General features: G+C 66.1%; 108 protein-coding genes, 2 tRNA genes and 1 pseudogene (2 of these 111 cut by a window edge). 54 read left to right on the top strand and 57 right to left on the bottom strand.

What is annotated here, in order from left to right:
* The 5 genes from purH to EYB42_RS02635 form a co-directional block, all read left to right on the top strand.
* Nucleotides 1-960, top strand: partial view of a bifunctional phosphoribosylaminoimidazolecarboxamide formyltransferase/IMP cyclohydrolase gene (purH, locus tag EYB42_RS02655; protein ID WP_135447902.1) — the 3' portion only. 627 nt of this gene lie to the left of the window's left edge; 960 of the gene's 1587 nt are visible here — the last part of the coding sequence; its start codon lies beyond the left edge, outside the window; the stop codon is at nt 958-960.
* A gap of 1 nt (nt 961) precedes the next feature.
* Entirely contained in the window at nt 962-1435 is a 474-nt protein-coding gene (gene lspA, locus EYB42_RS02650; protein ID WP_135447900.1) for a signal peptidase II, read from the top strand.
* Between the two features lie 86 nt (nt 1436-1521).
* Nucleotides 1522-2049, top strand: a complete 528-nt coding sequence (locus EYB42_RS02645) for a DUF3035 domain-containing protein (RefSeq protein WP_135447898.1) — start codon at nt 1522-1524, stop codon at nt 2047-2049.
* Between the two features lie 84 nt (nt 2050-2133).
* Complete coding sequence (locus EYB42_RS02640; RefSeq protein WP_135447896.1) at nt 2134-3531, top strand: M16 family metallopeptidase; 1398 nt, start codon at nt 2134-2136, stop codon at nt 3529-3531.
* Nucleotides 3528-4823, top strand: a complete 1296-nt coding sequence (locus tag EYB42_RS02635; RefSeq protein ID WP_135447894.1) for a M16 family metallopeptidase — start codon at nt 3528-3530, stop codon at nt 4821-4823. Before EYB42_RS02640 ends, EYB42_RS02635 begins: the two co-directional genes overlap by 4 nt.
* Nucleotides 4824-4839: 16 nt before the next feature.
* Here EYB42_RS02635 and EYB42_RS02630 read toward each other — a convergent pair whose 3' ends face one another.
* From EYB42_RS02630 to EYB42_RS02610, 5 genes are all read right to left on the bottom strand, one after another.
* On the bottom strand, nt 4840-5739 hold the full coding sequence (locus EYB42_RS02630; protein WP_135447892.1) for a DMT family transporter: 900 nt from the start codon (nt 5737-5739) through the stop codon (nt 4840-4842).
* A gap of 31 nt (nt 5740-5770) precedes the next feature.
* Nucleotides 5771-6133 carry a VOC family protein gene (locus EYB42_RS02625; protein ID WP_135447889.1) on the bottom strand — a complete coding sequence of 121 codons (363 nt, stop codon included), beginning with the start codon at nt 6131-6133 and terminating at the stop codon, nt 5771-5773.
* 67 nt (nt 6134-6200) lie between these two features.
* The gene (locus EYB42_RS02620) at nt 6201-6488 is read right to left on the bottom strand and encodes an HU family DNA-binding protein (RefSeq protein ID WP_135447887.1); all 288 of its coding nucleotides are present in this window, start codon (nt 6486-6488) and stop codon (nt 6201-6203) included.
* Between the two features lie 166 nt (nt 6489-6654).
* The gene (locus EYB42_RS02615) at nt 6655-8136 is read right to left on the bottom strand and encodes an AMP nucleosidase (RefSeq protein WP_135447885.1); all 1482 of its coding nucleotides are present in this window, start codon (nt 8134-8136) and stop codon (nt 6655-6657) included.
* 76 nt (nt 8137-8212) lie between these two features.
* On the bottom strand, nt 8213-8848 hold the full coding sequence (locus EYB42_RS02610; protein ID WP_135447883.1) for a class I SAM-dependent DNA methyltransferase: 636 nt from the start codon (nt 8846-8848) through the stop codon (nt 8213-8215).
* A gap of 87 nt (nt 8849-8935) precedes the next feature.
* Between EYB42_RS02610 and EYB42_RS02605 the strand changes: the two genes are divergently transcribed.
* The gene (locus EYB42_RS02605) at nt 8936-9775 is read left to right on the top strand and encodes an SDR family oxidoreductase (protein ID WP_135447882.1); all 840 of its coding nucleotides are present in this window, start codon (nt 8936-8938) and stop codon (nt 9773-9775) included.
* A gap of 45 nt (nt 9776-9820) precedes the next feature.
* Here the strand turns inward: EYB42_RS02605 and EYB42_RS02600 are convergent, their stop codons facing one another.
* Nucleotides 9821-11101 carry an ROK family transcriptional regulator gene (locus EYB42_RS02600; protein WP_135447880.1) on the bottom strand — a complete coding sequence of 427 codons (1281 nt, stop codon included), beginning with the start codon at nt 11099-11101 and terminating at the stop codon, nt 9821-9823.
* Between the two features lie 210 nt (nt 11102-11311).
* Here EYB42_RS02600 and EYB42_RS02595 point away from each other — a divergent pair, with 210 nt between their 5' ends.
* The 5 genes from EYB42_RS02595 (at nt 11312) to xylA (ending at nt 17389) form a co-directional block, all read left to right on the top strand.
* Entirely contained in the window at nt 11312-12337 is a 1026-nt protein-coding gene (locus EYB42_RS02595) for a substrate-binding domain-containing protein (RefSeq protein ID WP_135447878.1), read from the top strand.
* 149 nt (nt 12338-12486) lie between these two features.
* A complete protein-coding gene (locus tag EYB42_RS02590) occupies nt 12487-13878 on the top strand; it encodes a sugar ABC transporter permease (RefSeq protein WP_135447876.1) in 1392 nt (463 codons plus the stop codon).
* Between the two features lie 13 nt (nt 13879-13891).
* Nucleotides 13892-14653, top strand: a complete 762-nt coding sequence (locus tag EYB42_RS02585; protein WP_135447874.1) for an ATP-binding cassette domain-containing protein — start codon at nt 13892-13894, stop codon at nt 14651-14653.
* Between the two features lies 1 nt (nt 14654).
* Nucleotides 14655-16091: a xylulokinase gene (gene xylB / locus EYB42_RS02580; protein ID WP_135447871.1), complete on the top strand. Its 1437-nt coding sequence runs from the start codon at nt 14655-14657 to the stop codon at nt 16089-16091.
* Nucleotides 16088-17389 (top strand): xylose isomerase, encoded by a 1302-nt coding sequence (gene xylA, locus EYB42_RS02575; RefSeq protein ID WP_135447869.1) that lies wholly within the window; start codon nt 16088-16090, stop codon nt 17387-17389. The genes xylB and xylA overlap by 4 nt, the downstream gene beginning before the upstream one ends.
* Nucleotides 17390-17493: 104 nt before the next feature.
* Here the strand turns inward: xylA and EYB42_RS02570 are convergent, their stop codons facing one another.
* Nucleotides 17494-18333, bottom strand: coding sequence for a YihY/virulence factor BrkB family protein (locus EYB42_RS02570; protein WP_135447867.1), 840 nt, complete (start codon nt 18331-18333; stop codon nt 17494-17496).
* 86 nt (nt 18334-18419) lie between these two features.
* Here EYB42_RS02570 and mgrA point away from each other — a divergent pair, with 86 nt between their 5' ends.
* Nucleotides 18420-19445, top strand: a complete 1026-nt coding sequence (gene mgrA / locus EYB42_RS02565) for an L-glyceraldehyde 3-phosphate reductase (RefSeq protein WP_135447865.1) — start codon at nt 18420-18422, stop codon at nt 19443-19445.
* Between the two features lie 231 nt (nt 19446-19676).
* Here the strand turns inward: mgrA and EYB42_RS02560 are convergent, their stop codons facing one another.
* The 5 genes from EYB42_RS02560 to EYB42_RS02540 all read right to left on the bottom strand — a co-directional run bounded on the left by EYB42_RS02560 (nt 19677) and on the right by EYB42_RS02540 (nt 24087).
* A complete protein-coding gene (locus EYB42_RS02560; protein WP_240783936.1) occupies nt 19677-20477 on the bottom strand; it encodes an HpcH/HpaI aldolase family protein in 801 nt (266 codons plus the stop codon).
* A 91-nt stretch (nt 20478-20568) separates the two neighbouring features.
* Nucleotides 20569-20644: transfer RNA gene (locus tag EYB42_RS02555), tRNA-Thr, on the bottom strand.
* Nucleotides 20645-20694: 50 nt separating this feature from the next.
* Nucleotides 20695-22167 (bottom strand): heme biosynthesis protein HemY, encoded by a 1473-nt coding sequence (locus EYB42_RS02550; RefSeq protein WP_135447863.1) that lies wholly within the window; start codon nt 22165-22167, stop codon nt 20695-20697.
* Nucleotides 22168-23295 carry a COG4223 family protein gene (locus EYB42_RS02545; RefSeq protein WP_135447859.1) on the bottom strand — a complete coding sequence of 376 codons (1128 nt, stop codon included), beginning with the start codon at nt 23293-23295 and terminating at the stop codon, nt 22168-22170.
* A gap of 57 nt (nt 23296-23352) precedes the next feature.
* Nucleotides 23353-24087 (bottom strand): uroporphyrinogen-III synthase, encoded by a 735-nt coding sequence (locus EYB42_RS02540; RefSeq protein WP_135447857.1) that lies wholly within the window; start codon nt 24085-24087, stop codon nt 23353-23355.
* 44 nt (nt 24088-24131) lie between these two features.
* On the opposite strand from EYB42_RS02540, the gene tsaD reads away from it, so the two are divergent.
* The 4 genes from tsaD to EYB42_RS02520 are packed head-to-tail and all read left to right on the top strand — an operon-like array spanning nt 24132 to nt 26858.
* Complete coding sequence (tsaD, locus tag EYB42_RS02535; protein ID WP_135447855.1) at nt 24132-25214, top strand: tRNA (adenosine(37)-N6)-threonylcarbamoyltransferase complex transferase subunit TsaD; 1083 nt, start codon at nt 24132-24134, stop codon at nt 25212-25214.
* A complete protein-coding gene (locus EYB42_RS02530) occupies nt 25211-26167 on the top strand; it encodes an NAD(P)H-dependent glycerol-3-phosphate dehydrogenase (protein WP_135447852.1) in 957 nt (318 codons plus the stop codon). Before tsaD ends, EYB42_RS02530 begins: the two co-directional genes overlap by 4 nt.
* A gap of 2 nt (nt 26168-26169) precedes the next feature.
* Entirely contained in the window at nt 26170-26442 is a 273-nt protein-coding gene (locus tag EYB42_RS02525) for a YciI family protein (protein WP_135447995.1), read from the top strand.
* Nucleotides 26439-26858 (top strand): EVE domain-containing protein, encoded by a 420-nt coding sequence (locus EYB42_RS02520; protein ID WP_135447850.1) that lies wholly within the window; start codon nt 26439-26441, stop codon nt 26856-26858. Before EYB42_RS02525 ends, EYB42_RS02520 begins: the two co-directional genes overlap by 4 nt.
* Before the next feature lie 151 nt (nt 26859-27009).
* On the opposite strand, the gene ykgO is transcribed toward EYB42_RS02520, so the two are convergent.
* Both ykgO and EYB42_RS02510 read right to left on the bottom strand, forming a co-directional pair.
* Nucleotides 27010-27135 carry a type B 50S ribosomal protein L36 gene (gene ykgO / locus EYB42_RS02515; RefSeq protein WP_023666132.1) on the bottom strand — a complete coding sequence of 42 codons (126 nt, stop codon included), beginning with the start codon at nt 27133-27135 and terminating at the stop codon, nt 27010-27012.
* 71 nt (nt 27136-27206) lie between these two features.
* A tRNA-Val gene (locus tag EYB42_RS02510) sits at nt 27207-27281 on the bottom strand.
* 163 nt (nt 27282-27444) lie between these two features.
* Between EYB42_RS02510 and EYB42_RS02505 the strand changes: the two genes are divergently transcribed.
* The gene (locus tag EYB42_RS02505) at nt 27445-28308 is read left to right on the top strand and encodes an N-formylglutamate amidohydrolase (RefSeq protein WP_135447848.1); all 864 of its coding nucleotides are present in this window, start codon (nt 27445-27447) and stop codon (nt 28306-28308) included.
* Nucleotides 28309-28355: 47 nt separating this feature from the next.
* Here EYB42_RS02505 and EYB42_RS02500 read toward each other — a convergent pair whose 3' ends face one another.
* Nucleotides 28356-30662 carry a DEAD/DEAH box helicase gene (locus EYB42_RS02500; protein WP_135447846.1) on the bottom strand — a complete coding sequence of 769 codons (2307 nt, stop codon included), beginning with the start codon at nt 30660-30662 and terminating at the stop codon, nt 28356-28358.
* Nucleotides 30663-30867: 205 nt separating this feature from the next.
* Nucleotides 30868-31290 (bottom strand): DUF1489 family protein, encoded by a 423-nt coding sequence (locus EYB42_RS02495; RefSeq protein WP_394346479.1) that lies wholly within the window; start codon nt 31288-31290, stop codon nt 30868-30870.
* Nucleotides 31291-31401: 111 nt separating this feature from the next.
* On the opposite strand from EYB42_RS02495, the gene EYB42_RS02490 reads away from it, so the two are divergent.
* Entirely contained in the window at nt 31402-33687 is a 2286-nt protein-coding gene (locus tag EYB42_RS02490; RefSeq protein WP_135447844.1) for an adenosylcobalamin-dependent ribonucleoside-diphosphate reductase, read from the top strand.
* An 87-nt stretch (nt 33688-33774) separates the two neighbouring features.
* On the opposite strand, the gene EYB42_RS02485 is transcribed toward EYB42_RS02490, so the two are convergent.
* The 12 genes from EYB42_RS02485 to EYB42_RS02430 form a co-directional block, all read right to left on the bottom strand.
* Nucleotides 33775-34605 carry a BKACE family enzyme gene (locus EYB42_RS02485; protein WP_135447842.1) on the bottom strand — a complete coding sequence of 277 codons (831 nt, stop codon included), beginning with the start codon at nt 34603-34605 and terminating at the stop codon, nt 33775-33777.
* 7 nt (nt 34606-34612) lie between these two features.
* The gene (locus EYB42_RS02480) at nt 34613-35485 is read right to left on the bottom strand and encodes an intradiol ring-cleavage dioxygenase (protein WP_135447840.1); all 873 of its coding nucleotides are present in this window, start codon (nt 35483-35485) and stop codon (nt 34613-34615) included.
* A gap of 2 nt (nt 35486-35487) precedes the next feature.
* Nucleotides 35488-37242, bottom strand: a complete 1755-nt coding sequence (locus EYB42_RS02475) for an FAD-dependent oxidoreductase (RefSeq protein ID WP_135447838.1) — start codon at nt 37240-37242, stop codon at nt 35488-35490.
* The gene (locus tag EYB42_RS02470) at nt 37235-38281 is read right to left on the bottom strand and encodes a branched-chain amino acid ABC transporter permease (protein ID WP_135447836.1); all 1047 of its coding nucleotides are present in this window, start codon (nt 38279-38281) and stop codon (nt 37235-37237) included. The genes EYB42_RS02475 and EYB42_RS02470 overlap by 8 nt, the downstream gene beginning before the upstream one ends.
* 1 nt (nt 38282) lies before the next feature.
* The gene (locus EYB42_RS02465) at nt 38283-39146 is read right to left on the bottom strand and encodes a branched-chain amino acid ABC transporter permease (RefSeq protein WP_135447834.1); all 864 of its coding nucleotides are present in this window, start codon (nt 39144-39146) and stop codon (nt 38283-38285) included.
* Between the two features lie 154 nt (nt 39147-39300).
* Entirely contained in the window at nt 39301-40011 is a 711-nt protein-coding gene (locus EYB42_RS02460; RefSeq protein ID WP_167850898.1) for an ABC transporter ATP-binding protein, read from the bottom strand.
* 1 nt (nt 40012) lies between these two features.
* Entirely contained in the window at nt 40013-40735 is a 723-nt protein-coding gene (locus EYB42_RS02455) for an ABC transporter ATP-binding protein (protein WP_135447831.1), read from the bottom strand.
* 52 nt (nt 40736-40787) lie between these two features.
* A complete protein-coding gene (locus EYB42_RS02450) occupies nt 40788-42062 on the bottom strand; it encodes an ABC transporter substrate-binding protein (protein WP_135447829.1) in 1275 nt (424 codons plus the stop codon).
* Nucleotides 42063-42088: 26 nt separating this feature from the next.
* The gene (locus EYB42_RS02445) at nt 42089-43150 is read right to left on the bottom strand and encodes a maleylacetate reductase (protein ID WP_135447827.1); all 1062 of its coding nucleotides are present in this window, start codon (nt 43148-43150) and stop codon (nt 42089-42091) included.
* Nucleotides 43147-43806 (bottom strand): alpha/beta hydrolase, encoded by a 660-nt coding sequence (locus tag EYB42_RS02440; RefSeq protein WP_135447825.1) that lies wholly within the window; start codon nt 43804-43806, stop codon nt 43147-43149. The genes EYB42_RS02445 and EYB42_RS02440 overlap by 4 nt, the downstream gene beginning before the upstream one ends.
* Complete coding sequence (locus EYB42_RS02435; RefSeq protein WP_135447823.1) at nt 43806-44762, bottom strand: VOC family protein; 957 nt, start codon at nt 44760-44762, stop codon at nt 43806-43808. Before EYB42_RS02435 ends, EYB42_RS02440 begins: the two co-directional genes overlap by 1 nt.
* Before the next feature lie 5 nt (nt 44763-44767).
* Nucleotides 44768-45631: a dioxygenase family protein gene (locus tag EYB42_RS02430; protein WP_135447821.1), complete on the bottom strand. Its 864-nt coding sequence runs from the start codon at nt 45629-45631 to the stop codon at nt 44768-44770.
* A gap of 89 nt (nt 45632-45720) precedes the next feature.
* Between EYB42_RS02430 and EYB42_RS02425 the strand changes: the two genes are divergently transcribed.
* Complete coding sequence (locus EYB42_RS02425; RefSeq protein WP_135447819.1) at nt 45721-46671, top strand: LysR family transcriptional regulator; 951 nt, start codon at nt 45721-45723, stop codon at nt 46669-46671.
* On the opposite strand, the gene pheS is transcribed toward EYB42_RS02425, so the two are convergent.
* Nucleotides 46668-47741 (bottom strand): phenylalanine--tRNA ligase subunit alpha, encoded by a 1074-nt coding sequence (pheS, locus tag EYB42_RS02420; RefSeq protein ID WP_449342964.1) that lies wholly within the window; start codon nt 47739-47741, stop codon nt 46668-46670. The genes EYB42_RS02425 and pheS overlap by 4 nt on opposite strands.
* A 137-nt stretch (nt 47742-47878) precedes the next feature.
* Here pheS and EYB42_RS02415 point away from each other — a divergent pair, with 137 nt between their 5' ends.
* Complete coding sequence (locus EYB42_RS02415) at nt 47879-48379, top strand: DUF1643 domain-containing protein (RefSeq protein ID WP_135447815.1); 501 nt, start codon at nt 47879-47881, stop codon at nt 48377-48379.
* Between the two features lie 7 nt (nt 48380-48386).
* On the opposite strand, the gene EYB42_RS02410 is transcribed toward EYB42_RS02415, so the two are convergent.
* Nucleotides 48387-49412, bottom strand: coding sequence for a calcium-binding protein (locus EYB42_RS02410; protein ID WP_135447813.1), 1026 nt, complete (start codon nt 49410-49412; stop codon nt 48387-48389).
* A gap of 289 nt (nt 49413-49701) precedes the next feature.
* Here EYB42_RS02410 and rpsO point away from each other — a divergent pair, with 289 nt between their 5' ends.
* The 6 genes from rpsO (at nt 49702) to mutS (ending at nt 56690) form a co-directional block, all read left to right on the top strand.
* On the top strand, nt 49702-49971 hold the full coding sequence (rpsO, locus tag EYB42_RS02405; protein WP_135447811.1) for a 30S ribosomal protein S15: 270 nt from the start codon (nt 49702-49704) through the stop codon (nt 49969-49971).
* A 110-nt stretch (nt 49972-50081) separates the two neighbouring features.
* Nucleotides 50082-50639 carry an ATP-dependent protease subunit HslV gene (gene hslV, locus EYB42_RS02400; protein ID WP_135447808.1) on the top strand — a complete coding sequence of 186 codons (558 nt, stop codon included), beginning with the start codon at nt 50082-50084 and terminating at the stop codon, nt 50637-50639.
* Nucleotides 50636-51712, top strand: a complete 1077-nt coding sequence (locus tag EYB42_RS02395) for a hypothetical protein (RefSeq protein WP_135447806.1) — start codon at nt 50636-50638, stop codon at nt 51710-51712. The genes hslV and EYB42_RS02395 overlap by 4 nt, the downstream gene beginning before the upstream one ends.
* On the top strand, nt 51709-53004 hold the full coding sequence (gene hslU / locus EYB42_RS02390) for an ATP-dependent protease ATPase subunit HslU (RefSeq protein ID WP_135447804.1): 1296 nt from the start codon (nt 51709-51711) through the stop codon (nt 53002-53004). The genes EYB42_RS02395 and hslU overlap by 4 nt, the downstream gene beginning before the upstream one ends.
* Nucleotides 53005-53007: 3 nt before the next feature.
* Complete coding sequence (locus tag EYB42_RS02385) at nt 53008-54018, top strand: aldo/keto reductase (RefSeq protein ID WP_135447802.1); 1011 nt, start codon at nt 53008-53010, stop codon at nt 54016-54018.
* A 50-nt stretch (nt 54019-54068) separates the two neighbouring features.
* Entirely contained in the window at nt 54069-56690 is a 2622-nt protein-coding gene (gene mutS / locus EYB42_RS02380; RefSeq protein ID WP_135447799.1) for a DNA mismatch repair protein MutS, read from the top strand.
* 50 nt (nt 56691-56740) lie between these two features.
* On the opposite strand, the gene EYB42_RS02375 is transcribed toward mutS, so the two are convergent.
* Both EYB42_RS02375 and hrcA read right to left on the bottom strand, forming a co-directional pair.
* A complete protein-coding gene (locus EYB42_RS02375; protein ID WP_135447797.1) occupies nt 56741-57283 on the bottom strand; it encodes a nucleotide exchange factor GrpE in 543 nt (180 codons plus the stop codon).
* A gap of 19 nt (nt 57284-57302) precedes the next feature.
* Complete coding sequence (gene hrcA / locus EYB42_RS02370) at nt 57303-58373, bottom strand: heat-inducible transcriptional repressor HrcA (RefSeq protein ID WP_135447795.1); 1071 nt, start codon at nt 58371-58373, stop codon at nt 57303-57305.
* Nucleotides 58374-58448: 75 nt separating this feature from the next.
* On the opposite strand from hrcA, the gene rph reads away from it, so the two are divergent.
* Genes rph through hemW form a run of 3 tightly spaced genes read left to right on the top strand, consistent with a single transcriptional unit; the run spans nt 58449 to nt 60939 of the window.
* Nucleotides 58449-59162 (top strand): ribonuclease PH, encoded by a 714-nt coding sequence (gene rph, locus EYB42_RS02365; RefSeq protein WP_135447793.1) that lies wholly within the window; start codon nt 58449-58451, stop codon nt 59160-59162.
* Entirely contained in the window at nt 59162-59767 is a 606-nt protein-coding gene (rdgB, locus tag EYB42_RS02360) for an RdgB/HAM1 family non-canonical purine NTP pyrophosphatase (RefSeq protein ID WP_135447791.1), read from the top strand. The genes rph and rdgB overlap by 1 nt, the downstream gene beginning before the upstream one ends.
* The gene (gene hemW, locus EYB42_RS02355) at nt 59767-60939 is read left to right on the top strand and encodes a radical SAM family heme chaperone HemW (RefSeq protein WP_135447789.1); all 1173 of its coding nucleotides are present in this window, start codon (nt 59767-59769) and stop codon (nt 60937-60939) included. Before rdgB ends, hemW begins: the two co-directional genes overlap by 1 nt.
* A 6-nt stretch (nt 60940-60945) precedes the next feature.
* Here hemW and EYB42_RS02350 read toward each other — a convergent pair whose 3' ends face one another.
* The 7 genes from EYB42_RS02350 to hemJ all read right to left on the bottom strand — a co-directional run bounded on the left by EYB42_RS02350 (nt 60946) and on the right by hemJ (nt 68297).
* Entirely contained in the window at nt 60946-61836 is an 891-nt protein-coding gene (locus tag EYB42_RS02350; protein ID WP_135447787.1) for a ParB/RepB/Spo0J family partition protein, read from the bottom strand.
* A 3-nt stretch (nt 61837-61839) separates the two neighbouring features.
* A complete protein-coding gene (locus tag EYB42_RS02345) occupies nt 61840-62658 on the bottom strand; it encodes a ParA family protein (RefSeq protein ID WP_135447785.1) in 819 nt (272 codons plus the stop codon).
* Nucleotides 62642-63277: a 16S rRNA (guanine(527)-N(7))-methyltransferase RsmG gene (gene rsmG / locus EYB42_RS02340; RefSeq protein ID WP_240783935.1), complete on the bottom strand. Its 636-nt coding sequence runs from the start codon at nt 63275-63277 to the stop codon at nt 62642-62644. The genes EYB42_RS02345 and rsmG overlap by 17 nt, the downstream gene beginning before the upstream one ends.
* Nucleotides 63274-65139 carry a tRNA uridine-5-carboxymethylaminomethyl(34) synthesis enzyme MnmG gene (gene mnmG, locus EYB42_RS02335; RefSeq protein ID WP_167850897.1) on the bottom strand — a complete coding sequence of 622 codons (1866 nt, stop codon included), beginning with the start codon at nt 65137-65139 and terminating at the stop codon, nt 63274-63276. Before mnmG ends, rsmG begins: the two co-directional genes overlap by 4 nt.
* A gap of 12 nt (nt 65140-65151) precedes the next feature.
* The gene (gene mnmE / locus EYB42_RS02330) at nt 65152-66435 is read right to left on the bottom strand and encodes a tRNA uridine-5-carboxymethylaminomethyl(34) synthesis GTPase MnmE (protein WP_135447780.1); all 1284 of its coding nucleotides are present in this window, start codon (nt 66433-66435) and stop codon (nt 65152-65154) included.
* Between the two features lie 13 nt (nt 66436-66448).
* The gene (gene rho / locus EYB42_RS02325) at nt 66449-67720 is read right to left on the bottom strand and encodes a transcription termination factor Rho (protein WP_135447778.1); all 1272 of its coding nucleotides are present in this window, start codon (nt 67718-67720) and stop codon (nt 66449-66451) included.
* A gap of 127 nt (nt 67721-67847) precedes the next feature.
* Nucleotides 67848-68297, bottom strand: coding sequence for a protoporphyrinogen oxidase HemJ (gene hemJ / locus EYB42_RS02320; RefSeq protein WP_135447776.1), 450 nt, complete (start codon nt 68295-68297; stop codon nt 67848-67850).
* 423 nt (nt 68298-68720) lie between these two features.
* Here hemJ and EYB42_RS02315 point away from each other — a divergent pair, with 423 nt between their 5' ends.
* From EYB42_RS02315 to dnaQ, 4 genes are read left to right on the top strand one after another with little or no spacing between them, the layout of a single operon-like run.
* On the top strand, nt 68721-69314 hold the full coding sequence (locus tag EYB42_RS02315; protein WP_135447774.1) for a Maf family protein: 594 nt from the start codon (nt 68721-68723) through the stop codon (nt 69312-69314).
* Nucleotides 69311-70150 (top strand): shikimate dehydrogenase, encoded by an 840-nt coding sequence (locus EYB42_RS02310; protein ID WP_135447986.1) that lies wholly within the window; start codon nt 69311-69313, stop codon nt 70148-70150. The genes EYB42_RS02315 and EYB42_RS02310 overlap by 4 nt, the downstream gene beginning before the upstream one ends.
* Nucleotides 70147-70746: a dephospho-CoA kinase gene (coaE, locus tag EYB42_RS02305; protein WP_135447771.1), complete on the top strand. Its 600-nt coding sequence runs from the start codon at nt 70147-70149 to the stop codon at nt 70744-70746. Before EYB42_RS02310 ends, coaE begins: the two co-directional genes overlap by 4 nt.
* On the top strand, nt 70739-71473 hold the full coding sequence (dnaQ, locus tag EYB42_RS02300; RefSeq protein ID WP_135447769.1) for a DNA polymerase III subunit epsilon: 735 nt from the start codon (nt 70739-70741) through the stop codon (nt 71471-71473). Before coaE ends, dnaQ begins: the two co-directional genes overlap by 8 nt.
* Nucleotides 71474-71476: 3 nt before the next feature.
* Here dnaQ and secB read toward each other — a convergent pair whose 3' ends face one another.
* The gene (gene secB, locus EYB42_RS02295) at nt 71477-71998 is read right to left on the bottom strand and encodes a protein-export chaperone SecB (protein ID WP_135447767.1); all 522 of its coding nucleotides are present in this window, start codon (nt 71996-71998) and stop codon (nt 71477-71479) included.
* A 53-nt stretch (nt 71999-72051) separates the two neighbouring features.
* A complete protein-coding gene (locus EYB42_RS02290; RefSeq protein WP_135447765.1) occupies nt 72052-72510 on the bottom strand; it encodes an FxsA family protein in 459 nt (152 codons plus the stop codon).
* 115 nt (nt 72511-72625) lie between these two features.
* On the opposite strand from EYB42_RS02290, the gene EYB42_RS02285 reads away from it, so the two are divergent.
* Genes EYB42_RS02285 through EYB42_RS02275 form a run of 3 tightly spaced genes read left to right on the top strand, consistent with a single transcriptional unit; the run spans nt 72626 to nt 74910 of the window.
* Complete coding sequence (locus EYB42_RS02285) at nt 72626-73285, top strand: Tim44/TimA family putative adaptor protein (RefSeq protein ID WP_135447763.1); 660 nt, start codon at nt 72626-72628, stop codon at nt 73283-73285.
* Between the two features lie 10 nt (nt 73286-73295).
* Nucleotides 73296-74318: a murein transglycosylase A gene (gene mltA / locus EYB42_RS02280; RefSeq protein ID WP_135447761.1), complete on the top strand. Its 1023-nt coding sequence runs from the start codon at nt 73296-73298 to the stop codon at nt 74316-74318.
* A gap of 4 nt (nt 74319-74322) precedes the next feature.
* Nucleotides 74323-74910, top strand: coding sequence for a Smr/MutS family protein (locus tag EYB42_RS02275; protein WP_135447759.1), 588 nt, complete (start codon nt 74323-74325; stop codon nt 74908-74910).
* 5 nt (nt 74911-74915) lie between these two features.
* Here the strand turns inward: EYB42_RS02275 and EYB42_RS02270 are convergent, their stop codons facing one another.
* On the bottom strand, nt 74916-76016 hold the full coding sequence (locus tag EYB42_RS02270) for an alpha/beta hydrolase (RefSeq protein ID WP_135447757.1): 1101 nt from the start codon (nt 76014-76016) through the stop codon (nt 74916-74918).
* A gap of 51 nt (nt 76017-76067) precedes the next feature.
* Complete coding sequence (locus tag EYB42_RS02265) at nt 76068-76859, bottom strand: sugar phosphate isomerase/epimerase family protein (RefSeq protein WP_205909948.1); 792 nt, start codon at nt 76857-76859, stop codon at nt 76068-76070.
* A gap of 215 nt (nt 76860-77074) precedes the next feature.
* Between EYB42_RS02265 and EYB42_RS02260 the strand changes: the two genes are divergently transcribed.
* From EYB42_RS02260 to EYB42_RS02200, 13 genes are all read left to right on the top strand, one after another.
* Nucleotides 77075-78112, top strand: a complete 1038-nt coding sequence (locus tag EYB42_RS02260) for a rhamnose ABC transporter substrate-binding protein (RefSeq protein WP_135447753.1) — start codon at nt 77075-77077, stop codon at nt 78110-78112.
* Nucleotides 78113-78182: 70 nt separating this feature from the next.
* Nucleotides 78183-79676, top strand: a complete 1494-nt coding sequence (locus EYB42_RS02255) for a sugar ABC transporter ATP-binding protein (protein WP_135447750.1) — start codon at nt 78183-78185, stop codon at nt 79674-79676.
* Nucleotides 79676-80665 (top strand): ABC transporter permease, encoded by a 990-nt coding sequence (locus EYB42_RS02250; RefSeq protein ID WP_135447748.1) that lies wholly within the window; start codon nt 79676-79678, stop codon nt 80663-80665. Before EYB42_RS02255 ends, EYB42_RS02250 begins: the two co-directional genes overlap by 1 nt.
* A complete protein-coding gene (locus EYB42_RS02245; protein ID WP_135447746.1) occupies nt 80662-81615 on the top strand; it encodes an ABC transporter permease in 954 nt (317 codons plus the stop codon). Before EYB42_RS02250 ends, EYB42_RS02245 begins: the two co-directional genes overlap by 4 nt.
* On the top strand, nt 81612-82340 hold the full coding sequence (locus EYB42_RS02240; protein WP_135447744.1) for a FadR/GntR family transcriptional regulator: 729 nt from the start codon (nt 81612-81614) through the stop codon (nt 82338-82340). Before EYB42_RS02245 ends, EYB42_RS02240 begins: the two co-directional genes overlap by 4 nt.
* Nucleotides 82333-83376: a Gfo/Idh/MocA family protein gene (locus EYB42_RS02235; RefSeq protein ID WP_135447742.1), complete on the top strand. Its 1044-nt coding sequence runs from the start codon at nt 82333-82335 to the stop codon at nt 83374-83376. Before EYB42_RS02240 ends, EYB42_RS02235 begins: the two co-directional genes overlap by 8 nt.
* Nucleotides 83376-84140, top strand: a complete 765-nt coding sequence (locus tag EYB42_RS02230; protein WP_135447740.1) for an acetoacetate decarboxylase family protein — start codon at nt 83376-83378, stop codon at nt 84138-84140. The genes EYB42_RS02235 and EYB42_RS02230 overlap by 1 nt, the downstream gene beginning before the upstream one ends.
* Before the next feature lies 1 nt (nt 84141).
* The gene (locus EYB42_RS02225; protein ID WP_135447738.1) at nt 84142-84459 is read left to right on the top strand and encodes an L-rhamnose mutarotase; all 318 of its coding nucleotides are present in this window, start codon (nt 84142-84144) and stop codon (nt 84457-84459) included.
* Nucleotides 84456-85199 (top strand): SDR family NAD(P)-dependent oxidoreductase, encoded by a 744-nt coding sequence (locus tag EYB42_RS02220; RefSeq protein ID WP_135447736.1) that lies wholly within the window; start codon nt 84456-84458, stop codon nt 85197-85199. Before EYB42_RS02225 ends, EYB42_RS02220 begins: the two co-directional genes overlap by 4 nt.
* Nucleotides 85196-86155, top strand: a complete 960-nt coding sequence (locus EYB42_RS02215; RefSeq protein WP_135447734.1) for a C-terminal binding protein — start codon at nt 85196-85198, stop codon at nt 86153-86155. The genes EYB42_RS02220 and EYB42_RS02215 overlap by 4 nt, the downstream gene beginning before the upstream one ends.
* A gap of 10 nt (nt 86156-86165) precedes the next feature.
* On the top strand, nt 86166-87002 hold the full coding sequence (locus EYB42_RS02210; protein WP_135447732.1) for a fumarylacetoacetate hydrolase family protein: 837 nt from the start codon (nt 86166-86168) through the stop codon (nt 87000-87002).
* A gap of 1 nt (nt 87003) precedes the next feature.
* A complete protein-coding gene (locus EYB42_RS02205) occupies nt 87004-88128 on the top strand; it encodes a mandelate racemase/muconate lactonizing enzyme family protein (protein WP_167850896.1) in 1125 nt (374 codons plus the stop codon).
* Nucleotides 88125-88889 (top strand): SDR family NAD(P)-dependent oxidoreductase, encoded by a 765-nt coding sequence (locus tag EYB42_RS02200; protein WP_135447728.1) that lies wholly within the window; start codon nt 88125-88127, stop codon nt 88887-88889. The genes EYB42_RS02205 and EYB42_RS02200 overlap by 4 nt, the downstream gene beginning before the upstream one ends.
* A gap of 41 nt (nt 88890-88930) precedes the next feature.
* Here EYB42_RS02200 and EYB42_RS02195 read toward each other — a convergent pair whose 3' ends face one another.
* The 3 genes from EYB42_RS02195 to EYB42_RS02185 are packed head-to-tail and all read right to left on the bottom strand — an operon-like array spanning nt 88931 to nt 91705.
* Nucleotides 88931-90094 (bottom strand): BaiN/RdsA family NAD(P)/FAD-dependent oxidoreductase, encoded by a 1164-nt coding sequence (locus EYB42_RS02195; RefSeq protein ID WP_135447726.1) that lies wholly within the window; start codon nt 90092-90094, stop codon nt 88931-88933.
* 52 nt (nt 90095-90146) lie between these two features.
* A complete protein-coding gene (gene speB, locus EYB42_RS02190) occupies nt 90147-91091 on the bottom strand; it encodes an agmatinase (RefSeq protein WP_135447724.1) in 945 nt (314 codons plus the stop codon).
* Nucleotides 91088-91705 (bottom strand): enoyl-CoA hydratase/isomerase family protein, encoded by a 618-nt coding sequence (locus tag EYB42_RS02185; protein ID WP_135447983.1) that lies wholly within the window; start codon nt 91703-91705, stop codon nt 91088-91090. The genes speB and EYB42_RS02185 overlap by 4 nt, the downstream gene beginning before the upstream one ends.
* Nucleotides 91706-91786: 81 nt before the next feature.
* Between EYB42_RS02185 and EYB42_RS02180 the strand changes: the two genes are divergently transcribed.
* The 3 genes from EYB42_RS02180 to EYB42_RS02170 all read left to right on the top strand — a co-directional run bounded on the left by EYB42_RS02180 (nt 91787) and on the right by EYB42_RS02170 (nt 95525).
* A complete protein-coding gene (locus EYB42_RS02180; RefSeq protein ID WP_135447722.1) occupies nt 91787-93322 on the top strand; it encodes a DUF2125 domain-containing protein in 1536 nt (511 codons plus the stop codon).
* 78 nt (nt 93323-93400) lie between these two features.
* Nucleotides 93401-94744, top strand: coding sequence for a TldD/PmbA family protein (locus tag EYB42_RS02175; RefSeq protein ID WP_135447720.1), 1344 nt, complete (start codon nt 93401-93403; stop codon nt 94742-94744).
* Nucleotides 94731-95525, top strand: coding sequence for a 3'(2'),5'-bisphosphate nucleotidase CysQ (locus tag EYB42_RS02170; protein ID WP_135447718.1), 795 nt, complete (start codon nt 94731-94733; stop codon nt 95523-95525). The genes EYB42_RS02175 and EYB42_RS02170 overlap by 14 nt, the downstream gene beginning before the upstream one ends.
* Before the next feature lie 70 nt (nt 95526-95595).
* Here the strand turns inward: EYB42_RS02170 and EYB42_RS02165 are convergent, their stop codons facing one another.
* The 4 genes from EYB42_RS02165 to EYB42_RS02150 form a co-directional block, all read right to left on the bottom strand.
* A complete protein-coding gene (locus EYB42_RS02165; protein WP_135447716.1) occupies nt 95596-96852 on the bottom strand; it encodes a DNA polymerase IV in 1257 nt (418 codons plus the stop codon).
* A 124-nt stretch (nt 96853-96976) separates the two neighbouring features.
* Nucleotides 96977-97942 (bottom strand): NAD(P)H-binding protein, encoded by a 966-nt coding sequence (locus EYB42_RS02160; protein WP_135447714.1) that lies wholly within the window; start codon nt 97940-97942, stop codon nt 96977-96979.
* A 61-nt stretch (nt 97943-98003) separates the two neighbouring features.
* A complete protein-coding gene (pbpC, locus tag EYB42_RS02155) occupies nt 98004-100046 on the bottom strand; it encodes a penicillin-binding protein 1C (RefSeq protein WP_135447712.1) in 2043 nt (680 codons plus the stop codon).
* 157 nt (nt 100047-100203) lie between these two features.
* A complete protein-coding gene (locus tag EYB42_RS02150; RefSeq protein ID WP_135447710.1) occupies nt 100204-105651 on the bottom strand; it encodes an alpha-2-macroglobulin family protein in 5448 nt (1815 codons plus the stop codon).
* 180 nt (nt 105652-105831) lie between these two features.
* On the opposite strand from EYB42_RS02150, the gene EYB42_RS02145 reads away from it, so the two are divergent.
* A complete protein-coding gene (locus EYB42_RS02145) occupies nt 105832-108360 on the top strand; it encodes a hybrid sensor histidine kinase/response regulator (protein ID WP_135447708.1) in 2529 nt (842 codons plus the stop codon).
* Nucleotides 108361-108364: 4 nt separating this feature from the next.
* Here EYB42_RS02145 and EYB42_RS02140 read toward each other — a convergent pair whose 3' ends face one another.
* From EYB42_RS02140 to EYB42_RS02115, 7 genes and pseudogenes are all read right to left on the bottom strand, one after another.
* The gene (locus EYB42_RS02140) at nt 108365-108610 is read right to left on the bottom strand and encodes a hypothetical protein (RefSeq protein ID WP_135447706.1); all 246 of its coding nucleotides are present in this window, start codon (nt 108608-108610) and stop codon (nt 108365-108367) included.
* Nucleotides 108607-109755 (bottom strand): patatin-like phospholipase family protein, encoded by a 1149-nt coding sequence (locus EYB42_RS02135; RefSeq protein ID WP_135447704.1) that lies wholly within the window; start codon nt 109753-109755, stop codon nt 108607-108609. Before EYB42_RS02135 ends, EYB42_RS02140 begins: the two co-directional genes overlap by 4 nt.
* 18 nt (nt 109756-109773) lie before the next feature.
* Nucleotides 109774-110901: a HAMP domain-containing sensor histidine kinase gene (locus tag EYB42_RS02130; protein ID WP_167850894.1), complete on the bottom strand. Its 1128-nt coding sequence runs from the start codon at nt 110899-110901 to the stop codon at nt 109774-109776.
* Entirely contained in the window at nt 110792-111553 is a 762-nt protein-coding gene (locus tag EYB42_RS02125; protein WP_240783932.1) for a response regulator transcription factor, read from the bottom strand. Before EYB42_RS02125 ends, EYB42_RS02130 begins: the two co-directional genes overlap by 110 nt.
* Nucleotides 111554-111567: 14 nt before the next feature.
* A complete protein-coding gene (locus tag EYB42_RS17680) occupies nt 111568-111816 on the bottom strand; it encodes a PDZ domain-containing protein (RefSeq protein WP_276605842.1) in 249 nt (82 codons plus the stop codon).
* A 159-nt stretch (nt 111817-111975) separates the two neighbouring features.
* Nucleotides 111976-112104 (bottom strand): annotated as a pseudogene (locus EYB42_RS17675) (hypothetical protein); the annotation flags it as partial.
* A gap of 66 nt (nt 112105-112170) precedes the next feature.
* Nucleotides 112171-112584 (bottom strand): S1 family peptidase, encoded by a 414-nt coding sequence (locus tag EYB42_RS02115; protein WP_135447695.1) that lies wholly within the window; start codon nt 112582-112584, stop codon nt 112171-112173.
* A gap of 146 nt (nt 112585-112730) precedes the next feature.
* On the opposite strand from EYB42_RS02115, the gene EYB42_RS17670 reads away from it, so the two are divergent.
* Nucleotides 112731-112826, top strand: the 5' portion of a protein-coding gene (locus EYB42_RS17670) for a hypothetical protein (RefSeq protein WP_256371605.1). The gene runs 33 nt beyond the window's last position; 96 of the gene's 129 nt are visible here — the first part of the coding sequence; it begins with the start codon at nt 112731-112733; its stop codon lies off the right edge, out of view.

Genomic DNA, 112826 nt, shown 5'->3' with positions numbered 1-112826 from the left:
GCCGGGAAACTGGCGCAGCCCCTGCGCTATGGCGAGAATCCGCATCAGGCAGCGGCCTTCTATGTGGACGGCAGCCACCGGCCCGGCGTGGCGACGGCGCGCCAGTGGCAGGGGAAGGAGCTGTCCTACAACAACATCAACGACACCGACGCTGCCTTCGAACTGGTGGCGGAGTTCGGCGGGGGCGCCCCGGCCTGTGCGATCATCAAGCACGCCAACCCCTGCGGCGTCGCCACTGCAGCGACCCTGACCGAGGCCTACATCCGTGCCTACCAGTGCGATCAGACCTCGGCCTTCGGCGGGATCGTGGCGCTGAACCAGGTGCTGGACGGGGCGACGGCGGAAGAGATCGTGAAGATCTTCACCGAGGTCGTCATCGCCCCCGATGCGACCGACGAGGCAAAGGCGATCTTCGCGGCGAAGAAGAACCTGCGGCTTCTGACCACGGGCGCGCTGCCGGACCCGAAGGCGAAGGGCCTGGCCTTCCGGCAGGTGGCGGGCGGGTTCCTGGTGCAGGACCGGGATTCCGGGCATGTCGCGGCGTCCGACCTGAAGGTGGTGACGAAACGCGCGCCGACCGAGGCGGAACTGCGCGACCTGATGTTCGCCCGGACCGTGGCCAAGCATGTCAAGTCGAACGCGATCGTCTATGTGAAGGACGGCGCCACAGTGGGCATCGGCGCGGGCCAGATGAGCCGGGTCGATTCGACCCGCATCGCCGCGCGCAAGGCGCAGGACATGGCCGAGGCGCTGGGCCTGCCCGGGCCGCTGACGAAAGGCTCGGTCGTGGCGTCGGATGCCTTCTTCCCCTTCGCCGACGGGCTGATCACCGCGGCCGAGGCCGGGGCCACGGCGATCATCCAGCCCGGCGGGTCGATGCGCGACGACGAGGTGATCACGGCGGCGGACGAGCGGGGCCTGGCCATGGTGTTCACCGGCATGCGGCATTTCCGGCACTGAGATGCGGCGGTTCTGGATCAGCGCGGGCGCGACCTTCGGCCTTGACCAGATCACCAAGCTGGCCATCGTCCATGGCCTGAACTTGCGCGAGCGGGGCGAGATCGACGTATTTCCCCCCTACCTCGTCTTTCGCATGGCGTGGAATCAGGGCATCAACTTCGGCCTCATGGCGCACGGCTCTGACGTGGCGCGCTGGGGGCTGATTGCCTTGGCTCTGGCGATCTCGGGCTGGGTGGTCTGGTGGATGCGGACCGAGCGCGGCAACTGGAAGGCAGAACTTTCGGGCGGACTGCTGGTCGGCGGGGCCATGGGCAACGTGATCGACCGCATCGCCTATGGCGCCGTGGCCGATTTCCTGAACATGTCGTGCTGCGGGATCGAGAATCCTTATGCCTTCAACGTGGCCGACATTGCCATCTTCGTCGGCGCGCTGGGCCTGGTGGTGTTCGCCAAGGGGTCGGCGAAGGATGGATAACCCTTCCGCCGCAGACACCAAAGACCCCGTGACGACCGGATCGCTTTAGGCTAAGAGAAGCTCAAGACCGGTTCGGAGGCAGGCATATGCACGCGGCAGGAGGCAAGGCGATCATCGCGCTGTTGGCGGTGCTTGTCCTATCGGCCTGTGGCAACGGCGGCGATCCGCAGCTGATGAACCTGCGTAGCGGAAGCGGCCCGGACGAATTCGGCATCGTGCCGCCAAAGCCGCTGGCCATGCCGGAAAGCCTGACCGAACTGCCAGAGCCCACCCCGGGCGGCACGAACCGCACCGACCGCAACCCCGAGGAAGACGCAGCCATCGCCCTTGGCGGCAAACCTGGCGCGGCCGGGGGCATTCCGTCCGGCGACAGCGCGCTTTTTGCCCATGCCGCGCGGTTCGGAATGGATGCCTCGATCCGCTCGACCCTCGCCGCGGAAGACCTGCAATGGCGGCGCGACAACCAGGGACGTATCCTGGAACGGCTGTTCAACGTGAACGTCTACTACAAGGCCTACCGCGAACAGAGCCTTGACCAGCACGCCGAACTGGCCCGCTGGCGCCTGCTGGGCCTGCGCACGCCGTCGGCACCGCCGCCCAAGCAGGGCGAGTAACAAGCGCGTGCCCCGACGCCGGCACGGCTTGATTGCCCGTCCGAACCCTGCACCTTATCCGTGACTTCCACGAGGGGAATCCCGATGCTCGGACACCTGGGCCGAAGCGCACTGCTGGCGCTGGCCATTGCCCTTCCCGCTGCCGCCGAACCGGTGACGACCTTCACGCTGGACAACGGGCTGAATGTCGTCGTGATCGAGGATCACCGCGCGCCAGTCGTCGTGCAGATGATCTGGTATCGCGTCGGCGCGGCCGATGAACCGCCGGGCCATTCCGGTATCGCGCATTTCCTGGAACACCTGATGTTCAAGGGCACCGATACGGTCGGGCCGAACCAGTTTTCCGCGATCGTCGAGGCGCAGGGCGGTGACGACAACGCCTTCACCTCGTGGGACTACACCGCCTACTTCCAGCGCATCGCCGCCGATCGGCTTGACCTGGTGATGCAGATGGAAGCCGACCGGATGCGCAACCTGCGCCTGACCGAGGAGGACGTGGCCACCGAACGCCAGGTGATCCTGGAGGAACGCGCCCAGCGCACCGACTCGTCCCCGGGCGCGCTCCTGACGGAACAGATGCGCGCGGCGCAATACCTGAACCACCCCTACGGCATTCCGGTCATCGGCTGGCGGCACGAGGTAGAGGCGCTGGATCGCACGGCGGCGCTGACCTACTATGAACGCTTCTACGCACCGAACAACGCGACGCTTGTCATCGCGGGCGACGTGGACCCTTCCGCCGTCAAGGCGCTGGCCGAGGAACATTACGGCCCCATCGCCCCTTCGGACGGCATTGCCCCGCGCAACCGCCCGCAGGAACCCCCGCAACTGGCCGAACGGCGGCTGACCCTGGCCGACGAACGGGTGTCGGAACCCTATGTCTTCCGAACCTACCTTGCCCCCGAACGCAATCCCGGCGACCAGAAGGAGGCCGCCGCCCTGACCGTCCTGGCCGAGCTTCTGGGCGGGTCGGGCCAGACCTCGGTGCTGGCCCGCGCCCTGCAATTCGACAGCCAGACCGCCGTCTACTCCACCGCCTTCTACGACGGAACCTCGATCGACGATGCCACCTTCGGCCTGATCGTCGTGCCCGCCCCCGGTATCGGCCTGGCCGAGGCCGAGGCCGCACTGGACCGGGTGATCGCCGATTTCCTGGCAACCGGCCCCGACCCCGCCGCGCTGGAGCGCATCCGCACCAAGGTCCGCGCCGCCGACATCTATTCGCGCGACGATGTGATGCGCCTCGCCCGCCGCTATGGCGAGGGCCTGTCCATCGGCCTTTCGCTGGACGACATCGACAGTTGGGACGAGGCCCTGTCCGCAGTGACCGAGGCCGACATCATGGCCGCCGCAGAAAAGGTCTTTGACCGCAGGAACGCCGTAACCGGCTGGCTGACACGCCCGGACACCGACACCGCCGCCGGCACACCGGCACCCGAAACCGTGCCCGCCGTTCCTACCGGCCAGGAGGTCACCGAATGATCCGCGCCCTTTTCGCAGTCTTTCTGGCCCTGGCCACACCCGCGCGGGCTGAACTGGACATCAAGCAGGTCACCTCTCCGGGCGGGATCACCGCCTGGCTGGTCGAGGATCACAACATCCCCTTCACCGCGCTGGAAATCCAGTTCCGCGGCGGCACCTCGCTGGATGCGCCGGGCAAGCGCGGGGCGGTCAACCTGATGACCGCGCTCATCGAAGAAGGCGCGGGACAGATGGACAGCCGCGCATTTGCCGAGGCGCGGGATGCGCTGGCGGCGGAATTCACCTTTGACGCGGGCGCCGATTCGGTCGGCGTCTCGGCGCGCTTCCTGACGGAAAACCGGGATCAGGCCGTCACGCTGCTGCGCGAGGCGCTGGTCAACCCGCGCTTCGATCAGGATGCGATCGACCGGGTGCGCGAACAGGTGCTGTCGATCCTGCGGTCATACGAGAAGGATCCCTCGAAACTTGCCGCGCGCCGGTTCAACGAACTGGCCTTCGGCAACCATCCCTATGGCTCAATCGGCGACGGCACCCTGGAAACCGTGGCCGCGCTGACCCGCGACGATGTCGTTGCCGCCCACCGGGCGGCGCTTGCCCGCGACAGGGTCTATGTCTCGGCGGCGGGCGACATAACCGCAGACGAACTGGGCCCGCTGCTCGACCGGCTGCTGGGCGACCTGCCCGCGACCGGCGCCCCTCTGCCTGGCCCGGCCGAGGTGCGGCTGCCCCCCGGCGTCACCGTCATAGACTTTCCCACGCCGCAATCCACCGTTCTGTTCGGCCACATCGGCATTCCGCGCGAGGACCCGGACTTCTTCGCCGCCTTCATCCTGAACGAGGCGCTGGGCGGGGGCCGCTTCACCTCTCGGCTGATGTCCGAAGTGCGGGAAAAGCGCGGCCTGACCTATGGAATCGGCAGCTATCTGGTAAGTTACGATCTTGCCGACATGTATCTGGGCCAGTTTTCGGCATCGAACGACAAGGTGGCCGAAGCGATCGCCGTCCTGCGCGCCGAATGGGCGCGGATCGCGGCCGAAGGGCTTACCGAACGGGAACTGGCCGACACCAAGACCTATCTCACCGGTTCCTACCCGCTGCGCTTCGATGGTAACAGCCGGATCGCCAGCATCCTGGTTGGGATGCAGATGGAAGGCATGCCGATCGACTATGCCGTGACCCGCAACGCCAAGATCGAGGCGGTGACGATGGATGACATCCGGCGCGTCGCTGCCCGGCTCTACCAGCCCGAGGCGCTGCATTTCGTTGTCGTGGGGCAACCTGTCGGTCTGTGACAGGCAGATCGCAAGGTCACAGGGCACCCTGTTCGGGGGTGCCGGTCGGCTTGGGCCGGCTGCGCGACAGCTGCACAGCCAGGATCCCGGCCATGACAATGGCCACGCCGACAAGATCCAGCAGCCGGACACGTTCGCCCAGCAGCGCAGCAGCGATGGCGACGCCGAAGAAGGGGTTCAGGAAATGGAATGTGGCGGCGCGCGTGCTGCCGATCCGCCCGACCAGGGCGAACCAGATCAGCGTGGCAGAAAGGCCGGGAACAGCGATCTGATAGGCGAATGCAGCTAGGAAGGCCGGGGACCAGCGCACGGAAATCGTCTCTGTTCCTGCGGAAATCAGCCCCAGCACAAGTGAACCAACCAGCATCTGCAACCCCACGACCATCAGCAGATTGCCACCCGAAGATGCCCCCCGCACCGTCAGCGTGGCCACCGCGAGCGCCACCGCGCCAGCGATGCACAGCAAGACGCCCAGCAGGTCGGCCCCGCCGGAAAGCCGTGTGCCCATGATCAGTCCGACGCCGGCCAACCCCGCGATCAGCCCGGCCATGCCCAGTGGCGCCACCCTCTCGCGAAAGAGCAGCCAGCCCAGCGCCGCCACGATCAGCGGCATGGATGCGGCAATGATCGCGGCAAGCGAGGCTTCCACCCACTGCATGGCGATGAAGTTCAGGCCAAGGTAGGCCCCGTTCTGGCACAGGCCGAACAGGATGACCGCGCGGGCCTGTGCCGCCGGCAGGCGCCAGGTCTGGCCCAGCGCACGGGCAATCACGATGGCGATCAGCCCGGAAATCAGGAAGCGCACCGACAGCGCCACCAAGGGCGGGGCATGGGCGACGATCACCCGCGCGGTGGCGAAGGCCGAGGACCACATGGCCGCAAAGACCGTGCCAAGAAGAAGCGCGCGGAAATCCATCCGGGGTTGGTGCCTGCCGCCGCGCGGAAGGTCAAGCCGGCGGCGGCTGCCACAGTTCGATCGGCGTGCCCTCGGGGTCATGGATGCGGGCGAATTTGCCATGGCTGCCGTCGCCATCCCAGTCAGCCCGGGTTTCGACCGCTATGCCCGCATCCCGCAGCCGGCTGATCAGGCCCGCCAGGTCATCGACGCGCAGGTTCAGCATCCATTGCCTGCCGGGCGCGAAATAGTCGGTATCGGCGGCAAAAGGCGAAAGGACTGTCGGCCCGGCCTCCTGCATCCAGACGGCGATCTCGGGCTGCGTGATGCCCAGATGGATCCGGTACCAGTCGCTCAGCGCCGCCGGATCCCGCGCCCGGAAGAAGATGCCGCCGATGCCCGTGACCCTTGCCATGCGCGCCCTCCAAGCAAAAGGGCCGCCCGTGGGCGACCCTTTCACGAAATGCCGATCCGGTGCAGCCTCAGCCGTTCACCACGTCCTTCAGCGCCTTGGCGATGGCGAACTTCACCTGCTTGTCGGCAGGCTTGGTCATCGTCTCGCCCGTGGCGGGGTTGCGGACCTGACGCTCGGGACGGGCCTTGCAGGCGACCTTGCCGAGGCCCGGAATGGTGACGGTGCCACCCGCAGCGACTTCGCGCGATACCACGGTAGCGATGGCCTCCAGCGCGGCGCCGGCGGTCTTCTTGTCGCTGCCCATGGCTTCGGCGACGGCAGCCACCAGCTGGGTCTTGGTCATCGGTTTGGACATCGGATCATCCTTCGTTTGTTATCATTTGGGTTCTGTTCACGCCTGAACCCCGCCATGCGGGGCTTCCCCTCCCCGGAACCGGGGCCATCGCCCAAACACACAGTTTCGCCGCCAAAATCAACCCCGGAACATTGCGCCCGGGACATTTGACGCCGTTTTCGCGGGTTCACAGGAAAGCGGTTTCCTCGAATGACCGCAGTTTCCGGCTGTGAATGCGCGCAAGCGGGGTCTCGCGCAGGCGTTCCATCGCGCGGATGCCGATCTGGAGATGCCGGCTGACCTGCGTCTTGTAGAAGTCGGACGCCATGCCGGGCAGCTTCAGCTCGCCATGCAGCGGCTTGTCGCTGACGCAGAGCAGCGTGCCGTAGGGCACCCGGAAGCGGAATCCGTTCGCCGCGATGGTGGCGCTTTCCATGTCCAGCGCCACGGCGCGCGACTGCGACAGGCGGCGGACCGGGCCGGACTGGTCGCGCAGCTCCCAGTTGCGGTTGTCGATCGTGGCGACGGTGCCGGTGCGCATGATCCGCTTCAGCTCATAGCCTTCCAGCTTGGTGACCTCGGCCACGGCCTGTTCCAGCGCGATCTGGATTTCCGCAAGGGCAGGGATCGGCACCCAGACCGGCAGATCGTCGTCCAGGACGTGATCCTCGCGCAGGTAGGCATGGGCGAGGACGAAATCGCCCAGGCTCTGGCTGTTGCGCAGCCCGGCACAGTGGCCGACCATCAGCCAGGCATGGGGCCGCAGGACAGCGATGTGGTCGGTCGCGGTCTTGGCATTGGACGGCCCCACCCCGATGTTGACCAGGGTGATCCCGTTCCCGTCTGCCCGTTTCAGATGGTAGGTCGGCATCTGCGGCATCTTCGCCGTGGGCTGGATCACCCCATCGGGCGACGTGATCTCCTGGTTCCCGGTGGCCACGAAACTGGTGTAGCCGGACTGCGGGTCGGACAGGGCGGCGCGGGCATAGGCCTCGAACTCGTCCACATAGAACTGATAGTTGGTGAACAGGACGTGGTTCTGGAAATGCGTCGGGTCGGTCGCGGTATAGTGCGACAGGCGCGCCAGGCTGTAATCCACACGCTGCGCGGTGAACGGCGCCAACGGGGCCGAACCGTCGTCATATCGCGTCAGCGTTCCGTTCACGATGTCATCGTTGGTCGTCGCCAGGTCGGGCACATCGAACACGTCGCGCAGCGAGAAATCCATCACGCCTTCCTGCGGCACCGACAGACCGGGATTGCCGCCCACGGCGAAATGCACCGGGATCGGCGTGTCGGACACGCCGATCTGCACCGGCACACCGTGGTTGCGCACCAGAAGCTCGATCTGCTGGATCAGGTAGTTGCGGAACAGGTCGGGCCGGGTGACCGTCGTCGCATAGGTTCCGGGTGCCGAGACATGACCGAATGACAGGCGCGAATCGACCTTGTCGAAGCTGGTCACGGTCAGGCGGATTTCCGGGTAGAAGGCCCGCACACGGCGGCCGGGATGGCCCTTGCCGATCGTCGCCTGGAACTGGTCCACAAGGAAACCGGTTGCCCTGTCGTAAAGCAGCTGCAGCCGGTCGACCGCAGCGGCGGCATCGGTAAAGCTTTCGGATGCCGGAACTTCCGGGCTGAGAATGGCAGAGTGAGGGTCGTCCTGCATCGCGGGTCCTGCGGTTGATCCGGCATATAAGCCGGAAGCCGCGCCCGTCTGCAAGTGAAGGGATTGCGACAGCTGTTCAGACCGAACGGAACAGCGCGATCAGCGCCCGGTCGCCGGCATGTTCGGCATCCAGCGCCGCCGCTGCCGCGCCATAGATCTCGACCTCGATCAGCTGAAGCCCGGCAATCCGGCCCTCGCGCGCCAGGCCATCGAGCGCGCGGTCGAAGCCTGCTGCTTCCCAGACCCGGCGGTTGATCGACAGCGCGAACTGCGCGGCGGGCAGGGCGACATCCAAAAGGTTCGGAAAGGCCTCTGGCCCGACATGGCCAGCGGTGAAGGTTCCTGAACTGACGATCCCGCCATACCGCCGCGGCAGGGTCAGCGGTCGGGTGATATCGGCGCGGAAAAGGCTGGAATAGAGCCGCTTTTCCGCGGCCCGGGCCAGCATCTCGGCCGAGAAATCCACAGCATCAATCTCGCCGGTAAAGCCCATCTCGCGCAGCCGTTCCGCAAGAAGGCCGGTGCCGGCGCCAACGTCCAGCACCGGCCCGCCAGCGGCGGTTCCAGCGAAGGCTGCCGCGACATGGGCCGGCAGCAGATACTGCATGTCTGCCGCGAAACCCGCATCGTAACTGGCCGCCCAGTCACGGTAATAGGCCAGGCAGGCTTCCGGCCCCGTCAGCGTCAGCGCGCCTTTCAGTCCCTGAACCATCCCCTACCTCCGGCTTGCAGATTGGGCCAGGCCGCCGGATGCCGCAAGCCCTTGCACCCGGCCCCGCGGCCCCCGATAGTCGCGCGCATGTCCATGCTTCTTTCCCTCGGCCACGGCTATTCCGCCCGCGCCCTTGCCCGCCGCCTGATACCGCAGGGCTGGCGCATCGTGGGCACCACACGCAACCCCGCCAAGGCCGAGGCCTTCCGCGCAGAGGGCGTCGAACCGCTGCTCTGGCCGGGTGATCTGGCACCCGCCCTGGCCGAGGCCACGCATATCCTGGCCTCGGCCGCCCCCGATGCGCTGGGCGATCCCTTCCTGCAGGCGGTTCCAGCAATCGCGCAAGCGAAGGTAGAATGGGTGGGATATCTGTCCACCACCGGCGTCTATGGCGACCATCAGGGCGGCTGGGTGGACGAAACAACACCCCTGACCCCGCAATCCGACCGCGCCCGACAGCGCGTGGTGGCCGAACGGCAATGGCTGGATACCGGCCTGCCGGTCCACATCTTCCGTCTTGCCGGGATCTACGGCCCCGGTCGCGGCCCCTTCGAGAAGGTGCGCGACGGCACCGCGCGGCGGATCATCAAGCCCGGCCAGGTCTTCAGCCGCATCCATGTCGAGGACATCGCCCAGGTGCTGGAAGCCTCGATCCGCCATCCGAATCCGGGCGCCGCCTACAACGTCTGCGACGACAACCCCTGCCCGCCCGAAGAGGTGCTGAGCCATGCCGCCCGCCTTCTGGGGTTGCCCGATCCGCCGGCCGTCCCGTTCGAAGAGGCCGAGATGACGCCGATGCAACGCGCCTTCTACGCCGATTCCAAGCGGGTGCGGAACGACCGGATCAAGACCGAACTGGGTGTCCGCCTGCTTTACCCGGACTATCCCGCCGGGCTGGCCGCCCTGCTGGCCGAGGAAACCCGTTGACCCACGCCTTCCTGCCGTGCGGCCTCGGGCGCAAGGCAGGCAGGTCTATTCGGCTGCCACGCCAAGGACCTGGCCGGTCAGAATCGCCTCGGTGACGGCCGAAAGCGCCAGGGCGGCGGCGCCATGGGCCCAGAGCAGGTCGCCCCAGGCATGAATCTCGATCGGCGGTCGGGGGCGGCCGGTTGCGATGACCAGGTTTTCCATCTCGGCCAATGTCTCTGCGGCGTAAAGATAATCATAGCGCATCCGTTCGCCCGACAGGATGATCAGCGAAGGGTCAAACAGGTTGACCACGTTCGACAGGCCAACCGCCAGGTAGCGCCCGGCCCGGCGGAAGATGGATTTGGCCGTCGCATTTCCGGCCTTGGCGTGATCATACAGGCTTTCCAGCAGCACGTTGATCGGCTGGCTTTCCTTGTGCCCCCAGTTCAACGCGGTCGTTGCCTCGCGGGCAAGCGCATAGTCGGCGATGTAGGCCTCCAGGCAGCCGCGCTGACCGCAGCGGCAAAGCGCACCATCCAGCTGCACCTTGGTGTGGCCCAGTTCCATCCCGACGCGCTGCGCACCGCGATAGATCCGGTGGTTCATCACGAAGCCCATGCCCACGCCGTGTTCGATGGTGACCACGGCGAAATCCGGCAGGCTGCGGCCCGCACCGAACCACAGTTCGGCCAGCGCCACCAGGTTCGCGTCGTTGTCGATGGCCACGGGAAGGCCCAGCCGGGCGCTGGCGGCATTCGACAGGTTCACCGCCCGGTCGGCCAGAACCGATGACCACAGCACCATGCCTTCGGCAGAATCGACAAAGCCGGGCACGCCGATCCCCACGGCGGACAGATCGGCCCTGGACATGCCGGCCTTGATGCAGACCCTGTCCAGCAAGGTCTCGATCGCATCAAGGATTTCGTTGACCGACATCGGTCCGGGGCGTCTGGGAATGACGTCATCCGCGATCAGCCGGCCTGCGAAATCGACGATCACGGCGGTATGTTCCCGGTCGGACAGCTTCATTCCCGCGACACGATGTGCCTCGGCGCGCACACCCAGGGCCACGGCCGGGCGGCCGCGCCCGGCCTCGCCGTCGCGCTGGGCTGCGACCTCCTCGATCAGGCCCGCGTCGATCAGTTCCGAGGTTATCGTCGTGACCGAGGCCGGACTGATCCCGAGATCCTTGGCCACCTGGACCCGCGGCATCAGCCCCGCAGCACGCACCAGTTCGAACACCTGCTGACGCAGCGGGCGCTGTGATTCTGCCAGCGGTGGAATCAGCGGGCCGACACCCCTGTGCGCCTCGCTGCTGCCCGGACGGATTGCCTTCGGTGGCATTTCTTTGATCTCCGAAGTAAAATGGCGCCACGTCTGCGGAAACTGTCAGGCATTCGTCCCGCCATGCCCGCGCCGGTCGGGTCAGGGCATGTGACCTCAGCTTTTACGACGATTTTTATTTTGACAACTGAAATTATTGACGGCAGGCTTTTTCCGTTCGGCGAATCTGCCGGGCCGGTCAAACATGGCCGATCCATAGGGAGGATACATATGCGTACCGCAATTCTCGCCGCCGTCCTGGCGGTGACCGGCTTCTCGTCCGCCGCTCTGGCCGAAGGCAAGAAGATCGGTGTTTCGTGGGCCCAGTTCCAGGAAGAGCGCTGGAAGATCGACGAAGCCGCGATGAAGGCCGCGATCGAAGCCGCCGGCAACGAATATGTCTCGGCCGACGCCCAGTCCTCGGCCGAAAAGCAGCTGTCGGACATCGACGCGCTGATCGCGCAGGGCGTGGATGCGCTGGTCATCAACGCCTGGGACAAGGACGCCATCGGCCCGGCCATCGAGAAGGCCGCTGCCGAAGGGATCCCGGTCGTGGGCTATGACCGCCTGATCGAGGACAACCGCACCTTCTACCTGACCTTCGACAACGTCGGCGTCGGCCGCATCATTGCCCAGGAAGTGTACAAGCTGGTGCCCAAGGGGAACTACGCCATCATCAAGGGCGACCCGGGCGACCCGAACGTCGGCTTCCTGCGTCAGGGCATGGAAGAGGTGATCGGTGCGGCCGTGGCCTCGGGCGACATCAAGATCGTCGGCGAGGCGAACTCGGACGGCTGGAAGCCCGAGAATGCCCAGAAGAACATGGAACAGATCCTGACCGCCAACAACAACCAGATCGATGCCGTTCTGGCACAGAACGACGGCATGGCGGGCGGTGTGGCGGCTGCGCTGGCCGCGCAGGGCCTGAACGTTCCGCTGGGCGGACAGGACGGCGACCTTGCCGCGATCAACCGCGTGGCGCGCGGCACGCAGACCGTCTCGGTCTGGAAGGACGCCCGCCAGCTGGGCAAGGCCGCGGGCGAAATCGCCTCGGCGCTGGCTGAAGGCGCGGCGCTGGACTCGATCCCGGGCGCGGTCAAGTTCTCGGGCGGCGAGAAGGGCATCGAGATGAATGCCATCCTGCTGACCCCGACCCCGATCACCAAGGAAACGATCGGCGTCGCGATCGAAGCGGGCCACATCTCCAAGGAACAGGCCTGCGAAGGCGCGATGCCCGACGTTCCTGCCTGCCAGTAATCTGGTCTGATTGCCGGCGCCGTCCCGCAGGGGCGGCGCCGGTCGCCTTCTTCTGGCCGGTCCGTCGCCCCGAAGCCGGGGCCTGAAGCTGCGCTTTCCCCGCGCACGGCATCGGCACAGGCCCATCCCCTCTCAGGCTGGACGAGGACATGACCGACACCCCCCATTCCCCTGCTTCCCAAGCATCCAAGGAAAGCGGCTTCACCCGTTTCCTGCGCGCAACCGAGATCGATCCGCGCCTTCTGGGCATGGTCGGCGCGCTGCTGCTGATCTGGCTGGCCTTCGAGGCCTATTCGACCTTCGTCCTTGGCCGTCCCTCGATGCTGCTGGGCGCCAGCCAGGCCGAGGCGAACGGCTTCCTGACGCCGCGAAACCTGTGGAACCTTTCGGTGCAGACCGCCTATATCGGGATCATGGCCACGGGCATGGTGCTGGTCATCATCACCCGCAACATCGACCTGTCGGTGGGTTCGATCATGGGCATGGTGGGCATGTACATGGGCCTGTTGCAGGTCGAATACCTGACACCGGCGCTGGGGCTGGGCCATCCGTCAATCTGGATCATCACGGTCACCTTCGGCATCGTCATGGGTGCGCTGATCGGTGCGTTCCAGGGAGTGCTGATCGCCTACCTGTCGATCCCCGCCTTCATCGTCACGCTGGGCGGCCTTCTGGTGTGGCGCGGCGCGGCCTTCCTGGTTGCCGGCGGCAAGACCATCGCGCCCCTGGACGAGACCTTCTCGCTGATCGGCGGCGGCTCCTTCGGGGCGCTGGGCCGCACCGGCAGCTGGATCTTCGGCGTGATCGCCTGCGCCTTCGTGGTTTGGGCCTTCCTGAACGGTCGCAAGTCGCGCCAGCGGCACGGGTTCCCGCTGCGCCCTGTCTGGGCCGAAACCTTCGTTATCGGCCTGGTCTGCGCGGTCATCATCGGCACGACGGCGCTGTTCAACTCCTACATCTGGCCGCGCGGAAACATTCAGAAGTACTACAGCCAGCTTGGCCAGGAGCCACCGGCCTGTGCTCAGGCGAACGACACGATCTATACCGATGTCTGCGCCAGCTTCGGCCACGGCTACGCCTATCCGGTGCTGATCATGATAGCGGTGGCCATCTTCATGACGGTCCTGATGACCCGCACGCGCTTCGGCCGCTATGTCTTTGCCATCGGCGGCAACCCCGAGGCGGCGACGCTGTCGGGCATCAACACGCGCGCGATGACGGTGAAGATCTTCACCCTGATGGGGGCGCTGGCCGGGATCGCGGCTGTCATCGGCTCGGCCCGCCAGAACAGCGCCACCAACGCGATGGGCAACCTGGACGAGCTTTACGTCATCGCTGCGGCCGTCGTGGGCGGCACCTCGCTGGCCGGCGGCGTGGGCACGATCCATGGCGCGATCATCGGCGCGCTGATCCTGACCAGCCTGCAAACCGGCATGGTGCTGATCGGATTCGGCGACGGCTCGTACCAGCGCATCGTGATCGGCATCGCCCTGGTGTTCGCCGTGTTCCTCGACATCGTTTACCGCAAGCGCATCAAGTGAAGGGGCCAAGATCATGGTAGACAGAACCGGAACCCCTCTTGTCGAAATGCGTGACATCTCGATCGCCTTCGGGGGGATCAAGGCCGTCGATCACGTCACGGTCGATCTTTACCCCGGCGAAGTCGTGGGCCTGCTGGGCCACAACGGTGCGGGCAAGTCCACGCTGATCAAGTGTCTGTCGGGCGCCTACAAGGCCGACAGCGGGCAGATCTTCATCAATGGCAAGGAAGTCGAGATCAACAACCCGCGCGACGCGCGCGCGCTGAACATCGAGACGATCTACCAGACGCTGGCGCTGGCCGACAACCTGGACGCTGCCTCGAACCTGTTCCTCGGGCGCGAGATCGTGAACAGTTTCGGCTTCGTCGACGAAAGCGCCATGGAGGCCGAGACACGCAAGATCATGGGGCGGCTGAACCCGAACTTCCGCAAGTTCAACGTGCCTGTGTCCGCACTGTCGGGCGGGCAGCGTCAGTCGGTCGCCATCGCACGCGCGGTCTATTTCAACGCCAAGATCCTGATCATGGACGAACCCACCGCCGCGCTGGGGCCGCATGAAACCCAGATGGTGTCCGAACTGATCCAGGAGCTGAAGGCGCAGGGCCTGGGCATCTTTCTGATCGAACACGACATCCACAACGTGATGAAGCTGTGCGACCGGGCATCCGTGATGAAGAACGGTCAGCTGGTCGGCACCGTCAACGTCGATGAAGTGACCGACGAGGACATCCTGGGCATGATCATCCTGGGCAAGAAGCCAGCGAAGGCGGCCTGACATGTACATCGGGCTGGACCTAGGCACATCCGGGTTGAAGGGCATCCTGATCGGCGAGGACCAGACGGTCCTGGCCGAAGCCACGGCCCCGCTTACCGTAAGCCGGCCGCATGAGGGATGGAGCGAACAGGCCCCGTCCGACTGGATCACCGCCGCCGAAACCGTGCTGGATGCACTGGCGGCCAAGGGGCTGGGGGCGGTCAGGGGCATCGGCCTGTCAGGCCACATGCACGGCGCCACGATCCTTGATGCGGCGGACGAGGTGTTGCGCCCCTGCATCCTGTGGAACGACACCCGCAGCCACGCAGAGGCAGCCGAGCTGGACGGCGACCCAATGTTCCGTCGTATCACCGGCAACATCGTCTTTCCCGGCTTCACCGCGCCCAAGCTGGTGTGGGTGCGGCGCCACGAACCGCGTGTCTGGGAAAAGGTCGCCAAGGTTCTTCTGCCGAAGGATTACCTGCGCCTCTGGCTGACGGGCGAGCATGTGGGCGAAATGTCGGATGCCGCCGGGACCAGCTGGCTGGATACCGGGCGGCGTGACTGGTCTGACGATCTGCTGGCGGCAACCGGCCTGTCGCGTGCCCAGATGCCCCGGCTGGTCGAGGGCAGTCAGGTGTCAGGCACCCTGCGCGATGCACTGGCCGACCGCTGGGGCCTGCCGAAGGGCGTGGTCGTTGCCGGTGGCGGCGGCGACAACGCAGCCTCGGGCGTTGGGGTGGGCGTGGTCCGCGCGGGCGAGGCCTTCGTCTCCTTGGGCACCTCGGGCGTGCTGTTCGCGGCAAACGACGGCTATCAGCCCGACCCGGCAACGGCGGTGCACACCTTCTGCCATGCCCTGCCCGACACCTGGCACCAGATGGGCGTGATCCTGGCCGCGACCGATGCGCTGAACTGGTATGCGCGGCTGGTAGGCACCGACGCGGCGCGGCTGACCGCAGAACTGGGCGATCTGCAACCCCCCGGAAAGACGATCTTCCTGCCCTATCTGGGCGGCGAAAGGACGCCGCTGAACTCGGCCAGCGTTCGGGGCGCCTTTGTCGGGCTGGAACATGCCACCGACCGTCAGGCCGCCACCCGCGCCGTGCTGGAGGGCGTGACCTATGCGATCCGCGACAGCCGCGATGCGCTGGCCGCGACCGGCACGAGGCTGGAACATCTGCTGGCGGTCGGGGGCGGCTCGCGCTCTGACTACTGGCTTAAGTTGCTCGCGACGGCGCTGGATTGCCCGGTGCAGCTGCCCGTGGCGGGCGATTTCGGCGGGGCCTTCGGGGCCGCTCGCCTGGGCCTGATGGCCGCGACCGGCGCCGGGGCCGAAATCGCCACCCTGCCGCAGATCGCCCGTACCATTAACCCCGATCCTTCCCTGAAGGACGCCTTTGACGCGGGCCATGCAAGGTTCCGCGCAGCCCAATCCGCCATCAAGGACCTGACATGACCGACTTCTTCAAGGGTATTCCCGCCATCCGGTACGAGGGGCCGGAAAGCACAAACGAATTCGCCTTCCGCCACTACAACCCCGACGAAATCGTCATGGGCAAGCGGCTGGAGGACCACCTGCGCTTTGCCGTCGCGTGGTGGCACAGCTTCGCATGGCCCGGCGGCGACCCCTTTGGCGGACAGACCTTTGAACGCCCCTGGTTCGGCGACACGATGGAACTTGCAAAGCTCAAGGCCGATGTCGCGTTCGAAATGTTCGACATCCTGGGCCAACCCTTCTACTGCTTTCACGACGCCGACGTTCGCCCCGAAGGCGCGACCTTCGCCGAATCCTTGCGGAACCTGAACGAGATCGCCGATTACCTCGGCGAAAAGCAGGAAAAGCACAAGGCAAAGCTCCTCTGGGGCACGGCGAACCTGTTCAGCCACCGCCGCTGGATGGCCGGCGCGGCCACCAATCCCGACCCGGATGTGTATGCCTACGCGGCAGCAACGGTGAAGGCCAATATGGATGTGACTCACCGTCTGGGCGGGCAGAATTACGTTCTGTGGGGCGGACGCGAAGGCTATGAGACCCTTCTGAACACCGATCTTCGGGCCGAACGCCAGCATGCTGGCCGCTTCCTGCAGCAGGTCGTGGACTACAAGCACAAGATCGGCTTCAAGGGCACGATCCTGATCGAGCCCAAGCCGCAGGAACCCTCGAAGCACCAGTACGACTATGACGTGGCCACGGTTTACGGCTTCCTGGTCGATTTCGGGCTTGAAAAGGAGGTCAAGGTCAACATCGAGCAGGGCCACGCAATCCTGGCGGGCCACAGCTTCGAACACGAGATCGCGCTTGCCGCCGCGCTGGGCATCTTCGGGTCGATCGACATGAACCGGAATGACTACCAGTCCGGCTGGGACACCGATCAGTTCCCCAACAACCACGCCGAAAAGGCGCTGGCCTTCTATGAAATCCTCAAGGCGGGCGGATACACCACCGGCGGCACCAACTTTGACGCCAAGATCCGCCGGCAAAGCCTGGACCCCGAGGATCTGGTCCTGGCCCATGTCGGGGGCATGGACACCTGCGCCCGCGCGCTGAAATGCGCCGCTGCACTTCTGCAAAGCGGCGAGCTGGAGGCCGCCCGCAAGGCCCGTTATGCCGGATGGGAGTCCCCGGCCGCGCAGGCCATGCTGAAGGGCACCCTGGAAGAGGCCGCCGCCCGCGTGATCGCCGAAGGGATCGAACCGCAGCCGAAATCCAGTCGCCAGGAACGGCTGGAAAATCTCTGGAACCGTTTCGTCTGATCGGGCGAACCGATTTCTTCAGAAACATCATGCCGGAGCCTGCAATGGCTTCGGCGTCGTTCTGCTCAGCACTCGTCGCCATGGCGTGGCAAGGCCTTCGGCCTTCAGCGTTTTCGGCGCAGCCGGGCATCGAGTTCGGCGTTGATCGCCCCACCCAGAAGCACCGCCCAGACGCTGAGATAGAGCCACATCATCAGGATGATGACGGCGCCGATCGAACCGTAGATCGCGTTGTAGCTGTTGAAGTTCGCCAGATAGATCGAAAAGCCGATGGATACCCCGGCCCAGGCCGCGGTGGCGACCAGAACGCCGACCGTGATCCAGGGGGAACGGAACCCGCCCTCGACGTTGGGGCCGAAGCGATACAGGATCGACAGGCAGGTCAGCACCAGAAGGAACATGGCGCCGAAGGGCAGAACCTTGGTCAGCCAGGCCTCGAAAGTGCCAAGCTGCACATAGCTGAGCAGGATCGGCACCACGACGATCGTGACCAGCGCCACGAACAGCGCCCCGATCAGCGCCAGGGTCAGGATGAAATCGACCACATAGCCCCAGATCCAGCGGCGCGGCTTGGACCGATGCACCACATCCAGCCCCTGGATCAGGGCCGACACACCCGCCCGCGCCGAATAGAGCGCGATCACCAGCGACACCACGGTCGTCCATTGCAGCGCGGCGCGGGGCGCCATGATCAGGCCCATCACCTGATCGTGGATCAACTGCCGGGCCTCGGGCGGCAGGAACCGCTCGGCAACTTCCAGATAGCCCTGGATCACCCCGGGGTCCGCGAACAGGCCCCATACCGCCACCGCCGCGCCCAGGCCTGGAAAGACGGCGAACATTGCGTAAAAGGCCACACCGGCGGCAACCAGGCCGAAATGGCCATCGCCGACCCTGCCGATGACCGCGATGATGAAGTCCCAAAGCTGCCGCAACCGCCTCATGCCGCCAGCATTCCCCGGAAAACCGGGCCCGCGCAACTTGAAGCCGCACGACCTGCGTGAAATGGTAGCGGCAACAGGAGGACATCATGACCTATATCCCCGCCGCCAACCGCTATGACCGGATGATCTACAACCGCTGCGGCCGGTCCGGCCTGAAGCTGCCTGCCATCAGCCTTGGCCTTTGGCACAACTTCGGCCACGACACGCCGCATGCCACCAAGCAGGCGATCTGCCGGACCGCCTTCGATCACGGCATCACCCATTTCGACCTGGCCAACAACTATGGCCCGCCCCCCGGCAGCGCCGAGGAAGCCTTCGGCGAAATTCTGAAAACCGATTTCCGCGGCCTGCGCGACGAGCTGATCATCTCCTCCAAGGCCGGCTACCTGATGTGGGATGGCCCCTATGGCGAATGGGGCAGCCGGAAATACCTGATCGCCTCATGCGATCAGTCGCTTAAGCGGATGGGTCTGGACTATGTGGACATCTTCTATTCCCACCGTTTCGACCCTGACACACCGCTGGAAGAAACCATGGGCGCACTGGACCACATCGTACGCTCGGGCCGGGCGCAATACATAGGCATCTCCAGCTACAACAGCCAGCGCACGCGCGAGGCGGTGGCGATCCTGAAGGACCTCGGCACGCCGCTTCTGATCCATCAGCCCAGCTACAACATCCTGAACCGCTGGGTCGAAACGGATGGGCTGAAGGACACGCTGAAAGAACTGGGCGTCGGCTCGATCGCCTTCGTGCCGCTGGCCCAGGGGATCCTGACCAGCAAGTATCTGAACGGCATCCCGGCGGGCAGCCGGGCAACGCAGGGCAAGTCGCTTGATCCTGCGGCGGTAGAGAAGGCCATCGCCTCGGTGCGCCGGTTGAACGACATGGCCGCGGCGCGCGGCCAGACCCTTGCGCAAATGGCGATTGCCTGGGTGCTGCGGAACGGTGGTATCACCAGCGCGCTGATCGGCGCCAGCCGGCCAGAGCAGGTGATCGACTGCTGCGGCGCGATCGGGAACCTCGACTTCACGCCCGAGGAACTGGCGCAGATCGACTCGATCTCGGAGGAGAAGGAACTGAACCTCTGGGCCAGCTCTTCCGAAAACTGACCACCGGGGACCGCTCCCACCCGGCCAGAGGAACGGCACGGCTGGCGCCCTGAAGGCCGGGTCCGGCGTCAGGGTCTGCGTCATCGGGGAGGAAGCGCCTTCAAACGGGGCGTTTCCTGACCCTTTCGCCCGCAGGCTGCACCGACCGTCAGCCACGGCCCAGCCTTGGGCCTGATCATGATACGGGGGCCGACGGGACGAGCCCCCGGACAAGGGCGATCCGGCCCCGGCTCAGTAACCGTGGGGCGATCGACCGCCCGCTGCGCCCGTCAGATTGCGAAAGCCGGCGACGGCAGCCGCCGCCGCAGAGGACAGAAACCGCGTGTCGCCGCCGACGGTCACCATCCGGAACCCCCACCCGATAGCACGATGGGCATAGTCCGGTGTTCCGCAATGCAGGCCCGCGACGATCCCGCGCGCCTGACAGGCTGCCGCGATCTTCTGCAGGTGGCCGATCATCTCGGGTTCCTCGCGATCCATGCCGAAGGGCAGGCGGCCCTCGCTGACCGAAAGGCTCAGGTCGGCCGGTCCGACATAGATCCCGTCAAGGCCCGGCGTCGCCACGATCGCGTCGAGGTTCGCAAGCGCTTCGGCCGTCTCGATCATGGCGAAGGCCAGAACCTCGGCATTAGCGCGTTCGGCATAATCCGCGCCCAGGGCAAAGACTGCGCGCGTCGGCCCGAAGCTGCGCACACCCTGCGGCGGATAGCGCAGGTAGCTGACCAGCCGCGCGGCATCTTCCGGGGTGTTCACCATCGGGCAGATCACACCCTCGGCCCCGGCATCCAGCGCCTTCATCACATGGGCGGGGTCAAGCCAGGGCACGCGGGCCAGAAGCGTTGCCCCGCTGGCGCGCATCGCCTGCAACATGGGCAGAAGGTCGCTGTAGTCCAGCGCGCCATGCTGCATGTCGATGGTCAGCGAATCGAACCCCTGCGCTGCCATGATCTCGGCCACGAAGGGGTTGCCGATCGCACACCAGCCGTTCAGAGCGGACCGCCCCTGCGCCCAGACCGCGCGCAACCGTGTCATCCCATTCTCCTGCATCTGCATTACGGCTTGCTTGCCGCAACGGACAGTGGGGGGAAAGTTCTGTCGTGTTCAAGGGAGAAACCGAAAAGGATGGTGCCGGTGAAGGGACTCGAACCCCCGACCCCATCATTACGAATGACGTGCTCTACCAGCTGAGCTACACCGGCATCCTTTTCGTGCGCAGGCTCTTAGCATCGGGCCACGGCAGAGTGTAGCCCTAATTTGCACGCCGCGCGATCTCGTCCAGCGGGGTCTGGTCCTCTGGCGGTTCGGCTTCGCGGACAGCCTCGGGCTCGGGCTCCGGCACGGGTTCCGGGCGGGCCTCGATCAACGGAAGCAGATCGGCCAGGGCGGGCGAGGGCGTCGCCAGCGAAGGCGGCTCGCGCCAGCTGAGTGTGTCGAACCCGCCGCAGTTGCTGCAGACGGGCTGCCAGCTGGCATGGATGGCCTGGCACTTGTCGCAGCACCACTGCGGGCCGCGCGGGGCGGCAATGGCCTTGGCGACAAGATCGCGGATCAGCGCCTCTTCGGCGCCCTCGCCACGCGCAATGGCGGCCAGAATCGCCAGTGACCGTTGCGTCGGATGCCGTGTCGCCACATCGCCCAGCGCGCGGCGCGCTGCGGGGAAGTCCTCGACCGCCAGCAGAAGCTCGGCCTCTAGCATCCGCGTTTCGTCATTCTCGGGGCGCAGGGCGGTCAGGGTCCGGAACCGCTTCAGCCGCTCGACGGGGGTTTCATCGGGTTCTATCGCAGCGAAGGCGGCGGCAAGGTCGGGATGGGGCATGACCTCCCAGGCCTTCTTCAGCACACGCGTTGCGTTCTTCTTGTCGCCCTTCTCGATATAGGCGCGCGCGGCCAGGGCGGCCGCGGGAATCAGGTCGGGCGACAGCCGGTTCGCCTCGATCGCAGCCTCGCGTGCCTCGATGCTGGCGGATTCGTCAATAACTGTCTGCGCCTGTTGCAGGGCCAGCACCGCATCGCGGCGACGGAACACGTCTTTCGGCAGGGTTCCGGCGCGCAGCTTCGCACCCAGGGTCGCCCGCGCACCGGACCAGTCGCCTGCATCGGATTGCAGCTTCAGCAGGATATCCAGCGTCTCGGCATGTTTCGGACGCAGCTGATAAGCCTTCTCGGCCAGTTTCAGCGCAACTTCGCGGTCGCCTTCTGCCAGCTTCTGATGCAAGAGGCCGCGCACCCCGACAAAGCGGGTCTTTTCGTCGGCCAGCAGCGCCTTGTAGGCCTCGGTCGCGCGCTTGCCATCCCCCGCAGCCTCGGCCGCCTGGGCAACCAGAAGCGTGGTGATCTCGGGCTTGCCCAGCAAACGTTCGGCCGCCTGGGCGCGCGAGAGCGCCAGCTTCGGCTCGCCCGAGGCCAGGGCCAGCATGCTTTCGGACAGGGCCGTGAAACCCTTGCGCTCGCGGTTGCGATCGAAGTAGCGCGAGATCGCGGTTTCGTCGCCGTTCAGAAAGTGGATGACGGCGGCGATCAGGCCCAGAACCTTTAGCGTCAGCCAGACGGCAGCCAGCAGCAACCCGGCCAGAACCACGGCCTGCACGGGACCAATGGTGAATTCCCATCCGGCGACGGTGATCCGCATCGCCTCGCCCGTTTCGGCCAGAAGCCCCACGCCCAGCGCAAGCGCGGCGATGAAGGCGACGAAAAGGATGACCTTGGCCAAAGACCACAGCATCTAGCGACCCTCCAGCGCTGCATCGACGGCCAGCCGCGCCTCGGCCCTTGCGATCCAGCCATCAAGCGGGCCGCGGATTGCGGCATCCAGGCTGGAAAGTTCGGTCAGCGCATCCGCAAGCCGGCCTTCCGAAAGGGCGAATTCGGCGCGCGACAGGACGGCATCCGGATCGTCGCCCTCGCGCGGGGCAAGCGACCGGGCACCGGTCTGGGCCGCAAGGAATGCCACCAGCCGGTCGGCCCATCCGCCGCCACCGGACGCCTTGCGCGCCAGTTGCAACGCCTGCCGCGCGGCCTCAGGAAAGTCGGCCTGCAAGTCGGCCAGCGTCGATGCGCCACTGACGTAGGGGGCCAGCACCGCAGTCAGACCGGGGTCAGCCACCGCCGCGAGTTCGGCCTGGAAATCGGCACCCGATGCAACGGCCGCGCGCAGAGCGTCCAGCGCCTGGGCCCTGGCGGCGGCCCTGGCGGCCGCCGCCGCCTCTGCCGCGCGACTTTCGGCCTCGGCCTCGGCCGCGGAAAGCCGGTCAAGCGCAGCCTGCAAGTCGGCCAGATCCACGCCACGGGGCACGGCGGCGAGCTGCCGTTCCAGATCGGCCAGTTTCGCGGCCAGCGCAGCCGTCGAAGGCCCGCCATCCCCGGCGGGCAGGGCCTCGATGGCAGCAATGCGGCGGTCAAGCTCATCCAGCGCCGAGAGATCGGGGGGTTCCGGTGCGGGGGCGGCCTCGAGCCTGGCCACGCGGTCGCTTAGCGCGGCAAGATCGGCGCGCAGCGATGCCAGCGCGGCCTCGTCAGAACGGACGGCAGAAAGGCTTTCGGTCAGACGCTGATCAAGCGCGGCCAGCGCGCCACTTTGGTCCGGGGCAGACAGGCCGAAGACGTTGTAGTGCGACAGACCGAACCCCAGCACGGCCGCCAGTACCCCGCCCAGCAGCGCGGCAAAGAAACCCGATCGGCGCGGTTGGGCCGGGGCCGGAACGATCCCGGACTTTGGTTCGGAGGGATCATCACCGGAAAGCCCCGCCGGATGAGGCACTGGTTCCGGCCCAGGTTCGGCGACAGACACATCAACCGGCGCATCCGGCGCTTCGACGGGGGGCTCGGTTTCGGGGGTCATGCGCTGTGCCATGGGTGCGGCCCTTTCGCCTCTGGCCTGGGTTCACCTAAGCACTCAAGAGGCCCGGGTTCAAGGCGGGGGAAGGGCGTCAAGCACCGCTGCGATCGCATCAAGCATTGCCGCCGCATCGGGCCGTGCGGCCAGGGCCAGCGACCGGTGGGGCAGGTTGCGCACGACCTCTGCCACGGCCGGGCTGATCGCAACAAGATGAAGATCGGCCTGCGCACCCTGTGCCTGGGCCGCGAACAGCGCGGCACTGCGCGGCGAGAACAAAGGCACGATCACGGGATTTCCGCCATTCAGCAATCGCTGTGCTTCGTCTGTCAGCGCCTGGGGAACCTGTCTGTAAACCACGGCGGATTCAGTCTCTATTCCAGCGGAATTCAGTCGTTCCGCCACCTCGCCGCGGGTCTCTTGGCCGCGAAGGTGCAGCAGCCGGCCTGCGGGCGGATCGGCAAGGATCGCGGCAACCAGCGCGCGTGCATCACCGTCGGCCGAACGCGCCCTGAACCCTGCCTTGGCAGCGCGATCTGCCGTTTTCGCGCCGACGCACCAGGCCAGCCGGGGCAGGGCGGTTGCCAACCGGACCGCCGCATCCACCCCTGTGGCCGAGGTGAAGATCACCCCGGCGAAAGGGCCGGCCGGAAGCCCGGGTGTCAGATGCACTGCCGCCATCAGCGGCGCGACGACGGGACGCAGCCTGCCGCCGAACCGCTGGTTCAGCTGTTGCGCAAAGCGGCGGGCCTCTGCCTCGGGCCGGGTCAGGAGGACGGGCACCGCCGCCACATTGGATTGTCTCGCCATGCCCTTGGTGTTACCTGCGGCCAGACTTTCGCGCAACGGCGGCCATGGACCGGACCCTCACCCTTCTCGGCATCGAATCAAGCTGCGACGACACCGCCGCGGCCGTGGTCCGCGCGGGAGCGGGGGCAGAGATCCTGTCGTCCGAGGTGTTGGGCCAGACCGCGCTGCACGAGGCCTATGGCGGCGTGGTGCCCGAGATCGCCGCCCGCGCCCATGCCGAACGGCTGGACGGCGTGGTGGAAACCGCCCTGGAAAAGGCGGGCGTCACGCTGGAGGATATCGACGCCATCGCGGTAACCGCCGGGCCCGGGCTGATCGGCGGGGTGCTTTCGGGCGTGATGCTTGCGCGCGGAATCGCGGCGGCCCGTGGATTGCAGCTGATTGCCGTGAACCATCTGGCGGGCCATGCGCTGACACCCCGGCTGACGGACGGTGTCGCCTTTCCATATCTGATGCTGCTGGTTTCCGGCGGGCATTGCCAGTTCCTGCTGGTGCAGGGCGTGGGCCGCTATCGCCGTCTGGGCGGTACGATCGACGATGCCCCGGGCGAGGCTTTCGACAAGACGGCGAAGCTTCTTGGTCTGCCGCAGCCCGGCGGCCCGTCGGTCGAGGCCGAGGCAGCCCGTGGCGATGCGACACGCTTCCATTTTCCGCGCCCGCTTCTGGACCGGGAGGGCTGCGACATGTCCTTTTCCGGCCTCAAGACCGCGCTTTTGCGCGCACGCGATGCGCTGGTGGCCGAAAAGGGCGGCATCACCCTGCAGGATCGCCGCGATCTGTGTGCAGGCTTTCAGGCCGCGGTGGCAGAGGTGCTGGCCGTCAAGACCGACCGCGCCCTGGCGATGGCCGGGGTGCAGCCGACCGCGTTGTGCGTGGCCGGTGGCGTGGCCGCGAACAAGGTCATTCGGGCCAGGTTAGAGACTGTTTCGGCGCGCGTGGGGGTGCCCTTTGTTGCACCGCCCTTGCGGCTTTGCACCGACAATGCCGCGATGATCGCCTGGGCGGGGATCGAGCATCTGCGGGCCGGATTTCCCCCCTCGACCGATTTCGCCGCGCGCCCGCGCTGGCCCCTGGACGAAAGTGCCCCGGCGCTGCTGGGTTCGGGCAGGAAGGGGGCCAAGGCATGATCGGCATCGCGGGCGCGGGCGCCTTCGGCACGGCGCTGGCCGTGGCCCTTGCCCGGAGCGGGCGCGAGGTGCGGCTTTGGGCGCGGGACGCGGAACAGGTGCGGATGATGCAGGAGACACGGCGGAATGACGCCGCGCTTCCGGGGGTGGATCTGCCGGAAAACATCTCTGTGCAGGCGGAAATCGCGGATGTCTGCGGCGGGCAGGCGCTGCTGCTGGCGGTGCCGATGCAGGCGCTCGGGGGGCTGCTCGACCGCTGGTCGCAGATCGACGCGCGCCAGCCGCTGGTCGCCTGCTGCAAGGGGGTTGACCTTGTGACGCTGCGCGGCCCGGTTGCGGTCATCGCAGGGCGGCGACCCGCCGCCATGGCCGCCATCCTGACCGGCCCGAGCTTTGCCGCCGACATCGCAAGGGGCCTGCCCACGGCCCTGACCCTTGCCGCGACGGGCGAAATCAGGGGCTTGCAGGAACTGCTTTCCACCCCGACCCTGCGGATCTACCGCACCGATGACGTGACGGGTGCCGAACTTGGGGGCGCCTTGAAGAACGTCATCGCCATCGCCGCCGGAGTGGTGATCGGCGCGGGCCTTGGCGACAGTGCCCGGGCGGCGCTTATGACGCGCGGCTATGCCGAGATGGTGCGGCTGGCGCTGGCCTTGGGCGCCCGGCCCGAAACGTTGTCGGGCCTGTCCGGCCTGGGCGATCTGGTGCTGACCTGCACATCGACGCAATCGCGGAACTTCCGTTTCGGGCTTGCCCTGGGCAAGCGCGAGACCTTCGACCCCTCGATCACCGTGGAAGGCGTGGCCACGGCGCGGGCAGTGGTCCGCCTGGCTGCGGAAAGGGGCATCGACATGCCGGTGACCGCAATGGTCGATGCCCTTGCCCTTGGCCGGATCACCCTCGAAAGTGCCGTGGCAACGCTGATGAGCCGCCCCCTGAAACAGGAATGACCATGCGCTACGCCCTGATCTGCCTTGACAAGCCCAATGCCCTGCAAACCCGCGTGGAGAACCGGGAGGCCCATCTGGAACACATCCGCTCCTCGGGCGTGGTCGAACAGGCCGGGCCGTTCATCGATGCCGCCGGGCAGATGTGCGGCAGTCTGGTGATCCTGAACGTCGGCTCCAAGGCCGAGGCCGAGGCCTGGGCAGCAGCCGACCCCTATGCGAAGGCCGGGCTGTTCCAGTCGGTGATGATCCAGGAATGGAAGAAGGTGATCGGATGAACTACTGGCTGTTCAAGTCGGAACCCGATGTCTGGGGCTGGGATGATCAGGTTGCCAAGGGGGACGAGGGCGAGGAATGGCATGGCGTGCGCAACTATCAGGCGCGCAACAACATGCGGGCGATGAAGATCGGCGACCGGGGCTTCTTCTACCACTCCAACGTGGGAAAGGAGATCGTCGGCATCGTCGAGGTCTGCCGCGAAAGCGCCCCAGACAGCACGACCGACGACCCTCGGTGGGACTGCGTGTGGATCCGGGCGGTGCAGCCCCTGAAGCGTGCCGTCAGCCTTGAGGAGTGCAAGGTCACCCCGGGGCTGGAGGGCATGGTGCTGGTCAACAACACCCGCCTGTCGGTGCAACCGGTCAGCCCCGAGGAATGGGCGATCATCTGCCGGCTTGGCGGCGTCGAGCCCTGAGGCATCCCCGTCAGGGCGGAGCCTCGCGCGACGTCGTCTTCTCGTCGCGGGATCGCTGGGGCAAGCAACGAAAGCATCGACGCGCCGCCGCAAAGGAAAAGGCCGCCACGGTTTCCCCTGGCGGCCCCGAGATCCGGTTGCCGAAGCAGGCTCAGCCCTGGCGAGCCTTGTAGCGCTTCTGCGTCTTGTTGATCACGTAGACGCGGCCCTTGCGGCGCACGACCTGGCAATCGCGGTGACGCGTCTTCAGCGAGCGGAGCGAGTTGGCGACTTTCATGGTCGGCTCTCCTTCTTCGCGGCGCTTCCCGCGCCAGATTGAAACCAATGCCCCCGGACGGGGGCGGCGAATGGTGGGCGGTACTGGGATCGAACCAGTGGCCACTACGATGTCAACGTAGTGCTCTACCGCTGAGCTAACCGCCCACATGCCCTTGCGCCTTGCCCCAGCCCCTTCCGGTTAAACGAAAAGGACGCGGGGCAAACCGCGTCGGTCAGGCCGGGTCTATACTGACAAGCGCGCAGGGCTGCAAGGGGTTTTGGCTTTCGATCTTCTCGGGCTATATCATGCAAAGCGGAAGGAGGTCCCGTGCCGCAAGAGGTGACCGAAGCCTATGTGCTGCAACGCCCGGCCCGGGCCGTCGGGCCGGTCATCTTTGCCTCGCCGCATTCCGGGCGTGATTATCCGGCCGCCTTTCTGGCGCGGGCAGTCCTGGACCGTCAGGCCATACGGTCGTCCGAGGATGCCTTCGTGGACCTGCTGTTCGAATCGGCCCCGGCACTGGGTGCGCCGCTTCTGGCGGCGCGGGCGCCGCGCGCCTTCATCGACCTGAACCGGGCGGCGGACGAACTGGACCCTGCCGTGATCGAGGGAATCGCCCGTGCGCCGCACAATCCCCGGGTCACCTCGGGGCTGGGGGTGATTCCCCGCGTGGTGGCCGGGGGGCGGCCGATCTATTCCGGCAAGCTTGGCCTTGCCGAAGCAGAGGCGCGGATTGCCCGGTTCTGGCACCCCTATCATCAGGCGCTTGCCGCCCTGGTGGAAGAAACGCGTGCCACCTTCGGGCAGGCCGTGCTGATCGACTGCCATTCCATGCCGCACGAAGCGATCGAGGCGCATTCCCGCCCGGGCCAGTTGCGGCCAGAGGTGGTGCTGGGCGACCGCTACGGCGTGGCCGCGGGGCGCGAGGTGGTGGACCGGATCGAGGCCGCCTTTGCCGGGGCGGGCCTGCGGGTCGGGCGCAATGCACCGTTCGCCGGGGCCTATATCGCACAGGCCTACGGTCGGCCGATGCGTGGGGTGCATGTGGTGCAGGTCGAAATCGACCGGGCGCTTTACATGAACGAGGCGCGCATCGAACCGCTGCCGGGGTTCGATGCCTTCCGCTCGCTTATCGAGGGCGTCGTGGCCGAGATCCTGCGGCCCTCGGGCCTGGCACTGGCGGCGGAATAGGGCCCGCCCCGCGCCCCGGACGCGATCCGGGGCGCGCGGGCTTCAGGTCACGACCGTTTCGCGCCTTTCGGCGGCACGAACCGCCTGGAGGTGTCGCGGGGGTCTGCCTTGGGCTTCGCCGGGCGGTCCTTCGCAGCGGGCTTGTCGAACTCCGCCTTGCCGAACGGCTTTTTTCCGCCTGCGGCATGGCTCTTGAAGCCGCCGGCCTTGGCGCCGCCCTCGCGCTTCAAGAAGGGACGCGCCTCGTCACCCCTGGGGGCAAAGGTCTTTTTCGGACGGTCGCCGTCCTCGCGCGGGCGGAAGCCCTCGCCCTTGGGCGCATGGGGTTTCTTCGGGCGATCACCATCATCGCGCCGCCTCGTGGCGACACCTTCTGCGGCGTGGCTCTTGTAGCCCGCAGCCCGGGCCGGCTTGTCGGGCGATCCGCCGTGGCTCTTGTAGCCGGCCGAGCGGGGGGCGGCCTTCTGATCGGGGGTCCAGCGCGGCTTTTTCGGGCGGTTCTCATCACCTTCGGGGCGCGGGGCGCGGTCGGCATGGGGCTTGCGTTCCGGACGCGGGCCATCTTCGCGCCGCGGCTTCCAGTCGGGCCGGGTCTCGGTCGGGCGGGGGCGGTCATCATATTTGGCCCGCGGTCTGGGGGTGTGGTCGCTGCGCGCCGATTCGGCCTCGATCTCTTCCACCACGCGGGGGGGCTTGGGGGTATAGGCGGGCTTTTCGCGGCGTTCGGCACGATCCGGCCGCGCCGGGCGCTCGAACCTGGGTCGGTCGAAATCGGGCTCGCCCTCGAGGCGGGTCATCGTGATGCCCTTGTCCAGTTCGATTTCGTTGCCGAAGCGCGGGGCGAGGGCTTCGCTGATCTGCACGAAGGTTTCATCCTCGCGCACACGGATCGCGCCGATGCCGTCCTTGGCGATGCTGCCGGCATCGCAGATCTTCGGCAGAAGCCAGCGCGCCTCGGCCCGGCCTGAGCGGCCGACCGACAGGCGGAACCAGACCGAAGGGCCGAACTCGCCACGATCACGCGGGGCAGGGGGCGGCTGGGTGGGCAGGTCGGTGGACAGCACCTCGGGCGCGGACCGCCCCTCGCGCCAGAGGCGGACGAAGGCGGCGGCCAGCGCCTCGGCCCCGTAGCGATCCAGCAGATCGGCTGCAATGCCCGCTTCCTCGCCGATCGGCGCAGTCAGCGAGGGATGTTCCAGCAGGCGCTGATCCTCGCGCGCCTGCACCTCGTCGGCGCCCGGGGCGGCGCCCCATTCCGCCACGACCTTGGCGCCGTGAAGCAGACGCTGGGCCTTCTTGTAGTCGGCCGGCGTCACGATCAGCGCCGAGACACCCTTCTTGCCTGCCCGGCCGGTGCGGCCCGACCGGTGCAGCAGGGTTTCCGGGTTAGATGGCAGGTCGGCGTGGACCACCAGTTCCAGCCCAGGCAGGTCGATGCCGCGCGCGGCCACGTCGGTGGCAATGCACACCCGGGCCCGACCGTCACGCAGCGCCTGAAGGGCATGGGTACGCTCTTGCTGCGAAAGTTCCCCGGACAGGGCCACGACCTGGAAGCCGCGGTTGCCCATGCGGGCAAGCAGATGGTTCACGTTGGCCCGCGTCTTGCAGAAGACGATCGCCGTACGCGCATCGTAATAACGCAACACGTTGAAGATCGCATGTTCCCGGTCGCGTACAGCGACCGAAAACGCGCGGTATTCGATATCGACGTGCTGCTTCGCCTCGCCCTGGGCCTGAATGCGCAGGGCATCCTTCTGGAACTCGCCGGCCAGACGCTCGATCTCCTTCGGCACGGTGGCCGAGAACATCAGCGTGCGGCGATCCTCGGGCGCGGCGGCCAGGATGAATTCCAGATCCTCGGCAAACCCGAGGTCCAGCATCTCGTCGGCCTCGTCCAGCACCACGGCGCGCAGACCCGACAGGTCAAGGCTGCCGCGCTCGATATGGTCGCGCAGACGACCGGGGGTGCCCACGACGATATGCGCGCCGCGTTCCAGTGCCCGGCGTTCGGTGCGGTAGTCCATGCCACCGACGCAGGTCGCGATCTTCGCCTGCGCGCCGGCGTAAAGCCATTCCAGTTCGCGCGCGACCTGAAGCGCCAGTTCGCGCGTTGGCGCAATGGCCAGCGCGATGGGCTTGTCGGCGTAAAGGAGCACGTCCTGCCCGTTCAGGATTTCCGGCGCGATGGCCAGGCCAAAGGCCACGGTCTTGCCCGATCCGGTCTGCGCCGAGACCAGCGCATCTCGGCCCGCCACGCCTTCGGCCAGCACCGCCTGCTGCACCGAAGTCAGCGTTTCATAGCCCTTCTCGGCCAAAGCCTGCGCCAGCGGCGCGGCCAGTGTCTCGATCGTCATGGATGTCTTTCCAAAGGGAGGCGCAATGCGCCTGAAAAAGCCAGAACGGCCCCTGTCCCCTTGATGCGGGCCTCCTCGCCCGCAGTGCCGGAATCTCGACCGTCGGCAGGGTCAGTAGCCTAATGCACGGCGGCTGTATAGGGCCGAACGCGACGCTTCCGCGAAGAATGCACGCGGCAAGGGCCGGCAATCCGGCGCGCCAGGTTCAACGCAGACCGATTTCTGCAAGCGCCTGGGCAAGCCTGGGGGGAAGCGGATCATCCTTGGCACGGCCCGGCGCCAGGTCGCGCGGGCTGTCCTTCGGATCAAGATAGCGCCACCCCTGGAAAGGGCGGCGGGGGGCGGGTTCAGTACGGATCACTTCGTGGTCGAGGACAAGGGCACAGCGCGGGATGCCGTCGCCGAGGTTCACCTCCTGCAGGTCGAGGATGCGCTGACGGCACAGGATCACGCCCTTGATCACCCAGTAGAGCGAGCCGCCGTCCAGCACCTCGGCCTCGCGTTTCGGCCACATGCGGGTGACGTGGACCGCCCGGCCCTCCGGCCAGTGCGGGCGCTGGCTGCGCTGCCAGTCGAGCAGATCCTCGACCGAGTCGGCGCCGACGCAGAGTTTCAGGAGGTTGATCATGCGCCCGATCATAGGGCCTGCGGCGGGGGCTTCAAGTTGACCCCCGGGGGGCAGGGGCGTATCTTGGGCCTTCTGCCGGACTTATCCACAACAGACAGGAAGATTCGCCCGATGTCGCGATTCGATGCCCCCATCGCTGAAGCCATCTGGGACATGAAGTATCGCTTCAAGGAGGCGGACGGCACGCCGATCGACGGGACGGTGGAAGACACCTGGCGGCGGATCGCGCGCGCTCTGGCCGCGGTGGAGGCCGAGCCCGCGAAATGGGAGGACGAGTTCTATTCCGCGCTGGAGGATTTCCGCTTCCTGCCGGCCGGCCGCATCACCGCCGGGGCTGGGACCGGGCGGCAGGTGACGCTGTTCAACTGTTTCGTCATGGGCACGATCCCCGACACCATGGCCGGGATCTTCGACAGCCTGAAGGAGGCCGCGCTGACCATGCAGCAGGGCGGCGGGATCGGCTATGACTTCAGCACGATACGGCCGCGAGGGGCGCCAGTCGCCGGGGTGGCGGCGGATGCCTCGGGGCCATTGTCGTTCATGGATGTCTGGGATGCGATGTGCCGCACGATCATGTCCGCCGGCAGCCGCCGGGGCGCGATGATGGCGACGATGCGCTGCGATCATCCCGACATCGAGGCCTTCATCGAGGCGAAGAAGGATCCGGCCCGACTGCGCATGTTCAACCTCTCGGTCCTGGTGACCGATGCCTTCATGGCCGCGGTCAAGGCCGATGGCCCGTGGGAGCTGGTTTTCGGCGGCAAGGTCTACAGGACGGTTCAGGCGCGCGACCTGTGGAACCGGATCATGCGGTCCACCTATGATTTCGCCGAGCCGGGGGTGATCTTCATCGACCGGATCAACGCCATGAACAACCTTGCCTATTGCGAGACGATCGCGGCCACCAATCCCTGCGGCGAGCAGCCCCTGCCACCCTATGGCGCCTGCCTTCTGGGCTCGATCAACCTGGCGCGGCTGGTGAAGGATCCGTTCGAACCCCATTCGCAGCTGGACATGGATCAGTTGAACCGCCTGGTACGCACGGCGGTGCGGATGATGGACAACGTGGTGGATGCCAGCCGCTTTCCGCTGCCGCAGCAGGCCGAGGAGGCGCGGGCCAAGCGGCGGATCGGGCTGGGGGTCACGGGGCTTGCCGATGCGCTTCTGATGGTGAGGTTGCGCTATGGCTCTGAGGAGGCCGCGCGCGTCACCGGGATCTGGATGCATGCCATCGCACGGGCGGCCTATCTGGCCAGCGTCGATCTGGCGAAGGAGAAGGGCCCCTTCCCGCTGTTCGATGCCGCGAAATACCTGGCTTCGGGCACGATGCGGCGGATGGATGCCGATGTGCGTGCAGCGATCGCCGCGCATGGGATCCGCAATGCGCTTCTGACCAGCGTGGCACCGACCGGGACGATCAGCCTTTACGCCGGCAACGTCTCAAGCGGGATCGAGCCGGTGTTCGCCTATGCCTATACCCGCAAGGTGTTGCAGAAGGACGGCAGCCGCACCGAGGAGGAGGTAGTGGATTATGCCGTCCGTCTGTGGCGCGAGAAATTCGGCGATGCGGCCCTGCCCGATTATTTCGTGAATGCCCAGACGCTGCCGCCGCTCGACCATGTGCGGATGCAGGCGGCAGCGCAGGAATGGGTGGACAGCTCGATCTCGAAGACGATCAACTGCCCGGCGGACATTTCCTTCGACGATTTCAAGGATGTCTACATGGCCGCCTGGGATCAGGGCTGCAAGGGCTGCACCACCTACCGCCCGAACGAGGTGACGGGTTCGGTCCTGACCGTGTCAGAAACCACTGACAAGGCGCCGGGAGAGGGGCCGGAGCAGGCCCGGGCCGCAGCTTCCGGGGGCGAGGTGGTCTATCTGTCCGAACCGCTCGACCGCCCGACCGCGCTGGAGGGGCGCACCTACAAGCTGAAATGGCCGGGAACCGAACATGCCCTTTACATCACGATCAACGACATCGTGACAGCGGGTCACCGCCGGCCCTTCGAGGTGTTCATCAACTCGAAGAACATGGAGCATTACGCCTGGACGGTGGCGCTGACCCGGATGATTTCGGCGGTGTTCCGGCGCGGGGGGGATATCTCGTTCGTGGTCGAGGAACTGAAGGCCGTGTTCGACCCGCGCGGCGGGGCCTGGATGGACGGCCGCTACATCCCCTCGATCCTTGCGGCCATCGGCGGGGTGATCGAACGTCACCTGATCGAGATCGGCTTCATCGAGGGCGAGGGGCAGGGCCTGAAATCGGACCCCAAGGCCGAAATCCTGCGGGTCGGCGAGGCGCCGCGCAAGGCCTGCCCGGCCTGCGGAAGTTACGACCTGCGGATGGTGGAGGGATGCCTGACCTGCGGGTCATGCGGGCATTCGAAATGCGGCTAGGCAGAGCACGGGAAGTGCTGCCGAAGGCGTGAAAGCGCGGCGCGGGAACAATCGCCTTTACCTTCGCGGCGTTTGTTCCCGCGCCGCTCAGGCCGGGGCAAGACCAAGCAGCTGACGGGCCTCGGCCGGTGTGGCGACAGGGCGCCGGTGTCGGTCGCAGATCTCGACCACGCGGCGGACAAGGGCAGCGTTCGAGGGCGCCAGCGTGGTCCTGTCCAGCCGCACGTTGTCTTCCAGCCCGGTGCGCGCGTGCCCGCCCGCAGCAACGCACCATTCGTTCAGCGTGATCTGATGCGGCCCGATCCCGGCGCCACACCATTCAGAACCCGGCAGAAGGCGTTCGACCGTGCGGATGTAATAGTCGAACACGTCGCGGTCGGCGGGCATGGCGTTCTTCACGCCCATAACGAACTGCACATAGGCCGGGGCCTTCAGCCGCCCGTCGCGCTGCATCGCCGCAGCCTGGTGGATGTGGGAAAGGTCAAAGCATTCGATCTCGGGCTTGATCCCGTAGGTCAGCATTTCCGCAGCCAGCCAGTCCACCAGATCGGGCGGGTTTTCATAGACGCGCGTCGGGAAGTTGTTCGATCCGACCGACAGGCTGGCCATGTCGGGCTTCAGCGGCAGCATCCCCCCACGCGCCTTGCCGGCGCCGGACCGCCCGCCGGTGGAAAACTGCACGATCATGCCGGGGCAGTGCCTGCGCACCCCCTCCATGAGCCGAGCGAATTTCTCGGGGTCGGAGGAGGGCGTACCATCGTCGTTGCGGACATGGGCATGCACGATGGTCGCTCCGGCCTCGAACGCCTCGTGCGTGGATTCGATCTGTTCGGCGACGGTGATCGGCACGGCCGGATTGTCCGACTTCTGCGGAAGCGAACCGGTGATCGCGACGCAGATGATGCAGGGCTTGGTCATGGGCGGCTCAGCCTGGGGCAAGGACGAAGTCATGTTCCACCAGGAAGAACGGCCGGGTAAATCCGGCCTCGGCGATGCGCGCCGGATCGGACACAAGATCGAACTTTGCCAGCAGGCTTTCCTTCACGCCGAAGACCGCATCGGAATTGATGTAGGGATCGTCGGGGTCGAAGATGTGCGTCACCAGCCGCGCATGGCCTGGCGCCTCGATGATGTAATGCAGATGTGCGGGGCGGTAGGGGTGCCGGCCCAGCGCACGCAGCAGTTGGCCGACCGGCCCGTCATCGGGAATCGGGTAGAACTTCGGCTTCACGCCCTTGAACCAGTAGCGCCCGTCGGCCCCGGTACGGAACACGCCACGCAGGTTGAAGTCGGGCTGGATACCCTTCTGCTGCACGTCGTAGAAGCCTTCGTCGTTGGCCTGCCAGACGTCGATCTTCGCATTGGCCAGGGGCGACCCGTCGGTGGACCGGATCGTGCCGCGCACCAGCATCGGCTCGCCCTTTTGGTCAAGGCAGATGTCGCTGCCCATCGGCAGTTCCGGCGCGTCGGCGACGTGGAAGGGGCCGAGGACCGTGCTTTCGCTGGCGCCCGAGGGTTTGCGGTTGTTGATCGCATCGACCAGCATCGAAACCCCAAGAACATCGGACAGAAGGATGAACTCCTGCCGCCAGTCGGTGCACATGTGGCCGGTGGCGGTCAGGAACTTGATGGCCTCGAACCATTCCGCCTCGGTCGGCTCGATCTCCTTCACGGCGGCGTGCAGGTGACGGGTCAGGATCGCCATGACCTCGGCCAGACGCGCGTTCCGGGCCCTGGCATTGCGGCTGATGACGACCTCGGCAGAGTTGGCCTCGGTGAAGAACCCCTGTTCGGTCATGGTCAGTGCCCCAGGATGCTGCGCAGGACGCGGGTCAGGTCGGCCGCAGGGTCGCCGGACGCGCCGACCGACCGCCAGGCGACGTGATGGTCAGGGCGCACCAGCACACAGCCCGCGTCGCGGATTTCCCGCACCTTGTGCCAGTCACCGACGTGATCCTCGTAATCGGCGCGGGGACCGATGGTGATGGCGCGGATCGGCAGGTTCAGCGCACGGCCGACCTCGGCCGCGGCCTTCACCCATCCCTGGCCGCCGATTCCGGTGAGGATGGTGAACTGGCCCTTGCCGCACAGATCCAGCGTGGAATGCCTGCCGCCATGACGGTCATAAACCCAGGCATGCGGCAACCGCGCGCCGGGGAAGGTAGTCGGCTGATAGTAAAGCTCCATGTCCGCGTTCGGCGGCGGCGGGTCTTGCCCATCGGTGACCACCGCGCCAGAGCTGTAGCGCTGGTTCATTTCGACCCCGTGGCAGTCGAATTCGTAGACCTTGAAGTCGATCGCCTTGCGCAGCGCCTCGCGCTGGCGCTCGCCGGCTTCGGTGGCGTCGCAGCGGGCAGCCATGCTGCGCTGGATCTTTTCGTGGTCAACACCGCCGTCCATGCCCAGCGCCTCGAAGATCGGGCCGAATTCGGCGATGGACTGGTTGGCGCGGGTGACGATCTGTTTGGCGACCGGCGCGCGCTCGGCGCTGTAGCTGTCCAGAAGCCTGGGGGTCGCCTGTCCCTTGATGACGGCGGCCAGTTTCCAGGCCAGATTGAAGCCGTCCTGGATCGAGGTATTCGACCCCAGCCCGTTCGAGGGCGGGTGACGGTGCGCCGCGTCGCCCATGATGAACACGCGCCCCGATTGCATGTGGGTGGCGTAGCAGTTGTTCACCGTCCAGGTGTTGGCGCTGATCAAGTCGATCTCCAGATCTGGAACGCCGACCAGCTGCCGCGCGACCTGGGTCGCCATCGCCGCATCCACCACCGGGGCGGGCTGGTTGATGTCGTAGCCCCAGACGATCAGCCATTCGTTCCAGGGCCGCACCATGCGGACCAGGCCCATGCCGATCCCGCCCACATCGGCGCCGGGCTGCATGACCCAGTAGAGAACGCTGGGCCGGTGCGCGACGTAACGCGACAGGTCGGCGCGGAACAGGATGTTCATCGACCCGCCGACGCCCATCCTGCCCTCGAACGGCAGGCCCGCGTGCTCGGCGACGAGGCTGTTGCCCCCGTCCGCCCCCACCAGGTATTTCGACCGCACGGTGAAATCCTTGCCTGTAAGCCGGTCGCGGCAGGTGGTCGTGACCCCTTCGGCGTCCTGGACATGGGAGAGGTACTCGGTGGACATCCGCGACTGGGCACCCCGGCGACAGGCGGTGCCGAAGAGGATCGGCTCCATGAAGGTCTGCGGCAGGTCGTTCATCTCGCAGGGGCTGGCGCGCAGGTGGCGGGCCTTGCTTTCGGGCGAAGTGCCCCAGGATTGCATCCGGCCCAGTTCCTCGCCGGCCAGCGACACGCAGAAGACGTTGTTGCCCATCAGCTCCTGATGGGTGGCGTGCTTCATCGCCTCCTCCTCGACCTCGGGGCCAAGGTCGCGCAGGACTTCCATGGTGCGCTGGTTGGTGATGTGGGCGCGGGGGGTATTGGCCAGCCAGCGGTAGCGGTTCACGACCAGCACCTCGACCCCGTACGAGGCCAGGAGGGCCGCCGTGGCCGATCCGGCCGGTCCGGTACCGATGACAAGAACGTCGGTGGTGATGTCAGCCATTTCGGGCTCCTTCCAGGATCAGGCGGCGTTGAATGGGGAACAGGGCAATGCCCCAGCGGTCGGCGATCAGGCCCCAGAGACCCCGCGGGGCGAACAGCATGGTGACGATGGCCAGCAGGCCAAGCGCCAGCAGATACCAGCTGCCATAGTCGGCGAAGGCGGTCTGCAGGCCCCAGAAGACGAGAACGCCGAGGATCGGCCCCTCCAGCCGGCCGATCCCGCCGATGACGGCAATGAAGATGACATAGGCCGTCCAGTTGGTGACGGAGAAGGCCGCGTCGGGCGAGATGCGGGCGGTCTGGACATAGATCAGCGCGCCGACCAGGCCGGTCATCGTGGCGGCCGACAGGAAGACCAGCCACTTGACGCGCTGCGCGTCCACCCCGACAGACCGGGCCGCGTTGTCGTTGTCGCGGACGGCAGCCAGCGCAAGCCCCGTGCGCGACCGCAGAAGCGCGTAGATCGCCGCCATCGTGCCCACCGCCAGCGCGAGCGCCAGCCAGTAGGCCAGGATGTCGCGCGCAGCGGCATCGCGGATACCGAACAACTCGGCAATGGCCGCGACGCCGATGATGTCTGATGTCGCCTCGCGCGGCAGGCTGGTGCCGGTGCCGCCGCCGAGCGTCTTCCACTGGGCGACCAGAAGGCGCGTGACCTCGGCGATGACCCAGGTGCCGATGGCAAAGTATGCTCCTTGCAGGCGGAAGGCGAAGAAGGCCATCGGGATTGCCAGCAGGAAGGCTGCGACCCCGCCCAGAAGAATCGCTGGAACTGGATCCCAGCCCCAGAGGATGACGCCTGCGAACATCGCATATGCGCCGATGCCGACAAAGGCCTGCTGGCCGACGCTGACCATCCCGCCATAGCCCGCGATCAGGTTCCACAGCTGCGCCAGCGTCAGCATGGTCAGGATGAAGAACAGATCCTGGATCAGGCTGCGCGAGGCGAAGGCGGGCAGGACCAGGCCCAGGACAACCAGAGCCACGGCAGCGAGGCCGGCGACGGTCGAGGCGCGGGTGCGGGTGGTGACCTTGTGCATCTTAGTCCACCGCCCTTGGGAAAAGGCCGCGCGGGCGGATGATCAGCACGGCAAGAAAGGCCAGATGACCGGCAAGGATCTGCCATTCCGGATTGATCTGCGCGCCCACGGTCTGGGCGATGCCGATGATCGCACCACCCGCCAGCGTGCCCCAGAGGCTGCCGAGGCCGCCGATGATGACCGCCTCGAAGGCATAGATCAGGCGCGCGGGACCGATCGAAGGGTCGAAGTTCGCCCGCATGCCAAGGTAAAGCGCGGCAAGGGTGACGATGACCATGGCAAGGCCCGTGGCCATGGCAAAGACCCCGCGCGGGTTGATGCCCATCAGGCTTGCGGTGACCGGATCGTCACTGGTTGCCCGGAAGGCGCGGCCGATCGCGGTGGTGTAGAAGATGCGGTTCAGGATGAAGATGGCCAGCACCGCCGAGCCGAAGGTCAGAAGCGGCAGGGTGCCTATGGTGACCACGCCCAGGTTGATCGAGGCGCTTTCCAGCGCGCCGGCGCGGATGCGCTGGCTGTCGGCCGAGAAGACCTCCAGCATGCCGTTCTGCAGCGCAACCGAGAGCCCGAAGGTGATGAGCAGCGGCGGCAGGATGTCCTTTCCGACGACCCGGTTCAGGACGAAGCGTTGCAAGGCCCAGCCCAAGGCGAACATGACCGGGGCGGCGATCAGGGCCGACAGGAAAGGGTTCAGCCCCAAGAGATTGACGGTGACCAGGATCAGGAAGGCGGCAAAGACGATCAGATCACCATGGGCCAGATTCACCAGCCGCATGATCCCGAAGACAAGGCTGAGGCCCGCGGCGAAAAGGGCATAAAGACCGCCAAGCAGGATGCCCTGGACGAGGACGTCGAGCCAGATCATCGCGACGACCTCGCAGAGTGGCAGGATGCCCCCCCTCCCCATCCGTCCCCCCGCGTGGGGGAGGGAGGCGTGGGACAGCATGGCCGGGCGCCTCCCCTCCCCCTGGTGGGGAGGGGATGGGGGTGGGGGGCACGCAGGGAAAGGCTGGCAGGCGTCATGTGGGTTCCCCGAAATAGGCGGCGTGGATCGCCTCGCGGCTGATTTCGGCGGCGGGGGCATGCAAGGTCACGCGGCCCTCCATCAGGCAGTAGACCCGGTCGGCGACCGAAAGCGCGCGGGCGATGTCCTGTTCGACGATCACCACCGCCGCGCCGGCTTCGCGGATCGCGGGGAGGGCGGCGTAGATGTCGCGGATCACCACGGGGGCGAGGCCGAGGCTGACCTCGTCACAGAGAAGAAGCTCGGGGTTCGACATCAGCGCGCGGCCGATGGCGACCATCTGCTGCTGGCCGCCGGAAAGCGCCGTGCCGGGCGAGTGGCGGCGGTCCTTCAGGATCGGGAAAAGCTGGTAGATCGTGTCGAGCGACCAGCGGCCACCCCCCCGGCGCACTTGTCCCCCGATCAGCAGGTTCTCCTCGACGGAAAGCGAAGGGAAGAGCTTGCGCCCCTCGGGCACCATGGCGATCCCGCGCTGCATCACCTGGTCGGCGGGCAGGTCGCCGATCGGCTCGCCCCGGTGCAGGACCATGCCGGGGTCGTTGCGCAGCACTCCGGTGATCGAGCGCATCAGGGTCGTCTTGCCCGCACCGTTCGCGCCGATGATGGCGACACATTCGCCGGGGCTTACGGCAAGGTCGATTCCGAACAGCGCCTTGAACTGGCCGTAGGCGGCGGTCAGGCCCCGGGTTTCAAGGATGGGCGTCATGTCAGACCTCCATCCCCAGATAGATCTCGCGCACCTCTTTCGAGGCCATGATCGCGTCGGGCTCGCCGATCCCGATGACGCGGCCGAAGTCCAGGACCAGCAGCCGTTCCACGACTGATGTCAGCGCGTGCAGGACATGTTCGATCCAGATGATCGTGATGCCTTGCGCGTGCAGACCCCGGATCGTGGCGATCAGCGCCTGACATTCGCCTTCGGTCAGGCCGCCGGCGATTTCATCGAGAAGCAGAAGCTCCGGCCCGGTGGCCATGGCGCGGGCCAGTTCCAGCCGCTTGCGATCGAGCAGGGACAGGCTGCCGGCCAGCTGGTTGGCCTTGGGCAAGAGTTCGGTATCGCGCAGGACCGCGACGCAATGGTCGGTCACCTCGGCCTCGTGCTTGTTCTGGCCGTAGGCGGCGGCGGTCAGCAGGTTCTCGAACACCGTCAGCCCCTCGAAGGGCTGGGGGATCTGGAAGCTGCGGCCCAAGCCCATGCGGACCCGGGTCATCGCCGGGCTGCGGGTCACGTCGCGGCCCAGGAGCGTGACCGTGCCCGCATCGGCGAGGATATTGCCGGTTATCAGGTTGAAGAGCGTCGATTTCCCCGCCCCGTTCGGCCCGATGATGCCCAGCGCCTGGCCCTTCGGCACAGAAAGGCTGACGTCATCGGTCACCTTCAGGGCACCGAAGCTTTTCGAGACATTGGAAAGCGTCAGGACGTCGGTCATGCTGAATGTGGCCAGGGTGGCCCCCGGGAAGAAGTCCCGGGGGCCAACAAGATCAGGCCAGCGCCTCCATCTGGCCAGCAGCCGGAATCTCCGGCGCGGTCTGGTTGTCGACGATGACAAGGTCGAAGGTGCCGTCGTCCTTCCGCCGCCACTGGCCGCCAACCAGCGGGGTCTTGCATACGTTGGTGGCGGCGAAAGGTGGCACGCCGGCGCCGTTCCAGGCCACCTTGCCAACCATCGTGTCCATGTCGGTCGCGGCAATCGCCGCTGCGACCGCCTCGGCATCGGTCACGTCTTCGACGCGGCCCATGACGTTCGAGGCGACCTCGAACAGGGAATGGACAAAGCCGATCGGCTGGGTCCAGGGCCGGCCCGACTTCGCCGTGTAGTCGGCGGCAAGGTCGGCGCAGGACTGGCCGGTGAGCGAGGACTTGAACGGGTGCTGCGCGCTCCACCACACCTCGGACGAGAGGTTGTGCCCGGCCTCGCCCAGGGCCTCGACCGACTGCGGGAACAGGATGGCCTTGGCCACGGTGATGATCTTCGGGTTGAAGCCCTGTTGCAGCGACTGGTTGCGGAAGGTGGTGAAGTCGGGCGGGATCACGACGCCGGTGACGATGTCGCAGTTCGCCGCCTTGAAGGCGTTGATCTGTGCTGTGAAATCGTCGGTCAGGTTCTGGTAGCGGCCCGGATCGGTGAGGGAATAGCCCTGCGCCGCGAAACCGGGGCCGACACCCACGTTCGGGTCGCCCCAGGCGTTGCCGTCGCCATCGTTCGGGAACAGGCCGCCGACCTGCTTGTTGGTGTCAAGCTGGTTCCACATGTTCAGGAAGACGGCGATCACGTCCTCCAGCCCCCAGAAATAGTGGAAGGCGAAGTCGAAGGGCTTCCACGAGGCCGGGTCGCCGGGGTTGCCCTGCTGGCCGATGAACCAGGGCTGCCAGGGCGCCTTGGTCGAGATGACGGGCATCCCCTCCGCCTCGCAGGTTGTGGCGACGGGGTTCGTCGTCTCGGGCGTCGAGGCGACGACCATCAGGTTGATCTCGTCGTTGACGATCAGTTCCTTGGCCACGGCGGCGGCGCGGTTCGGGTCGGACTGGCTGTCCTTGACGATGACCTGGAAATTCTGGCCGACCTCGGTCGCAAGGAAGCTGGCGATGTTGTAGCTGTCGCTTTCGGCAAAGCCGGCCAGCGGGCCGGATTGCGGGCTGACATAGCCGATGCGGATCTTGGCCCCCTGTGCGATGGCAGGGGCGAACAGGCCCGGCGCCGTGGCGGCAAGGCCGGTGGCGGCGCTGGTGCGCAGGAATTTCCGTCTGGTAAGCATTATCGTTCCTCCCTCTTGGTTGCCTGTCATGCGGGGCATTGCCCATCCCAGGCCTGTTGCAGCAGTTGGCGGATGCCGTCCCGGCTGACGGGGCGTGGATTTGCGTATGGATTCCGGGTGGCGATCTCGGCCGCGCGATCGAGGTCGGCCTCGGTCATCCCAAGGTCGGCCAGACGCAGCGGCGCGTTCACCGCCTTGGCAAAATGCCAAAGCCCGGCGCCCGCGCTGCCATGGCCGAAGGTATCGGCAATCGGGGCCAGAAGGCCACCCACGGCAGCTTCGTTGTAGGCGGTGGTGTGGGGCAACAGCACCGCGTGGGTTTCGGCATGCGGCAGGCCGAAGCTTCCGCCCAGCACATGCGCCAGCTTGTGGTGCAGCGCCATGGTGACATGGCCGAGTGTCACCGAGCAGCCCCAGGCCGCATAAAGCGCCCTGGCGCGGGCTTCCCCGTTTACAGGATCCTCGATCAGAACCGGCAGCGCATCGCGGAAGGCGACCATCGCATCGCGCGACAGCGCCTCGGTGATCGGGTGGCGGTCGGGGGCATAGAAGCCCTCCATCGCGTGGGCGATGGCGTTCAGCGCCGAGGTCACGGTCAGCGCCACCGGCAGGGTCAGGGTCAGATCCACGTCATAGACCACGACCTCGGGCCGGATCGCCGGGTCGCGGCGGGTGGTCTTCTCTCCACCCGCGGTTTCGCCCAGGATGTCGGTCATTTCCGAACCGGCATAGGTGGTGGGGATCACCAGCTGATCCGCCCCGGTGCGGACGGCAATGGCCTTGCCCAGACCCGTGGTCGAGCCGCCGCCCAGCGATACGACACAATCCGCCCTTGCCGCGCGGAAGGCGGCGATCGCCTGTTCGGTCACCTCGACCGGGGTATGCATCGCGGCACCGGCAAAGATGCCGGCAGCCTTGTCGCCCAGCCTGTCGGCCAAGGCCTGCGCTTCGGCCTGCTGATGCGGGGTGGACAGAATCAACGCGCGGGAATGGCCCAGACGGGCGACTTCATCGGGCACCTGCGCCAAGGTGCCGTGGCCAAAGACAACCCGGGTCGAAAGGCCGGGAAAGACGAAGGGCCGGGTCATCGCGCCGCCCCCATGGCCGGAGAGCGTCCGGCGGCAAGATCAATCAGAACAGTCTCTAACATGGCGATTTCTGCGTCTGACACCTCGTGCGGGCGACCGGGGAACACATCGCACCGAAGCCTTGCCCCGGCACGGCCAAGCTCGGCCGCAGCCTCGGCGAATGCCTGAACCGGAATCCAGGGATCCGCATCGCCTGCCGACAGATAGACAGGCAGGCCGGATGGCAGGCTTGCGGGTCGGTCGTCGCCCGAAAGACCAACGCGGCAACCGGTAAGGGCCACAACGGCGTCGGGCAACTCTTTGCCGGTGCAGACATGTTCCAGCGACAGGCAGGCGCCCTGGCTGAAACCGGCCAGCAGCAGGGGCAAGCCCGGAGCATGGGCACGCAGGCCGGATATCGCCCGTGCAAGACCGTCCAGAGACATCGCCAGGTCTTCCCGGGTGGCGTCGGTCAGCGGATCGACCGCCCGGGCAGCATACCAGCTTTTCCCCTCGGCGCGCGGCAGGGCAAAGGCCACGTCACACAAGGTCAGGCGGCGGATGACCGCCGCCTCCATCTCTTCGGGCGACTGGCCGCGACCATGGACGAAGACGCACAGCACCTTCGCCCGGTCGGGCGCCGCACCCAGAGAGACGATCTCGGCAACACCCGGCATCAGAATTGTGCCGGTTCCAGACCCGCTTCCATCTCGGCACGCCGGTCCTGGAACCAGGGCGGGAACACCAGGCTCTTGCCGATGGCGTCGGCGGGTTCGTCCTTGGCCCAGCCTTCCGTCACGGTCCAGGCGAGTTCGAACAGCGCCCCTCCCGGCGACCGCATGTACATCGACTTGAAGTAGTTGCGGTCCTTCTGTTCGCTGACGTCCGTGTAGCCCATGCCCTCCAGCCGGGCCTTCAGGGCATACTGGTTTTCCTCGTTCCCGGTGTTGAAGGCCAGGTGGTGGATCGTGCCGCCCGCCAGCGTCCAGGTGCCCTGCGGGCTGTCGCGGTCGATCACGATTTCCAGCGCAGAATACAGGCCGTTGTCTTCCGGCACGATCCACATGCTGCCCCTGTCGTCGCTGCCTTCGCGGCGAAACTGCATGCCGTGTTCCAGGAATTCCTCCATCGTGCCCGCATCCATCACGGCGACCGCACCGCCGTAGATGCCGCGGATGCCATGAGCAGCCGACACGCCCTGTGCCGGGTTGGCGATCGGGGTGCGGGTATCGTCGGGGTTTTCCACCAGTTCATGCGGAATGCCGCAGGGATGGGCAAAGCTGACGCGGGTCAGACCGAAACGTTCGCCCTTGACCGCCGGGATGCCCATGCCGTTCAGGCGGTCCACCCAGAAGTCGGCCGCGCCGACCGGGATCGACTGCATGATCGTCCGGCTCTGGTTCGTGCCGCGGCGCCCGAAAATGCCCGGCTTCTTGAACGGAAAGGTGGTGATGATGGTCGAGGCGTCGCCCGCAGGCGAGCCATAGTACAAATGATAGACCGGCAGGACGCCGTCGAACAGCACCGTCCGCTTGATCGAGTAGAGGCCAAGCCCCTTGGTGTAGAAGTCATAGTCTTCCTGCACGCCGTGCGTGCTCATGGTCAGGTGGTGATAGCCGGAGACTAGGGCCATGCTGGTCATCCCCTCTGGTCCTGGGTGGGTTGCGGGGTGTCGTCCCGGTCGAGAACCAGGGCGACGCTAAGGGTGAAGGCCGGGCCTTCGGGTCGGATGGTGCCGATGAGCTCGGGCTTGACGGCAAAAAGCGCATCGCGGCCGATCGCCGGATCGCTGCCGTCGAAGATCGCCGTGACAAGGCGGCGGTATCCCGGCGCGGTGACGGCGAAATGGATGTGGGCAGGCCGGTCGAGCGACAGGCCAAGCTTGCGGGCAAGCTGCCCGACTGGCCCGTCATCGGGCAGGCTGTAGCCACCGGGGCGGATCGTGGTGAAGTGGAATGCCCCGGCGGCATCGGTGATGAAGCGACCGCGCAGGTTGTGCTCGGGCTGATTGTCGGGATCCTGGTTTTCGTAGCGACCGGCGGCATTGGCATGCCAGACCTCGACCAGGGCGCCGGCCAGCGGTTCCCCGGAAAGGTTTGTCACCCGGCCCGTCACCGACAGGGGTTGTCCGTCGCCATTGCGGCAGAGGTTGACCCCAAGTGGCAGGTTGGGCGCGTCGGCGCGGTAGAAGGGACCGGGCAGCGTGCCGGGCGTGGTGCCTGGCCGATCCTTGCAAAGCACGCCATCCGACAGGCCGAAGACATCGGCCAGCAGCACCCATTCCTGCCGTCTTGCATCGGTGGCATAGCCAACATCAGTGAGGAACTGCACGAAGGCGTCCAGCTCTGCCGGGGTCGGCTTCAGCGTGGCGACGATCTGGAAGGCATGATCGACAATCTGGCGCACAGCCTCGCCCAGACGGCCCGGCGGCGCTGCCGCAAGGCGGCGGCGCAGTTCGGCTGCCACCGCCTGCCCTTCGGATGATCCGCCCTGCCCGTCCATCGCCAGACCTCCCCCCTCGCACCATGCAAGCTAGAGGGGCGCGGCAGACTGGCAGATGACTTTTCGGAAGATCAATATATCATTCTGTTATGAAACTGAGCGAGGCGCACCTGATCCAGCTGTCTGCCGTTGTCGATGCCGGTAGCGTCAGCAAGGGCGCGCTGGCGTTGGGCCTGTCGCAGCCGGCGCTGTCGCGGTCGCTGGCCCAGCTTGAGGCGCGGGTCGGCAAGCCGCTGTTCGTCCGCGGACGCAGGCCGTTGCAGGCAACGCCGCTGGGCATGCAGCTTGCCGCGCATGGCCGCCGGATCCTGGCCGAAAGCCGCCGCGCGGCCGAAGCGGTGCAAAGCCTGTTGCGCGGCACGCGGGGGCTGGTGCGGGTTGGCGGTGTGCCCTTCTTCATGGATGCGATGATCAGCCGGATCATCGCCGCGTTCCAGAACCAGCACCCCGACGTGGATTTCGAACAAAGCTACGGCAACCTGTCAGAGGTCGGAACCGGCCTGCGCGCCGACCAGCTTGACCTGGGGATCGTGCCACTTGGCACCTCGGGAGAGCCGGAGGGGCTGGAGTTCACCCCGATCCTCGCCGCGCGCAACGTGGTCTGCTGCCGGACCGGCCATCCCCTTCAGCGCACCAAGCGGCTGACGACCGGCGATCTGGGCCGCTACCCCTGGGTCGCGCCCCTGCCGGGGTCGCCGCTGCTGGCCGACCTGTTCGCCATCCGGTCGTCGCTTGGGTCGCTGGAGCTGGACATCCGCTATTCGGGCGGCTCGCTTCTCAGCGTCATCAACTACCTGATCGAAACCGATGCGCTGGCCGTGCTGCCGTTTTCGGTCTGGTTTGCCGAACGCAAGCAGCATGCCATTGCAGTTCTGCCGGTGGATATTCCGCAGCCGCAGCGGCACCTGGGCATCCTGAAGCTGGCGGGCATGCCCAGGAACCCGGCCGCCGCCGTCTTTGCCGATTTCGTGGTGCAGTCGTTCCAGCAGATGCAGCAGATGATCCTGCGACACGAAAACGCCGTGGTCTGGCGGCGTTAGGTGCTGAGGCCGCCTGCCAGATCCGGCACGTCCAGCGGACTGAAGCCATAGTGGCGCAGCCAGCGCAGGTCGGATTCGAAAAAGGCACGCAGGTCGGGGATGCCGTATTTCAGCATGGCAATGCGGTCGATGCCCATGCCGAAGGCGAAGCCCTGCCACTGGGTCGGATCGACGCCGGCTGCCTGAAGCACCTTGGGATGCACCATGCCGGAACCCAGGATTTCCATCCACTTGTCGCCTTCGCCGATCCTCAGCTGGCCACCTACGTTGGAGTAGCGGATATCCACCTCGGCCGAAGGTTCGGTGAAGGGGAAGTGGCTGGCGCGGAACCGCAGTTCGACCTTGTCCACCTCGAAGAAGGCGCGGCAGAATTCTTCCAGGCACCATTTCAGGTTGGCCATGCTGATGTCCCGGTCGATGGCCAGACCTTCAACCTGGTGGAACATCGGGGTGTGGGTCTGGTCCATGTCCATCCGGTAGACGCGGCCCGGCGCGATGACACGCAGGGGGGCGCCGCGTTCCATCAACGCGCGGATCTGCACGGGACTGGTGTGGGTGCGCAAGACGTGGGGCGCGCGGTTATCGCCGGGTGCGCGGTGCATGAAGAACGTGTCATGTTCCTGCCGGGCAGGATGTTCCGGCGGAATGTTCAGCGCGTCGAAGTTGTACCAGTCGCTTTCGACCTGCGGTCCTTCGGCAACCGAAAATCCCATGTCGGCGAAGATCGCCGTCAGTTCCTCCATCACGCGGGAAACGGGATGGATTGTGCCCGTGCGGCGGGGACGCCCAGGCAGGGTCACGTCCAGCCATTCCGCCTTCAGCCGCTCGTCCAGCGCGGCATCGGCCAGCGCGGTCTTGCGGGCACGCAGCGCGGCGTCGATCTCGTCCTTCAGGGCGTTCAGACTGGCACCGGCGGCCTTCCGTGCCTCGGGCTCCATCCTGCCCAGCGTCGCCATCAGGGCGCTGATCTCGCCCTTCTTGCCCAGGGCGGCAACACGGACCTCTTCCAGCGCGGCCTCGTCGGCGGCGCCGGCGATGGCGGAGAGATATTTGCCCCGAAGCGTGTCGATCCCGTCCATCGTCTTCTCCAAAGGATGCGGCCCCGTGCTAGCGGGGAAGGACCAGCGATGCAAGGCTTGCGGGCAGGGCAGGGCAGGCCTATCACCAGCCGGTGCAGGCCACGGCGGGCCTGCGAAGGATCGGGGCGATGATCACGCGCGGCTTCACGAAAGGTGATGCAGTATCCGAGGCCGTCTATTCGGATTGCGAACGCTACCGCTATCTTCTGACGCGAACCTGGCAGGATGGGCCGAAGGCGCTGTTCATCATGCTCAACCCTTCGACCGCGACCGAGATGCAGAACGATCCCACGGTCGAACGCTGCGAACGGCGGGCCCGGGCGCTGGGGTTCGGGGCGTTCAGGGTGACAAACATCTTTGCATTCCGCGCAACCGACCCAAGGGTGATGCGGGCGGAACCCGACCCGGTGGGGCCAGAGAATGACGCCGCGATCCTGAAAAGCCTGAGCTGGGCCGATGCGGTGGTATGCGCCTGGGGAAACCATGGTTTGCACATGAACCGCGGGGCGGTGGTCGAATCGATGCTGCGCGGTGCCGGCGCCCGGCTGACGCACCTGGGCCTGACGGGCCAGGGGCAGCCGCGCCACCCCCTGTATGTCGCCTATGACCAGAAGCCCGAACCCTGGTAGCGCCCGATCAGGCCCTTTCCAGGATCACGTCGGCCAAGTTCACCGCATCGCCCCGAATCACCGCAAGGGGGTGGCCGTCCAGGTAAAGCGTGCTGCCATTGCCGCCCTCGCCGACCAAAAGGCTGAGGCGGGGTTCGGGATGAATGGCCGGGTCGTAGACGATCACCAGCCTGTCCTGCGCGGCACTGTAATCGGATACATGCGCCACCTCGCCTTCACCCGGCCAATCGTGCAGAATGATGGCGTCTTCGTCGGCCCCGCCATGGCCGTGATCGCCGGGACCGAGAAGCAGCGTATCCCTGCCCTGGCCGCCGTTCAGAAAATCCGGCATGCCCTTGCCCGCTTCGCCTTGCAGGCCGGACAGCCAGTCATCGCCGGCACCGCCGTCAAGGATGTCTGATCCCGCCCCCCCGGCCAGGGTGTCGTGACCCTCGCCGCCGGCAAGCCAATCATCCCCTTCCCCGCCATCGAGGACATCATCCCCGGCGCCGCCCAGAAGCGTATCGGCCCCGTCGCCACCGAACATCGTGTCATTCCCGAAATGGCCCGAAAGCGAATCAGAACCGGACCCGCCGAACACAAGGTTGTCGCCATCCTGGGCGTCCACCGTGTCGTTCCCGGCGCCGCCGTGAACCGTGTCGTCCCCGGCCCCCGCCCAGACGGCATCGTTGCCTTCGCCGGCTTCGACAAGATCATCACCGGCGCGGGCGTCGATCAGGTCGCCCCCACCCCGGCCTTCGACCGTGTCATTGCCATCACCGCTGGACAGAAGGTCGCCTTCCGCCCCGCCCCCAAGCCAGAGATCAACCGGCGGGTCTGCCTTGAGATCGCCGGAAACGGGGTTCCCATCGATCATCGGTTCGGGACCGGCGATCCGGTCGAGAAGGCCCTGTTCCATCGGTGTGCTGTCCGGCCCGAGGCTGCCATCCCCTTCGCCGGAGTCTTCCGGCCCCGATGGGTCGCGGCCGGAAAGGATTGCATCCGCCGCAAGGCCCGCGGCAAGAATCCCGAGCAGTCCGAAAAGCGTCAGCACGATGTCACCCCCAGGTCACGGCGCCGTTGATCCGCGCTTTCGTTAACCATAAGATAAGATTAGGAAAACCTGCCGATTCCTAGCATGACTGCCCCTGATTCAGAAGCGGCCTCGCAGGAAATCTCCGGTCCAGGTTAATCGTCTCTGAAGGCCTTGGCTGCGCAAACCCTTTCCTTCCTTCGCGAATCCGCTTATAGGCCCGCATCCGCCCCGAAGGCGGACCCCCCTCCAAGGGCCCTGCTGGACGACATCCCGGCTTGTGCCATGACCCTTTGCAAAGGAGACCCCGATGTCGATCACCGTTGAAGAAAAAGCCCGTCTGATCAAGGAATACGCGACCAAGGAAGGCGACACCGGTTCGCCCGAAGTGCAGGTCGCGATCCTGTCGTCGCGCATCGCCACGCTGACCGAGCATTTCAAGGGCCACAAGAACGACAACCATTCGCGTCGTGGCCTTCTGATGCTGGTCGCCCAGCGCCGCAAGCTGCTGGACTACCTGAAGAAGAAGGACGAGGCGCGCTATGCCTCGCTGATCTCGCGCCTGGGCCTGCGCCGCTAAGGCCTTCGGCAAGGAAAACGGAACGCCCGCGCCACCCGCGCGGGCGTTTTGCTTTGCCTGACTTGAGGTGACCCCCGACCCCGGCCATATAGGGAAAAACGGAGGGTCCAATGGCCGAAGACAAGTTCCCCGGCTGGCACGGCACCACGATCCTTGCGGTCCGCCGCGGCGGCGAGGTGGTGGTCGCAGGCGATGGGCAGGTTTCCCTTGGGCAGACCGTGATCAAGGGGACCGCCCGCAAGGTTCGGCGGCTGAATCCCGGCGGGCATCCGGTCGTGGCGGGGTTCGCAGGATCTACCGCCGATGCCTTCACCCTGCTGGAGCGACTGGAAAAGAAGCTCGAGGCCGCCCCGGGCCAGCTGGCCCGCGCCTGCGTCGATCTGGCCAAGGACTGGCGGATGGACAAATACCTGCGCAACCTTGAAGCCATGCTGATCGTCACCGACGGCGCCGACCTGTTCGTGATCACCGGCGCAGGCGACGTGCTGGAGCCGGAACATGACGTGGCCGCCATAGGATCGGGCGGCAACTTCGCGCTGGCCGCAGCACGGGGCCTGATGGCCACGGACATGCCCGCCGAGGAGATCGCCCGCCGCGCCATGGCCATTGCCGCCGACATCTGCGTCTATACCAACGGCAACCTGACCGTGGAGACGATCCGGAAATGACGCCCGAGGATCTTCGCGCCGCCGTCGCCGCCGGCATCCTGACCGAGGCACAGGCGGCGTCGCTGACCGCGCTGGCCAATGACCGTCTGGGCAAACGTGCCGCACTTCCCGCCGAAGACGAGCCATTCGAATTCTTCCGGGGCTTTTCCGAAATCTTCGTCTCGATCGGCCTGGTCATCCTTCTGTCCGGGATCGCGGCCATGCTCGCCTGGTTCGGCGGCGTGGCGCTGATGACGGTCCTGCCGCTGATCTGCGCCGGTATCTGCTGGTGGTGGGCCGGATACTTCACCCTCAAGCGGCGGATGAACCTGCCGTCGATGGTGCTGGCTTCGGCCTTCGGGGCCGGCATCTACCTGTCGGCGATCACCGTGCTGGGCCAGGCAGACCTGCCGCTGCGCAGCGTGGTCGTGGTGGCCTTCGTCCTGTCGGCCCTGGGCATGTCGGCCTGGTATCGCCGGTTCCGGCTGCCGTTTTCGGCCTTCATCCTGGGGCTTTTCGTGCTGGGGGCGATCTACACCATGACCGCCTCGGTCGATTCGCTGGGCGGTTTCGTGGCGGGTAGCCGGGGTGGCATGGGCGGGTTCTTCGACCTTCGCGAAAGCCCGCAGTTCGCCACCGCAACCCTGCTGTTCGGCATCGTCGCCTTCCTTGTCGCCATGTGGTTCGACACCCGCGACCCGCACCGGCTGGGCCGGCACGCCGCCACCGCCTTCTGGCTGCACATGCTGGCCGCGCCCGCGCTGGTGAACACGGTGGCGCTGACCCTCTATAACACCGGCGGCGCCGGCGGGATCGGGTTGCTGATCGTCGCCCTGGTCATCATCACCCTGCTGGCCCTGATCATCGACCGGCGGTCCTTCCTGACCGCCGCCATTGCCTATATCGCGCTGGTCATCGCCTGGGTGATCGGCGACCGGGGCGATTTCGGCACCTGGGCCTTCATCCTGATCGCCCTTGGCGGCCTGATCACCGCCATCGGCACCTGGTGGATGCAACTGCGCGCCACCGTGTTGCGCGCCCTGCCCGACTTTCCCGGCAAATCCCGCCTGCCACCCTATGGGAGCACCGAATGACCGACCTGACCCCGCGCGAGATCGTCTCGGAACTTGACCGCTTCATCATCGGCCAGAAAGAGGCCAAGCGCGCCGTTGCCGTCGCCCTGCGCAACCGCTGGCGGCGCAAGCGGTTGGGCGATGATCTGCGCGATGAGGTCTATCCGAAGAACATCCTGATGATCGGCCCGACCGGCGTGGGCAAGACCGAGATCAGCCGCCGCCTGGCGAAACTGGCCAAGGCACCGTTCCTGAAGGTCGAGGCCACCAAGTTCACCGAGGTCGGCTATGTCGGGCGCGACGTGGATTCGATCATCCGCGATCTGGTCGATGTGGCGATGAGCGATACCCGCGCCCGGATGCGCGAGGATGTGAAGGCCCGCGCCCACAGGGCTGCCGAGGACCGGGTGATCGAGGCACTGGCCGGCAAGGATGCGCGAGAACAGACCCGCGAGATGTTCCGCGCCAAGCTGAAGCGGGGCGAACTGGACAACACCTTGATCGAGATCGACGTGGCCGATGCCTCACCCATGCCCCTTGGCTTCGGGATGCCCGGAATGGAAAGCCAGATGCAGGGCTTGCAGGATCTGTTCAAGGCCTTCGGCGGCCGCACCAGCCGCAAGCGGATGACGGTGGCGCAAAGCTATGACGTGCTGATCGGACAGGAGGCCGACAAGCTTCTGGACGACGAGGCGGTGCGCACCGCCGCGCTGGAGGCGGTGCAGGAAAACGGCATCGTCTTTCTGGACGAGATCGACAAGATCTGCGCCCGGTCCGACGCGCGCGGTGCCGATGTCAGCCGCGAAGGCGTGCAGCGCGACCTTCTGCCCCTGATCGAGGGAACGACCGTTTCGACGAAGCACGGCCCGGTCAAGACCGACCATATCCTCTTCATCGCCTCGGGCGCCTTTCACATCGCGAAACCCTCGGACCTTCTGCCGGAACTGCAGGGCCGCCTGCCGATCCGGGTAGAACTGGCGCCGCTGACCGAGGAGGATTTCATCCGCATCCTGACCGAAACCGACAACGCCCTGACCCGGCAATATGCCGCGCTGATGGCGACCGAGGATGTGAAGGTGACCTTCACGCCGGACGGGATCGCCGCGCTTGCCCGCATCGCGGCCGAGGTGAACCGGGCGGTCGAGAACATCGGCGCGCGGCGGCTTTACACCGTGATGGAGCGGGTGTTCGAGGAACTGTCCTTCAACGCCCCGGACCGTTCCGGCCAGTCGGTGACCATCGATTCCGCCTTTGTAGAGACGAATCTGGGCGCCCTTGCCCGGTCGGCCGACATCTCGCGCTATGTGCTCTGACCGATGACGGTGATCGCCCCCCCTGCCCCTGCCTTCCCATCGGACTGGCCCCGCTTCGGCATGGGAACGGCCTCGCTGGGCAACATCTTCGCCACCTATTCCGAGGCCGAGGCGGCAGAAACCTTCGCCGCGGCCTGGGAGGCCGGGGTGCGCTATTTCGACACCGCGCCCTGGTATGGCCATGGCCTCGCGGAGCATCGGCTGGGAACGGCGATGCGGGACTGGCCGCGCGACCGGGTGGTGGTCTCGACCAAAGTGGGGCGGGTCTATGATCCCGCAGGGCGCGGGCAGGACGTGCGGGTCAACTGGAAAGGCGGGCTGAACTTTGCCGTCCGCTACGACTATTCCGCCGCAGGCTTCGAGGCATCGCTCATGCAAAGCCGGCTGCGGCTGGGCCAGCCGGTCATCGATGCGCTGATCATTCACGACCTCGACCGCGACTATCACGGACCGGCCTTCGACCGGCACATGAATGACCTGACCGGGTCGGGTCTTGGCTATCTGCACCGTCTGAAGGCCGAGGGCGTGATCTCTGCCGTGGGCATGGGCATGAACACGCTGGCGGATTTCGCGGCCATTGCACCGTGGATCGAGGTGGATTTCTTCCTGGTCGCCATGCCCTATACCCTGGCCGATCAGGCCGCGCTGCGCGGACCGATGGCCGACTGCCTGCGACGCGGGATCAAGGTGGTGATCGGCGCGCCGTTCGCCTCGGGTTTGCTCGCCAACCCCTCGGCGCCGGGGGTGATGTATGCCTATGCGCCGGCAAGCACCGAGATGGTAGCGAAAGCCCTGGCAATCGAGGCGGTCTGTTCGCGGCATGGCGTGCCCCTTGCGGCGGCGGCGCTGCAGTTTCCGCTGCTGCATCCGGCGGTTGTCTCTGTCATTCCCGGCGCGGTCTCTGCGGCGCAGGTGACGCAGAACATGGCCAACGTGGCCCTGCCAATCCCGACAGAACTTTGGCAAGACCTCAAGATGCAGGGGTTGATTGACCCGGACGCCCCTACCGGTTGAAAGGCGCCGTGCCACCGGTGTAGGGTGGCGCATCGCCCGGGGGGACGACCGTGACCGACGACGCCGTGACGCCGATGATGGCGCAATATCTGGAGATCAAGGCGCAGAATCCGGGCGCCCTTCTGTTCTACCGGATGGGCGATTTCTACGAGATGTTCTTCGACGACGCAGTGGCCGCCGCTGCCGCGCTGGACATCGCGCTGACCAAGCGCGGGATGCATCTGGGCGAGCCGATCCCGATGTGCGGCGTGCCGGTCCATTCGGCCGAAAGCTACCTGCTGACCCTGATCCGCAAGGGCTTTCGCGTCGCCATCGCAGAACAGCTGGAAGACCCGGCCGAGGCGAAAAAGCGCGGCTCCAAGGCTGTGGTGCGGCGCGATGTGGTGCGGCTGGTCACGCCCGGCACGCTGACCGAGGACAGCCTTCTGGAAGCACGTCGCCACAACTTCCTGGCTGCCTATTCCGAAGTGCGCGATCAGGCTGCGCTGGCCTGGGCCGACATCTCGACCGGCGAATTCCGGGTGATGCCATCCTCGCCGACCCGCCTTGGGCCCGATCTTGCCCGCATCGCCCCCCGAGAGCTGCTGCTGAACGAGGCGCGGGAGCGGGAAATCGTCTCTAACATGGCAGAAAATGCGGTTTCGATCACACCGCTATCGCGGGGCAGCTTCGATTCCGCCAATGCCGAAAAGCGGCTGTGCGACCTGTTCGGCGTCGCCTCGCTGGACGCCTTCGGCAGCTTCGACCGGGCCGAGGTTTCGGCCATGGGCGCGCTGGTCGACTACCTGCACCTCACCCAGCGCGGTCGCATGCCGCTGCTGCGTCCCCCGGTGCGCGAACTGTCGGGCGGCACGATGCAGATCGACGCCGCCACCCGCCGCAATCTGGAACTGACGCAGGCGCTGTCGGGCGGGCGCGAGGGCTCACTCCTCTCGGCCATCGATCGCACGGTGACGGCCGGCGGCGCGCGTCTGCTGGAACGGCGGCTGTCCTCGCCCTCGCTTGACCTCAAGGTCATCCATTCCCGCCAGGCCGCGCTGGACTTCCTTCTGGAAGCCCCCGCCCTGCGCGCCCGCCTGCGCGAGGCGCTGCGGCGGGTTCCTGACATCGACCGCGCCCTCTCGCGCCTGGCGCTCGACCGCGACGGCCCGCGCGACATGGCCGCGATCCGCGCGGGGCTGGAACAGGCCGGACAGATCGCCGCCCTTCTGGCCGAGGCCCCGCCCCTTCTGGCCGAGGCCGCCCGCGCCCTGGTCGGCCATCAGGCGCTGGTGGATCTGCTGACCCGCGCGCTGGTGGCCGAGCCGCCGCTTCTGGCCCGCGACGGCGGCTATATCGCGCAAGGCTACGACCCCGAACTCGATGAAACGCGGGCCCTGCGCGACGAGGGCCGCGGCGTGATCGCCCGGATGCAGGCCGAATATGTCGAGGCCACGGGCATCGCCAGCCTGAAGATCAAGCACAACAACGTGCTGGGCTATTTCATCGAGACGACGACCACGCATGAAGAGCGCATGCGCTCGATGCCCGAGCTGTTCATCCACCGCCAGACCACCGCCGGACAGGTCCGCTTCACCACGCTGGCGCTGTCCGATCTGGAAACCCGGATACTGAACGCAGGCAACCACGCACTGGAGATCGAAAAGCGTCACTATTCCGGCCTGAAAGCCCGAATTCTGGACAATTCCGCCGTTATCGCGCAGGCCGCCCGCGCCTTGGCCGAGATCGACCTGGCCGCCGCCTTCGCCGATCTTTCCGCTGAAGAGGGTTGGTGCGCCCCGGTGGTGGACGACAGCCGCGCCTTTCATGTGGTCGGCGGCCGCCACCCCGTGGTGGAGCGCGCCCTTCGGCGCGAGGGCCAGCCCTTCGTCGCCAATGATTGCGCGCTGACGCCTGCGGAAACCCCGGCAATCTGGCTGCTGACGGGTCCGAACATGGCGGGAAAATCCACCTTCCTGCGCCAGAACGCCCTGATCGCGCTTCTGGCCCAAGCCGGCTCCCATGTCCCGGCCACGTCCGCCCGGATCGGGCTTGTCTCGCAACTGTTCAGCCGGGTGGGCGCAGCCGACGACCTGGCCCGTGGCCGGTCAACCTTCATGGTCGAGATGGTGGAAACCGCCGCGATCCTGAACCAGGCCGACGACCGCGCACTGGTGATCCTGGACGAGATCGGCCGCGGCACCGCGACCTATGACGGGCTTTCGATCGCCTGGGCAACGCTGGAACATCTGCACGAGGTGAACCGCTGCCGCGCGCTGTTCGCAACGCATTACCACGAGATGACGGCGCTTGCCGGCAAGCTTCCTGGGGTCAGGAACGCCACGGTCACGGTGAAGGAATGGGAAGGCGAGGTCATATTCCTGCACGAGGTCCGCGAAGGCGCCGCCGACCGCAGCTATGGTGTGCAGGTGGCCAGGCTTGCAGGGCTGCCGCCCGCCGTGATCGAACGGGCGCGCGAAGTGCTCGAAGCGCTGGAAAAGGGCGACCGCGAGGGCGGCAAGCCCACCGCGCTGATCGACGACCTGCCCCTGTTCCGCGCCGCTTCACCCGCCGTACCGGCCGCGCAGCCCAGGGTATCGGCAGTTGAGGATCGGCTCAAAGACGTTCACCCCGATGAGTTGACGCCCATCGAGGCCCTGAAACTTGTCTATGAACTCAAGCGTTTGGTGTAGGGTGCGCCACAGCGCACCGTCCGGCGGTGCGCTGTGGCGAGGCATTCGCCCTATTCCTCCGTGTTCGATGACACGCCGACCTGTGCCGGGCGCAGCAGACGGTCGTGCAGCATGAAGCCTTCGGTCGCCACCTGGATGATCTGGCCAGCCTTGGTGCCGGGCACCGGGGCCTCGAACATGGCCTGGTGCAACTGCGGATCGAAAGTATCCCCCACAGCGGGGGAAATTGCCTTTACCCCGTGTCGGGCCATCACGTTGGTCAGTTCCTTCAGCGTCAGCTCCACCCCTTCGATCAGCGCGGCACTGGCGGCGCGGCTTTCCTCGGGAATTGCCTGAAGCGCACGGTTCAGGTTGTCATAGACCGGCAGAAGATCGCGCGCGAGCCGCGTGCCACCATACATCTCGGCCTCTTTCCTGTCCCGCTCGGCGCGCTTGCGGGAATTCTCGGCATCCGCCAGGGCGCGCATGAACTTGTCGCGCAATTCATCGCGCTCGGCCCTCAGGGCCTCCAGCTCGTCCACTCCGGCGTCCTCGGGGGTTGCCGCAAACTCTTCCAGCTCCACCTGCGACGAAGCGGCTTGTTCCTGCACCATCTCATGGTCCTCGTCTAAGTCAGCCCTTGCCCCGTTCCGAGACAAGGCGGCCCACCAGTTGGGCGGTGTAATCGACAATCGGGACGATTCGGCCGTAGTTCAGCCGTGTCGGACCGATGACGCCCACCGCGCCAATGATTTTCCGATCTGCGTTCATATAGGGAGAAACCACCAGACTTGAACCGGAAAGTGAGAAAAGCTTGTTCTCCGACCCGATAAAGATGCGCACACCATCGCCCTGCTCGGTCAGGGACAGGAACTCGGCAATGTCGCGCTTGCGCTCAAGATCATCGAACAGCACGCGAATCCGCTCGATTTCCGCCTGATCGACCACCCCGTTGATCAGATTCGCCCGGCCGCGCACGATCAGCCGTTCCGACGGTTCGCCGGCGTTTTCCCAAAGGGCAAGGCCGCTTTCGACCAGATCCCGCGCGAGCGAATCGATCTCTTGCCGACGCTGCGCGATTTCTTCGGTGATGCGCGCCCGAAGTTCCGACAGGGTCCGCCCATCGGCAAGCGCATTCAGGAAATTCGCCGCCTCGCGCATGGATGAAGGCGTCTGCCCTGGCGGCGGCGTGAAGATCCGGTTCTCGACCTGGCCGTCGGCAAAGACCAGCACCACCAGAGCCCTATCGGGACCGAGGCTGACAAACTCGATATGGCGGATCGCCGCTTCGCGTTTCGGCGCAAGCACGACGCTTGCACCCCGGGTGATGACCGACAGCGCGGCGCCGACCTCGTCGAGAAGGGTGGTCACGTCATGGTCATTGGTGCCCAGGGTCGCGTCGATGCGTTCCTGATCTTCGGGGGCGACCTGTCCGACCTCAAGCAGGCTGTCCACGAACATGCGCAGCCCGAGTTGGGTGGGCACGCGTCCCGCCGACACATGCGGGCTGTCCAGAAGGCCAAGATATTCCAGATCCTGCATCACGTTGCGCACAGTCGCGGCGGAGACCTTCTCGGACATGGCTCGGGTCAGGGTGCGCGACCCCACGGGCTCGCCCGAAGCCAGGTAGCCTTCGACCACCCGGCGGAAGACCTCGCGCGTACGGTCGTTCATGTCGGCCAGGATAGGCTGAGGAGTGCTCATGGTTTCAGCAATCGGGGTTGCATCCGGTGTCTGTGGTTGCGTATGTGGCCGCATCCCAGGCAGAAAGGTCCGGCAATGCGCCCGTCAGGCAGGAAGTTAAGCGATCTGCGCGCGGTTTCAATCGAAACCGGCGTGATGAGGCATGCCGAAGGGTCATGCCTGATTCGCATGGGCGAGACGCATGTCCTGTGTTCCGCCACGATCGAGGACAAACCCCCGCCCTTCCTGAAGGGGTCCGGGCAGGGCTGGGTGACGGCAGAATACGGAATGCTGCCGCGGGCGACCAACACGCGCACCCGCAGAGAGGCAGCGGCAGGAAAGCAGTCTGGCAGAACTCAGGAAATTCAAAGACTTATCGGACGCTCACTGCGGGCGGGCGTTGATCGGCAGGCGCTTGGGGAACGGCAGATCGTCGTGGACTGCGACGTGATACAGGCCGACGGCGGCACCCGCTGTGCCTCGATCACCGGCGGCTGGGTGGCGTTGCGCCTGGCGGTGAACAGGCTGCTTGCTGCGGGCGCGATCACGACCGACCCGATCCTGGACCATGTCTCTGCCGTGTCATGCGGAATCTATGCCGGGCAGCCGGTGCTGGACCTTGACTATGCCGAGGATTCCGCTGCCGGGACCGACGGAAACTTCGTGATGACCGGCGCGGGAAAGCTGATCGAGGTGCAGATGTCGGCCGAGGGGTCCGCCTTCAGTCAGGACGAGCTGCTGCATCTGCTGGACCTTGCCCGTCACGGCAATGCGGCGCTGGTCGCCGCGCAGAAGGCGGCACTGGGCTGATGCTGAAACGCGGGGATCGACTGCTGGTTGCCACGCACAACCGGGGCAAACTGGAAGAAATCGCCGATCTTCTGGCACCCTACGGTGTGACGGTGGTCGGCGGCGGCGAACTTGGCCTGCCCGAGCCGGAAGAAACCGAAACCACCTTTGCCGGCAATGCCAGGCTGAAGGCTCACGCTGCCGCAAAGGCCAGCGGGATGGTGGCACTGGCAGACGATTCCGGGCTTGCCGTCGATGCGCTGGACGGTGCCCCGGGTGTTTTCACCGCCGATTGGGCCACAACGGCGAAGGGCCGCGATTTCAAGGTCGGGATGGAGCGCGTCTGGCGCGAACTTGAGGCCCGAAATGCCCCGGAACCCCGCCGTGCCCAGTTCTGCTGTACGCTGGTTCTGGCAGCGCCGGATGGGCAGGACCTTGTTTTTGAAGGAAAAGTGCAAGGCCGCCTGGTCTGGCCCGGTCGTGGAGACCAAGGCCATGGCTTCGACCCGATCTTCCTGCCGGATGGCTACAGCCAGACCTTCGGCGAAATTGACCGCTGGGAGAAGAACCGCCTGTCCCATCGTGCCGATGCCTTCGCCAAACTGGTCGCTGCCCTGTTTGCCTGATGGAAGACTGGCGCCATGCGGGTTTCGGCCTTTATCTGCACTGGCCCTTCTGCCAGTCGAAATGCCCATATTGCGACTTCAACAGCCACGTTGCATCGGGCGTCGATCAGTCACGGTGGCTTCGCGCATTCGAGGCCGAGATCGACCGCGTCGGCGCAATGACGCAAGGTCGCGTGCTGAACACCGTCTTTTTCGGCGGTGGCACCCCATCGCTGATGGAGGCGGCAACCGTTCAGTGCATCCTTGACCGCGTTCGCGCCACCTGGGTGCTTGCAAACGATGTCGAGATCACGCTTGAGGCCAATCCCGGCTCGGTCGAGGCTGCCCGGTTCGAGGGCTATGCAAAGGCCGGCGTCAACCGGGTTTCTCTTGGAATTCAGTCACTTGATCAGAACGATCTTCGCCGTCTCGGGCGTGCGCACAGTGTCGAGGACGCTCATTCCGCCATCGCCATAGCGCAGTCCACCTTTCAGCGGGTCAGCATCGACCTGATCTATGCGCGCCAGAACCAGACGCTGGCGGCCTGGCGGGACGAGCTGCGCCGCGCGCTGGATTTTGGCACGTCCCATTTGTCACTTTACCAGTTGACCATCGAGGATGGCACCGTCTTCGGCCAGATGCATGCAAGAAACCTGCTGCACGGCCTTCCGGGTGAAGACCTTGCCGCCGAAATGTTCGAGCTGACGCAGGAGATCACCGAATCATTCGGTTTGCCGGCCTATGAGGTTTCGAATCACGCCCGCCCCGGCGACGAATCGCGGCACAATCTGATCTACTGGCGCATGGGGGATTATGCGGGCATCGGCCCCGGCGCCCACGGGCGCCTCACGCTGGGTTCGGGACGCATCGCAACCGTGGCGGAACCCCTGCCGACACTCTGGCTGAACCAGACCCTTTCCGCGGCGGGGGCGGCAGAACGGATCGAATCCCTGCCGGCCGAGGACCGCGCCGCCGAATATCTGATGTTTGCGCTGCGCCTTCGGGAAGGCGCCTCTCTGACCCGGTTCGCCGATCTGGCAGGCAGCCCCCTGCCCGACGCAGCGCTTGACGAGGTGATCAACCTAGGTCTCATCCGCCGGGATGGGGACCGCATAGCCACGACCCGGTCAGGCGTGATCGTCCTGAACGCCATTCTGCGTCGGCTGCTGGCCGATCGTCAAAGCGGCGGCTGAAACCACCTAATCTGGTAGACGCGACAGCATCTGGCACAGCATGTCGAGATCATCCAGCGTCTTGTAGCGAATGGTGATCTGTCCGCTTTCGCCGTCGGCACCGTGCTCGATCGTCACCGGAAGTCGCAGGTTGGCGGAAAGATCCGCCTCCAGCGCCCGCGTGTCGGCATCCTTTTCACGCTTTGCCGGTGCCGGTCTTGCCGATTTTCCTACCCCTTCGGCCTTGGCCAGCTTTTCCGTCTCGCGCACGGAAAGGCCCTTCGCCACGACCTGCGCCGCCAGCTCCGCAGCCCGCGGATGCCCGATAAGCGCCCTGGCGTGGCCGGCGCTCAGCGTTCCGCTGCGGACCATTTCCTGCACTTCGTCTGGAAGGGTCAGCAGTCGCAGAAGGTTGGCCACATGGCTGCGGCTTTTGCTCAGAGCCTCGGCCAGTTTTTCCTGTGTGTGCCCGAACCGCGTCATCAACTGACGGAATCCCAGCGCCTCTTCGATCGCGTTCAGATCCGCGCGCTGAATGTTCTCGATGATCGCCACTTCCAGGACTTCGGTATCATTCAGGTCGCGCACCACGACGGGGACTTCGTGCTGCTGCGCCAGTTGTGCCGCCCGCCATCGGCGTTCACCCGCAACGATTTCATACCGGTCGCTGCCAGGCTTGCGCCGCACGATCAGCGGCTGGATGACGCCCTTCTGCCGAATCGAATCAGCCAGCGATTCCAATTCTTCCTTGCGGAAGTCCACCCGTGGCTGCTGCGGATTGGGCTCCAGCCTGTCGACCGGCAGATAAAGCTCGGCCTTGCGCGGGGTTCCCAGTTGCTCCGGGCCGGCAAGATGGACGTCTGCCATCAAGGCAGACAGACCACGTCCCAGACCGCGCTTTTCGTTCTTGCTGCTCATCTCTCAGGCCTCTGAAATCTCGGGTGTCTTGCGCCGGGCGGCAATCTCGCGCGCCAGGGCGCGATAGGCCTCTGCCCCCTTCGATCCCGGATCGTAGGTCAGAACCGGCAGCGCATGTGATGGGGCTTCGCTGATGCGGACATTGCGCGGAATCGTCGTTTGCATGACCAGCTCACCCATGTTTGCACGAGCGTCGGCTTCGACCTGCGCGGTCAATCTGTTGCGGCGGTCATGCATGGTCAACACAACACCTTCGATCCGCAGGTTCGGATTGGCCGAGCGCCGCACATCGCGAATCGTCAGCATCAGCTGAGAAAGCCCTTCCAGCGCAAAGAATTCGCATTGCAGCGGCACAAGGACCGAATCGCAGGCGACAAGGGCGTTGACGGTCAGAAGGCTCAACGCCGGTGGGCAATCTATCAGGACGTAGTCGAAACCGAAGCTGTCCATTTCCGGCCGGCGCAAGGCATCGTGCAACAGATAGCTGCGCTTTTCGTTCGACACGATATCAAGGTCGGCCGACGCAAGGTCTGCGTTAGCCGGGATGATCATTACATCGGGAATACCCGTTTCAACCACAACATCCTGTAGATCTGCCTGATCGACAATCAAATCGTAGCTTGTCTTCTTTCGGGCATCCGGACGGATTCCGAACCCCGTGGACGAATTGCCTTGCGGGTCGATGTCCACGAGAAGCACCTTCAAGCCAAGCTCGGCAAGCCCGGCAGCCAGGTTGATCGCAGTCGTGGTCTTGCCCACCCCGCCCTTCTGGTTGGCCAAAGCAATAATATGGGCGCGCTTTGCTTCAGTCTTGGTTTGCACGATGAATGTTCCTGATCACCAGAACCGCTGAATCCCGATCGGATTGGCTGGGTCGCGTTTCAATGTCGAATGTCCACCTGTTCCGCGCCTCGGTCAATTCCTCGGCATGGCGCGCCCCCTTGGGAAAGATGGCCGTTCCGCTCGCACGCAAATGCACCGCAGCGAAGCCCAGCAGATCGGACAAAGAGGCAAGCGCACGGGCAGAAATCACATCGGCTTGCAGCGGCGCCAGGGATTCGATCCTTTGGTGCAACACGACCACAGGCAAGCCCAGTGATCTGGCCGCCTGACGAAGGAACGTCGCCTTGCGCTGATCGGCCTCGACCAGGGTAAACTTCAGTCCCGGATGCTTTTCGCGGGCAATGGCCGCCAGCACAAGGCCCGGAAAGCCCCCGCCCGACCCCAGATCAACCCAGGCTCGCGCATCTGGGGGGCATAGCAGAAAAAGTTGCGCCGAATCTGCAATGTGCCTGTCCCACAGGTCAGACATCGTGGCCTTGCTGACCAGATTTATGGCGGGACTCCATTTGCGAACAAGACCTTCCAGTCCTTTCAGCGTGGCAAATGTTTCACGTGAAACATCCACCCCGCCCACCTCGACTTGGTCGTTCACCATCATCCGACCAGCCGTTCGGAATGGCCCTTGCGCAGATGCGAAAGGATCAGCAGCATCGCCGCCGGCGTAACCCCCTCGATCCGCGCGGCCTGAAGCATGCTTTCCGGCCGGATCTGTGCAAGTTTCTGCTTCAGTTCATTCGATAGCCCGGAAATACGCCGATAGTCGAAGTCTGCAGGGATTCGCTGCGTCTCCTGGCGCCGAAGATCGGCCACTTCACGCGTTTGCCGATCAGAATACTGGTCGTAGGTCGCATCAATCTGCAGCTGTGCAAGCGCCGTCGGCTCAATGGACCGGTACACCTCGAAGCTGTTCACCAGCCGATCCAGATCTGCCCCCGGCAGGGCCAGGGCCTCATACGCGCTGCGCTTCCCCCCGTCGCGGCTGACGTTCAGACCACAGGCGACAAGATCCTTCGGCGACAGCATGGCGGAAGACAGCGCCCCTCGGCACGATTCCAAGGCCTCCAGCTTGGCCTCAAAGGCGATGCGACGCGCTTCCGACACGCAGCCGGCCGCTAGGCCTACCGGAGTCAGCCGTCGATCGGCATTGTCGGCCCGAACAGTCAGCCGGAACTCTGCCCGCGAAGTGAACATGCGGTAAGGCTCTGTGACACCCCGCGATGTCAGATCATCAATCATGACGCCGATATAGCTATCGGTTCGGCTGAAAAGGATCGGTTCAGCCCCCCTGGATGCTGCGGCGGCGTTGATCCCGGCCACAATACCTTGGGCTGCCGCCTCTTCATACCCCGTCGTGCCGTTGATCTGCCCAGCGAAGTAAAGGCCCTGCACGGCACGCGTCTCCAGCGTCCCGTGCAGCGAGCGGGGGTCGAAATAATCATATTCGATCGCATAGCCCGGTTGCAGGATCACGGTGTGTTCCAGGCCGGGAATCGTGTGGATATAGGCGTGCTGGACCTCTTCCGGCAATGAGGTGCTCAACCCGTTCGGATAAACCGTGTGGTCGTCCAGCCCCTCCGGCTCCAGGAACACCTGATGCGAAACCTTGTCGGCGAACCGCACCACCTTGTCCTCGATCGACGGGCAATAGCGCGGGCCGACGCCCTCGATATGGCCCCCATACATCGCGGAACGACCCAGGTTGTCCCGGACGATCTGGTGGGTCGCCTCAGTCGTATGGGTGATGCCGCAGGCGACCTGCCGAGCCTCGGGCGCCCGGTTCAGGAACGAGAACATTACCGGGTTCTCATCCCCCGGCTGACTGTCGAGCCGCGCCCAGTCGATGGTCCGGCCATCCAGCCGCGGCGGGGTTCCCGTCTTCAGGCGACCAACCGGCAGGGCAAGCTCGGCAAGCTGTGCTGCCAGCAGCTTCGACGGAGAATCACCCATACGACCGCCCGGCATCCGCCGGTCGCCAATATGAATCACGCCATTCAGGAAGGTGCCTGCCGTCAGCACCACACGGCCCGAGGCCAGCTCTGCGCCTGACGCCAGCACCACGCCGGTCACCGCACCGCCAGAAAGGCGCAGCCCGGCAACTTCGCCCTCGATCACCTGAAGGCCCGGGGTGGCCAGCAGCTCGGCCCGCATCGCCTCACGATAGAGGCGTCGGTCGATCTGCGCCCGCGGCCCCTGCACCGCAGGGCCCTTGCGCCGGTTCAGCAGCCGGAACTGGATCCCGGCACGGTCCGCCATCCGGCTCATCACCCCGTCCAGCGCATCGATCTCGCGCACCAGATGGCCCTTGCCAAGACCGCCGATCGCGGGATTGCAGGACATCGCGCCCAGCGTCTCCACCCGCAGCGTGACCAGCGCGGTGGCCACCCCCATCCGGGCCGCGGCGGCTGCAGCCTCGGCGCCGGCATGGCCGCCGCCGATCACGATGACATCGTAGTGTTTCACGTGGAACACTCCCTACTTGCCGATGCAGAAGCTGGCGAAGATCTCGCCCAGCAGGTCATCCACATCCACGCGGCCAACCAGGGCATCCAGGGCCCGGACCGCCTGCCGCAGATGTTCCGCCGCCAGCTCGACGCGCGAGTCATTCCTTACCATTTCTGCCCGCGACTCGGCCAGAGCAGCAATCGCCGTTGTCACGGCCACGCGATGCCGTTCGCGCACCAAAGCACCGGCCGAGCCCACCCGCTGCGCCAGGATTTCGCCGATCCGCGCAATCAATTCAGGCACGCCTTGCCCGGTCTTGCCAGAGACGGCCAGCCCAGAATACCCAGATATGGTGTCCGCCTTGCCATGAACCACCAGATCATCGCCTTCCGGTTCCAGGGGCAGCGGCGAGCCATCGGTCAGGAACAGCCGCAGATCCGCCGCCTGCGCGCGGGCAAGCGCCCGCTCGATCCCGGCGCGTTCCAGCCGATCCTCGGTTTCCCGCAGCCCCGCCGTATCGAGGAAGGTCACCGGCAGACCGGCAATCTCCATCCGCACCTCGATCACATCTCGTGTGGTGCCGGCGATCTCGGACGTGATGGCCGCCTCGCGACCCGAAAGCTGATTGAGCAGCGTGGATTTCCCCGCATTGGGTGCGCCGACGATCGCCACCTCAAAGCCGTCGCGGATCCGTTCGGCCGCCGTCACCCCGGCCGCCTCGCGGCCAAGATCGTCCATCAGCCCGTCGATCAGCTCCAGCACCTCGGGCGAGACATCGACCGGCACATCCTCGTCGGCAAAATCGATAGTCGCTTCCAGCAGGGCGGCAGCCCGGATCAGGTCGCGCCGCCAGCCTTCCACCTTCTGGCCAACTGTGCCCGACAGCACCCGCACGGCCTGCTTGCGCTGTGCCTCGGTCTCGGCGTCGATCAGGTCGGCCAGCCCCTCGACCTGCGGCAAGTCCAGCACGCCGTTTTCCAGCGCGCGGCGGGTGAACTCTCCCGGCTCGGCCATCCGCAGCCCCGGCTGATCGGCCAGGGCCCGCAGCACCGCGCCCACCACCGCCGGGCCGCCGTGGCAATGCAGCTCTACCACCGTCTCGCCGGTGAAGCTTGCACCTTCGGCAAAGGTCAGGACCAGGGCTTCGTCCAGAAGCTCTCCACCCCAGGTCAGACGGCGCAGACTGGCGCGGCGCGGCTCGGGCAGACTGCCGCACAGCGCCCTGCCCGCCGCAAGTGCATCGGGCCCCGAGATCCGAACCACGGCGAGGCCCGACCGACCCCGCGCCGTGGCGAGGGCATAGATCGTGTCCATCGCCGCCTGCGCCTTACGTGTTCATCGATTCAAAGAATTCAGCGTTGGTCTTGGTCTGCTTGAGCTTGGAAATCAGGAACTCGATCGCATCCGTCGTGCCCATCGGGTTCAGGATCCGGCGCAGGACATAGGTCTTCTGCAGGTCGGTCTTGTCCACCAGCAGATCCTCTTTCCGGGTGCCGGATTTCAGGATGTCCATGGCCGGGAACACGCGCTTGTCGGCAACCTTGCGGTCCAGCACGATCTCGCAGTTCCCGGTGCCCTTGAATTCCTCGAAGATCACCTCGTCCATGCGGCTGCCGGTGTCGATCAGCGCAGTGGCGATGATGGTCAGCGACCCGCCTTCCTCGATGTTCCGGGCCGCGCCGAAGAACCGCTTCGGGCGTTGCAGGGCGTTCGCATCCACACCGCCGGTCAGCACCTTGCCCGAACTCGGCACCACAGTATTGTAGGCCCGGCCCAGACGGGTGATCGAATCCAGCAGGATCACCACGTCGCGCTTGTGTTCGACCAGACGCTTGGCCTTCTCGATCACCATCTCCGCCACCGCGACGTGCCGCGTCGCCGGTTCGTCGAAGGTCGAGGAGACGACCTCGCCCTTCACCGACCGCTGCATGTCGGTCACTTCCTCGGGGCGTTCGTCGATCAGCAGCACGATCAGATAGCATTCCGGGTGATTGACCGCGATCGAATGCGCGATGTTCTGCAGCAGGACGGTCTTCCCGGTGCGCGGCGGGGCCACGATCAGCGCGCGCTGGCCCTTCCCGATCGGCGCCACCAGGTCGATGATCCGCGCCGATCGGTCCTTGATCGTGGGGTCGTCGATTTCCATCCGCAACCGCTCGTCGGGGTAAAGCGGCGTCAGGTTGTCGAAATGGACCTTGTGCTTGGCCTTTTCGGGGTCATCGAAGTTGATCTTCGTGGCCTTCACCAGGCTGAAGTAACGCTCGTTTTCCTGCGGGGCCTTGATGACGCCCTCGATCGTGTCGCCGGTGCGCAGGCTGAACTGGCGGATCATCTCGGGGCTGACATAGATGTCGTCCGGGCCGGGCAGATAGTTGGCCTCGGGGCTGCGCAGGAAGCCGAAGCCGTCCTGCAGCACCTCAAGCACACCATCGCCGCCGATCTCCCAACCTTCCTCGGCATGCTCCTTCAGGATCGAGAACATCATCTCGCCCTTGCGCATGCTGGGGGCGTTCTCGATTTCCCATTCCTCGGCCATGGCCAGAAGGTCGGCCGGGGTCTTGGCCTTGAGGTCGGCGAGATTGAGACGTTCGATAGTCATGGAATACCTTCAGGGGATCGGCCCGACGGGCGGATCACAGCATGGTTGGGTCGGGAGGCGCCATGGGCCGGACGGCCCCGCATCCGGCCGGATACGACGCAGCCCGGCAAAAGTCAACGGCGCAGCGTCAGAACCGGGTAATGACCGCAAAGACGATGACCACCATCAGCAGCGTCGGAACCTCGTTCATGATGCGGTAGGTCCGGCCACTGCGTGTATTGCGGCCGCTTGCAAAATCCTTTCGCCGCGCGGCCAGCCAGCCATGGAAACCCGTCATGGCCAGCACGCATGCCGCCTTGGCCCATGACCAGGGGGCCGACCAGTCCACGATCCCGGGCGTGAAGACCAGGGCAAGGCCGAAAACCCAGGTCGATATCAGGGCGGGGTTCATGATCGCCCGCAACAGACGGCGTTCCATCGTCTGAAACATCTCGTCCGTGCGGGTGCCGGTCAGCACCTGTTCGGCATGATAGACATATAGGCGCGGCAGGTAGAACAGCCCCGCCATCCAGGTGATGACCGAAATAACATGTAGCGCCTTGATGACCAGATACCACTCTGTCAGCCAATCGGTCATGTGCCTTCTCGCAGGTGCAGCCTCAACTTCAGCTTCGTCTTACAAAGAAGAAGAAAAAGAAGGAATGAGGTTGTAGTAGACCCTGTGGAGAAGGGGATTAACCCGACCATCCCCAGATTTTCCCACGGAACAAAAGCTGTGGATGAATTCGGGATAACTTGGTTCCAGACGCGCCTTCTGAAATAAAAACAATTAAAAACAATATGTTATCGGTAGAAAATCCAGTCTCATTTCCACAGGACGCGCAGGCGGATCGTCATGAAAGACCTGTCATCCCCAATCAGCGTGACAAGTCCTTGCACAGCGGGATATCTCTGGCATGGCGGGCGTGAAAAGCCCCCGGATCAAGGGGAACTTCCTTCGCGCAGGCTTTTCCCGGATCCTGCCCAAAGGAACAAACCGAGGATATGCACAGGGTTTCCCATGACGATCATTCTGGCCTCTACCTCTCCTGTCCGGCTGCAGATGCTCCGGTCCGCAGGACTTGCGGTAGAGGCAGTAGCCCCGCGCGTGGATGAATCCGCAGTGCGTGATGCGCTTCTGGCTGAATCCGCCCGTCCCCGCGACATTGCCGACGCGCTGGCCGAAATGAAGGCGCGAAAGGTGGCAGAACGGCGGGCTGACAAGCTGGTTCTGGCTTGCGATCAGGTGCTCGAAATCGAGGGAAGGATCCTTTCGAAACCCGAAAGCCCCGAGGAAGCGCATGAACACCTTCGCCTCTTGCGTGGCAGGTCGCACAAGCTGCTGTCTGCCATCGTTGCCTATGAAGACGCCAAACCCGTGTGGCGCCATATCGGAGAGGCGCGTCTGACCATGCATCCTGTCAGTGACAGTTACCTGGACGACTATGTTGCACGAAACTGGGAAAGCATCCGCCACTCTGTCGGATGCTACAAGATCGAGGAAGAAGGCATCCGGCTGTTTTCGGCGATTTCCGGCGACCACTTCACGATCCTTGGCCTGCCGCTTTTGCCCCTGTTGGCATGGATGAGAACTCGGGGCATGATCGCGACATGACCGAGCATACCCGTATTCCCCTGGCCTGTGTTATCGGACACCCGATCGCCCACAGCCGAAGTCCGGCGCTGCATGGCTACTGGCTGAGGCGCTATGGGATCAAGGGGCACTATGTGCCGATCGACATTGCGCCGCTTGAGCTGAACGAACTTTTGCGGATCCTGCCAAGGCTTGGCTTTGTGGGCGCGAACGTTACGATTCCCCACAAGGAGGCGATCCTGAACATCGCCGACATCGTTACCGACCGGGCGGCGCTGATCGGGGCCGCGAATACCCTGATCTTCCGCAAGGACGGAAAGATCCACGCCGACAACACGGATGGATCCGGCTTCATCGCCAACCTGCGCCAGAATGCCCCGCACTGGGTACCGGCAGCCGGCCCGGCCGTTGTGCTGGGGGCTGGCGGCGCGGCACGTGCCGTGGTCGCTGCGCTGATCGAGGTCGGGGTGCCCGAAATCCGGCTGATGAACCGGACAAGGGCACGCGCCGATGCCTTGCGGTCCGACTTTGGCGCGAAGGTCCATGTGCACGAATGGGTGCAGGCGGCGAACCTGCTGGAAGACGCCGCAATGCTGGTGAACACCACCTCGCTTGGCATGACGGGCAAGCTTGACCTCAACATCCCGCTCGACCGGCTGAACCCGCACGCCCTGGTCACCGACCTGGTTTACACCCCGCTCAAGACCCAGCTTCTGATCGAGGCAGAGGCGCGCGGAAACCCGGTGGTGGACGGGCTGGGGATGCTTCTGCATCAGGCGGCTCCCGGTTTCGAACGCTGGTTCGGCATCAGGCCGGACGTCGACGAAGCCACGCGCAAGGCCGTGTTGTCGGCATGAGCTTCCTGCTGGGGCTGACCGGTTCGATCGGAATGGGGAAATCGACAACCGCAGCGATGTTCGCAGAGGCCGGCATTCCGGTCTGGGATGCCGATGCCGCCGTTCATCGCCTTTACCAGCCGGGCGGCAGGGGTGCGCGGGTTGTCGCGGGGCTGTTTCCGGCAGCCATGGAAGGAGATGGTTCCGTCAGCCGTCCGAAACTTCGCGCGCTGCTGCGGGCCGATCCTTCCGCACTGGACCGGCTGAATGCGGCCATCCATCCCCTGATCGCCGAAGATCGCGCCGAGTTCCTGCGCCAGCACCTTGCGGCGCCGGTCGTGGTTCTGGACATACCCCTGCTTTTCGAGACCGGGCTCGACGCTTCGTGCGACGCGGTCGCCGTTGTCACCGCCCCGGCAGAAATGCAGCGGGACAGGGTGCTGAGCCGCGGCATGTCGGACGCCGACCTTGCGCTGATTCTGGCACGGCAGTTGCCAGACGCCGAAAAGCGTGCCCGGGCCGATTACATCATTCCCACGACCAGCCTTGAAGCCGCCCGCGCCGCGGTGAAGGATGTGCTGGCAGACATAGACCGTCGGACCCGCCAGAATGCGTGAGATCGTCCTCGACACCGAAACCACGGGCTTCGAACCCGCCGAAGGGCATCGCATCGTCGAGATCGGCGCGGTAGAGCTTTACAACCACCTGCCGACAGGGCGGACCTTTCATCAGTACATCAATCCCGAGCGCAGCATGCCGCGCGAGGCGTTCGAGGTGCATGGACTCGGCCACGACATCCTTGAGCCCCCGGGGCCGCCCGTGCCCGGGGGTGTGACCCTGCGCGACAAGCCGGTGTTCGCCCGCATCGGACAGGCGTTTCTGGATTTCATCGCTGATGCGCAGCTGGTCATTCACAACGCCGCCTTCGACATGAAGTTCCTGAATTTCGAGTTCGAGCGCATCGGCCTGCCAACCCTGCCTTATTCGCGGGCGACCGACACGCTGATGATCGCGCGCACCAGGTTTCCAGGCTCGCCGGCGTCGCTCGATGCGCTGTGCCGGCGGTTCGGCATCGACAATTCGATGCGCGAAAAGCACGGCGCGCTTCTGGACAGCGAAATCCTTGCCGAAGTCTATCTGGAGCTGATCGGGGGCCGACAGCCCGACCTGGTCCTTGCCGGAGCTGCCGCACGCCCGGCCAGCACGACCGCAGCCGAAGCCGCCTGGCGGCCCCGCCCGCGGCCAGAACCCCTGGCCCCGCGGATCACCCCGGAAGAGGCCGCCGCACACGAGGCAATGATCGCAAGGCTGGGCGACGCGGCGATCTGGCGCAAGACAGGCTGATCGTCAGTTCGGGCTTCCACCGGCCGTCTGCTGGGCCTGCTGAAGCTGCGCCCTGCGGGCCAGTTCCTGCCGGTACAGGGCCAGGAAATCGACCGTATCCACATTCAGCGCAGGGAAGCCGCCGTCGCGCGTGACATCCGAGATGATGCGGCGCACGAAGGGAAACAGCAGCCGCGGGCATTCGATCAGCAGGAAGGGATGCAGCTGTTCCTCGGCGACGCCTTCGATGTGAAAGGTGCCGCCGTATTCCAGCTCCAGAAGGAACAGGGGTTCATTGTTGACCTTGTTCTTCGAGGTCACCTTGAACTTGGTGATGACCTCGTACTGGTTGGCCACGGGCCGCTTGCGTGCGTCAAGGCTTACGGCCACCTGGACGTCGGGCTGAACCTCGGCGCCGGACAGACCCTTCTGCATCACCACGTTCTCAAAGGACAGGTCGCGGACGTACTGTGCCAGAACCTGCATGCGAACCTGCGGCGGGGTGGCGGCGGCGGCGCCATTGCCGGGCTGGTTTTCGTCGGCCATCAAGGACTCTCCCAAAAGCTTTGCCGCGTTCCTATCAGGTCAGCCCCGTTGGCTCAATGGCGCGTCCATTCGGATGGCGGCCTTTCCCGGCCCGGCTGGTCGGGGGGCTCGACTTCGTGCCATTCGCCTTCGATGATGGTGGTGTGAACCGTCGTGCCGCGGGCCTTCTGCAGGCGGCGCCCGATCAGGGTGATGATGATCTGGCGAACCGGCGGGAGAAGCAGCAGCAGGCCGATCGCATCGGTCAGGAAGCCGGGAAGAATAAGCAGCCCGCCCCCCAGAACCACCATGACACGATGCGCCAGCGGCGACAGCGGGTCGCGAAATTCATGCATGTCGCGGCTGATCGCGACCGGACCACCGCTTGCCACCCCCCTCAGCACGATCATGCCAAGCATCGCGGAAAGGATGACCCAGCCAATGGTTGCCCACATCCCGATCCAGCCGCCAATCTGGACGAAAAGGCCGATCTCGATCAGAGGAACGGCGAGAATGACCAAAAGAAGCCACATGTTTCTTCCCCTTGAGCCTCTGCGGCCGTCCTCTGGTGGACTTCACGGGCACCCCACCCTACATAGGGCAGGCAGTGCGAAAGCCAAAGAGAAACCCAAACCTGTAGAGGGTGGCATGAACGGATCCCTGATCCAACTTCTGGTCCTGGCCGGGATCGCGATTTTCCTGATCCTGAAGCTGCGGTCGGTTCTTGGAACCCGGGACGGTTTCGAGAAGCCGCCGATCCCCCTGGACGAGGTGCGCCCCCGTGTGCGCCGCGACTTCGAGGTGATCGAGGGCGGGGTTGACCGCGACATCACCGACCACGTCCCCGAGGGCTCTTCCGCAGCAAAGGCGCTGGCCGCCATGAAGCAGGCAGAGCCATCCTTTGCCGTCACGCCCTTCCTGCAGGGCGCGCGCAGCGCCTATGAAATGATCCTGATGGATTTCGAGAAAGGCGATCTTGAGCGGATCCGCCCCTTCCTGTCCGATGACGTTGCCGCCAGCTTTGCCGAGGCCATTGCCCAGCGCGAACGCGAGGGGCTGACGATCGAGGCAAGCTTCGTCGGCATGAAGGAAATGGCGCTGCAGGACGCGACCTTCGACAAGGCCACCGGCATCGGCGAAATCTCGGTGCGCTTCGTCGGCGAACAGACCTATGTCGTCCGCAACAAGGCCGGCGAGATCGTCGAAGGCAACCCGCGCGAGATCCGGAAATCGCGCGATGTCTGGACCTTTGCCCGAAAGATGGGCTCGGACGACCCGAACTGGCAGCTTGTTGCCACGGGCGAATGATGCACCGGGGATGCGCGGGTTTCTTCGCATCCTGGGGGTCATGGCGGCAATGACCGCAGGTCCGGCCCCGGCCGAGATGCTGGAGTTCGAGGCGCTTGACGGCTGGCATGATGACAACCACGCCGAGGCGTTGACAGCCTTCCTGCGTACCTGCGACCTGATCGATGCGCCGGACTGGCGCCCGATCTGCGCGGTGGCCGCCGATGTGCCGCAGGACGACACCTCTGCACGCAGCTTCTTCGAGCTTTTCTTCAGGCCGGTTGTGGTGGGCAGACCACCCGCCCTTTTCACCGGATATTTCGAGCCCGAACTTGAGGGGTCTCCGGTCCGCAGCGGGCGGTTCCAGTATCCCATCTATCGCCGCCCGCCGGAGCTGCGCGAGGGGATGGTGTATCATAGCCGCCAGGCCATCGAATCCGGCGCGCTTGCGGGTCGCGGGCTGGAGCTGGCCTGGCTGGACGATCCGGTGGATGTCTATTTCCTGCAGGTGCAGGGATCGGGCCGGATCCGCATGTCCGACGGCTCGGTGATCCGCGTGGGTTACGCGGGGTCGAACGGCCACGCCTACCGCTCGGTCGGGCAAGAGATGGTCCGGCGCGGCACGCACACGATGGATCAGGTCTCTGCCCCCGAAATCGCCAGTTATGTCCGCAGCAACCCGGGCGAAGGCAGGAATCTGCTGCACACCAATCCGTCCTACGTCTTTTTCCGCAAGATCGGGACGCTGGATCCGAAGGATGGACCGATCGGCGCAATGGGCCGGTCGATCTCCACGCTGCGGTCAGTCGCCATCGACCCCAAGTTCACCCCCCTCGGCGCACCGGTCTGGATCGAGAAAGACGGACGTGCGCCGATCCGCCGCCTGATGGTGGCGCAGGACACCGGGGGGGCGATCAAGGGCATGCAGCGCGCCGACATCTTCTATGGAACCGGCCCCGCCGCCGGCGCGGCCGCCGGAACGGTGAAGCATCCGGGGCGCATGGTTCTGCTGCTGCCCATCGACCGGGCTTTCGCCATGCTGGAAGGCAACTGATCCCATGGCGCGCCGCCGCCAACTTTCGCCGGAGGAGGTCGAGCTCTGGCGCGCGGTTGCCCGGACGACGCGCCCGATGCACGGCCCCGACGCGCCGCGCCCACCCGAGGCAGATTCGCGTCCGGTGCCGGAGCCGCTGCACCCCGCACAGCCCCGGCTGCCACCCTTTACGCTGGGCGAAAAGGTCCGCGTTCCCGAACGGCGCGAACTGGCGCCCACCTTGCCCGAGTTGCTGGCGCAGGCGCCCTTGCAGATGGATGCCAGAACCCACGGCAAGATGCGGCGCGGCAAGCTTGCCCCCGAGGCCCGGATCGACCTGCATGGCCTGACGCTGGCAGAAGCGCACCCCGAGCTGATCCGCTTTGTCCTGAACGCCCATTCCCAGGGGCTGCGGCTGGTTCTTGTCATCACCGGGAAGGGCAAGCGCAGCGAGGATCTGGGCCCGATACCCCAGCGCATGGGCGCGCTTCGCCATCAGGTGCCGCACTGGCTGCGACTGCCGCCCCTGGGACCGGTGGTTCTGCAGGTCAGCGAAGCGCATCTGAAGCATGGGGGTGCGGGCGCCTATTATGTCTATCTGCGTCGGCGCTGACCGGCTTACTCTGCCGGATCGACAATGGCCTCGACCGGCGCAAGCACGACCTTTGTCGCGTTTTGCACCGTCAGGACCAGCCCTGGCAAAAGACCGATCCGCGACCGCGCATCTGCCTTGAATGCCTGATCAATGCCGATCAGCCCACCGAACAGGCTAAGCAGCGCCGGGTTCTGCCCCAGGTTCAGATGACCCGAGCCGGTGTTGTAGGCAGCGGTGTCCAGGTAGATCACCTTCAGATCGGCCAGTCGGGAAACATCGTCCAGCCGGCCCAGCCGGTCTGCCTCGCCGGCGATCAGGGCCGACAGGCCCAGCACCCGGTCGCGCGAGCTGCCGAAGATGACAAAGGGTTGCGGCAGACCCCCCATGTCGCGTGCCTGTGACCGAAACACGTCCACGTCCAGATCGGGCGAAATCAGGATGACCCCGGCAATGCGGCCCAGCGTGCGCGAATCCTTGCGGATGGCCATCTGGCGCAAGGTCTCCATCGTCAGGGCAGAGCCCATGGAATGAGCCACGATGACGATCTCGCGCGCACCGGCATCGGCGACCGAATCGAGCAGCTCCTCGAACCCGCTGCGGCTGAACATCGCCGATTCGCGGTCGTACACATAGCCAAGCGCCGAGCCGCGTGACGGCCAGGCAAAATGCACCCCCACCCCCGGCACCCTGAGGTCATGGTGCATCTGCGCCACCCGCAGCACGCTATCGGCCATGGTATTGTTGAAACCGTGGACATAAACCACGGCATCGGTCTGCCCCTGCCGCCCCATCGCCGCCGACAGCGCCGCACGAAACTCGCGCGCCGAGGCAAAGCGGGTCTCGTTCATCAGCAGGAAATGCCGTTTCGGATCGGGTTTCTGCCCTTGGCGCGGCCAGTCAAGCGAGCCCGGTTCGCGGTCGGTCGGGATCGAAAGATCGTAGCGGACGAAGCCGGTCGTGTCCGAACGAAGACGGGTAAAGCCTTCCGGTCCCGGCTGCCGCATGGTGCCCACGAAGATCGTCGTGGCAGGTTCCACCCCACCCCCGGCCGGGGCAGCGACAAAGGCAGCCCTTGGCGCGCAGGACATGAGGATGAAGACAAGCACAATCAGTCGCAATGGCATGTCGTCACCCTGACCAGCCCTGCCGGCGCGGTCAAGGCGCGTGCGGACACACTAGGCGGCAACCCCCAGCGCGCGCAGATGATCGCGCATCCGGACCGTTTCGGTCAGCACATCGTCGAACAGGGTGTTCATGTAACCCTGATGCACATATTCCACCGCCAGCCAGCCGCGGTAGCCGGCATCGCGCAGCGTGCCGATCATGGCGGTGAAATCCAGAACCCCTTCGCCCCATTTTGCCTGCAGCGAACCGGGACGCGCCTGCCGCAGATGCACATGCCCCGCGTGCGGCGCCAACACGTCGATCTCGGCCTGACGGAAGCCCATGCAGACGAAATGCGCATAGTCCAGCGCCAGCTTCAGCCCCGGCACCTGGTCCAGCATCCGCAAGGTATCGGCGGGCGAGGCAAGCAGACCCCCGACATGCGGCTCGACCGTCAGGGTCACGCCGTGGCGCCGCGCCACCGCGAGAAGATCGCGCAACCCGGCTGCTGCCGCCTCGAAGGCCCCCGGGCCACTGATGCCCGGCAGCACGAAGATGGTCGGGCATCCTGCCGCCCTGGCAAAGCGGCAGACCGTCTCGAACTCTGCCGTGTTCCGCGCACGGGCAGCGGGATCGCTGACCGCATTTTCGGCGATGTCGCGCCCGAACAGCCAGTAGAGGTTGGAAACCGTCAGCCCGTCCAGATCGCCCGCCGCGGCCTCGGGCTCGGCCAGGATCTTCTGCCGGTCCAGGGCTGCCCCGTGCAGAAGGCCGATATCCATTGCGCGGAACCCCAGGGCTTCGGACACGCCCCGCGCCTCGGCCAGGGTGCAGGCCGGAAACGACCAGGATGTGATGGTCATGCGCATGTCTTCCCCCCGACTGGTCATGCCAATTCCGGAAAACTGACCGTAGACACGGCGCAAGACAAGCAGATTTTGCCGTTTCTGCCCCTGCCAAGCCGCGATGCAGCAACGAAATCGCTTGCTTTCCTGAAATTGGTCTGACCAATATTTCCCGCAACCGGAGCGGGGGGAGCCAGTCCGGTTCTGAAAAAACCACGGGAGGACGTCGTTTCATGAAACATCTGAAAGTTTCCACGCTTGCGCTTTGCGCATTGCTTGCAGCCCATGGCGCGCACGCGCAGGCTGTCACCGCCGACAAGGGCGGCAAGGTCAACATGGTGCTGCTGCCGAAGTTCCTTGGCATCCTGCCCTTCGATCAGGCCAACCGTGGTGCGGAAGAGGCCCATGCCGAACTGGGCAATACCGGCACGCTGCTTTACACCGGGCCGACGCCCGAGAATTCGGTCGCCGGACAGATCGAGATCCTCACCACCGCCGGATCGCAGGGCCAGGATGTCGTGATGCTGTCGAACAATGCCGGTGATCAGATCGCCCCCGCGGCCGAGGCCGCGCAGGCCGCAGGCACCAAGGTCGTCACCTGGGACAGCCCTATCCCCAGCGGCAAAGGGGAATCGCTGTTCGTTGCGCAGGTCGATTTCGGATCCATCGGCGTTGTGATGGCCGACATGGCCCATTCGATCATGGGAGGCGAAGGCGAATTTGCCGTGCTCTCGGCCACCCCGGACGCTGCGAACCAGAACGCCTGGATCGCCGCCATGCAGGAGGCGTTGAAGGATCCGAAGTACGCCAACATGAAACTGGTGGATATCGTCTATGGCGACGACCAGTCCGAAGTCAGCTACAACCGCGCCCTTGCGCTGGTGGACAGCCATCCGAACCTGAAGCTGATCATGTCGCCTACCACCGTCGGCATTCAGGCCAGCGCGAAGGCGATGCAGGACGAAGGGCTTTGCGACCGGGTCAAGGTTTCAGGCCTGGGCCTGCCAGCCGAGATGGTCAGCTACACGCTGAACGGCTGCGCACCTGAGTTCGCTTTGTGGAGCTTTGTCGATCTGGGCTATCTGACCTACTACACGAGCTACATGCTGGCGACCGGAAAGATCAAGGGCGAGGTCGGCGAGACCTTCACCGCCGGCCGCATGGGTGACTACACGATCGAGGAAGATCCGGGCCGCCCGGGCGCAAAGCGCATCCTGATGGGGCCGTTCACCGTCTACACCAAGGACAACGTCGAGGCAGAGGCGAAGTAACGCCATTGCCCGATCACGGTCAGCCCCTTGCTCCCCGGGGGCTGACCGCCCTTGCCCGAAGGTTGCCGGAATGCCCCCTGTCCTTGAAATGCGCAACATCTCGAAAAGCTTCGGCGGCACGGCTGCGCTGTCCGGCTTTTCCCTGGTGCTGAAGCCAGGGCGCATCCACGCCCTCGTTGGCGAGAACGGTGCCGGAAAATCCACCCTGATCAAGACGATGACCGGCATCCATCAGCCCGATTCCGGCGAGATCCTGGTCGATGGCCAGCCCGTCACGCTGCGGGGCACTGCTGCCGCCCAGCGTGCAGGCATAGCGGCGATCTATCAGGAGCCGATGGTCTTTCCCGACCTCTCGGTTGCCGAGAACATCTTCATCAGCCACCAGAACCGCCCGCAGCTGATCGACTGGTCGGCCCTGAACGACGAGGCCGCCGCAATGGTCGCCCGGCTTGGCGTCACGCTCGACCCCACGCGATCGGCGGCGGAACTGACACTGGCCGAACAGCAGACGGTAGAGATCGCGCGCGCGATCTCGCTGAATGTCCGCGTGCTGATCATGGACGAACCTTCCGCCTCGCTGTCGGAACACGAGGTGCAGCGTCTGTTCGGCATTGCCCGGTCCTTGCGCGATCAGGGGGTGGCCGTCCTTTACATCTCTCACCGTCTGGAAGAGATCTTCGCGCTGGCCGACACCGTCACCGTGATGCGCGACGGCCAGCATATCTCGACCCGGCCGGTGGACCAGGTGACCCAGGCCTCGATGATTGCGGAAATGGTCGGCCGCGACATGGCTGGCCGCTTCGCGCGCGCGCCGTCGAAGACGACGGGCGAGGTGCTTCTGAAGGTTTCTGACCTTTCCAGAAACGGCGTCTTCCGCAATGTCAGCTTCACCGTGAACAAGGGCGAGATCCTGTGCTTCTCGGGCCTCGTCGGGGCGCGGCGGACGGATGTGGCTCTGGCGCTGTTCGGCGTGGCCCCGGCCGATGGCGGCCGTGTCGAACTGGCCGGAAAGACCGTGACGATCACCAGCCCCGCCCAGGCAAAGGCGCTTGGCATCGCCTATGTCTCGGAAGACCGCCGGAAGCTGGGCCTTGCGCTGACCGAGGGCATAACCCCCAACCTGACCCTGCCGATGCTGCCGAAATACTCCGGCCCCTTTGGCTGGCTTGACCGGGTGCGGGAACTGGCGGATGCGCAAGCCTTCCGCGACAGGTTGAACATCAAGGCGGCCAACCTGACCGTTCCGGTCGGCACCCTTTCCGGCGGCAACCAGCAGAAGGTCATGCTGGCCAAGTGGCTGAACACCCGCCCCCGCCTGCTGATCGTGGACGAACCCACGCGCGGCATTGATGTCGGTGCCAAGGCCGAGGTGCACCAGATCCTGCGCAGCCTGGCGGCAGAGGGGGTTGCGATCATCATCATCTCGTCCGACCTGCCCGAGGTACTGTCGCTGGCCGACCGCATCATCGTGATGCGCGAAGGCCGGATCGTCGGTGAGTTCAAGGGCGAGGAAGCAACGGATGAGGCCGTCATGCACCTTGCCGTCGCGGCAGAGGTGGCCTGATGCGGGTTTCGCTTTCCACCCTTCGCATCCTGGTCCTGCTGGGCGTGTTCATCGCCACGGTCCTGTTCTTCGCCAGCCAGATCGACGGCTACATGAACGCCCGTCTGTTCAACCGGATCTCGGGGTCGGTCGCGGTGATCGCGCTGATCGCGGTCGGTCAGGCCTTCGTCGTGCTGACGCGCAACATCGACCTTTCCATCGGCTCGGTCGTGGGCTGCACCGCCTATTTCACCGGCGGCATCCTGATGGCATGGCCAGACCTGCCGCCGGTTCTGGTCCCGGTTCTGGCCATGGCCATCGGCGCGGCATTCGGGGCGTTCAACGGCTTCCTCGTGGCCCGCTTCCGGCTGCCATCCATCATCGTGACCCTGGCCACGCTGGCGATCTTCCGCTCGATTCTGGTGCAATCCTCCGACGGTTCATCCATCACCACCGATCGCCTGCCCGCCTGGCTGACCGAATTCGCCACCATGAACGCCTTCACTGTCGGAGATCTGCAAGTCCGCTGGATCGTGGTGATCTCGCTTCTTGTCGTGCTTACAGCGCATGTCTTCCTGACCCGGTTTCGCGCCGGGCGGACATTCTACGCCATCGGCTCCAACCCCGACGCGGCGGCCTTTGCGGGCCTCAACGCGGCCCGGACCATCTTCCTGGCATTCGTGATCTCCGGCGCCCTGGCTGGGCTGGCCGGTTTCCTGTTCCTTTCACGTTTCGGCAACATCACCGTGGTCGCGGGCCTGGGGCTGGAGCTGAAGTCGGTCGGCGCGGTCGTCGTTGGCGGGGTCAACATCTTCGGCGGGTCGGGTAATGTGCTGGGCGTGCTGATCGGGGCCGCGCTGATCGATCTGATCGACACCTCGCTGGTGCGTTGGGCGCTGGTGAGCGAATTCTGGCGCGAGGCGGTGCTTGGCCTTCTGATCCTTTTGGCTGTTGCCGCCGACACAGTTCTGATGCGCCGCCTTCTGCGCCGCAAAGGGGGTGCCGCATGACGTGGATGCGCAGCTGGGAAGGGTTTCTGTTTCTTGTCCTTGTCCTGATCTACGCGCTGAACGCCTGGACCTCGCCCGTCTTCCTGACGGTGGGCAACCAGATCAACATGGTCCAGCTTTCCGTCGAGAAGATCATCGTTGCCCTGGTGATGACCTTCGTCATCATCAACGGCGAGATCGACCTTTCGGTAGCCTCGGTCATGGGCCTCGCCGCCTGCGCATTCGGCTGGATGGTGCAGGCAGGCGTGCCGGGGGGCTGGGCCATCGTCATCGCGCTGGGCATCGGCCTGGCTTGCGGCGCGTTCAATGCGCTGTTCATCGTGGGCTTCGGCATCCCGTCGCTGGTCGTGACCCTGGCCACGATGATCGCCTTCCGGGGCTTCGCCCGCGTGCTGGTGGAAGACCGCGGGATCAGCGGCTTTCCAGACTGGTTCAATGCGCTGGGCCAGAGGGGTCTGGTCGGGCCGGTGCCGCTGGCAATCATCATGTTCGCCGTGCTGGCGGTTCTGGCCTTCCTGATCCTGCAGCGCACGGCCTTTGGCCGTAAGGTCTATTTCATCGGTGCGAACCGGGCGGTGGCCGAATATTCCGGGCTGGACGTGCGTTCGGTCAAGATCAGGATCTTCATCGCCTCGGGAACCGTCTCGGCCCTGGCCGGCATCATGTTCGCCGCTCGGGTCGGTGCGATCCGGGGCGATATAGCACAGGGGTTCGAGCTGGACATCATCACCATGGTTCTTCTGGGCGGGGTCAGCATCTTCGGCGGCGCGGGCACCATGTCGGGTACGATCCTTGCTATCCTGATCGTTCTGGCCCTGCGCAACGGCATGGCGCTTCAGAACATCACCGGGCATATCCAGACCGGCGTTCTTGGCGTGCTGCTGATCCTGTCGGTGATGGTGCCGATCATCCGCGAAACCGGCAGCCGCCTGCTTGCGAGGGTGCGATGAAACAGCCACGACTTCATCTGGTGAAGACGCTGTCCGAACCGATCGGCAAGAAGGCCGTCAGCGAACTGGTCGTCCAGCGCATCCTTGATCTGGTCAAGGCGGGCCATCTGTCCGCCGGGGACAAGCTGCCGCCGGAACGCGACCTGGCAGAGCAGCTGGATGTCAGCCGCCCCACGGTGCGCGAGGCACTTCGTGCGCTGTCCATCCTGGGCGTCCTGGAAATCCGTCACGGCGGCGGCGTCTATGTCACGGCGCTGGATGCCGACGACCTCTTGTCGCCGATGGATTTCTTCGTCTCGCTCAACGCCCAGAACATGGCGGAACTCTTCGATGCCCGCATCCATTTCGAGCCGATGCTCGCGGGGCTGGCGGCCGAACGTCTGACCGACGCGGCCCTGGGCCGGCTGGCCGACCTGGTCGCCGCCCAGGTCGCCGATCCGGAGGACGCCGAGCTGTTCCACGACACCGATGTGGAATTTCACAAGACCATCCTCGAAGCCTCGGGCAACGACTTCCTGTCGCGTTTCGGCAAGCTGTTGCAGGTGCTGGGCGATCAGGGGCGGCAGGCCTTCCAGAAGCGCAAGTCGATCCGCCAGCAGTCGATCGAGGATCACCAGGTGATCCTTGCCGCCCTGCAGGCCCGCGATCCCGCCGCCGCACAACGCGCGATGCGGCAGCACATGGTCAATGTCCGCAACGCATTAAGGGAGGTGACAGGTGCGTAAGGCGCGTATCGCAGTTCTCGGCGCCGGATGGTGGGGCGCGCATGTCTACATTCCCTCGCTGCTGGCCGATCCGACGGTCGATCTGGTGGCAGTGAACCGGCGCGACCCCGCGGCGCTGAAGGAAATCACCGACCGCTTCGGCATTGCGCGGGGCTACACCGATTATCGCGAGCTTCTGGCCACCGAGAAGCCCGATGGTGTTGTGATCGTTTCGCCGCACACCGTTCACCATGAACAGGCCATTGCCGCACTTGATGCCGGCGCGCATGTCCTGATCGACAAGCCGATGGCCACCAGCGCCGCGCAGGCGCGGGAAATCGTCTCTAAAGCGGCGGAAAACGGCCTTCAGATCATCATACCCTATGGCTGGAACTTCAAGGATTTCACGCGGCAGGCCGCCGATCTGATGCGGCAGGGGCGGATCGGCACCATCCGTCACGTCGTCTGCCAGATGGCCAGCCCGACCGAAGATCTGTTCGGTGGCGAGGGGCTGATCGAAACCCGTGACCACATGTTCCAGCCGCAGAAGGACACCTGGGCCGATCCGGCCAAGGCGGGGGGCTACGGCTGGGGGCAACTGTCGCATGCGCTGGGCCTGATGTATGCGCTGGTCGATCTGGCCCCGGTCGAGGTCATGGCGATGACCGGTCTCTCTCCGGCAGGGGTGGACTGGTATGATGCCGCCGTGGTGCGCCTGTCGAACGGGGCTACCGCCGCACTGTCGGGGTCTTCCACCGTGCCCAAGCACTGCGGCTATCAGCTCGACATCCGCATCTTCGGCTCGGACGGGATGCTGCTGATCGACGTCGAGCGCGAACGCATGGAGCTGCGCCGCAAGGACAGTCAGGACGTGGTGCTGGATGTGCCGAAGGGCGCCGGGGCCTATCAGTGCATCGAGCCGACCCAACGCCTGGCGCAGATCTGTCTCGGCACGGCGCAGCGCAACGAAGCCCCCGGTATCGTCGGCCAGCGTGCCGTGGAAACGCTGGATGCCATGTATCGCGCCGCCCGGTCCGGCAAGGTGGAGCAGGTCTGATGCCCCGCTGGCCGAACCGGACCGAGGACATCGTGAAAGGGGGCTTTTCAACCCCCCTTGACGCGCCGATGGTGCCGGCGTTCCCCTTCGCCTTCCGGGGTTGCCAGATCCTGACGCTGGTCTATCGCACCGACATCGAGGCGATCCGCGCCCTGATGCCGGAACCGCTGGTCCCCACCGGGGCCGAGGTGATGATCCACATCTACCGGATGACCGACACCCAGCGGCTTGGCCACTATCACGAGGTCAACGTCATGGTTGGCGCCGAACTGTCCGGCAGGGCTGTCGGCAGCTATTCGCCCTATCTCTTCCTGTCCTCAGACATCGGCGTGGCCCATGGGCGCGAGGTTCATGGCCAGCCGAAGAAGCTGGCCCGGCCCTGGCTCGATTTCCGGGGTGATCTGATTGTCGGCGGGATGGAGCGGAACGGGATCGACGTCCTGACCGGGACCATGCCCTACAAGCAGACTGCCGCCGATATCGGCCAGTTGCAAGCGATCTTCCCCTTTGCCACCAACCTGAACCTCAAGGCGGTGGACCATATCGACGGCACCCCGGCGATACGGCAGCTGACCAGCCGCAGCCTGGCCGATGTGACCATCCACGAATGCTGGCGCGGCCCCTGCACGGTCGAGCTTCGCCCCAATGCCCAGGCGCCGATCCATCGCCTGCCCGTCCGCGAGATGCTGGATGGCTTCTTCTGGGCCGCCGATTTCACCCTGGTCCCCGGCCAGATCATCCACGACTACCTGAAGGAGGCATGACATGGCATCCTATGCATGGGTTCTGGGCGTCCGCCCCGGCTGCGAAGAGGAGTACAAGCAGCGCCATGACGAGTTGTGGCCGGAAATGGACGCGACCTTGCGCAAGTCCGGGATCCGCAACTATCACATCTTCCGTCACGGCCTGACGCTGTTCGGCTATTTCGAGACCGACGACCTGCAGGCCACCATCGACTATCTGAAAAACGACCCGGTGAACGCGAAATGGTCGGAAAGCATGGCCCCGATCATGCAGATCGACATCAACCCGCGCACCGGATTCCCCTTCCTTCTTCCCAAGCAATGGAGCCTTGACCCGTGACCCTTTCAGGCAAGACCGCCCTTGTGACCGGCGGCAACCGCGGCATCGGGCTGGCCGTCGTGAAGGCGCTGGCCGAGGCTGGCGCAACCGTGCATTTCACGGCCCGCAGTGCCGCCAACATCGCCGCCGCCCGGCGAGAGCTTGGCGATCTTCCCGCCACCGGCCACCACGCCGACATGACCGACAGCGTTGCGATGACCACGGTGCTGGAACAGGGCTTCGACATCCTGGTGAACAACGCGGGCATCATCGGCCCGATCGGGCGCATCCTTGATGTCTCGCCCGAGGACTGGGCCCGCAACATCCAGACCAATCTGATCGCGGCCTTTCATGCAACGCAACTGGCCCTGCGCCACATGGTCGGCCAGGGTGGCGGCACCATCGTCAACCTGTCCTCCGGCGCAGCCCACCGGCCGATGGAAGGGTGGAGCGCCTACTGCGCGGGCAAGGCCGGGCTCGCCATGCTGACGCGGTCCGTGCATCTGGAATATGCCGGGCATGGCATCCGCGTCTTCGGATTCGCTCCTGGCGTGGTCGATACCGACATGCAGCGATCGATCCGTGCCTCGGGGATCAACCCGGTTTCGCAGATCCCGCGCGAGAATCTGGCCCCGGCTGACGAGCCAGCGCGCGCCATCGCATGGCTGTGCACCCCGGCCGCCGACGCGCTGGCGGGGCAGGACCTGGACGTGCGCAACCCCGATCTGCGCAGGATGGTCGGCCTGAGGGCGCTGGAATGAAGCGCGTCGTCGTGACCGATGCAACCTTTCCCACCGTGGAAAAGGAAGAGGCAGCCGCCCGCGCCGCCGGCGCGATCCTTGAACGCCATGCCTGCAGGACAGCCGAAGAAGTCGCGGCAGCGGTCAGGGGCGCCGACGTGGTCGTGGTGCAGTTCGCACCACTGACCCGTGACGCCATCGCGGGACTGGCACCTGGTGCCACCGTCATCCGCTATGGCGTGGGCTACAACAACCTGGATGTGGCGGCGCTGAACGACCATGGCGTGAAGGCCGCCTATGTTCCCGACTACTGCACCGCCGAGGTCGCGGACCACACCGCCGCCTCGATCCTGGCACTGCTGCGCAAGCTGCCGGCGCTTGATGCCTCGGTTCGGCGCGGGGAATGGGCGGCGGTGGCCATCTCGAAACCGCTGAAAAGCTTCGGCGAGACGGTCGTTGGCTTCCTCGGCTTCGGCCGCATCGCACAGGAGGTGGCCAGCCGCCTTGCCCCATTCGGTTTTAGGTTTCTGGCGCATGACCCCTATTTCAAGGGTGACTTCCCCGGTCTGACGTTGTGCGATCTGCCCACGCTTCTTGCGGGTTGCGATGCGCTTACCCTGCACGCGCCAGCCACCCCCGAAACCACCAGGATCATCAATGCCGCGACCCTGGCGCAGATGCGGGCAACCGCGATCCTGGTCAATACTGCCAGGGGCGATCTGATCGACGAGGCAGCACTTGCCGCAGCCCTGGCGGCCGGCACCCTTGCCGGAGCCGCGCTTGATGTGTTCCAGACCGAACCCCTGCCGGACGACAGTCCGCTGCGGCAGGCCCCGAACCTGCTGCTTGGCCCGCATGCCGCCTGGTATTCCGATGTGGCGGTGGAACGGCTACAAAGCCTTGTCGCAGATGAAATCACCCGCGCGCTGACCGGGCAGGGGGTGCGCAAGCCCGTGCCCGGCTCGACCGCAAACTGAAGGACGAACCATGAAACTTCTCCGCTACGGGCCGAAGGGGCAGGAAAAGCCCGGCCTCCTCGATGCCTCGGGCACGATCCGCGATCTTTCGGCCCATGTGGCCGACCTTTCCGGCGCTGTCCTGACCGATCTCGACCGGCTGAAGGCCATCGACCCGGCAACCCTGCCCAGGGTCGAGGGCTCGCCCCGCCTTGGCCCCTGCGTCGGTGGCACGGGCAAGTTCATCTGCATCGGTCTGAATTATGCCGATCACGCGGCCGAAAGCGGCCTTCAGGTTCCCCCGGAACCCGTGATCTTCATGAAGGCCACCTCGGCCATCTGCGGTCCGAACGACCCGATCCTCATCCCGCGGGGCAGCCAGAAGACCGACTGGGAGGTCGAGCTTGGCGTCGTCATCGGCAAGCCCGCCAAATACATTAGCGAAGACCAGGCCCTGTCGCATGTGGCCGGCTACTGCGTCATCAACGATGTCAGCGAACGCGCCTTCCAGACCGAACGCGCCGGCCAGTGGACCAAGGGCAAGTCCTGCGACAATTTCGGCCAGACCGGCCCCTGGCTGGTGACGCCCGATGAGGTGCCTGATCCGCAGAACCTTGGCATGTGGCTGACGGTGAACGGTGAGACGATGCAGAACGGGTCCACCCGCACCATGGTCTATGGCGTCGCCCACATCATCGCCTATCTCAGCCAGTTCTTCACCCTGCATCCTGGCGACATCATCTCGACCGGCACGCCACCCGGCGTCGGGATGGGCATGAAGCCGCCGCGCTATCTGAAGGCCGGGGATGTGGTTGAGCTGGGGATCGAGGGTCTCGGCACCCAGAAGCAGACCTGCGTGCAGGATTGACATGACCATCCGCAGCGTTCAGGCCATTCCGGTTGCCTACCCCGAACCGAACGACCATTCCCGCCTGCGCTCTGTCTGCCTGGTGAAGATCACCACAGAGGACGGGGCCGTGGGCTGGGGCGAATGCTGCACCTATTTCCCTGAAGCTTCCCGCGCCGCCAGGGCCCTGGTCGAGGGGATGGCCGAACTGGTGGTGGGAAAGGACGAACTTCACAGCCATGGCATCTGGCTGGCGCTGAAGGAACACAGCTGGTGGTATGGCAACGGTGCCGGGATCGCATCGCTGGCGATTTCCGGCATCGACATCGCGCTGTGGGATCTGAAGGGAAAGGTGCTGGGCCGGTCGTTGCTTGATTTGCTGGGCGGCCCGGTCCGCACCCGTCTTCCTGCAATCGCCTCGATCCACGGGACCAAGGCCTCGATCCCCGAAATGGCCGATGACATACGGGGCTACCTGTCGGGCGGAATGCAGGGCGTGAAGATCGGCTTCGGCAAGAAGGGCAATGCGCATCTTGGCTTCGATCACGCCCGCGATGTCGAATTCGTCCGAACCGTCCGCGCCGCGATCGGCGACAAGCGGCTGATGATCGATCTTGGCATCAAGAACTTCTGGGACGTGCCCACCGCCATCCAGCGGGCCCGCGCGTTCGAGGCCTACGACGTGCATTGGCTGGAAGAACCGCTTGGCGACCACGATCCCGAAGGTTACCGGGCGCTGCGCGCCGCTACCTCTCTCAGGCTCGCCTATGGCGAGAAGGAGTGGAACCACAAGGGAGTGGAGCGGATCGTGGAAACCGGCACCGTCGATGTGGTCGGCCTTGACCCCGGCCGGATCGAGGGCATCACCGGCTTCCTGAAAGCCGCCGAGATCTGCCACGCCCACCGCCGGCAGGCGAACGCCCACAACTTTTCCACCGCCATCGTTTCTGCCGCCAGCCAGGCGCTCAGCTTTGCCTGCCCCGCCTGCAAGGAGCTTGAACTGCAACCCGTCTATGGCCCCGCGCAGAAAGATCTGGTGGACAGGCCGGTCTGGCATACCGACGGCTGGATCAACCTGCCCGAGGGGCCCGGTCTGGGGATCGAAATCAACGAAGACCTTGTGCAATCGGCAAGGCTTGACCGATGAGCCACCTTGACTGGGGCCTTTCCGGAAAGACCGTCATCGTCACCGGTGCAACCGGCGCCATTGGCCGCGCGGTCGCCGAAGGTTTTGCCGAGGCGGGGTGCAGGGTGGCCGTGGTCGATCGCGACCAGATAGCCTGCGACTCCACCGCAAACGCCCTTGGCGGCGGGCACCGCGGCTATGGCACGGACCTGCGGCAGATCGGGCAGCTGCCGGCGCTGGTCGGGCGGATCGAAACCGATCTTGGCCTTGCTTCGGTCCTGGTCAACATCGCCGGGATCATCCTGCGCACGAATGACCTTTTCTCGGTCACCGAAGAAGACTGGGATGCCCAGCACGACATCAACCTGAAGGCACTGTTTTTCCTGACCCAGGCCTTCGCGAAGCGCCTGGCCGACACCGGAACGCCCGGGTCGGTCATCAACTATTCCTCGCAGGGGGCGCTGTCCGGCGGTCTTTCCGGGTCGGTTGTCTACAACGCGACCAAGGGTGCGATCACCACCATGACCCGTGGCATGGCCCGCAGCTGGGCACCTCTGGGTATCCGTGTCAACTCTGTCGCGCCGGGCCTGGTGGACACGCCGATGCTGAAGGTTCCCGGCCAGACCGAGGCCGACCGCGAGGCGATGATCCGGTCGATCCCCATGCAGCGGCTGGGCCTGCCCGAAGACCATGTCGGCGTGACTGTCTTTCTTGCCTCGGACATGGCGCGTTACATGACCGGGGCGATGATCAACGTCTCGGGCGGTCTGCTGATGTACTGACCAGGCAGCGCAGGCCGGGGCACGGATTGCCAGCCGTGATCTCAGGCCGTGGTGATCCTTGCCGCAGCTCGCTGGCCAGCCCAGCGCCCGCTGGCCCAGCAGGCGGTCAGCAGATAGCCGCCGGTCGGGGCTTCCCAATCCAGCATCTCCCCGCAGGCAAAGACCCCCGGCAGGGCGCGCAACTCCAGATCCGGCGTCAGCGCATCCCATCGCACGCCCCCCGCGACCGATATTGCCTCGTCCAGCGGGCGCGGGCCGGCCAGCGGCACCGGCAGCCGCTTCAGCCGGGCCAGCGGCGCGTCACGCGACCATTCCATCACCAGCGCCGCCTGCACCTTGCCAAGCCCCAGCTTGCGCAGGCGGTTCGCCGTGCTTTCAGCCGGTTTCATCCGGGCCAGGCGGGCTGCAACCTGGTCTTCCGTCAGGTCCGGCAGCAGGTCCAACGCAAGCGTCGCCCCCTCGCGCAGGTCGCGGCTGACGGCATAGATTCCGCCCCCCTCGATTCCGCGGGAGGAGATGACGAACTCTCCACGTTCGCGGCGGTTGCCGACCAGCAGCGCCACGCCTTTGACCGGCTGGCCGAAGAACGCGGCCATGCGTTGCGACCAGTCGATCCGGAAGCCCATGTTCGCGGGCTTCCAGTCGGAAATTGCCACGCCCTTTTCCCGCAGCCAGGGAACCCAGGCCCCGTCCGACCCCAGCCTCTGCCAGCTGGCCCCGCCCAGAGCCAGGACGGTTGCATCGGGTGTCAGCACGCGGTCGCCCTCGGGCGTGGCGAAGCGCAGCCCCGCAGCGGCAAACCCCGACCAGCGCCAGCGGGTGCGGATCTCGACCCGCAGCGAGACCAGCCTTTGCAGCCAGGCCCGCAACAGGGGAGAGGCCTTCATCGCCACGGGAAAGACGCGGCCGGACGATCCCGTGAAAATCTCCTGTCCCAGGTCGCGGCACCATTGCTGCACCTCGTCAGGGCCGAACCCGGCCAGAATCGGGCGCAGCTGCGGCGCATCGTAGCGGGATACGAAGGCTTCGCGCGGTTCGTCCCGGGTGACGTTCAGCCCCGATTTTCCGGCCATCAGGAACTTGCGCGCGACCGAGGGTCTGGCTTCGCAGACGATGGTCCGCACCCCGGCTTTCGCCAGCTCTTCCGCCGCCATCAGACCTGCGGGACCGGCGCCTACGACAAGGGCTTCAGCCAAGGGCGCCATCCTGCCGGTTCAGGGCCGGATGCGGCAGTGCTGCGGGGCGGGGCAATGCGGCCTACCTCCGGTTATGGGCGATCCGCCCGATGGTGTTCAGAAGGATCTGCGCCGCCAGGATAGCCGTGGTGCCGGTATGGTCGTAATCCGGGGCGACCTCGACCAGGTCGATGCCGATGATGTTGCCCTGTTTCGTCAGGCCGTCGATCAGCTCCAGCATTTCGTAATACAGGAACCCGCCGTGCGAGGGCGTGCCGGTACCGGGGGCGATCGAGGGGTCGAAGCCGTCGATGTCGAGGGTCAGGTAATAGTCTACCCCCTTCGGAATGCGGGCCAGCGTGCCTTCGATGCCCAGCCTGCGCACCTGACGGACGGACAGGATGTCGTCGCCCATCGCGCGGGCCGCATCGTAGCCATCCTTCGCGGTGGAACTGACGTTGCGGATGCCAAGTGCGGTGATGCCTTTCACATGCGCCTGCTCGGCTGCGCGGCGCATCGGGTTGCCGTGGCCGTGGCGGACGCCGTGGCGCACATCGACAAAGTCCAGATGGGCGTCGATCTGGACGATGTGGATCGGGCGACCTTCGAAGGCGCGGATGCAGGGGATGTTGACCGAATGGTCGCCGCCCAGCACCACCGGCACTGCCCCGGCGGCCAGGATGGCGCGCACCCCCTTTTCGATGTTGGCGTGACTGGTCTCGGTATCCGTGTGGACGATATCGGCGTCGCCGATGTCGAGGATGCGAACACCTTCCAGATAGGTCACGTCATCCTCGTGGTCGTATGCCCCCGAATGGCCGAAGGAAAACAGGGTCGAGGCTTCGCGGATCGCACGCGGCCCAAAGCGGGCGCCGGCGCGGAACTGGGTGCCGAAGTCGAACGGGGCGCCCAGCACTGCAAAGTCTGCTTCGATCCTTGACCAGTCAGGCTGGTAGGGATTCTTGCCGAAGGTCGAGATACCGACGAAGGGCAGGTTCAGGCGGCCGGTCTCGTAGGCGTTCGTCATGGGGTTCCCCCGTTGGTCATGCGTTTCAGGGCGGCAACATGCACCGGATCGGCGGCCAGGGCCTGTTCGGCCAACGACATTGCCGTGTCGATCAGCGCCTCGACGGCGCAGATGCCGTCGATCAGCCCCCAGGCCAGCGCCTCGTCGGTGCCGATCCTTTGCCCGGCCAGCAGCATCAGCTTGGCCCGCGATGGCCCGATCAGGGCGGCAAGCCGGGCCGGATCGGACGGCTGGGGCAGGTAGCCCAGCCGCATGACCGGGTAGAAGAACTGCGCCGACGGCACCGCGATGCGCAGGTCGCAGGCCAGTGCCATGCCCATCGCCCCACCTGCCAGCGTGCCGTTCAGTGCCGCAACGGTCAGACCGGAATAGCCGGCGATGGCAGAGGACAGGGCCTCCCATTCCGGGCTGGCGCCCAGGCCGGCCCGCATCCCGTCAAGGTCTGCCCCGGCGGAAAAGACCTTGCCCGCGCCGGTCAGGATCAGGGCATTGGTCCGGGCCGCCTCTACCGCCCGGCGCAGGTCGGCCAGCATGGCCCCGGTCAGAGCGTTTGCCTTCTCGGGCCGGTTCAGCCGGATCACCGTGCAATTGCGGATCTGCCCTGTCTCGATCATTGCCGTTCTGTCTGTCATTCCCGACCCGGCCTGCATGGCAGACTCCCTTGACGCGTCAGGAGGTGATAGAAAGGATGCCGCATGGAATTCAACCGGAAAGACCCTGCAATGACCCGGATGCTCGCCTCCTCGACCGCATTGGTGCTTTCTCTCTCCGCCACCGGAGCCCTGGCTGATGTCACGCCTGAACAGGTCTGGGAAAGCTGGCAGGCGCTTTATGCCGCAGGCGGACAGCAGATCACCGTCGGCAGCGCCACGCGCAATGGCGACACGCTGGAGGTGTCGGGCCTTGTCGTGACGCACAAGGACGAGCTTGGCGGCACCTATGCCGTCTGCATCGACAGGCTGGATTTCAGCGACAAGGGCGACGGCACGGTTGCGATCACCATGTCCGAAACACTTCCGATGCAACTTGCCTTTCCGGAAACGGACGATGGACCGTCGTCGATCAAGCTGACCATCTCGCAGCCGGGCGCCGTGATCACCGCCGGGGGCACCGTCGAGGCGACGAGATACGATTTCGATGCCCCGACCGTTTCCATCACCCTGGACGAGGTAAAGGACGAGGACGGCAAGGCGCTGGACACCGCGGCGACCATGGTCATGACCGAAGCCCGGGGCAGCTATCTGATGAGCCGTTCGGACGAGACGGTGGCGCTTGACAGCAATTTCACCATCAAGTCGATGGCCCTGGACCTTGCGGGAAACAGCCCCGAGACATCGGGAAAAGGCACCTTCAAGATCTCGATTGCCGATCTGAAGGGCGCGACCAGGGGCAATTTCCTGGGCCCCGAGATCATGGCAAACATGGCCAAGGCCCTGAACAGCGGCTTCAGCACCGACTCGACCTTCTCGTTCGGACCCATGTCCATCGACCTTGACGTGACCGACAGCAATGGCCCGGTCAAGATGGCCGGCACCGCGACCGGGGGCGGCTTCGTCCTGGGGGTGGACAAGACGCGGGTGAATTACGGCACTTCGCTGACCGGGGCGAACTTCAGCCTGTCCGGGCCGGACATCCCGTTCCCGGAACTGACTTTCGGCTTCGGCGAGACCGCGTTCAACGTGCTGATGCCCGCGTCGAAATCCGACACCCCGCAGGACTTTGCCTTCCTGGCCAAGCTTGTGGACCTGACCGTCTCGGAAGATGTCTGGGGCCTGTTCGACCCGGCGGCGACGCTGTCGCGCGAACCGGCGACCTTCATTTTGGACACCAGGGGCACCGGGCGCTGGCTGGCTGACATCATGGACCCGGCCTTCCAATCCACCGGGACAGAGCCTCCGGGCCAGCTGAACTCGCTGGACCTGACGCAGTTCCTGGTCAAGGCGGCCGGGGCGCAGGTGGCGGCTACGGGTGGGCTGACCTTCGACAACAATGATCTCCAGACCTTCCAGGGCATGCCTGCACCCAGCGGCCAGATCAACGTCACGATCACGGGCGTGCAGAAGCTGATCGACAACCTGATCGCAATGGGCCTTATGCCCGACGACCAGGCCATGGGCGCACGCATGATGCTGGGTATGTTCACCCGTCCCGGCTCGGCACCGGACGAGGTGACAAGCCTTCTGGAATTCAAGGACGGCGGCTTCTTCGCCAACGGCCAGCGGCTGCAATAGGCGGGCGGGCCCAGGGGGGCGGTCTTGCACAGCGCCCCCCTTCGGACTACCTAGCCCGACATCATCCGGGACCGATCCATGACCCCCAGTCTTTCCGACCTGACGCAGGCCCTGCTTGACGCTGCACGCAAGGCCGGGGCCGACAGCGCCGATGCGCTGGCGGTGTCCGGCACGGCGCTGTCGATCGAAATCCGCAGGGGCGCGCTGGAACAGGCAGAGCGGTCGGAGGGCGTGGAAATCGGCCTGCGCGTGCTGATGGGCAGGCGGCAGGCTTGCGTTTCGGCTTCGGATACCTCTCCGGCCACGATTCTGGCCCTGGCCGAACGCGCCGTGGCGATGGCCCGCGAGGCCCCGGAGGATCAGACTGTCGGCCTTGCCGACCCCTCGCAACTGGCGCAGGACTGGAACCTTGCCGCGCTGGATCTGGCCGACCCCGCCCCGGAACCCGGCCCCGCGGCCCTGGAAGAGCAGGCCCGCGCTGTCGAGGCCGCGGCCCTTGGCGCAAATGGCATCACCCAGGTCGAAGCCGCCGCCGCCTTTAGCCGCCGCGCGCTGCATCTGGCGGCGACGAATGGCTTTTCGGGGGGCTACGGGCGCACTTCGGTCTCGCTTTCCGCGGTGGCGTTTACCGGCGCGGGCACCGACATGCAGCGCGACTATGCCGGGGAGTCGCGTGTCTATCTTTCCGACATGCCGGATGCCGACAGCATCGGCCGGCTTGCCGCCGAACGCGCCTTGCAGCGCGTGGGGTCGGTGAAGCCCAAGACCGGCACCTATCCGGTGCTTTACGACGAACGGGTTGCGGCATCGCTGGTTAGCCACCTTCTATCGGCGATCAACGGCACGGCGATCGCGCGCGGATCCAGCTGGGCGCGCGACCTTCTTGGCCAACGGATCCTGCCCGCCGGGATTTCCCTGATCGAAGACCCGCACCGCCCGCGCATTTCCGCCTCGCGCCCGTTCGATGGCGAGGGGCTGGCGACCCGCCGCCGCGCGATCGTGGACGATGGTGTGCTGACCGGCTGGGTGCTGGACCTTTCGACGGGGCGCAAGCTGGGCATGCCGTCCACGGCCAACGCCTCGCGCGGGGTCTCGGCGCCACCATCGCCTTCGACCACCAACATCGACCTGACGCAGGGTCAGGTCAGCCGTGACGACCTTCTGGCACAGATGGGCACCGGGCTTTGGGTCACCTCGATGATCGGATCGACGATCAACCCGACGACGGGCGACTATTCGCGCGGCGCGGCGGGGTTCTGGGTGGAAAACGGCCGGATCAGCCATCCGGTCCACGAGTGCACCATCGCGGGCAACCTGCGCGACATGCTGCGCCGCATCATCCCGGCGAACGATGCGCGGCCCCATCTTTCGACGCGCGTGCCCTCGATTCTCATCGACGGGATGACCATTGCCGGCGCGTGACCTGGCCCTGTTGACCGAGGCCGCGCGCGAGGCCGGGCGCATCGCGCTGCGCTACTGGCGCCGCGATCCGAAGGTCTGGGACAAGGGCGGCGAGCATGGCCCCGTCTCGGAGGCCGATCTGGCGGTGAACGACATGCTGAAGCTGGTCCTTCAGTCGGCGCGTCCCGATTACGGCTGGCTGTCCGAAGAGACGCCCGATGACCCTGCCCGGCTGGAGTGCGAAAGTGTCTTCATCATCGACCCGATCGACGGCACACGCGCCTTCATTGCCGGGGAGGAAACCTTCTCCCATTCCCTTGCGGTGGCCCGTCAGGGCCGGGTGACGGCGGCGGTCGTATTCCTGCCGGCGCTTGACAGGATCTATACCGCGTCCGAATCCGCGCCAGCCCTGCGGGATGGCCAGCCGATGGCGGCCAGCCGTCGTGACCGGCTGGAGGGGGCCGACATCCTGACCACCAAGGCCAACATGGCGCCCGAGAAATGGCCCGGAGGCGTGCCCGAGATCTTCCGCCACTTCCGCGCTTCGCTGGCCTGGCGCCTGTGCCTGGCGGCAGAGGGACGCTTCGACGGGATGCTGACCCTGCGCCCTGCCTGGGAATGGGACATCGCGGCGGGCAGCCTGATCGCGGAACGGGCCGGTGCCGTGGTGACAGATGCCAGGGGCGCTGCGCTGCGCTTCAATACGGCCAGCGCCCGCGCCGACGGCGTGCTGGCCCTGCCCCCTGCGTTGCACGCCGAAGCGCTGCGCAGGCTTGGTGCCAGACCCGCCGCTGGTCGATGAGTTCGTCAGGCCTTGCAGGGGTTGCGACGACCAGAGAACGAACCCGCCAGAGAAAGCCGTTTCGCTGACCCTATCGCAGGGCGCGCCCCTTGATGATCGCCTCTGCCCCGAATCTGGCCCGGATCGCATCGGTGGCGCGCTCGGCTGCGGCGCGGCGGCGCGCCTCGGGGTCGAGCAGGTCACCCGACAGGTCGGCGACGGCCTCGGGAGCAAGGTCCGAAATCCCCACGCCGATCAGGCGGAACGGTCCCCGGGTGCCGGCATGGTCGAAAAGATCGCGCGCTGCGCGATAGATGCGATCTGCCAGCTGGGTCGGGTCCGGCAGCGCATGGCGCCGGGTGACAAGCTGGAAGTCGCCGCGCTTCAGCTTCAGCGTCACGGTGCGCCCCGCCAGCCGTTTCGCCTTGGCGCGGTCGGCCACCTGTTCGGCCAGCCGCCACAGATGGCCGTCCAGCAAATCCGGGTCCGAAGTATCCTCGACGAAGGTTGTTTCCTTGGAAATCGACTTCGGCCGTTCATCGCGGTTCACCCGGCGGGTGTCGATACCCTGCGCCAGATGCCAGAGCCGGTCGCCCATCGCCCCGAAGCGCGCGGTCAGATCAGACCTTTCCCAGCGCAGAAGGTCTGCGATGGTGCGGATGCCGGCCTGTTCCAGCGCCGCCTGTGTCGCCGTGCCCACGCCCCAGATGATGCGCACGGGCTTTGGGCGCAGGAAGGACCCGGTTTCCGCCTTGCCGATCACCGAGAAGCCCCGCGGCTTGTCAAGGTCGGAGGCGACCTTTGCCAGGAACTTGTTGTGCGACAGGCCGATCGAGCCGGTAAGGCCCAGCTCTTCCTCCATCCGTTTCGTCAGCCGGGCCAGCAGCACCGCTGGCGGCGCGCCGTGCAGGCGTTCGGTGCCCGATAGGTCGAGGAAGGCCTCGTCCAGCGACAGGGGCTCGATGGCGGGGGTCAGTTCCTCCATCATCGCGCGGATGGCGCGCGAGGCCTCGGCATAGGCGGCGAAGCGGGGCTTCACCACCACCGCCTCGGGGCAAAGCTTCAGCGCCTGGAACATCGGCATGGCGGAGCGCACGCCCCGGATCCGCGCGATGTAGCAGCAGGTCGAGACGACGCCCCGGCTGCCGCCGCCCACGATCACCGGCTGGTCGCGCAAGGCCGGGTTGTCGCGCTTTTCGACGGCAGCATAGAAGGCGTCGCAATCCATGTGGGCGATGGAAAGCCGGGTCAGTTCGTCATGTGCCACCATTCGCGGGGAACGGCAGGCAGGGCAGCGCGCAGGCGTTGCGTCAGTCAGGGTCAGGCAGTCGCGGCACAGGCTGGGCATGGCGGCAAGGCTAGCACTGTGTCAGCTGCCACGCATCTGGTCGATGAAACTGCGCGCCGAGGCAACGCAGCCGCGCATCCGATTGCCGTGCTTGCCGCGAAACGCCCGCTGGCACCGGCAGCCTTCAGAATACGGCATGCGCCCCACGGTCATCGGCGACCTCGCCCCGCAGCATTGCGGCATAGTGGTCCTCCAGACGATCGACGCCGAATTCCGGCGTTGCTTCGGCGTCATAGCGCGCGCCATCCCAGACCAGCATCGATTCGGTCGCATAGTAGCGGCCGATCCGGGCCAGCTGGGCCTTGGCCCGCAGCTTCGGCGCAACGAGGCCCGCGAAGGACAGACCCCGGATGATCCAGTCCATCATCGCGACAGGCACATGCCGGATGCGGACGGGACGGTCGAGAAGCCGTTCCAGGATCGCGGCCTGGTCAAGCGGCGTCAGCGCCGGACCGGGGCCGCCGACCGGCAGGATGCGGTTCCGCTTTGCCGGGTCGGTCAGGCAGAGTGCAAGATAGCGCCCGAGGTCGGAATCCGAGATCGGCTTGCAGGCGGTCAGCCTTCCGTCACCGAAAACCACGAAGGCCCGGCCGGCCTTCACGCGCGGCACCTGTCCTGAAAGCGACTTGAAATAGGCCGTGGGCCGGATGATCGACCAGTCGATCGGCGCCGCCTGCAATTCCGCCTCGAAGGCCAGCTTCGCATGCTGGAATTCCAGCAAGGGCTTCTGGACGCAGATCGCCGACAATAGCACGAACTGCCGCACGCCTTCGGCCAGTGCAGCCCGCAGGGCAGCGGAATGCGCCGCGTGGTCCACCGCCCAGGCATCGCGCGGCTCGCCGGTCCGGCTGGCCAGACACGAGACCACCGCTGCCGGCCTGACAATGCGCATGGCGTCCCGCACCGCCTGCAAATCGGTTGCGGATCCTTCGATCAGCCGGCAGCCTGCCAGAGCGGCCGCATCTGCCCCCTGACGGACCAGTGCCGTCACCTCGAACCCGGCGTTGAGCAATGCCCGCGCGGTGGCCCGTCCGATGGTTCCCGTTCCGCCCAGCAGAAAAACGTCGCGCTGCCCATCGGCCTTGCCCATTTCGTCCCCCGTCAAGGCTGCGGTTGACTGTAGACCCGGTGTCCGGTTCCGGCAAAGCATCCTAGTGGACACGCACGCTTGTGCGGGCAGATCGTCCCTCGGCGTCAATCACGCTGAGCGTGACGAACCCGGTGCCGGGCAGGGCCAGCATCGCCTCGCGCGAGTCCGCCGCGATAAGGACCGGCACGCCATCGGCAAGCCAGGTGAAGGGGCCGGTGCCCCCGGTAACCCTGACCTTCAGCCCGGCAGGCAGAAGCTCTACCTCCGTGCCATCGGGCGGGAAGGCGACGGCGGGCGCGTCGGCAGCCGGCACGAAGGCGGCCATGCGTGACCGGAACCGCTTGAGCGGTTGCGGCAGCTCTGCGTTCGACACCAGCAGCGTGGCAGCGGGCGCGGCGGGTTGCGGGTCCAGCCGACGCTTGAGCCGGTTGAAGGACTGGAACAGCACAGGGGCCGCAACATCCGCCCCGAAGGCACCGGGTACCGGTGTGCCGTCCGCCCGGCCCATCCAGACGCCGACCACATGACGCCCGTCATAGCCGATCGCCCAGGCGTCGCGGTGGCCATAGGAGGTGCCGGTCTTGTAGGCCAGCCGGTTTGACGGCGCCCCCGGCGGCGGGGCCAGGCCTGCAAGGATGTCGCCCACCTGCCAGGCTGCAACCGCCGAGACCACACGCTGCCCTTCAATGGTTTCGGCCCCCAGCCGCCAGATCAGGGGGCGCGCCACGCCGCCCCGGGCCAGCGCCGCATACAATTGCACCATGTCGGTCAGCGTCACGCCGACACCCCCCAGTGCGATTGCCAGCCCTGGCTGGTCGCCCGGAAAGGCCGGCCTCATCCCGGCCTTTTCCATCGCCGAGATCAGTCGCGCCGGGCCAAGCGCCTCTGTCAGCTGCACGACGGGAATGTTCAGCGACAGCTGCAAGGCCTCGCGCAGGCGGATTGTGCCGCGATAGAGCCTGTCGAAGTTCTGCGGCGCATAAGTGCCGAAGGCCATCGGCCGGTCCTCGATCATCGTCTCGGGGTGCCCGAGACCCTCGTCGAAAGTCAGGGCATAGACCAGTGGCTTCAGCGTCGATCCGGGGCTGCGCAGGGCCCGGGTCATGTCCACGAATCCCTGCCGCAGGTCAGCCTGGTAGCCGGCCGAGCCGACGCTGGCGAGGATTTCGCCCGAGGCATGGTCGGCCACCAGGATCGCAACCTGCAACTGTTCTCCCCGGCCCTCGACCGCCTGCACCGCCAGCTCTTGCAGCGCCTTCTGGAGGGTAGCGTCGATGGTCAGGCGGTGTGTGGTCAGCACCGGCTGTTCGGCCCGTGCGCGATCGGCCAGATGCGGTGCGAGGGCGGGAAAGGCCTTGCGCAGGCCGGGGACGGGTTCGCGAAGCGCGGCTTCGGCTTCGGCCGCGTCGATCACGCCGGCACCGACCATCTGCGCAAGCACCCGGTCACGCGCGGCCTCGGCCCGGTCAGCGGCCCGGTCGGGGCGGCGGGTTTCGGGGCTTTGCGGGATGGCGACAAGAAGCGCGGCCTCGGCCGGGGTCAGACGGGCTGGTTCCTTGCCGAAATAGCTGATCGAGGCAGCGCGGACGCCCTCGAGATTCCCGCCGAAGGGCGCAAGGTGCAGGTAGAGCTGCAGGATCTGGTCCTTGTTCAGCCGCCGCTCCAGCGCCAGCGCCACCCGCATCTGCCGAAGCTTGCCCGCGACCTTGCCGGTCGTCCCTTCCTCCAGAAGCCGCGCGACCTGCATCGTCAGCGTCGATCCGCCCGAGACCACCCGCCCGTTCCGCACCGCCTGCGCCACCGCCCGCGCCAGCGACCGCAGGTCCACGCCGCCATGGTCGCGGAAGCGGCGGTCCTCGTAGGCCACCAGCATGCGCAGGTAGAGCGGGTCCACCCGGTCGGGCGGCAGGGCCAGCCGCCAGCGGCCATCGGCGACCGTGTAGGCGCGCAAGAGGTCGCCGTCGCGGTCCAGCACCTCGACCGACATCTCCACCGCGAGGGGCGGCAGGACGGTCGCGTCGATGAAGGCGTCGAACCGGTCCCGGCCAAGCGCCCCGAGCCACAGACCAAGGGCAACGGCAAACAGCCAGCGCGCGCGGATCATCGGCAACCCCCGGCGCAGGACCCGGCGCCCGCGCTCCCCTCCCCCCTCGTGGGGGAGGGAGAGGGAGGGGGGGCCGGGTGCCTGATCAGGGCCTTGGCCCCCCACCCCCATCCCCGCCCCACCAGGGGGAGGGGAGGTGCAGATGGCCGCTGGTCGGTCACGGCGTGACCGTCAGCGTCCCGGTCGCGCTCCGGGCGCGGAAATCGGGGCGATACATGTCCTCGACCGAAGCCGCGGGATGGTGGAACGTGCCCGGGCTGATCGCGCGCACGACATAGGCGAGCCGGAACGGCGCATCCGACCGCCAGTCGATCGCGGCCAGGAACCGGTCCTGCCGGAACTCGGCATGGGCCACCTCCTGCACCGTATCCAGCCAGCCCAGTTCCGAGGTCGAGCCAGCCGACATCAGGTTCGGGTTGTCGATCTCCAGCCCCGCGGGCAGGGGATCGCTGACCATCAGCCGCGCCTCGCCATAGGCGAAGGGCGTGACCTCCAGCACCACCACCAGCCGGGTTCCCGCCGCCACGCTTTCCGGCGAGATCTCCTGACCGTCCATCGTGTAGTAGGTCCGGGTGATCGCATAGCCGTTGCCGCCGGCAGGCTCGGGCTCGGCCGAGACACCGTAGGTCGTCACCGTGACGCTGGTGTCTGGCCCCTCGTTGCGCACGACGACCGGGGTCGCCGCCCCCGCCTCCAGCACCCGGACCAGCGGTCCCTCGGCGGGCTGGCCGTCGAGGGTGATGCCCTCGGCCCCCGGCCGGTCGATCAGCGCATTGGTGGCCAGAAGCGCCCAGGTCGCCTCCTGCGTCGAAAGGTTGGTGCCCTGCGCGGCCAACCGGTCGGTCAGCGCCTCGCGGTCCACCGCGTTCGACCCGGCCTCGACCGCCAGCGTCAGAAGCGCCGCCATGTCACGATAGCGGGTGCCGTAGTCCACCCGCCAGACCTGGCCCTGCTCCGGCCCCTGCGCGTCAAGCTTGGCCAGAGCCTTGCGGAACATCGCATCCGCCCGCGGCTGGTCGCCGTAGGAGGCCAGCGCCGCCGCCAGCTGCGCCTGCGCCAGCGGAGTGGCGAAATCGTCGCCCTTCACATCGGCGTAATAGCGCAGGTCGCCCACCGCCGCCGCGCCCTCGCGGGCCAGCACCATCAGCGCATAGGCCAGCGCCTCGCCGCCGCCGTTGGCTTCCGCGCTGAAGTCGGGCGCATAGTTCACCTGGTTGCGCAGGTTCGCCAGCGCGTTGCGGAAGGCGAGATCAGGCACCCGGTAGCCCTGCGCCCGCGCCCGGCTGAGGAAGTCGGTCACATAGGCGTCGAGCCAGAAATCGCCCTGCTCGGGCCCCCAGAGGCCGAAGCCCCCGGTCGAGGACTGGTTGGCCAGGATCTCCACCACCGCCTCGTCGATCCGGGTCTGGAGGTTCTCGGCCCCCTTCAGGTCCATCACCCGTGCCACCTGGTCGAAGTACAGCAGCGGCAGCGCCTTCGAGGTGATCTGCTCGGTGCAGCCATAGGGATAGCGGTCGAGTGCCGCCAGCATCCCCGGCGCGTTAAGCCGCGCGATCGGGCCGACCGCCATCACCGCCTTGCCCGACCCCGGCACGAGGCCGGCGAACACGTTGCCGTCGAAGGTGAAGCTCTGCCCCGAGGCCAGGTCCACCCGGCTGATCCGCGCCACCTCCGGGTCGTTCACCTGCACCGGGATCGTCAGCGTCTTCTTCAGCACCTTGCCGTCCGGCGTGGTCAGGCTGATGTCGATGCTCTGCACGCCCACATCCCCCGCCGTCACCGGCACCTCGAACACGGCCTTGGCCTTCTCGCCCAGGTCAAAGCCCGAAGGCACCGCGCCGAGCGTCAGCCCGTTCGCGCTCACGTCGAGACTCATCCGCCCCGAGGGCCCGGTGGCATGGACCACCTCAAGCAAAAGCCGCGACGTGTCGCCCGGCGACAGGAAGCGCGGCAGGCTGGCCGTCACCACCACGGGATCGCGCACCAGCACATCGGCGCTCGCCTGCCCGACGCCAGTCTTCGACCAGGCCACGGCCATCACCTTCACCGTGCCGTTGAAGCTCGGCAGGTCGAACGTCGCCCGCGCATAGCCGTCCGCGCCCACCTCGACCGGGCCGGTGAAATAGGCCACCAGTTCCTCTGTGGGCGGCGGCGCCTGCAACCGCGCCTGCGCGCCCGCGTCGCCGCCCGAGCGGACCTCGCCGGTCGCGCCGTTCAACCCGTCGATCAGCCGGCCGTAGATGTCGCGGATGCCCACGCCCAGCCGACGCTGGCCGAAGTAGTGGTCCTGCGGATCGGGGGCCTTGAACCCGGTCAGGTTCAGGATCCCCACATCCACCGCCGCGATGGTGACCCAAGCCGTCTCGCCCGCCGTCACACCTTCGACCTTCACCGCCACGTCCAGCGGCCCGCGCGGCGCGGCTTCGGCCGCGACCTCGACCCTGGCCGCCAGCGCCCGCGCGCCGGGGTCGATCTTGGCATGGGTCAGCCCCAGCGCCCGCGCCGGGTTACGCCCCGCCGCCACATCCATCGGCCGCAGGACCGAGGCGGTGACATAGACCCCCGTGCCCCAGTCATCCGTCACCGGCAGCTGGATCAGGTTCTCGCCCTCCTTGACCTCGACCGCCTGCATGGCGACCAGCCGGTTCGACAGCACCGTGACCAGCGCCGTCCCCGCTGCGCGCGGCACGACGCGCAGGGTCGCCGTCTCGCTGGGGCGATAGGCGGGCTTGTCCAGCGACAATTCCAGCGTGTCGGGCGTGGCCGAGGCATCGGCGGGCGCATACCAGCCGGCATGGAACTGCATCGAGGTCGCCGCGCGGTTGCCGTCGGTGCGCTGCACCAGGATTTCGTAGGTGCCCCATTGCACCGGCGCCGCGATCTCGACCGGGGCCGCGCCCAAGGTGACCTCGCCCTCGGCCACCGGTGTGCGGGTCACCACCGGCTCCCAGCTCCAGTTTCCGTAGCTCTGATACCATTGATAGTCGTATTCGACGCGCGTCACCGTCCACTTGACGGGGGCCGCGACCAGAGTCTCGGCGGCATCGACAGCGATCAGCTGGAACCGGGCCTCGCCGCCTTCGGGCGCCACACCGTCGAACAGCGGCTTCACCCCCAGCAACGGATCGGCGGGCGCGAGCATCCTGGTCATCGACCGTTCCACCGGACGACCCGAGCCTTCGGCGACGCGGATCGTCAGCCGCGCCTCGAGTGGGCGGAAGGGATCGGCCACCTGCGGCAGGAAGACCGGCAGGGTCGCGATGCCTTCGGCATCGGTCTCGCCACCTTCCAGCGGCTGCATTTGTGCGCTGAAGGGTTCGTTGTGCCGGCCGAAGACATAGCCGGGGAATTTCTCCAGCCCTTCGGCTGCCCGAAGCAGGATCTCGCCCTCGATCCGCAGGCCCGCACCCGGCGCGCCAAACAGGTAGCGCGCGGTGACGGTCAGATCGACGGGCGCGGTGTCGGCGACAGACAGGGGTCTGTCGTCCATGGTCAGGTCGAAATCGATGCGCTCGGGCAGGAAGTCCTCGACAAGGAAAGTCTTCGAGGCCAGCGGCAGGGCATCGAGGTCGGCGAACATTTCCAGCCGCCAGATACCGCGCGGGGCGTTGCCGGCGATCGGCTGGCTGAAGACGTAGCCGCCGCCCTGATCCGTGACCGCCGACCGGGCATATTCCACGCCATCGGGTCGCTTTATGACGGCAGTCAGCGGCAGACCTTCGACCGCCTTCTGTTCCGGGTCGCGGGCGAGCGCGGTGAAATAGACCGTCTCGCCCGGGCGATAGGCGCCGCGTTCGGTGGTAACGAACACATCGACCGGCGGCGCAGCCTCGCGCCCCTCTACCCCGCGGTCTGACAGGTCGAACTCCGGCTCGGTCAGCGACAGGAAGCTGATATCCCGGTCCGCGTCTTTCACCACCACCATCGCCGGGGCCGAAGCGCCCGTTCCCCGCGTCAGGCCCGCATCGAAGGCCGCATGACCCATGGCGTCTGTCGTGGCCGTGCCCAGCACCGTGTTGGCGCGGTTCAGCAGCTCGACCGTAACCCCCTGCCTGGCCTCGGCGGTGCCGAGGCTGCGGACGATGACATGCAGCCCGTCCACCCCCGACAAGGTGGTGATGCCCAGGTCCGAGACCACGAACCACTGCCAGCCCGGCGGAATCACGTAGGGATCAGCCCCTGGCACTTCCGCCTTCAGTGCGTATATGCCGGCAGGCCGGCCCTTTAGGGGCTCGCTCATCGGAAGGCGCGTGGTTACGTCGCGGTTCACCTCCTGCCCCACCGTGGCCGATCCGGTCCAGATCCTTTCGCCGACCATGTCGGTGAAGTCGAATTCTGCATAGGTCTGGATCGGCTGGCCGAAGTAGTAACCCTGAATTGCCCGCAGCAGGTTGCGGTCGGTTACGCGATACAGCGCAAGATCCAGCCTGTCGGTGTTCACCGTCTCGACCGGAAGGGTAACGTCTGCCGTATTCGGCAGCACATAGCCCCGGCCGGGGAAGCGGACGCCGGGGTTGCGGTCGCGGACATACTGGGTGATCTCGACCGATCTGGCCAGAACCTGCCCGTCCGCCGCCGGCAGCCCTTCGCGGAAGGTGACGGTATAGCGCTTGCCATGTTCCAGCCCTGCCACGCAAAGCTGCCGCCCGCCGCCGTTTTCCACCACCAGCCCCGGCTCGGTCAGCTGGACGAAGGTGGCGTAATCCACGCCCGAGGCCACCAGATCCTCGCTGAAGGTCGCGCAGAGGCGCGGGCGGGCCAGATCGGACTGCACCTGGGTTTCCTCGATGCGGAAGCCGTATTTGCCGATCGCCGCGTCCAGAAGCGCCGCCGTATCGGTCCGGTTCTGCAAGGACTGCGCCAGCCGCAGCGCCAGCACCGCGTCGCGGCCGCGGCCGTTGCATTCCAGCACTTCGGCCATCACGACCAGGATCGAATGACGCAACGCCGGGCTGTCGGCCCGCAGATAGGCGTTGATCGAGGAACTCAGCGCCTGGCCGTAGAAGAACCACTGCTGGTTGGGATCCTTCTTGCCGGCCTCAAGCTGGCGGCGGGCAAGATCGGACCACGTCGCGGCATCGTCCGTCCGGTTCAGCGCCGCACCGGTATAGGCCGCCGAACCCGCCCAGTCGCCGCGCGATTCGTATTCGGCTGCCATCCGCAGATGTTCCTCGGCCGTCGAGGGGCCGGTGACGTGCTGCCGTCCCAGACCCTCGGCCTGGGCATAGGCGGACGAGATGTCCCAGTCGGGAATGAAGGTCAGTTCGGCCCGACGGTCCGTCGCCGCCGCGCGGATGGCCGCATCGGACGCGACCACGCGCGCCGAATAGGCGCCCTGGAAGAATGTGCCCTCGCCGGGACTGGCCTTGACGAAGCATGAACCGTTGCGGGTGTTGTAGACATAGGCCTCGCAGCGCGCATTGGTCAGGCAGGCGCGTTCGCAGGCCTCGATGGTGGTGTCGAAGATGCTGGCGATGTCGCCGCCTGGAAGATCCTCGTCCTGGGTGACGATTACCCGGCGCTCGGGGATCAGATCCTGCGCCGAGGCCCAGCCGGACATTCCGGCAATGCATGCCGCGAAAACGACTTTCGGAAACCAGCGCATCGAAAATGCCTCCCTTGCGGATGGGGAAAATGTCGCACGGGCCCGTCCGGCCTGACAAGTCGCGCGAACCTCATGGCGTTAAGTCTTGGTTCACTTCGATCAGCGAGGCTAGTGGCGGAAACCGGATGTGCGGACTTTGCTGCAGCCCGGATCCGAAGGCGTGATGTCGGAAGCAAAGCGATGGATCTTTCGGAACGTCTGGCCAGGGAACGGCGCGCGCGGCTGGCTGCGGAACGGTTGCTTGAACAGAAAAGCCGTGAACTTTTCGCCGCAAACGAAAAGCTGGCGATTCATGCCCGTGCCCTGTCCGACCAGATCGTGGAGCAGCGCCAGGCTGTGCGATCCGCGCTGACCGAGGCCGAGGCGCTGAAGTCGCAGAACCATCGCGTTCTCAAGGACCTGGATCGCGCGCATACGGCCGCAGTCATGGCAGAACGCCGGCTTTGGGATTCGATCAATGCGATCCGGGATGGTTTCGCGGTTTTCGACAGCGCACTGCGCATGGTCACGGCAAACCGCGCCTGGCTTGCCCCCTTCGGCGGCCAGCCGGTAGCCCCGGGAATCGCCTATGCCGAAATGCTGCGCCTGATCGCCGGATCGGGCCGGATCGACCTGGGCGCGGAAGAGCCCGAAAGCTTTGTTTCCAGAATGCTTGCGCGGATCGGGGGCGACCCGATCGAACCCGTCACGCTGAAATTCCGCAACGGCACCTGGGTCAAGCTGCAGGACCATCGCGCCCGTGACGGCGACCTTGTCTGCCTGGCAATCGACATCACCGAACAGATGCGGAACTGGGCCGCGATCGAGGCGATACCGGATGGCTTCGTCCTGTTCGACCGCGAGGACCGCCTTGTGTTCTGCAACCGCCGCTACCGTGACATCCATCCCCCCAGCGCGGATATCATCGCCCCCGGTGTCACCTTCGAACAGATCCTGCGCCACGGGCTGAAGCTGAAGAAATACCCCGAGGCCGAGGGAAGAGAGGAGGAATGGCTGCATCAGCGACTGAAGCGGCACTTCGCCCCTTCCTCGATCAGTGAGCAGCAGATGCCCGATGGCCGCTGGCTGCGGGTTCTGGAGCAGGCCACGCCCGACGGCGGCCATGTGGGCCTGCGGGTTGACATCACCGAGGCCAAGCAGCAGCAGCAGGCGCTGGAAGATGCACGCAACGCCGCCGAGGCCGCCAACCGCGCCAAGTCGGCCTTTCTTGCAAACATGAGCCACGAGATCCGCACCCCGATGAACGGTGTCGTCGGCATGGCGGAACTGCTGTGCGACACCACCCTGAACGAGGAACAGCGCCTTTTCGCCGAAACCATCCGGTCGTCGGGCGAGGCGTTGCTGGTTATCATCAACGACATCCTCGACTATTCCAAGATCGAGGCGGAACGCCTGACCTTGCGCCCCGAACCCTTTGACCTGGAGCGCACGATCCACGAGGTGACGATGCTGCTGCAACCCCGCGCGCGGGAAAAGGGCATCGACATGATGATCGACTTCGACATGTTCCTGCCCACGCGGTTCGTCGGCGATCCGGGGCGGCTGCGCCAGGTGTTGACCAACCTGATCGGCAATGCGGTCAAGTTTACCGAAACCGGCCATGTCCTGACCCGCGTCGTCGGCGTGGACAGCCGGGACGGGATGCAGACCCTGCACGTCACGGTCGAGGATACCGGCATCGGCATCGCGCCCGAACACCTCGACCACATCTTCGGCGAGTTCAATCAGGTCGAGGACGAGCGCAACCGCAAGTTCGAGGGGACCGGGCTTGGCCTGGCCATCACGCGCCGCCTGATCGAACACATGGGCGGCGACGTCTGGGTGGACAGTGACCTTGGCAAGGGCTCGTCCTTCGGGTTTCGCGTGACGCTTCCGGTGGCCGAAGACGCCGGCCCGGTGCAGGCGCCGATTGCCGTCAGGCGGGTGCTGGCCGTGGACGATCAGCTGATCAACCGCACGATCCTGGAACGCCAGCTTGCCCCCTGCGGGATCGAGGTGACGCTGTGCCGTTCCGGGGGCGAGGCGCTGGAGCGGCTGTTATCGGACCCGCCCTACGACGTGTTGCTGACCGACCATGCCATGCCCGAGATGGACGGCGTCGCCCTGCTGGCTGCGGCGCGCGCCGCGGGGCATGGGTTGCCGGCGATCCTGCTCAGCTCAAATACCTGCGGGCAGGGCGGGGCGGCCGACAGCTTTGCCGCGATCCTGCAGAAGCCCGTTCTGCGCTCTGATCTCTACCGCCACCTTCAGGCCCTTTCCGCACCGGTTTCCGTGGCCGATCCCGTCATTGCGGCGCCGCCATCCGACAAGCGACGGCTGCGGGTGCTTGCGGCCGAGGATAACAGGACCAACCAGCTGGTCCTTCAGAAGATGGTCCGCGCGATGGATCTTGACCTGGTCTTTGCCGACAACGGGCGCCTTGCGGTAGACCTGTACCAGAGTTTCCGGCCTGACATCATCTTCATGGACATCTCCATGCCCGAGATGGATGGAAAAGAGGCCGCCCGTGTGATCCGTTCTCTTGAACCGCCCGGGGCGCACGTTCCGATCGTCGCCCTTACGGCCCATGCGATGGAGGGCGATGCCGAGAACATCCTTGTGGTCGGGATCGACGAGTGTCTGACAAAACCGCTGCGGAAGACCGCGATCGAGGCCGCGCTTGCCAGGCATTGCCCGCCGGATGTGCGCCCCCCGCTGACCGCTGCCTGACCGGTCAGTCGCCAACAGGAACAATCCGCCGCCCGCCCGAGGCAATCCCCTCGCGGATTCGGCTGTCCACGTCTTTTCCTGCCAGCGAGGCCAGAAAGCCATTGAATTCGGGCGTCGTCCTGGTCGCCAGGCGGCCTGCCGCGATGACCTTGTCCACCTCAGCTTCAGCCGGGTCGGAACGGCGTTCATCCCGTCGCGCAGGGCTGGGGGGAAGGGTTGCGAAACTGACCTTGCCGACGAACAGTTTCACATCGCGGCAGTCCCATCCGGCGGCCGAACCGCGCAGCGCCATTCGATCAGCTCGCTTTCCCACTGCCGCAGCTCGCCGCGCATGGAATCATAGCCCGAACGGCTGGCGGCAGCCAAGGCGATGGTGGCGATCGACTTCGCCAGCGCCTCGCCGCCGGGACCGGGAACCTTCTTTGTCCAGTCGTCATCCTGGTCCACCCCGGTGTTGGCCACCAGGAACAGCATCCGCTTCAGCCTGACCGCCTCGGCCGCCGTCAGCGGCGCATGGGGCACCTGCGCCCGGGCGCGTTCCACCGCAAGGCCGGTGGCGCGGTAGTTGTCGGTGATCCCGCCGTCCGGAAGCTTGACCAATTTCACCTCGTCGGGGTCGGCATGGCTTTCCAGCGCCCGCGCACGGGCACGCATCGCCGCCGTGACCGCGGGGTTGTGGCGGGCCGCGGTCAGCCAGTCGGGCTCGCGGTAATCGCAGCGCCCGTGATGCGCCTCCAGCACGATGGGGGTGAAGACCAGCGGATAGGCCGCAGCTGCCGCCACGGTTTCGCTGAGGCGGACCTTCGAGAGGTCGGAACAAAGCGCATCGAAGGTTTCCGGGCTGAACAGGAATGGCACGTTGTTCGCCATGTCGGTGGCGTTGATCCAGGTCTTGACGCGAGACCGTTCGTGCAGGTCGCCAAAGGTCGCGCCATGGAACAGCCGTTCATCCAGCCAGCGCCCGAAGGTGTCGCGCCGGTTCACGACCCCTGCCATGCCCTTGGCGATGGTCAGCGGGTTCAGACGGGAGGTTACCATGTACTCCTCGCCGTCCTGCACCAGGACACGGTCGCGGAACCTGGTCAGCCCGGCTGGCCCGTTCAGCCCGAACTGCGCCGCCATGATTGACCCGCCCGACACGCCCGAGACCAGATGCACATGGTCGAGCAGGCCGTCAGGCGTGCCGGTTTCCACCCCGGCGGCGCGCAGTTCCTCAAGCATGCCATAGGCAAAGGCGGTGGCCCGGAACCCGCCGCCAGAGAAGGCGAGACCGACGTAAAGCGCGCCGTCGCCGATAGTCGCGGGTTCGACAAGCGCGGGATTCTCGCCTTGCAGAGGCTGGTTCCACGGCGCGCAGCCCAGAAGGATCAGCAGGAGAAGAAACGCGCGCCGCATGTCGGGCCCGTTTCGGGGTCAGCCAGATTGCTGAAGCCTTGGCCAGAGGATTTCAAGGGTGAAACCGGATCCCCCTGGCATCGAAAGCTGCGCGCCGTGCCGGGCCGCAATGGCGCGGACCAGGGCAAGGCCCAGGCCGTGGCCCGGCAGGGCACGGTCACGTTCGGCACGGACGAACCGCGCGAAGGCCTCGCCCCTCATCGCGCCCGGCAGGCCTGGCCCGGTGTCGGCAACGCGCATCAGGTGCCGGTCGCCTGCGGTGCACCACTTGATCGCGTTGTCCAGAAGGTTGGCCAGCATCTGCGCGATCAGGTTGCGGTCGCTCAGCACCCCAAGGCCCGGATCGATGGTTGCCCCGGCCAGCAGACCCTTGTCCTCGGCCAGGGGCTGGTAAAGCTCCCACATCTCGGTTGTGACTACGGAAAGGTCCACCGGCACCAGTCCGCCACCCGTGCCCTGGTCGGCCTCGGCCCGGCTGATGTCCAGAAGCGGATCGAACATGCAGATTGCCTGGCGCATTTCGGTCTTCAGCTCGGCGGTCAGGTTGTCCTGATCCTCGATCCAGCCCAGTTTCTGCAGCATGCGGTTCAGGGGGGTGCGTAGTTCATGCGCGATGATGTCGGACAGGCGGTGCGTTGCCCGGTTCAGATTCCGGATGCGGTCCAGCATGGCTTGGACATGGGTTTCGAGCAGGCCGAATTCGTCATCGGAACGCGGCCTCGGCAGGCGGGCGTCCAGCTGGCCTTCGGCCACACGGTCGGCCAGCGCGTTGATCCGGTTGATCCTGGCCATGACCGAGCGCGCCGCGAAACCGCCAACCAGCGCGCCAGCAACAAGAAGGGCGCCCAGAAGGCCGAGCATTGCCCGCCGCATAGCCGCCAGCCCCGCGGGCCAGCCCGCGCGGGTGCCTGCAAGAACGGTGCCGCCCCGGTCCATCAGCAGAAGCATCTCGTCCGCCGTTGCCGCCGCAGCGCGGTAGTCGATGGCCTGGCGCAGCGCGATGATCCAGTGCTGGTCATACAGCGCGGCAAAGCCGTCAAGATCGGCCGATTGAAGACCACGCTGCGCCTCCATCAGCCGGGCTTCGACAAGGCGGTACTGCAGCGCCATCGCGCCCAGAGACAGCGCCGCCACTGCCAGCGCCATCGCTGCGGCCAGCCGCAGCGTCGCGCATCGCGTCGCTTCGCGCCTCTTCCAGCTTGCGGCGCAGCCGCCCGACATGAACATCCACGACATTTGTGTCGGGGTCGAAATGCAGGTTCCAGACATTTTCCAGCAGCTGCATTCGCGTGACCACCTGACCCGCGTGGCGGGCAAGGAAGGTGATCAGTTCGAATTCCTTCGGACTGACCGCGACATGCACGCGCCTGACATGCACCGTTCGCGCCTTCAGCCGGATTTCCAGATCGCCGAAGGCCAGCAGATCGTTGTCCTGCACCTGCATCGTGGCGCGCCTCAGCAGCGCACGAAGGCGGGCGCGCAACTCGTCGGGTTCAAAGGGCTTCGCCAGATAGTCGTCGGCGCCCTTCTCCAGCCCCTCCACCCGGTTCGCGGCACGGCCCAGCGCAGACAGGATCAGCGCCTGCGAGCCACCCGCCCTGATCTGCGCCATCGCCTCTACCCCGTCGCCACCGGGCAGCATCCTGTCCAGCACGATGACCTTGTAAGGGTAGATGCGGCGGCGATCCCGGCCTCCAGCGTGGCGCAATGGTCGGCGGCGCAGCCTAGGTGTTCCACTGCGGCGCACGGCGGCGGCGGTTTCGGCGTCATCCTCGACGATCAGGATGCGGTCGGACATCGGCATGGGATCATTCAGAACACGGCCACTGCCGGATCAAGCACATTCGCCCCGCCAACCGGGCGCATCCCGTCGTGGCTGCCCCAGGGGTCCAGACGGCTATGTCGCGTCGCCTCACTCGGCGCCTGCACCAGGATCAGGACCTGAGCGGTGATCTCGTCATCGGCAAGGTCCACCGCAGCGCCGTTGACTGTCAGGATGCGGTCGCCTCTGCCAAGGCCCGCATGCAGCGCGGGAGAGTTGTCGCTGACGGTGGTCACCATCCCCGACCCGTCCAGCACCACACCCAGCGCGGCGAGGCGGCAGGATGTCACCGCCTCGGGCATCGTGGCTGACGCCTGGCGCAGCTTCAGTCCCTGCGCCTGATCCCGGGCTGCGAGCGACAGGGGCAGATCCGGCGTCTTGCCGCCGCGCAGGATGGTCAGCCTGGCATGACCCGCGATGCTGGCCCGTTCCACCGCAAAGGCAAGGTCGCCGGGACGCAGCAATTTGGCCCCGTCCACCGCAATCAGGATGTCGCCGCCGACCAGTCCGGCCTGTGCCGCCAGCCCCCCGGCTCTACCCCGTCGATCAGCAAGCCAAGGCTGGACAGACCCAGCGCCTCGGCTACCTGGCGGTCAGCGTGAACTCGATGCCGAGCGGCGCACGCAGCGCAAAGACCTTGATCCCGAGGGCGGGCAGGTCGGCGAAAGCGGCAGGCCCGGCTTGCCGTTCAGCTCCGGCGGGGCAGAGATCACCGCCACATCGCGCACCGGATCGCGGGCGATGACCGCAGCCACCGCCTCGACCTCGTGGCGCGTGACCAGCCGCACGGCTTCGGCCTCGCCCACCACATGGGCGTTGGTCACCACCACCGATCCGTGGCCGCAAAGAAAGGCCGAGCCGAGGAACCGGTCCTCGCTATCGGCGCTGCGCACGGTGAAGACCCGGTCCATTGCCGCGTCCGGGGGCAAGGCCGCCGCCGGGCGCACCAGCACCAGCAGCAGCACCATAAGCACCGCCAGCCCGACACTTTCGCCACCATGATGCAACCCTTGTCCAGCGTCGGTGCCGTCTTGCTGGCAGCGCCCCCTGCCAAGGGCACATGACAAAGGCCGTCATGCGGAAATCCCGCATTTGCAGGTGGAAACCCGCGGCTCATCCTTGCGCCACCCAAAGCCGGACGAGTCCCCCCGCGATGCGCCCCACGCTGCTTGCCCTGTCCATCTTCTGCCCGGCTGTGCCCGCCGGGGCCTATGCCCCTTCGCCCGTGAAGCTGGCCGAACTTTCCGCA

Origin of the sequence: Tabrizicola caldifontis (assembly GCF_004762095.1) — a bacterium.
GTDB lineage: Bacteria > Pseudomonadota > Alphaproteobacteria > Rhodobacterales > Rhodobacteraceae > Tabrizicola > Tabrizicola caldifontis.
Note: the sequence above shows the minus strand (reverse complement) of the source record. Positions and strands in the feature narration are given on the sequence as shown.

Coding starts and splice junctions, on each gene's coding strand:
- EYB42_RS02645 (WP_135447898.1), top strand. CDS start 1,522: ATGCACGCGGCAGGAGGCAAGGCGATCATCGCGCTGTTGGCGGTGCTT.
- EYB42_RS02415 (WP_135447815.1), top strand. CDS start 47,879: ATGATCACGCGCGGCTTCACGAAAGGTGATGCAGTATCCGAGGCCGTC.
- EYB42_RS02395 (WP_135447806.1), top strand. CDS start 50,636: ATGACGCCCGAGGATCTTCGCGCCGCCGTCGCCGCCGGCATCCTGACC.
- EYB42_RS02455 (WP_135447831.1), bottom strand. CDS start 40,735: ATGACCGACGTCCTGACGCTTTCCAATGTCTCGAAAAGCTTCGGTGCC.
- EYB42_RS02265 (WP_205909948.1), bottom strand. CDS start 76,859: ATGACCATCACATCCTGGTCGTTTCCGGCCTGCACCCTGGCCGAGGCG.
- EYB42_RS02545 (WP_135447859.1), bottom strand. CDS start 23,295: ATGGCACAGCGCATGACCCCCGAAACCGAGCCCCCCGTCGAAGCGCCG.
- rph (WP_135447793.1), top strand. CDS start 58,449: ATGCGCCCGTCAGGCAGGAAGTTAAGCGATCTGCGCGCGGTTTCAATC.
- dnaQ (WP_135447769.1), top strand. CDS start 70,739: ATGCGTGAGATCGTCCTCGACACCGAAACCACGGGCTTCGAACCCGCC.
- EYB42_RS02560 (WP_240783936.1), bottom strand. CDS start 20,477: ATGACACGGTTGCGCGCGGTCTGGGCGCAGGGGCGGTCCGCTCTGAAC.
- EYB42_RS02615 (WP_135447885.1), bottom strand. CDS start 8,136: ATGCAGGACGACCCTCACTCTGCCATTCTCAGCCCGGAAGTTCCGGCA.
- EYB42_RS02145 (WP_135447708.1), top strand. CDS start 105,832: ATGGATCTTTCGGAACGTCTGGCCAGGGAACGGCGCGCGCGGCTGGCT.
- EYB42_RS02550 (WP_135447863.1), bottom strand. CDS start 22,167: ATGCTGTGGTCTTTGGCCAAGGTCATCCTTTTCGTCGCCTTCATCGCC.
- EYB42_RS02175 (WP_135447720.1), top strand. CDS start 93,401: ATGACCCCCAGTCTTTCCGACCTGACGCAGGCCCTGCTTGACGCTGCA.
- EYB42_RS02590 (WP_135447876.1), top strand. CDS start 12,487: ATGACCGACACCCCCCATTCCCCTGCTTCCCAAGCATCCAAGGAAAGC.
- mltA (WP_135447761.1), top strand. CDS start 73,296: ATGCGCGGGTTTCTTCGCATCCTGGGGGTCATGGCGGCAATGACCGCA.
- EYB42_RS02495 (WP_394346479.1), bottom strand. CDS start 31,290: ATGATCAACCTCCTGAAACTCTGCGTCGGCGCCGACTCGGTCGAGGAT.
- secB (WP_135447767.1), bottom strand. CDS start 71,998: ATGGCCGACGAAAACCAGCCCGGCAATGGCGCCGCCGCCGCCACCCCG.
- EYB42_RS02350 (WP_135447787.1), bottom strand. CDS start 61,836: ATGAGCAGCAAGAACGAAAAGCGCGGTCTGGGACGTGGTCTGTCTGCC.
- hslU (WP_135447804.1), top strand. CDS start 51,709: ATGACCGACCTGACCCCGCGCGAGATCGTCTCGGAACTTGACCGCTTC.
- EYB42_RS02215 (WP_135447734.1), top strand. CDS start 85,196: ATGAAGCGCGTCGTCGTGACCGATGCAACCTTTCCCACCGTGGAAAAG.
- EYB42_RS02465 (WP_135447834.1), bottom strand. CDS start 39,146: ATGATCTGGCTCGACGTCCTCGTCCAGGGCATCCTGCTTGGCGGTCTT.
- EYB42_RS02530 (WP_135447852.1), top strand. CDS start 25,211: ATGATCGGCATCGCGGGCGCGGGCGCCTTCGGCACGGCGCTGGCCGTG.
- ykgO (WP_023666132.1), bottom strand. CDS start 27,135: ATGAAAGTCGCCAACTCGCTCCGCTCGCTGAAGACGCGTCACCGCGAT.
- EYB42_RS02595 (WP_135447878.1), top strand. CDS start 11,312: ATGCGTACCGCAATTCTCGCCGCCGTCCTGGCGGTGACCGGCTTCTCG.
- EYB42_RS02640 (WP_135447896.1), top strand. CDS start 2,134: ATGCTCGGACACCTGGGCCGAAGCGCACTGCTGGCGCTGGCCATTGCC.
- EYB42_RS02490 (WP_135447844.1), top strand. CDS start 31,402: ATGTCGCGATTCGATGCCCCCATCGCTGAAGCCATCTGGGACATGAAG.
- EYB42_RS02610 (WP_135447883.1), bottom strand. CDS start 8,848: ATGGTTCAGGGACTGAAAGGCGCGCTGACGCTGACGGGGCCGGAAGCC.
- EYB42_RS02160 (WP_135447714.1), bottom strand. CDS start 97,942: ATGGGCAAGGCCGATGGGCAGCGCGACGTTTTTCTGCTGGGCGGAACG.
- EYB42_RS02230 (WP_135447740.1), top strand. CDS start 83,376: ATGCCCCGCTGGCCGAACCGGACCGAGGACATCGTGAAAGGGGGCTTT.
- pbpC (WP_135447712.1), bottom strand. CDS start 100,046: ATGATCCGCGCGCGCTGGCTGTTTGCCGTTGCCCTTGGTCTGTGGCTC.
- EYB42_RS02425 (WP_135447819.1), top strand. CDS start 45,721: ATGAAACTGAGCGAGGCGCACCTGATCCAGCTGTCTGCCGTTGTCGAT.
- EYB42_RS02260 (WP_135447753.1), top strand. CDS start 77,075: ATGAAACATCTGAAAGTTTCCACGCTTGCGCTTTGCGCATTGCTTGCA.
- EYB42_RS02625 (WP_135447889.1), bottom strand. CDS start 6,133: ATGGCAAGGGTCACGGGCATCGGCGGCATCTTCTTCCGGGCGCGGGAT.
- EYB42_RS02180 (WP_135447722.1), top strand. CDS start 91,787: ATGGAATTCAACCGGAAAGACCCTGCAATGACCCGGATGCTCGCCTCC.
- rpsO (WP_135447811.1), top strand. CDS start 49,702: ATGTCGATCACCGTTGAAGAAAAAGCCCGTCTGATCAAGGAATACGCG.
- EYB42_RS02255 (WP_135447750.1), top strand. CDS start 78,183: ATGCCCCCTGTCCTTGAAATGCGCAACATCTCGAAAAGCTTCGGCGGC.
- rdgB (WP_135447791.1), top strand. CDS start 59,162: ATGCTGAAACGCGGGGATCGACTGCTGGTTGCCACGCACAACCGGGGC.
- EYB42_RS02245 (WP_135447746.1), top strand. CDS start 80,662: ATGACGTGGATGCGCAGCTGGGAAGGGTTTCTGTTTCTTGTCCTTGTC.
- EYB42_RS02200 (WP_135447728.1), top strand. CDS start 88,125: ATGAGCCACCTTGACTGGGGCCTTTCCGGAAAGACCGTCATCGTCACC.
- EYB42_RS02385 (WP_135447802.1), top strand. CDS start 53,008: ATGACGGTGATCGCCCCCCCTGCCCCTGCCTTCCCATCGGACTGGCCC.
- EYB42_RS02430 (WP_135447821.1), bottom strand. CDS start 45,631: ATGGACGGGCAGGGCGGATCATCCGAAGGGCAGGCGGTGGCAGCCGAA.
- EYB42_RS02445 (WP_135447827.1), bottom strand. CDS start 43,150: ATGACCCGGCCCTTCGTCTTTCCCGGCCTTTCGACCCGGGTTGTCTTT.
- EYB42_RS02635 (WP_135447894.1), top strand. CDS start 3,528: ATGATCCGCGCCCTTTTCGCAGTCTTTCTGGCCCTGGCCACACCCGCG.
- EYB42_RS02210 (WP_135447732.1), top strand. CDS start 86,166: ATGAAACTTCTCCGCTACGGGCCGAAGGGGCAGGAAAAGCCCGGCCTC.
- hrcA (WP_135447795.1), bottom strand. CDS start 58,373: ATGAGCACTCCTCAGCCTATCCTGGCCGACATGAACGACCGTACGCGC.
- mnmE (WP_135447780.1), bottom strand. CDS start 66,435: ATGGACACGATCTATGCCCTCGCCACGGCGCGGGGTCGGTCGGGCCTC.
- EYB42_RS02270 (WP_135447757.1), bottom strand. CDS start 76,016: ATGCCATTGCGACTGATTGTGCTTGTCTTCATCCTCATGTCCTGCGCG.
- EYB42_RS02275 (WP_135447759.1), top strand. CDS start 74,323: ATGGCGCGCCGCCGCCAACTTTCGCCGGAGGAGGTCGAGCTCTGGCGC.
- EYB42_RS02475 (WP_135447838.1), bottom strand. CDS start 37,242: ATGGCTGACATCACCACCGACGTTCTTGTCATCGGTACCGGACCGGCC.
- mgrA (WP_135447865.1), top strand. CDS start 18,420: ATGACCTATATCCCCGCCGCCAACCGCTATGACCGGATGATCTACAAC.
- xylA (WP_135447869.1), top strand. CDS start 16,088: ATGACCGACTTCTTCAAGGGTATTCCCGCCATCCGGTACGAGGGGCCG.
- EYB42_RS02440 (WP_135447825.1), bottom strand. CDS start 43,806: ATGCCGGGTGTTGCCGAGATCGTCTCTCTGGGTGCGGCGCCCGACCGG.
- EYB42_RS02285 (WP_135447763.1), top strand. CDS start 72,626: ATGAACGGATCCCTGATCCAACTTCTGGTCCTGGCCGGGATCGCGATT.
- EYB42_RS02630 (WP_135447892.1), bottom strand. CDS start 5,739: ATGGATTTCCGCGCGCTTCTTCTTGGCACGGTCTTTGCGGCCATGTGG.
- EYB42_RS02150 (WP_135447710.1), bottom strand. CDS start 105,651: ATGCGCTGGTTTCCGAAAGTCGTTTTCGCGGCATGCATTGCCGGAATG.
- EYB42_RS02460 (WP_167850898.1), bottom strand. CDS start 40,011: ATGACGCCCATCCTTGAAACCCGGGGCCTGACCGCCGCCTACGGCCAG.
- EYB42_RS02605 (WP_135447882.1), top strand. CDS start 8,936: ATGTCCATGCTTCTTTCCCTCGGCCACGGCTATTCCGCCCGCGCCCTT.
- EYB42_RS02225 (WP_135447738.1), top strand. CDS start 84,142: ATGGCATCCTATGCATGGGTTCTGGGCGTCCGCCCCGGCTGCGAAGAG.
- EYB42_RS02600 (WP_135447880.1), bottom strand. CDS start 11,101: ATGCCACCGAAGGCAATCCGTCCGGGCAGCAGCGAGGCGCACAGGGGT.
- EYB42_RS02540 (WP_135447857.1), bottom strand. CDS start 24,087: ATGGCGAGACAATCCAATGTGGCGGCGGTGCCCGTCCTCCTGACCCGG.
- hslV (WP_135447808.1), top strand. CDS start 50,082: ATGGCCGAAGACAAGTTCCCCGGCTGGCACGGCACCACGATCCTTGCG.
- EYB42_RS02525 (WP_135447995.1), top strand. CDS start 26,170: ATGCGCTACGCCCTGATCTGCCTTGACAAGCCCAATGCCCTGCAAACC.
- xylB (WP_135447871.1), top strand. CDS start 14,655: ATGTACATCGGGCTGGACCTAGGCACATCCGGGTTGAAGGGCATCCTG.
- rho (WP_135447778.1), bottom strand. CDS start 67,720: ATGACTATCGAACGTCTCAATCTCGCCGACCTCAAGGCCAAGACCCCG.
- EYB42_RS02375 (WP_135447797.1), bottom strand. CDS start 57,283: ATGGTGCAGGAACAAGCCGCTTCGTCGCAGGTGGAGCTGGAAGAGTTT.
- EYB42_RS02470 (WP_135447836.1), bottom strand. CDS start 38,281: ATGCACAAGGTCACCACCCGCACCCGCGCCTCGACCGTCGCCGGCCTC.
- tsaD (WP_135447855.1), top strand. CDS start 24,132: ATGGACCGGACCCTCACCCTTCTCGGCATCGAATCAAGCTGCGACGAC.
- speB (WP_135447724.1), bottom strand. CDS start 91,091: ATGACGAACGCCTACGAGACCGGCCGCCTGAACCTGCCCTTCGTCGGT.
- EYB42_RS02435 (WP_135447823.1), bottom strand. CDS start 44,762: ATGGCCCTAGTCTCCGGCTATCACCACCTGACCATGAGCACGCACGGC.
- EYB42_RS02520 (WP_135447850.1), top strand. CDS start 26,439: ATGAACTACTGGCTGTTCAAGTCGGAACCCGATGTCTGGGGCTGGGAT.
- EYB42_RS02205 (WP_167850896.1), top strand. CDS start 87,004: ATGACCATCCGCAGCGTTCAGGCCATTCCGGTTGCCTACCCCGAACCG.
- coaE (WP_135447771.1), top strand. CDS start 70,147: ATGAGCTTCCTGCTGGGGCTGACCGGTTCGATCGGAATGGGGAAATCG.
- EYB42_RS02450 (WP_135447829.1), bottom strand. CDS start 42,062: ATGCTTACCAGACGGAAATTCCTGCGCACCAGCGCCGCCACCGGCCTT.
- EYB42_RS02570 (WP_135447867.1), bottom strand. CDS start 18,333: ATGAGGCGGTTGCGGCAGCTTTGGGACTTCATCATCGCGGTCATCGGC.
- hemW (WP_135447789.1), top strand. CDS start 59,767: ATGGAAGACTGGCGCCATGCGGGTTTCGGCCTTTATCTGCACTGGCCC.
- EYB42_RS02315 (WP_135447774.1), top strand. CDS start 68,721: ATGACGATCATTCTGGCCTCTACCTCTCCTGTCCGGCTGCAGATGCTC.
- EYB42_RS02195 (WP_135447726.1), bottom strand. CDS start 90,094: ATGGCGCCCTTGGCTGAAGCCCTTGTCGTAGGCGCCGGTCCCGCAGGT.
- EYB42_RS02620 (WP_135447887.1), bottom strand. CDS start 6,488: ATGTCCAAACCGATGACCAAGACCCAGCTGGTGGCTGCCGTCGCCGAA.
- hemJ (WP_135447776.1), bottom strand. CDS start 68,297: ATGACCGATTGGCTGACAGAGTGGTATCTGGTCATCAAGGCGCTACAT.
- EYB42_RS02585 (WP_135447874.1), top strand. CDS start 13,892: ATGGTAGACAGAACCGGAACCCCTCTTGTCGAAATGCGTGACATCTCG.
- EYB42_RS02135 (WP_135447704.1), bottom strand. CDS start 109,755: ATGCGGCGCGCGTTTCTTCTCCTGCTGATCCTTCTGGGCTGCGCGCCG.
- rsmG (WP_240783935.1), bottom strand. CDS start 63,277: ATGATGGTGAACGACCAAGTCGAGGTGGGCGGGGTGGATGTTTCACGT.
- EYB42_RS02500 (WP_135447846.1), bottom strand. CDS start 30,662: ATGACGATCGAGACACTGGCCGCGCCGCTGGCGCAGGCTTTGGCCGAG.
- EYB42_RS02480 (WP_135447840.1), bottom strand. CDS start 35,485: ATGACCGAACAGGGGTTCTTCACCGAGGCCAACTCTGCCGAGGTCGTC.
- EYB42_RS02250 (WP_135447748.1), top strand. CDS start 79,676: ATGCGGGTTTCGCTTTCCACCCTTCGCATCCTGGTCCTGCTGGGCGTG.
- EYB42_RS02310 (WP_135447986.1), top strand. CDS start 69,311: ATGACCGAGCATACCCGTATTCCCCTGGCCTGTGTTATCGGACACCCG.
- EYB42_RS02165 (WP_135447716.1), bottom strand. CDS start 96,852: ATGCCCAGCCTGTGCCGCGACTGCCTGACCCTGACTGACGCAACGCCT.
- EYB42_RS02485 (WP_135447842.1), bottom strand. CDS start 34,605: ATGACCAAGCCCTGCATCATCTGCGTCGCGATCACCGGTTCGCTTCCG.
- EYB42_RS02185 (WP_135447983.1), bottom strand. CDS start 91,705: ATGATCGAGACAGGGCAGATCCGCAATTGCACGGTGATCCGGCTGAAC.
- EYB42_RS02125 (WP_240783932.1), bottom strand. CDS start 111,553: ATGTCCGACCGCATCCTGATCGTCGAGGATGACGCCGAAACCGCCGCC.
- EYB42_RS02130 (WP_167850894.1), bottom strand. CDS start 110,901: ATGGCGCTGGCAGTGGCGGCGCTGTCTCTGGGCGCGATGGCGCTGCAG.
- EYB42_RS02240 (WP_135447744.1), top strand. CDS start 81,612: ATGAAACAGCCACGACTTCATCTGGTGAAGACGCTGTCCGAACCGATC.
- EYB42_RS02290 (WP_135447765.1), bottom strand. CDS start 72,510: ATGTGGCTTCTTTTGGTCATTCTCGCCGTTCCTCTGATCGAGATCGGC.
- lspA (WP_135447900.1), top strand. CDS start 962: ATGCGGCGGTTCTGGATCAGCGCGGGCGCGACCTTCGGCCTTGACCAG.
- EYB42_RS17680 (WP_276605842.1), bottom strand. CDS start 111,816: ATGGTGACCACCGTCAGCGACAACTCTCCCGCGCTGCATGCGGGCCTT.